The sequence below is a fragment of the Lysinibacillus sp. JNUCC-52 genome (assembly GCF_015999545.1).
Lineage (GTDB): Bacteria > Bacillota > Bacilli > Bacillales_A > Planococcaceae > Lysinibacillus.
On the sequence record NZ_CP065546.1, the window covers coordinates 4,374,803 to 4,490,145 of the forward strand.

At 36.0% G+C, this 115,343-nt stretch carries 119 protein-coding genes, 2 pseudogenes, 1 riboswitch and 1 other annotated feature (1 of these 123 cut by a window edge); of the genes and pseudogenes, 91 read left to right on the top strand and 30 right to left on the bottom strand.

Annotated features, from left to right (window positions below; genetic code table 11):
* The 3 genes in view from kdpA to kdpC are tightly spaced (at most 15 nt apart) and all read left to right on the top strand, a layout consistent with a single transcriptional unit that may run on beyond the window.
* Window positions 1-707: the 3' portion of a potassium-transporting ATPase subunit KdpA gene (kdpA, locus tag JNUCC52_RS21600; RefSeq protein WP_337980793.1), read on the top strand. It extends 988 nt beyond the left edge of the window; the window shows 707 of its 1,695 coding nt (coding positions 989-1,695); the start codon falls outside the window, past its left edge; its stop codon occupies window positions 705-707.
* A gap of 15 nt (window positions 708-722) precedes the next feature.
* A complete protein-coding gene (gene kdpB / locus JNUCC52_RS21605) occupies window positions 723-2,786 on the top strand; it encodes a potassium-transporting ATPase subunit KdpB (RefSeq protein WP_337980794.1) in 2,064 nt (687 codons plus the stop codon).
* Between the two features lie 12 nt (window positions 2,787-2,798).
* Complete coding sequence (gene kdpC / locus JNUCC52_RS21610) at window positions 2,799-3,440, top strand: K(+)-transporting ATPase subunit C (protein WP_337980795.1); 642 nt, start codon at window positions 2,799-2,801, stop codon at window positions 3,438-3,440.
* Between the two features lie 87 nt (window positions 3,441-3,527).
* On the opposite strand, the gene JNUCC52_RS21615 is transcribed toward kdpC, so the two are convergent.
* A complete protein-coding gene (locus JNUCC52_RS21615; RefSeq protein WP_337980796.1) occupies window positions 3,528-4,583 on the bottom strand; it encodes a 2,3-butanediol dehydrogenase in 1,056 nt (351 codons plus the stop codon).
* A gap of 299 nt (window positions 4,584-4,882) precedes the next feature.
* Between JNUCC52_RS21615 and JNUCC52_RS21620 the strand changes: the two genes are divergently transcribed.
* From JNUCC52_RS21620 to JNUCC52_RS21645, 6 genes are all read left to right on the top strand, one after another.
* A complete protein-coding gene (locus JNUCC52_RS21620; RefSeq protein ID WP_139860784.1) occupies window positions 4,883-6,184 on the top strand; it encodes a DEAD/DEAH box helicase in 1,302 nt (433 codons plus the stop codon).
* Between the two features lie 12 nt (window positions 6,185-6,196).
* On the top strand, window positions 6,197-7,090 hold the full coding sequence (locus JNUCC52_RS21625) for a deoxyribonuclease IV (protein WP_139860786.1): 894 nt from the start codon (window positions 6,197-6,199) through the stop codon (window positions 7,088-7,090).
* A 189-nt stretch (window positions 7,091-7,279) separates the two neighbouring features.
* Window positions 7,280-8,068, top strand: coding sequence for a lipid II flippase Amj family protein (locus JNUCC52_RS21630; protein ID WP_337982245.1), 789 nt, complete (start codon window positions 7,280-7,282; stop codon window positions 8,066-8,068).
* A 69-nt stretch (window positions 8,069-8,137) separates the two neighbouring features.
* Window positions 8,138-8,488: a VOC family protein gene (locus JNUCC52_RS21635; protein WP_337980797.1), complete on the top strand. Its 351-nt coding sequence runs from the start codon at window positions 8,138-8,140 to the stop codon at window positions 8,486-8,488.
* 216 nt (window positions 8,489-8,704) lie between these two features.
* Window positions 8,705-9,208 (top strand): DUF6773 family protein, encoded by a 504-nt coding sequence (locus JNUCC52_RS21640; protein ID WP_337980798.1) that lies wholly within the window; start codon window positions 8,705-8,707, stop codon window positions 9,206-9,208.
* A gap of 14 nt (window positions 9,209-9,222) precedes the next feature.
* Complete coding sequence (locus JNUCC52_RS21645; RefSeq protein ID WP_024362980.1) at window positions 9,223-9,417, top strand: helix-turn-helix transcriptional regulator; 195 nt, start codon at window positions 9,223-9,225, stop codon at window positions 9,415-9,417.
* A gap of 490 nt (window positions 9,418-9,907) precedes the next feature.
* On the opposite strand, the gene JNUCC52_RS21650 is transcribed toward JNUCC52_RS21645, so the two are convergent.
* The 7 genes from JNUCC52_RS21650 to JNUCC52_RS21680 all read right to left on the bottom strand — a co-directional run bounded on the left by JNUCC52_RS21650 (window position 9,908) and on the right by JNUCC52_RS21680 (window position 14,446).
* Window positions 9,908-10,546, bottom strand: a complete 639-nt coding sequence (locus tag JNUCC52_RS21650; RefSeq protein WP_172772046.1) for an ABC transporter ATP-binding protein — start codon at window positions 10,544-10,546, stop codon at window positions 9,908-9,910.
* A gap of 12 nt (window positions 10,547-10,558) precedes the next feature.
* The gene (locus JNUCC52_RS21655; RefSeq protein ID WP_337980799.1) at window positions 10,559-11,257 is read right to left on the bottom strand and encodes a hypothetical protein; all 699 of its coding nucleotides are present in this window, start codon (window positions 11,255-11,257) and stop codon (window positions 10,559-10,561) included.
* On the bottom strand, window positions 11,254-11,991 hold the full coding sequence (locus JNUCC52_RS21660; protein WP_337980800.1) for a hypothetical protein: 738 nt from the start codon (window positions 11,989-11,991) through the stop codon (window positions 11,254-11,256). Before JNUCC52_RS21660 ends, JNUCC52_RS21655 begins: the two co-directional genes overlap by 4 nt.
* On the bottom strand, window positions 11,975-12,868 hold the full coding sequence (locus JNUCC52_RS21665; RefSeq protein ID WP_172772043.1) for an ABC transporter permease: 894 nt from the start codon (window positions 12,866-12,868) through the stop codon (window positions 11,975-11,977). Before JNUCC52_RS21665 ends, JNUCC52_RS21660 begins: the two co-directional genes overlap by 17 nt.
* Window positions 12,869-12,981: 113 nt before the next feature.
* Window positions 12,982-13,374 carry a hypothetical protein gene (locus JNUCC52_RS21670; RefSeq protein WP_172772042.1) on the bottom strand — a complete coding sequence of 131 codons (393 nt, stop codon included), beginning with the start codon at window positions 13,372-13,374 and terminating at the stop codon, window positions 12,982-12,984.
* Between the two features lie 130 nt (window positions 13,375-13,504).
* Window positions 13,505-13,897, bottom strand: coding sequence for a hypothetical protein (locus tag JNUCC52_RS21675; RefSeq protein ID WP_172772041.1), 393 nt, complete (start codon window positions 13,895-13,897; stop codon window positions 13,505-13,507).
* Window positions 13,898-14,209: 312 nt separating this feature from the next.
* A complete protein-coding gene (locus JNUCC52_RS21680; protein WP_172772040.1) occupies window positions 14,210-14,446 on the bottom strand; it encodes an endonuclease IV in 237 nt (78 codons plus the stop codon).
* A 108-nt stretch (window positions 14,447-14,554) separates the two neighbouring features.
* On the opposite strand from JNUCC52_RS21680, the gene JNUCC52_RS21685 reads away from it, so the two are divergent.
* From JNUCC52_RS21685 to JNUCC52_RS21695, 3 genes are read left to right on the top strand one after another with little or no spacing between them, the layout of a single operon-like run.
* Window positions 14,555-15,301: a metal ABC transporter ATP-binding protein gene (locus tag JNUCC52_RS21685; protein ID WP_172772039.1), complete on the top strand. Its 747-nt coding sequence runs from the start codon at window positions 14,555-14,557 to the stop codon at window positions 15,299-15,301.
* 14 nt (window positions 15,302-15,315) lie between these two features.
* On the top strand, window positions 15,316-16,179 hold the full coding sequence (locus JNUCC52_RS21690; protein ID WP_172772038.1) for a metal ABC transporter permease: 864 nt from the start codon (window positions 15,316-15,318) through the stop codon (window positions 16,177-16,179).
* On the top strand, window positions 16,176-16,604 hold the full coding sequence (locus JNUCC52_RS21695) for a Fur family transcriptional regulator (protein WP_172772037.1): 429 nt from the start codon (window positions 16,176-16,178) through the stop codon (window positions 16,602-16,604). Before JNUCC52_RS21690 ends, JNUCC52_RS21695 begins: the two co-directional genes overlap by 4 nt.
* Window positions 16,605-16,671: 67 nt before the next feature.
* On the opposite strand, the gene JNUCC52_RS21700 is transcribed toward JNUCC52_RS21695, so the two are convergent.
* Window positions 16,672-17,007 (bottom strand): hypothetical protein, encoded by a 336-nt coding sequence (locus tag JNUCC52_RS21700; protein WP_172772036.1) that lies wholly within the window; start codon window positions 17,005-17,007, stop codon window positions 16,672-16,674.
* Window positions 17,008-17,341: 334 nt separating this feature from the next.
* The gene (serC, locus tag JNUCC52_RS21705; RefSeq protein ID WP_172772035.1) at window positions 17,342-18,430 is read right to left on the bottom strand and encodes a 3-phosphoserine/phosphohydroxythreonine transaminase; all 1,089 of its coding nucleotides are present in this window, start codon (window positions 18,428-18,430) and stop codon (window positions 17,342-17,344) included.
* Between the two features lie 223 nt (window positions 18,431-18,653).
* On the opposite strand from serC, the gene JNUCC52_RS21710 reads away from it, so the two are divergent.
* Window positions 18,654-19,190 carry a hydrolase gene (locus tag JNUCC52_RS21710; RefSeq protein WP_172772034.1) on the top strand — a complete coding sequence of 179 codons (537 nt, stop codon included), beginning with the start codon at window positions 18,654-18,656 and terminating at the stop codon, window positions 19,188-19,190.
* Between the two features lie 237 nt (window positions 19,191-19,427).
* Here the strand turns inward: JNUCC52_RS21710 and JNUCC52_RS21715 are convergent, their stop codons facing one another.
* The gene (locus tag JNUCC52_RS21715; RefSeq protein WP_172772033.1) at window positions 19,428-19,934 is read right to left on the bottom strand and encodes a PCYCGC motif-containing (lipo)protein; all 507 of its coding nucleotides are present in this window, start codon (window positions 19,932-19,934) and stop codon (window positions 19,428-19,430) included.
* Window positions 19,935-20,014: 80 nt separating this feature from the next.
* On the bottom strand, window positions 20,015-22,315 hold the full coding sequence (locus tag JNUCC52_RS21720; RefSeq protein WP_337982246.1) for a YhgE/Pip domain-containing protein: 2,301 nt from the start codon (window positions 22,313-22,315) through the stop codon (window positions 20,015-20,017).
* A 191-nt stretch (window positions 22,316-22,506) separates the two neighbouring features.
* Here JNUCC52_RS21720 and JNUCC52_RS21725 point away from each other — a divergent pair, with 191 nt between their 5' ends.
* The 6 genes from JNUCC52_RS21725 (at window position 22,507) to JNUCC52_RS21750 (ending at window position 29,290) form a co-directional block, all read left to right on the top strand.
* Window positions 22,507-22,986: a thioredoxin family protein gene (locus JNUCC52_RS21725; protein WP_172772032.1), complete on the top strand. Its 480-nt coding sequence runs from the start codon at window positions 22,507-22,509 to the stop codon at window positions 22,984-22,986.
* 152 nt (window positions 22,987-23,138) lie between these two features.
* The gene (locus JNUCC52_RS21730) at window positions 23,139-23,852 is read left to right on the top strand and encodes a tetratricopeptide repeat protein (RefSeq protein WP_337980801.1); all 714 of its coding nucleotides are present in this window, start codon (window positions 23,139-23,141) and stop codon (window positions 23,850-23,852) included.
* A 271-nt stretch (window positions 23,853-24,123) separates the two neighbouring features.
* Entirely contained in the window at window positions 24,124-26,295 is a 2,172-nt protein-coding gene (locus JNUCC52_RS21735) for a bifunctional diguanylate cyclase/phosphodiesterase (RefSeq protein ID WP_337980802.1), read from the top strand.
* A gap of 244 nt (window positions 26,296-26,539) precedes the next feature.
* On the top strand, window positions 26,540-27,721 hold the full coding sequence (locus tag JNUCC52_RS21740) for an NAD(P)-dependent malic enzyme (protein ID WP_337980803.1): 1,182 nt from the start codon (window positions 26,540-26,542) through the stop codon (window positions 27,719-27,721).
* Between the two features lie 99 nt (window positions 27,722-27,820).
* Window positions 27,821-28,378, top strand: a complete 558-nt coding sequence (locus JNUCC52_RS21745) for a hypothetical protein (RefSeq protein ID WP_172772028.1) — start codon at window positions 27,821-27,823, stop codon at window positions 28,376-28,378.
* Between the two features lie 258 nt (window positions 28,379-28,636).
* A complete protein-coding gene (locus JNUCC52_RS21750) occupies window positions 28,637-29,290 on the top strand; it encodes an alpha/beta hydrolase (RefSeq protein WP_172772027.1) in 654 nt (217 codons plus the stop codon).
* Between the two features lie 60 nt (window positions 29,291-29,350).
* Here JNUCC52_RS21750 and proC read toward each other — a convergent pair whose 3' ends face one another.
* Window positions 29,351-30,151, bottom strand: a complete 801-nt coding sequence (gene proC, locus JNUCC52_RS21755; RefSeq protein WP_172772026.1) for a pyrroline-5-carboxylate reductase — start codon at window positions 30,149-30,151, stop codon at window positions 29,351-29,353.
* Between the two features lie 306 nt (window positions 30,152-30,457).
* On the opposite strand from proC, the gene cyoE reads away from it, so the two are divergent.
* A complete protein-coding gene (gene cyoE / locus JNUCC52_RS21760) occupies window positions 30,458-31,408 on the top strand; it encodes a heme o synthase (RefSeq protein WP_172772025.1) in 951 nt (316 codons plus the stop codon).
* Between the two features lie 38 nt (window positions 31,409-31,446).
* On the opposite strand, the gene JNUCC52_RS21765 is transcribed toward cyoE, so the two are convergent.
* The 6 genes from JNUCC52_RS21765 to JNUCC52_RS21790 form a co-directional block, all read right to left on the bottom strand.
* Window positions 31,447-32,181, bottom strand: coding sequence for a metallophosphoesterase (locus JNUCC52_RS21765; protein WP_337980804.1), 735 nt, complete (start codon window positions 32,179-32,181; stop codon window positions 31,447-31,449).
* Window positions 32,182-32,499: 318 nt separating this feature from the next.
* Window positions 32,500-32,952 (bottom strand): helix-turn-helix transcriptional regulator, encoded by a 453-nt coding sequence (locus JNUCC52_RS21770; protein WP_337980805.1) that lies wholly within the window; start codon window positions 32,950-32,952, stop codon window positions 32,500-32,502.
* A gap of 176 nt (window positions 32,953-33,128) precedes the next feature.
* Complete coding sequence (locus JNUCC52_RS21775) at window positions 33,129-33,533, bottom strand: hypothetical protein (RefSeq protein WP_172772022.1); 405 nt, start codon at window positions 33,531-33,533, stop codon at window positions 33,129-33,131.
* Between the two features lie 161 nt (window positions 33,534-33,694).
* Complete coding sequence (locus JNUCC52_RS21780; RefSeq protein ID WP_173477648.1) at window positions 33,695-35,023, bottom strand: hemolysin family protein; 1,329 nt, start codon at window positions 35,021-35,023, stop codon at window positions 33,695-33,697.
* A 31-nt stretch (window positions 35,024-35,054) separates the two neighbouring features.
* Entirely contained in the window at window positions 35,055-35,459 is a 405-nt protein-coding gene (locus JNUCC52_RS21785) for a MerR family transcriptional regulator (RefSeq protein WP_337982247.1), read from the bottom strand.
* 198 nt (window positions 35,460-35,657) lie between these two features.
* Window positions 35,658-36,143 carry a hypothetical protein gene (locus JNUCC52_RS21790; RefSeq protein WP_217270134.1) on the bottom strand — a complete coding sequence of 162 codons (486 nt, stop codon included), beginning with the start codon at window positions 36,141-36,143 and terminating at the stop codon, window positions 35,658-35,660.
* 199 nt (window positions 36,144-36,342) lie between these two features.
* Between JNUCC52_RS21790 and JNUCC52_RS21795 the strand changes: the two genes are divergently transcribed.
* The gene (locus tag JNUCC52_RS21795) at window positions 36,343-36,471 is read left to right on the top strand and encodes a hypothetical protein (RefSeq protein ID WP_255313805.1); all 129 of its coding nucleotides are present in this window, start codon (window positions 36,343-36,345) and stop codon (window positions 36,469-36,471) included.
* A gap of 121 nt (window positions 36,472-36,592) precedes the next feature.
* Here JNUCC52_RS21795 and JNUCC52_RS21800 read toward each other — a convergent pair whose 3' ends face one another.
* From JNUCC52_RS21800 to JNUCC52_RS21815, 4 genes are all read right to left on the bottom strand, one after another.
* Window positions 36,593-37,165 carry a 5' nucleotidase, NT5C type gene (locus JNUCC52_RS21800; RefSeq protein ID WP_172772020.1) on the bottom strand — a complete coding sequence of 191 codons (573 nt, stop codon included), beginning with the start codon at window positions 37,163-37,165 and terminating at the stop codon, window positions 36,593-36,595.
* Window positions 37,166-37,177: 12 nt separating this feature from the next.
* The gene (gene ispG / locus JNUCC52_RS21805) at window positions 37,178-38,293 is read right to left on the bottom strand and encodes a flavodoxin-dependent (E)-4-hydroxy-3-methylbut-2-enyl-diphosphate synthase (RefSeq protein WP_172772019.1); all 1,116 of its coding nucleotides are present in this window, start codon (window positions 38,291-38,293) and stop codon (window positions 37,178-37,180) included.
* A 96-nt stretch (window positions 38,294-38,389) separates the two neighbouring features.
* Window positions 38,390-38,734 carry a hypothetical protein gene (locus tag JNUCC52_RS21810; RefSeq protein ID WP_337980806.1) on the bottom strand — a complete coding sequence of 115 codons (345 nt, stop codon included), beginning with the start codon at window positions 38,732-38,734 and terminating at the stop codon, window positions 38,390-38,392.
* A 53-nt stretch (window positions 38,735-38,787) separates the two neighbouring features.
* Window positions 38,788-39,297, bottom strand: coding sequence for a DUF1189 family protein (locus JNUCC52_RS21815; RefSeq protein WP_172772017.1), 510 nt, complete (start codon window positions 39,295-39,297; stop codon window positions 38,788-38,790).
* 194 nt (window positions 39,298-39,491) lie between these two features.
* On the opposite strand from JNUCC52_RS21815, the gene JNUCC52_RS21820 reads away from it, so the two are divergent.
* From JNUCC52_RS21820 to JNUCC52_RS21835, 4 genes are all read left to right on the top strand, one after another.
* Window positions 39,492-41,123 carry a Na/Pi cotransporter family protein gene (locus JNUCC52_RS21820; RefSeq protein WP_337980807.1) on the top strand — a complete coding sequence of 544 codons (1,632 nt, stop codon included), beginning with the start codon at window positions 39,492-39,494 and terminating at the stop codon, window positions 41,121-41,123.
* 64 nt (window positions 41,124-41,187) lie between these two features.
* Window positions 41,188-41,667 (top strand): DUF456 domain-containing protein, encoded by a 480-nt coding sequence (locus JNUCC52_RS21825; RefSeq protein ID WP_173477646.1) that lies wholly within the window; start codon window positions 41,188-41,190, stop codon window positions 41,665-41,667.
* A gap of 196 nt (window positions 41,668-41,863) precedes the next feature.
* Complete coding sequence (locus tag JNUCC52_RS21830; RefSeq protein WP_172772015.1) at window positions 41,864-42,469, top strand: superoxide dismutase; 606 nt, start codon at window positions 41,864-41,866, stop codon at window positions 42,467-42,469.
* A gap of 424 nt (window positions 42,470-42,893) precedes the next feature.
* The gene (locus JNUCC52_RS21835) at window positions 42,894-45,098 is read left to right on the top strand and encodes a peptidoglycan D,D-transpeptidase FtsI family protein (protein WP_337980808.1); all 2,205 of its coding nucleotides are present in this window, start codon (window positions 42,894-42,896) and stop codon (window positions 45,096-45,098) included.
* 165 nt (window positions 45,099-45,263) lie between these two features.
* On the opposite strand, the gene JNUCC52_RS21840 is transcribed toward JNUCC52_RS21835, so the two are convergent.
* Window positions 45,264-45,458: a hypothetical protein gene (locus JNUCC52_RS21840; protein ID WP_217270153.1), complete on the bottom strand. Its 195-nt coding sequence runs from the start codon at window positions 45,456-45,458 to the stop codon at window positions 45,264-45,266.
* 232 nt (window positions 45,459-45,690) lie between these two features.
* On the opposite strand from JNUCC52_RS21840, the gene JNUCC52_RS21845 reads away from it, so the two are divergent.
* From JNUCC52_RS21845 to JNUCC52_RS21885, 9 genes are all read left to right on the top strand, one after another.
* Window positions 45,691-46,668: a PstS family phosphate ABC transporter substrate-binding protein gene (locus tag JNUCC52_RS21845; RefSeq protein WP_172772013.1), complete on the top strand. Its 978-nt coding sequence runs from the start codon at window positions 45,691-45,693 to the stop codon at window positions 46,666-46,668.
* 64 nt (window positions 46,669-46,732) lie between these two features.
* Complete coding sequence (gene pstC / locus JNUCC52_RS21850) at window positions 46,733-47,680, top strand: phosphate ABC transporter permease subunit PstC (RefSeq protein WP_172772012.1); 948 nt, start codon at window positions 46,733-46,735, stop codon at window positions 47,678-47,680.
* A gap of 1 nt (window position 47,681) precedes the next feature.
* Complete coding sequence (gene pstA / locus JNUCC52_RS21855) at window positions 47,682-48,560, top strand: phosphate ABC transporter permease PstA (RefSeq protein ID WP_172772011.1); 879 nt, start codon at window positions 47,682-47,684, stop codon at window positions 48,558-48,560.
* Between the two features lie 12 nt (window positions 48,561-48,572).
* Window positions 48,573-49,406 carry a phosphate ABC transporter ATP-binding protein PstB gene (pstB, locus tag JNUCC52_RS21860; RefSeq protein WP_172772010.1) on the top strand — a complete coding sequence of 278 codons (834 nt, stop codon included), beginning with the start codon at window positions 48,573-48,575 and terminating at the stop codon, window positions 49,404-49,406.
* Window positions 49,407-49,424: 18 nt separating this feature from the next.
* The gene (gene phoU / locus JNUCC52_RS21865) at window positions 49,425-50,084 is read left to right on the top strand and encodes a phosphate signaling complex protein PhoU (protein WP_172772009.1); all 660 of its coding nucleotides are present in this window, start codon (window positions 49,425-49,427) and stop codon (window positions 50,082-50,084) included.
* Between the two features lie 413 nt (window positions 50,085-50,497).
* A complete protein-coding gene (locus JNUCC52_RS21870) occupies window positions 50,498-51,370 on the top strand; it encodes a vWA domain-containing protein (protein WP_172772008.1) in 873 nt (290 codons plus the stop codon).
* Between the two features lie 115 nt (window positions 51,371-51,485).
* Window positions 51,486-52,541, top strand: coding sequence for a mechanosensitive ion channel family protein (locus tag JNUCC52_RS21875; RefSeq protein WP_172772007.1), 1,056 nt, complete (start codon window positions 51,486-51,488; stop codon window positions 52,539-52,541).
* A gap of 57 nt (window positions 52,542-52,598) precedes the next feature.
* Window positions 52,599-52,810: a binding site (T-box leader), on the top strand.
* Between the two features lie 69 nt (window positions 52,811-52,879).
* Window positions 52,880-54,265, top strand: coding sequence for an anthranilate synthase component I (gene trpE / locus JNUCC52_RS21880; protein WP_337980809.1), 1,386 nt, complete (start codon window positions 52,880-52,882; stop codon window positions 54,263-54,265).
* Window positions 54,262-54,843: an anthranilate synthase component II gene (locus JNUCC52_RS21885; protein WP_337980810.1), complete on the top strand. Its 582-nt coding sequence runs from the start codon at window positions 54,262-54,264 to the stop codon at window positions 54,841-54,843. Before trpE ends, JNUCC52_RS21885 begins: the two co-directional genes overlap by 4 nt.
* 123 nt (window positions 54,844-54,966) lie before the next feature.
* On the opposite strand, the gene JNUCC52_RS21890 is transcribed toward JNUCC52_RS21885, so the two are convergent.
* Complete coding sequence (locus JNUCC52_RS21890; protein WP_337980811.1) at window positions 54,967-55,470, bottom strand: hypothetical protein; 504 nt, start codon at window positions 55,468-55,470, stop codon at window positions 54,967-54,969.
* 2 nt (window positions 55,471-55,472) lie between these two features.
* A complete protein-coding gene (locus JNUCC52_RS21895; RefSeq protein WP_228134114.1) occupies window positions 55,473-55,925 on the bottom strand; it encodes a hypothetical protein in 453 nt (150 codons plus the stop codon).
* A gap of 158 nt (window positions 55,926-56,083) precedes the next feature.
* Between JNUCC52_RS21895 and rpmG the strand changes: the two genes are divergently transcribed.
* The 4 genes from rpmG (at window position 56,084) to JNUCC52_RS21915 (ending at window position 59,279) form a co-directional block, all read left to right on the top strand.
* Window positions 56,084-56,233 (top strand): 50S ribosomal protein L33, encoded by a 150-nt coding sequence (gene rpmG / locus JNUCC52_RS21900; RefSeq protein WP_008408521.1) that lies wholly within the window; start codon window positions 56,084-56,086, stop codon window positions 56,231-56,233.
* A 65-nt stretch (window positions 56,234-56,298) separates the two neighbouring features.
* The gene (locus JNUCC52_RS21905) at window positions 56,299-56,883 is read left to right on the top strand and encodes a 5-formyltetrahydrofolate cyclo-ligase (RefSeq protein ID WP_337980812.1); all 585 of its coding nucleotides are present in this window, start codon (window positions 56,299-56,301) and stop codon (window positions 56,881-56,883) included.
* Window positions 56,884-57,093: a YqgQ family protein gene (locus JNUCC52_RS21910; protein WP_172772002.1), complete on the top strand. Its 210-nt coding sequence runs from the start codon at window positions 56,884-56,886 to the stop codon at window positions 57,091-57,093.
* 290 nt (window positions 57,094-57,383) lie between these two features.
* Window positions 57,384-59,279, top strand: a complete 1,896-nt coding sequence (locus JNUCC52_RS21915) for an LTA synthase family protein (protein ID WP_337980813.1) — start codon at window positions 57,384-57,386, stop codon at window positions 59,277-59,279.
* Between the two features lie 307 nt (window positions 59,280-59,586).
* Here JNUCC52_RS21915 and JNUCC52_RS21920 read toward each other — a convergent pair whose 3' ends face one another.
* Together JNUCC52_RS21920 and JNUCC52_RS21925 are read right to left on the bottom strand one after the other, a co-directional pair.
* The gene (locus tag JNUCC52_RS21920) at window positions 59,587-60,123 is read right to left on the bottom strand and encodes a TlpA family protein disulfide reductase (protein ID WP_337980814.1); all 537 of its coding nucleotides are present in this window, start codon (window positions 60,121-60,123) and stop codon (window positions 59,587-59,589) included.
* A gap of 193 nt (window positions 60,124-60,316) precedes the next feature.
* On the bottom strand, window positions 60,317-60,496 hold the full coding sequence (locus JNUCC52_RS21925; RefSeq protein WP_172771999.1) for a DUF2759 domain-containing protein: 180 nt from the start codon (window positions 60,494-60,496) through the stop codon (window positions 60,317-60,319).
* Window positions 60,497-60,664: 168 nt separating this feature from the next.
* On the opposite strand from JNUCC52_RS21925, the gene JNUCC52_RS21930 reads away from it, so the two are divergent.
* The gene (locus JNUCC52_RS21930; protein WP_337980815.1) at window positions 60,665-61,309 is read left to right on the top strand and encodes an MBL fold metallo-hydrolase; all 645 of its coding nucleotides are present in this window, start codon (window positions 60,665-60,667) and stop codon (window positions 61,307-61,309) included.
* 113 nt (window positions 61,310-61,422) lie between these two features.
* Here JNUCC52_RS21930 and JNUCC52_RS21935 read toward each other — a convergent pair whose 3' ends face one another.
* Complete coding sequence (locus JNUCC52_RS21935; RefSeq protein WP_024361272.1) at window positions 61,423-61,665, bottom strand: DUF2626 family protein; 243 nt, start codon at window positions 61,663-61,665, stop codon at window positions 61,423-61,425.
* A 118-nt stretch (window positions 61,666-61,783) separates the two neighbouring features.
* Entirely contained in the window at window positions 61,784-62,494 is a 711-nt protein-coding gene (locus JNUCC52_RS21940) for a helix-turn-helix transcriptional regulator (protein WP_337980816.1), read from the bottom strand.
* 325 nt (window positions 62,495-62,819) lie between these two features.
* On the opposite strand from JNUCC52_RS21940, the gene comGA reads away from it, so the two are divergent.
* The 52 genes and pseudogenes from comGA to JNUCC52_RS22190 all read left to right on the top strand — a co-directional run bounded on the left by comGA (window position 62,820) and on the right by JNUCC52_RS22190 (window position 115,336).
* Entirely contained in the window at window positions 62,820-63,842 is a 1,023-nt protein-coding gene (gene comGA, locus JNUCC52_RS21945) for a competence type IV pilus ATPase ComGA (protein WP_172771996.1), read from the top strand.
* The gene (gene comGB, locus JNUCC52_RS21950; protein ID WP_172771995.1) at window positions 63,817-64,896 is read left to right on the top strand and encodes a competence type IV pilus assembly protein ComGB; all 1,080 of its coding nucleotides are present in this window, start codon (window positions 63,817-63,819) and stop codon (window positions 64,894-64,896) included. The genes comGA and comGB overlap by 26 nt, the downstream gene beginning before the upstream one ends.
* A 14-nt stretch (window positions 64,897-64,910) precedes the next feature.
* Entirely contained in the window at window positions 64,911-65,252 is a 342-nt protein-coding gene (comGC, locus tag JNUCC52_RS21955; protein WP_172771994.1) for a competence type IV pilus major pilin ComGC, read from the top strand.
* Entirely contained in the window at window positions 65,249-65,689 is a 441-nt protein-coding gene (gene comGD, locus JNUCC52_RS21960; protein ID WP_337980817.1) for a competence type IV pilus minor pilin ComGD, read from the top strand. Before comGC ends, comGD begins: the two co-directional genes overlap by 4 nt.
* A complete protein-coding gene (locus JNUCC52_RS21965; protein ID WP_172771992.1) occupies window positions 65,686-66,000 on the top strand; it encodes a hypothetical protein in 315 nt (104 codons plus the stop codon). Before comGD ends, JNUCC52_RS21965 begins: the two co-directional genes overlap by 4 nt.
* Window positions 65,997-66,422 carry a competence type IV pilus minor pilin ComGF gene (gene comGF, locus JNUCC52_RS21970; RefSeq protein WP_172771991.1) on the top strand — a complete coding sequence of 142 codons (426 nt, stop codon included), beginning with the start codon at window positions 65,997-65,999 and terminating at the stop codon, window positions 66,420-66,422. The genes JNUCC52_RS21965 and comGF overlap by 4 nt, the downstream gene beginning before the upstream one ends.
* Window positions 66,400-66,600, top strand: a complete 201-nt coding sequence (locus JNUCC52_RS21975) for a hypothetical protein (protein ID WP_337980818.1) — start codon at window positions 66,400-66,402, stop codon at window positions 66,598-66,600. Before comGF ends, JNUCC52_RS21975 begins: the two co-directional genes overlap by 23 nt.
* A 16-nt stretch (window positions 66,601-66,616) precedes the next feature.
* A complete protein-coding gene (locus JNUCC52_RS21980) occupies window positions 66,617-67,135 on the top strand; it encodes a shikimate kinase (RefSeq protein ID WP_172771989.1) in 519 nt (172 codons plus the stop codon).
* A 142-nt stretch (window positions 67,136-67,277) separates the two neighbouring features.
* Window positions 67,278-67,370: riboswitch (glycine riboswitch) on the top strand.
* 280 nt (window positions 67,371-67,650) lie between these two features.
* The gene (gcvT, locus tag JNUCC52_RS21985; protein ID WP_172771988.1) at window positions 67,651-68,754 is read left to right on the top strand and encodes a glycine cleavage system aminomethyltransferase GcvT; all 1,104 of its coding nucleotides are present in this window, start codon (window positions 67,651-67,653) and stop codon (window positions 68,752-68,754) included.
* 25 nt (window positions 68,755-68,779) lie between these two features.
* Complete coding sequence (gcvPA, locus tag JNUCC52_RS21990) at window positions 68,780-70,126, top strand: aminomethyl-transferring glycine dehydrogenase subunit GcvPA (protein ID WP_172771987.1); 1,347 nt, start codon at window positions 68,780-68,782, stop codon at window positions 70,124-70,126.
* The gene (gene gcvPB / locus JNUCC52_RS21995) at window positions 70,119-71,582 is read left to right on the top strand and encodes an aminomethyl-transferring glycine dehydrogenase subunit GcvPB (protein ID WP_172771986.1); all 1,464 of its coding nucleotides are present in this window, start codon (window positions 70,119-70,121) and stop codon (window positions 71,580-71,582) included. Before gcvPA ends, gcvPB begins: the two co-directional genes overlap by 8 nt.
* A gap of 237 nt (window positions 71,583-71,819) precedes the next feature.
* Window positions 71,820-72,449: a hypothetical protein gene (locus tag JNUCC52_RS22000; RefSeq protein WP_337980819.1), complete on the top strand. Its 630-nt coding sequence runs from the start codon at window positions 71,820-71,822 to the stop codon at window positions 72,447-72,449.
* A gap of 199 nt (window positions 72,450-72,648) precedes the next feature.
* Entirely contained in the window at window positions 72,649-73,122 is a 474-nt protein-coding gene (locus JNUCC52_RS22005; protein ID WP_337980820.1) for a hypothetical protein, read from the top strand.
* A gap of 21 nt (window positions 73,123-73,143) precedes the next feature.
* The gene (locus JNUCC52_RS22010; RefSeq protein ID WP_139859872.1) at window positions 73,144-73,620 is read left to right on the top strand and encodes a hypothetical protein; all 477 of its coding nucleotides are present in this window, start codon (window positions 73,144-73,146) and stop codon (window positions 73,618-73,620) included.
* 290 nt (window positions 73,621-73,910) lie between these two features.
* Window positions 73,911-74,834 carry a serine/threonine-protein kinase gene (locus JNUCC52_RS22015; protein ID WP_139859873.1) on the top strand — a complete coding sequence of 308 codons (924 nt, stop codon included), beginning with the start codon at window positions 73,911-73,913 and terminating at the stop codon, window positions 74,832-74,834.
* Between the two features lie 459 nt (window positions 74,835-75,293).
* The gene (locus JNUCC52_RS22020; RefSeq protein WP_172771985.1) at window positions 75,294-77,462 is read left to right on the top strand and encodes a transcriptional regulator; all 2,169 of its coding nucleotides are present in this window, start codon (window positions 75,294-75,296) and stop codon (window positions 77,460-77,462) included.
* A gap of 241 nt (window positions 77,463-77,703) precedes the next feature.
* Entirely contained in the window at window positions 77,704-78,129 is a 426-nt protein-coding gene (locus JNUCC52_RS22025; RefSeq protein ID WP_025219974.1) for a hypothetical protein, read from the top strand.
* Window positions 78,130-78,221: 92 nt separating this feature from the next.
* Complete coding sequence (locus tag JNUCC52_RS22030) at window positions 78,222-78,653, top strand: J domain-containing protein (protein WP_337980821.1); 432 nt, start codon at window positions 78,222-78,224, stop codon at window positions 78,651-78,653.
* 27 nt (window positions 78,654-78,680) lie between these two features.
* Window positions 78,681-79,259, top strand: a complete 579-nt coding sequence (locus JNUCC52_RS22035) for an FHA domain-containing protein (protein WP_337980822.1) — start codon at window positions 78,681-78,683, stop codon at window positions 79,257-79,259.
* A 39-nt stretch (window positions 79,260-79,298) separates the two neighbouring features.
* Window positions 79,299-79,823 (top strand): FHA domain-containing protein, encoded by a 525-nt coding sequence (locus tag JNUCC52_RS22040; protein ID WP_337980823.1) that lies wholly within the window; start codon window positions 79,299-79,301, stop codon window positions 79,821-79,823.
* Window positions 79,824-79,829: 6 nt separating this feature from the next.
* Window positions 79,830-80,669: a PP2C family protein-serine/threonine phosphatase gene (locus JNUCC52_RS22045; RefSeq protein WP_172771982.1), complete on the top strand. Its 840-nt coding sequence runs from the start codon at window positions 79,830-79,832 to the stop codon at window positions 80,667-80,669.
* A gap of 23 nt (window positions 80,670-80,692) precedes the next feature.
* Window positions 80,693-82,336, top strand: a complete 1,644-nt coding sequence (locus JNUCC52_RS22050) for a PP2C family protein-serine/threonine phosphatase (RefSeq protein ID WP_337980824.1) — start codon at window positions 80,693-80,695, stop codon at window positions 82,334-82,336.
* A 1-nt stretch (window position 82,337) separates the two neighbouring features.
* Window positions 82,338-83,615, top strand: a complete 1,278-nt coding sequence (locus JNUCC52_RS22055; protein WP_337980825.1) for a normocyte-binding protein — start codon at window positions 82,338-82,340, stop codon at window positions 83,613-83,615.
* On the top strand, window positions 83,606-84,301 hold the full coding sequence (locus JNUCC52_RS22060) for an iron-dependent peroxidase (RefSeq protein WP_337980826.1): 696 nt from the start codon (window positions 83,606-83,608) through the stop codon (window positions 84,299-84,301). The genes JNUCC52_RS22055 and JNUCC52_RS22060 overlap by 10 nt, the downstream gene beginning before the upstream one ends.
* 24 nt (window positions 84,302-84,325) lie before the next feature.
* On the top strand, window positions 84,326-86,974 hold the full coding sequence (locus JNUCC52_RS22065; RefSeq protein WP_337980827.1) for an acetate and sugar kinases/Hsc70/actin family protein: 2,649 nt from the start codon (window positions 84,326-84,328) through the stop codon (window positions 86,972-86,974).
* A gap of 15 nt (window positions 86,975-86,989) precedes the next feature.
* Complete coding sequence (locus JNUCC52_RS22070) at window positions 86,990-87,793, top strand: DNA and RNA helicase (RefSeq protein ID WP_337980828.1); 804 nt, start codon at window positions 86,990-86,992, stop codon at window positions 87,791-87,793.
* A gap of 120 nt (window positions 87,794-87,913) precedes the next feature.
* Window positions 87,914-88,555 carry a hypothetical protein gene (locus JNUCC52_RS22075; protein WP_337980829.1) on the top strand — a complete coding sequence of 214 codons (642 nt, stop codon included), beginning with the start codon at window positions 87,914-87,916 and terminating at the stop codon, window positions 88,553-88,555.
* Window positions 88,555-90,051: a phage baseplate assembly protein V gene (locus tag JNUCC52_RS22080; RefSeq protein WP_337980830.1), complete on the top strand. Its 1,497-nt coding sequence runs from the start codon at window positions 88,555-88,557 to the stop codon at window positions 90,049-90,051. Before JNUCC52_RS22075 ends, JNUCC52_RS22080 begins: the two co-directional genes overlap by 1 nt.
* A 15-nt stretch (window positions 90,052-90,066) precedes the next feature.
* Window positions 90,067-91,164, top strand: coding sequence for a pentapeptide repeat-containing protein (locus JNUCC52_RS22085; RefSeq protein WP_337980831.1), 1,098 nt, complete (start codon window positions 90,067-90,069; stop codon window positions 91,162-91,164).
* Between the two features lie 46 nt (window positions 91,165-91,210).
* A complete protein-coding gene (locus JNUCC52_RS22090; RefSeq protein WP_337980832.1) occupies window positions 91,211-91,708 on the top strand; it encodes a hypothetical protein in 498 nt (165 codons plus the stop codon).
* A gap of 66 nt (window positions 91,709-91,774) precedes the next feature.
* Window positions 91,775-92,173: a DUF4280 domain-containing protein gene (locus tag JNUCC52_RS22095; protein WP_172771975.1), complete on the top strand. Its 399-nt coding sequence runs from the start codon at window positions 91,775-91,777 to the stop codon at window positions 92,171-92,173.
* 30 nt (window positions 92,174-92,203) lie between these two features.
* Window positions 92,204-97,744: a DUF6531 domain-containing protein gene (locus JNUCC52_RS22100; RefSeq protein ID WP_337980833.1), complete on the top strand. Its 5,541-nt coding sequence runs from the start codon at window positions 92,204-92,206 to the stop codon at window positions 97,742-97,744.
* A gap of 18 nt (window positions 97,745-97,762) precedes the next feature.
* Window positions 97,763-98,401, top strand: a complete 639-nt coding sequence (locus JNUCC52_RS22105; RefSeq protein ID WP_337980834.1) for a hypothetical protein — start codon at window positions 97,763-97,765, stop codon at window positions 98,399-98,401.
* 509 nt (window positions 98,402-98,910) lie between these two features.
* A complete protein-coding gene (locus tag JNUCC52_RS22110; protein ID WP_337980835.1) occupies window positions 98,911-99,117 on the top strand; it encodes a hypothetical protein in 207 nt (68 codons plus the stop codon).
* Window positions 99,118-99,144: 27 nt separating this feature from the next.
* Window positions 99,145-100,371, top strand: a complete 1,227-nt coding sequence (locus JNUCC52_RS22115; RefSeq protein ID WP_337980836.1) for a PoNi-like cognate immunity protein — start codon at window positions 99,145-99,147, stop codon at window positions 100,369-100,371.
* A gap of 387 nt (window positions 100,372-100,758) precedes the next feature.
* Window positions 100,759-101,337: an imm11 family protein gene (locus tag JNUCC52_RS22120; RefSeq protein WP_337980837.1), complete on the top strand. Its 579-nt coding sequence runs from the start codon at window positions 100,759-100,761 to the stop codon at window positions 101,335-101,337.
* Between the two features lie 648 nt (window positions 101,338-101,985).
* Complete coding sequence (locus JNUCC52_RS22125; RefSeq protein ID WP_337980838.1) at window positions 101,986-102,612, top strand: Imm43 family immunity protein; 627 nt, start codon at window positions 101,986-101,988, stop codon at window positions 102,610-102,612.
* A gap of 228 nt (window positions 102,613-102,840) precedes the next feature.
* Window positions 102,841-103,728, top strand: a complete 888-nt coding sequence (locus tag JNUCC52_RS22130; RefSeq protein ID WP_228134096.1) for an RHS repeat domain-containing protein — start codon at window positions 102,841-102,843, stop codon at window positions 103,726-103,728.
* A 14-nt stretch (window positions 103,729-103,742) separates the two neighbouring features.
* Window positions 103,743-104,570, top strand: coding sequence for a hypothetical protein (locus tag JNUCC52_RS22135; RefSeq protein ID WP_228134095.1), 828 nt, complete (start codon window positions 103,743-103,745; stop codon window positions 104,568-104,570).
* Between the two features lie 719 nt (window positions 104,571-105,289).
* Window positions 105,290-105,838 carry an Imm43 family immunity protein gene (locus JNUCC52_RS22140; protein WP_337980839.1) on the top strand — a complete coding sequence of 183 codons (549 nt, stop codon included), beginning with the start codon at window positions 105,290-105,292 and terminating at the stop codon, window positions 105,836-105,838.
* A gap of 412 nt (window positions 105,839-106,250) precedes the next feature.
* Window positions 106,251-106,727, top strand: coding sequence for an SMI1/KNR4 family protein (locus JNUCC52_RS22145; protein WP_337980840.1), 477 nt, complete (start codon window positions 106,251-106,253; stop codon window positions 106,725-106,727).
* Window positions 106,728-107,194: 467 nt separating this feature from the next.
* On the top strand, window positions 107,195-107,938 hold the full coding sequence (locus tag JNUCC52_RS22150) for an RHS repeat domain-containing protein (protein WP_337980841.1): 744 nt from the start codon (window positions 107,195-107,197) through the stop codon (window positions 107,936-107,938).
* A complete protein-coding gene (locus JNUCC52_RS22155) occupies window positions 107,939-108,472 on the top strand; it encodes an SMI1/KNR4 family protein (RefSeq protein WP_337980842.1) in 534 nt (177 codons plus the stop codon).
* 1,121 nt (window positions 108,473-109,593) lie between these two features.
* A pseudogene (locus JNUCC52_RS23220) lies at window positions 109,594-109,758 on the top strand (hypothetical protein); the annotation flags it as partial.
* A 21-nt stretch (window positions 109,759-109,779) separates the two neighbouring features.
* Window positions 109,780-110,229 (top strand): SMI1/KNR4 family protein, encoded by a 450-nt coding sequence (locus JNUCC52_RS22160; RefSeq protein ID WP_337980843.1) that lies wholly within the window; start codon window positions 109,780-109,782, stop codon window positions 110,227-110,229.
* Between the two features lie 175 nt (window positions 110,230-110,404).
* The gene (locus JNUCC52_RS22165; protein WP_337980844.1) at window positions 110,405-110,740 is read left to right on the top strand and encodes a DUF7716 domain-containing protein; all 336 of its coding nucleotides are present in this window, start codon (window positions 110,405-110,407) and stop codon (window positions 110,738-110,740) included.
* 511 nt (window positions 110,741-111,251) lie between these two features.
* Window positions 111,252-111,305 (top strand): annotated as a pseudogene (locus JNUCC52_RS23225) (hypothetical protein); the annotation flags it as partial.
* A 33-nt stretch (window positions 111,306-111,338) separates the two neighbouring features.
* Complete coding sequence (locus JNUCC52_RS22170) at window positions 111,339-111,905, top strand: RHS repeat-associated core domain-containing protein (protein WP_337980845.1); 567 nt, start codon at window positions 111,339-111,341, stop codon at window positions 111,903-111,905.
* Window positions 111,906-113,030, top strand: a complete 1,125-nt coding sequence (locus JNUCC52_RS22175; protein WP_337980846.1) for an ankyrin repeat domain-containing protein — start codon at window positions 111,906-111,908, stop codon at window positions 113,028-113,030.
* 396 nt (window positions 113,031-113,426) lie between these two features.
* Window positions 113,427-114,263 carry an RHS repeat domain-containing protein gene (locus JNUCC52_RS22180; protein WP_337980847.1) on the top strand — a complete coding sequence of 279 codons (837 nt, stop codon included), beginning with the start codon at window positions 113,427-113,429 and terminating at the stop codon, window positions 114,261-114,263.
* A gap of 30 nt (window positions 114,264-114,293) precedes the next feature.
* Window positions 114,294-114,827, top strand: a complete 534-nt coding sequence (locus JNUCC52_RS22185; protein ID WP_337980848.1) for a hypothetical protein — start codon at window positions 114,294-114,296, stop codon at window positions 114,825-114,827.
* Between the two features lie 95 nt (window positions 114,828-114,922).
* Complete coding sequence (locus tag JNUCC52_RS22190) at window positions 114,923-115,336, top strand: hypothetical protein (RefSeq protein ID WP_337980849.1); 414 nt, start codon at window positions 114,923-114,925, stop codon at window positions 115,334-115,336.
* Window positions 115,337-115,343: the final 7 nt, after the last annotated feature.

Genomic DNA, 115,343 nt, shown 5'->3' on the forward strand with positions numbered 1-115,343 from the left:
TGCGCTTTGGTATAGCACAATCCGCTCTTTTCACTGCTGTCACAACGGCTTTTACAACTGGCTCTGTCAATAATATGCATGATACTTTAACACCGCTTGGTGGACTTGTGCCGATGTTTAACATGATGCTAAACGTTGTATTTGGTGGTAAAGGCGTTGGGCTTATGAACATGATGATGTATGTGCTACTGACGATTTTTATTGCGTGCTTAATGATAGGCCGCACCCCACAATTTTTAGGGAAGAAAATTGAGGAAAAGGAAATGAAGCTTATAGCGCTGTGTATTTTAATTCATCCTGCCATCATTCTGTTATTTTCGGGTTTTGCTGTTGCTACGACAGCAGGTGTGGCAGGCATAACAAACCCAGGTGCACATGGTTTATCACAGGTGCTATATGAATTTGCTTCTGCATCTGCCAACAATGGCTCTGGCTTTGAAGGATTAGCCGATAACTCGACATTTTGGAATGTATCGACAGGGCTAGCGATGTTTTTCGGACGCTATTTAACCATCATAATTCAATTGGCAATTGCTTCGTTACTTGCTAAAAAAATGTTGCATAGCGATTCAATTGGAACATTGAAAACAGATACATCGATGTTTACATTTTTACTAGTTGGCATTGTACTGATGATTGGCGCATTGACATTTTTACCAGCATTGGCACTTGGTCCAATTACAGAGCATTTACAAATACATTCCTAATGAGGAGGGACATAAATGGAAACTGGAAGGAAAAGTTTTATTTCGAGCGAAATAATCAAGCATTCCATGATCGGTGCGTTGAAAAAATTTAATCCACTATATATGATCAAAAATCCTGTAATGTTCGTTGTAGAGAGTGGATTTATTTTAGTGTTATTGTTATCGTTTTTCCCCCATTTACTTGGGAGCGGGGAAGGGGAGCATGAGCGACTCTATAATGCTATTGTCGCTTTTATTCTCTTTGTCACGATTTTATTTGCTAACTTTGCAGAGTCTATAGCAGAAGGGAGAGGGAAGGCTCAGGTACAAACATTAAAAAATACAAAAACAGTAACACTGGCACGAGTTCTTTTAGCGGATGGTTCGGAAATAATGAAACAAGCACAGGAACTAAAAAAGGGAGATAAAGTTTTAGTTCAAGCGGGGGAGGTCATTCCGAACGATGGCGAGGTAATTGAAGGGATTGCGACTGTCGATGAATCGGCCATTACAGGGGAGTCGGCACCTGTTGTGAAAGAACGAAGTGGTGACTTTTCATCTGTTACAGGAGGAACGACTGTCACTAGTGATTGGCTTATTATAGAAATTACATCACTGCCAGGAGAGTCATTTTTAGATAAAATGATTACGCTAATAGAAGGGGCAAGTCGGAAAAAAACACCTAATGAAATCGCGTTAAATACTTTGTTAGTAAGTTTAACGATAATTTTCTTATTGGTTGTCGTGACAATATATCCAATGACTACTTATTTAAATGTGCATATTTCCATGGCAACATTAATTGCACTGACAGTTTGTTTAATTCCCACTACAATTGGTGGCTTGCTTTCCGCCATTGGTATTGCTGGAATGGACCGTGTGACACAGTTTAATGTCATTGCGATGTCGGGGAGAGCTGTGGAAGCGTGCGGTGACGTAGACACCCTAATATTAGATAAAACAGGAACAATCACTTATGGCAATCGCATGGCATCTGAGTTTTTACCTGTAAAGGGAGTAGCGCATCTAACATTGATGCAAACTGCATGGCTTAGTTCCTTAACTGATGACACACCTGAAGGAAAATCTATCTTATCGTTAGCATGTGATTTAGGTGTGAATACGACAGATGCACAACATATTATTAAATCAAGTGAGCATATACCGTTTTCTGCACAAACACGGATGAGCGGATTAAATTTGCAGGATGGCACTCAAATTCGAAAAGGGGCTTATGATACGATTAAACAAGAAAGCATTGTTGCAGGGCATTCAATCCCTCAAAATTTGGAGCAGTTAGTCCATCAAGTATCTTCTGTCGGAGGGACGCCACTTGTTGTGTCGATGAATCATAATATTTTAGGCGTAATCCATCTTAAAGATGTTGTCAAATCTGGTTTAAAAGAACGCTTTGAACAGTTGCGGGCAATGGGCATTAAAACAATTATGTGTACAGGAGATAATCCCTTAACAGCAGCAGCTATAGCCAAAGAATCAGGCGTGGATAGCTTTATTGCTGAAAGTAAGCCTGAGGATAAAATAAAGGTCATAAAAGACGAGCAGGCACTAGGGAAAGTTGTAGCGATGACAGGAGACGGAACGAATGATGCACCTGCATTGGCGCAGGCAAATGTTGGTCTTGCTATGAATTCAGGTACGAATGCAGCGAAAGAGGCTGCGAACATGGTAGATTTAGACTCAAATCCAACTAAAATAATAGAAGTTGTAGAGATTGGGAAGCAATTATTGATGACGCGTGGCGCACTTACTACATTTAGTATTGCAAATGATGTTGCGAAATACTTTGCGATTATCCCTGCCATGCTGATGGTGGCAGTACCAGAAATGAGCTCACTTAACATTATGCAACTCGATTCACCGACAAGTGCCATCATTTCTGCTTTAATTTTTAACGCGGTTATTATTCCGTTATTAATTCCTATAGCGATAAAGGGTGTAAAGTATAAGCCGATGAGCGCTGCAAAATTATTACAGAAAAACTTGTTCATTTATGGACTTGGTGGCATCTTTGCTCCCTTTATTGGAATAAAGGTGATTGATTTACTAATAGGGCCACTGTTGTCCATGCTTGGGCTATAGGAGGGACATGACATGAATCGATTTTGGAATAATGCAAAGCAAGCGTTATTTGTATCATTAATAATGTTTGTAATATGTGGTTTAATTTATCCTTTTACTGTGACAGGCATTGCACAAGGACTATTTAACGAGCAGGCAAATGGAAGCATTGTTGAAGTTGATGGTAAAGCTGTTGGTTCAGAATTATTAGGGCAAGCCTTTACATCACCAGCATTTTTTGGGGGACGTGTTTCTTCTATTAATTATAATGTGTATGCAAAAGAAGATATTGTACCAGACGAACATGGAGCAACTGTCTATGGAGGAGTTAGCTCAGGTACCTTTAACTATGCACCTTCCAATCCAGAATTAATAAAACGAATCGATGAAGACATTCAAGCATTTTTAGAGGCCAATCCAACAGTAAAACGACAAGAGATTCCTGCTGATTTAATGACAGCCTCAGGGTCAGGCTTAGATCCACATATTAGTGTGCAAGCAGCACAAATTCAAATAAACCGAATTGCACATGCAAGTGGCCTGTCAGTAAAGGAAATTGAAGAAATTGTAGAGGTTCATACAGAAGGACGCACGCTCGGCATATTTGGAGAAGAGAAAGTAAACTTTTTAATGGCGAATTTGGAAATTTTTAAAAGGATGAAGCAATATGAATAGGATATAAGTGCTAATATAAAAGGCAGATAGAGAAAAGGGGATAGCATCATTTTCTCTATCTACTTGTAAAAGAAATGATACGGAGTTTTATCCTTGTGCGTTAACAAGAATTTTAATATGATTTTTCTCCTTTAGTAACGCTTCAAAGCCTTCTGTAACAATATCATCAAGCCCAATGCGCTTTGTGACAAGCTTGTCTGCTAGGAAGTAACCTTTTGTCATTAACTCCATAACGGATGGGAAGACATCACGATAAGCCATAACTCCTTTTACGGTGCGCTCTGAACGCACAATAATGTTAGGCTGTATAGAAGCGACAGATTCCCAAATAGAAACGATTATTGTTTCGCCTTCAAAAGTAGTGGAGTCAATGGCTTGTTGTAAAACGTCTGGTGCGCCTGTTACTTCAAATGCTACATCGACACCGCCATCTGTTAATGCATGAATACGCGTAACTGCATCCTCTTCCTTTGGATTAATAACAGCGGTTGCGCCCAATTCCATCGCTTTTGCAGCACGTTCGGCTGAAAGTTCCACAGCGTAAATTTCGGAAGCTCCAGATGCCCGTAATGCATCAATCACGAGGAGACCAATTGGCCCTGTTCCAAAAACAGCTGCTTTATCACCAACTTTTAATTTACTTTGACGTACTGCGTGTAAAGCGACTGCTGCTGGTTCTACAAGTGCACCTTGTTCATAGGATAGCCCTTCAGGCATTTTGTGCACCATCCGTTCATCTACCATTGTATATTGTGAAAAGCCACCGCCGCCGCCGGAAAGTCCATGGAAACCAAGGTGCTTACAAATATTATACTTTCCCTTCCTACAAGCAGCGCATTCACCACAGGCTAGAGTTGGTTCGATTACGACTGCATCACCGATTTTTACCTTTGTGACCCCTGCGCCAACTTCTACTACCTCGCCTGAAAACTCATGACCCATAACAAGTGGATAAGTATCACTTCTATCATGATGGAGTTGTTTGACTGGAATAAAGATAGGTCCAACTGTATACCTATGTAAATCGCTGCCACAAATTCCTGCCCAATGTACTTTAATTTTTACTTTTCCTGATGCAATGGTAGGCTCTACAATATTTTCAACACGGATATCCCTTGCTTTATACCATCTTACTGCTTTCATGATCTAGCAACCTCCTTATAGTATGTGATATTTTATTTTATCATGTGGAAAATATTCAAATCATTAGTTGGATAAAAATCGACATAAAAAATATAAAAAGTCTATTGGTTTTTTTGCATTATTCACACTTTACATTTTTCATTGCATAATAGTCGCAATTAAAGTAAGTTTGTTAAAGGTTAGCGTTGCATCGATGAAAAAAATAATAGAATTTTGTAAATGCTTATGTTAATAGTAAGGAAACATACCTAAAAGGCCGAATCATGGTACAATGGGAAAGATGTAAGGAGGAACGAATTATGTCAAAATATACTGATTATAATTTTCAGCCATTTTTGCAGGACGCAATTGCAAAACTTGGCTTCACAGAACCAACACCAATACAAAAGGAAATTATTCCGCTAATACTTAAAGGTAAAAGTGCGATTGGTCAAGCACATACAGGTACAGGGAAAACACATAGTTTCCTTATTCCGATTGTGCAACGTATTCAAGTTGACAAGCAAGAAGTACAAGCTGTTATTACTTCGCCAACACGAGAGCTTGCTCAACAGATTTTTGATGCGTTAAATCAATTAATAGAAGGAACAGAGATTCAAGCGAAATTATTTATTGGGGGTACGGACAAACAACGCTCCATTGATAAGTTAAAAACGCAACCACAAATCGTTGTTGGTACACCAGGACGTATTCGTGATCTTGTTTCAGCTCAAGCGTTATTTGTGCATACGGCACCAATTTTAGTGGTAGACGAAGCGGACCTAGCGTTCGATATGGGCTTTATCGAAGAGATTGATGGCTTTGCTTCTCAAATGCCAGAAAAGCTTGAAATGTTCGTATTCTCTGCAACAATTCCAGAACGTCTACAGCCATTCCTAAAAAAATACATGGAAGCACCTGTACACATTCATATGAACGATAAACGTCCAGTAGCAGAAGGTATTGACTTTGTGCTAGTGCCTGTTCGTTCGAAATCACGCAACAAACGTTTACTAGATGTCATTGAAGGCATTAACCCGTTTTTAGCGGTTATTTTTACTAATACACGTAAAACGGCAGAGCATGTTGCTGGTTATTTAAACGAGCAAGGGATTCGCTGTGGTCAAATACATGGTGATTTAACACCGCGTGATCGTAAAAAAATGATGAAGCAAATTCGTGATTTAGAATATCAATATATCGTGGCAACAGATCTTGCTGCGCGTGGTATCGATATTCAAGGGATTTCACATGTCATTAACTATGAAATTCCAGAAGATCTTGAATTCTTTATTCACCGTGTTGGTCGAACAGCACGTGCGGGTAATAAAGGTACGGCGATTACATTATTTGAGCCTTCAGATGAGGACGCATTGGCTCGTGTTGAGAAAATGGGTATTCCATTTGAACAAAAGGATGTCAAAGATGGTGAATGGTCTGAACTAAAAGAACGTCATGCCCGTAAAAACCGAGTGAAGCACGAAAATGAAATTGATGTAAAAGCAAAATCTTTAGTGCGCAAACCGAAAAAAGTAAAACCAGGCTACAAACGTAATATGAAATGGGAAATGGAAAAAATTAAAAAACGCGAACGTCGCATAAAAGCACGCGGCAAAAAATAAGGAGGCATATATATGTTACTTGGCTCACATGTTTCAATGAGCGGTAAAGAAATGCTACTCGGCTCTAGTAAAGAAGCTCTTTCTTATGGTGCGAACACCTTTATGATTTACACGGGTGCTCCACAAAACACGCGTCGAAAACCAATTGCAGATCTTAATATTATGAATGGTCTATTACACATGAAAGAGCATGGCATGTCCAATATTGTCGTGCACGCTCCATACATTATAAATATTGCAAACACAGAAAAACCTGAAACCTTCCGTCTTGGTGTAGATTTCCTACAATCAGAAATTGAGCGCACGGCTGCATTGGAAGCAACGCAAATTGTTTTACATCCTGGTGCACATGTAGGCGCAGGAGCAGATGCAGGTATTGCCAAAATTATTGAAGGTTTAAATGAAGTGCTTTCACAAGATTATCCCGTGCAAATTGCATTAGAAACAATGGCAGGTAAGGGAACAGAGTGCGGGCGTTCTTTCGATGAGCTGGCAAAAATTATTGATGGTGTTACAAATAATGAGCGCCTTTCTGTATGCTTTGATACATGCCATACGCATGATGCTGGCTACAATATTGTAGAAGATTTTGATGGTGTGTTAAACGAGTTCGATAAGATTATTGGTGTGGATCGTATTAAGGTCCTTCATATAAATGATTCTAAAAATGTTCGTGGCGCAGGGAAAGACCGTCACGAAAATATTGGCTTTGGGCATATCGGATTTGATGCTTTAAAATACGTAGTCCACCATCCTCAATTGATGGACGTGCCAAAAATATTAGAAACACCATTTGTTGCATTAAATAGTGATGCTAAATCAAAAACAGCACCTTATAAATATGAAATTGAAATGTTACGTAGTGGCGAATATAAACCTGAGCTTATTGACGCCCTACGAGGTTAATTAAACCGTAGACAAACGCAGAGAGATTTGTGTTTGTCTACGGTTTTTTGATATCGTAGTTAAATGGCTATAATTCACAGGTATTTTAAGCTTTCTGGAACTAATTTAAAATTCAAACGTCTACATGTGAAATAATTGGAAAGTTAAGAGTAGGTAGAGAGAGTGGAAATTATAACAGGAAAATTAATGATGATTGCTTTATTTATTCTCATCATTCATTCAATCGAAACCCTTGCGTATGCAGTCCGTTTATCAGGAGCACGTGTAATGTTGCTAGCTTCAGCTTTATCGCTTTTTAATGTAATGGTCATGGTTTCGAGGCTAGCGAATATGATGCAGCAACCATTTACAGGAAGTTTGGTGGATACAGCTCCTGCTGACAATGCGTTAGCCTATGTAGAAAACCAATATCGCATTATTATTGGAGCGGCATCGGTAGGAACTCTTATAGGGATATTATTACTGCCAACGTTCGTAGCCATCTTTTCGCGAGGGATAATCCATTTGGCTGAGGAAAGAGGTTCAATCCCAGCGTTATTGAAAAAAGGATTTACGCTTGAATATGTAAGACGTGGAATTAAACATATTCGTAAGCCAAGTTTTTCGTATTTAAAGGGAATTGGCTTAAGAGATATTCCAGTAAAATTATTTGTCATTAACATTGTCATTACAGCGATTTATACGATTGGTGTTTTATCAGCTTTATATGCTGGGTTATTAGTACCAGAATTAAGTAACACTGCTGTTATGGCGTCTGGACTAATCAATGGTATGGCGACGATTTTGTTAATTATTTTTATTGATCCTAAAATTTCAATACTTGCGGATGATGTGATTAACAAGCGAGGTAGCTATTTAGATTTAAAAAGAGCGTCAGTTATGATGATGACATCCAGACTTTTAGGAACGATTTTGGCGCAAGCTTTATTTATACCTGGGGCACATTATGTTGCTTGGTTTGCGAAGCTTATTACTTAATCACTAGAAGGAAATCGCTTTTATAAAGAGAATTGAAATGAATAACGAAAAGATAGGAAGGTGAAATTTATGAATATAAAGGGCTTTGGTGGAATCTTTTGGAGAATAAAAAATTTAGAGGATATTAAACAATGGTACAGTAAAGTTTTAAACATGGAAATCGAAGGCTGGAATGGTGCCATTATTACACCACAAGCAGACAATGAAACAATTTTTTCTTTCTTTACCGAGGATGATGGCTATTTTCCATTAGAACAACAAGTGATGTTAAACTTCCAAGTTGAAAATCTAGATGACAGTATTAAGCATCTAGAGAAATTGGGTGTTCCTTTTGTAAAGGAAAAAGAGGTTAGTGAATTTGGAAATTTCATATGGATTGAAGATCCAGAGGGCAGACGAATTGAGCTATGGGAAAAGTAAACGAATAGAAATTCCTAACGTTAATAGGCAACATGGACATTTTTAAAAAATGAATTTTTAAGGCACATTTTCCACAAGAAAATGTGCCTTTTTCATGTCTTTAAGAGAACACATTTTGCATTTTGTAAATTATAAATAACTTTATGCAATTTATATATTGCAAAAAAGCAATGTTGTTTTATATAATAAAATTAATAAAACGAATGGAGGAAAATTATGGCTGCCAGACAGAAGAAGCAAGTTGATGAACGTGTAAAAAATTTACAAAATAAAATATACAAAGAAGTTTATGTATTGATCATGATTGTATGTTCAATATCGATCTTAATTAAATTCTTTAAAATGGGCGTGTCCTTGGATAATGTATTAACAGAGTGGTTGATTATATTTATATCATCTGTCTATTATTATGTTAGAACGGCATATCTTGGCATTTTAACAGATGAAATAGAGGTTCACGATAGTAATAGCAAAGTCAAATTAGGAACAAAAAATGTACTTTTTGGTGTTGTATTTGGTTTAGTTTTTGCAATTATTTTAGGGCTTAACAGTGCATTTAACTACGCAGACAGTACACAACAAGCAATAGAATATTTCTTCGTTGTATTTTTAGTATCTCTACTGATATATGTGCCATTTTTTGCAGGGTTTTTGGGATTATCGTATAAGGCTGCAAAAAAGAAAAGTGATCAAGTCGTACAAAAAAATTTAGAAGATTAACAGTGGTGATTAGCATGAAAAATATCCGTTTAAAAATGGCTCGAATAGAACATGATTTGTCACAAGAAGATTTAGCACAAAAAGTAGGGGTTACTCGACAAACGATCGGCTTAATTGAAGTAGGTAAATATAATCCGACTTTAAACTTATGTATTGCAATCTGTAAAACGTTAAATAAAACGTTGGATGAATTGTTTTGGGAAGAGTAAATTAAAGAAAACCTCCATTTTGAACTTTGTCAAAGTGGAGGTTTTACTATATTTGAGGGAAAGCAAAAGTTAAAATTACTGCATTTATGTTCAAAGAAAAGATAAATACCGCGGTTGATTTCCGCTACAGGCTGGCGCTTTCCGCGGGCACACTGAAAGCCGCAACCCTCGCTAACGCGCGGTTTGTTGCGTCTTACGTTGTGTGCGTTTCCGCAGGAGTCGCCCGCCCTCCGCTCCAATCAACTTATTAAAGTTAAAGCTTCAAAAGAATAATAAATAGAAGGAAGTGTCGAGTTACTTTTCAATGCCTTTAAATAATTGTCGCTATTTAATAGACAGAAATACTGCGGTTGATTTCCGCTACGGGCTGGCGCTTTCCGCGGGCACACTGAAAGCCGCAACCCTCGCTAACGTGCGGTTTGTTGCGTCTTACGTTGTGTGCGTTCTCGCAGGAGTCGCCCGCCCTCTGCTCCAATCAGGCAAAGAGAGGTCAGACGGGGCTTCCCGTTAACACACCTTCACGCAGTTTATATACTTGATCACATAGAGACTCAATATCGATTTTATTATGTGAAGTTAATAATATGGTAGCACCGCGCTGTTTTTCGGCGTTAATGAGGTTATATACATTTTGTACAGAATCTTCGTCCAAGCCATTCATTGGCTCATCTAATAAAATTAATTCAGGTGTTTCCATAATGCTTTGAGCAATTGCTAGTTTTTGTTTCATACCAAGAGAGTAGGCTTTAACAGGGCGTTTATCATCAGGGTCTAAACCAACTTTTGTTATTGCAGCTTTTATATCCTGGTCGGTAATTTGATTGCGTATCGCTGCTAAAAATTTTAAGTTGGAGAACCCTGAATAATGCTCTAAAAATCCAGGCTTTTCAAGGATAACACTTGCACTTTTAGGAAACGAAATATCCTGATGTAACACATCTCCGAATAATTTTACGGTTCCGACAGTCGGTTTTACTAAGCCACAAATAACGCGAAATAACATCGATTTCCCTGAACCGTTATGGCCAACGAAGCCATAGATTTTCCCTCGTTCTAGCTGAAAGTTTATATTTTGTAACACTGTCCTTCCTTTAATCACCTTAGAAACGTTTGATACTTCAATCGACATATCGTAACCTCCCTAATCGTAATCATTTTTTAACCCTATTCGAACTATGAATAAACTCAAAAGGCAAATAAATAGACCTTCCATAACTAAAATGACAGCGAACATATTTGCCTCGAAATTGCCCATTAGCCCATAATAAAAAGGAATATAAGGAGCGGATTGTTTAATACCTGCAAAAAATAGGACAATGAGCGAAATAGTCCCTATTTTTGCTGATAGCAATAATTCGATGATTTTCCATAGCAGTGCATGGCAGTACATATTGATGCACAGAAACAATGCCTGTAGAACAATTAAAAAATCAAATTGTAGCACCACATGAGCTTTTAAAAAAAGGAAAAAGCTCATGATATAAGTCATAGCGACATAGCATGCAGTGAATATAAGTAGGATTAGCAGCCGATTAAGCCAAAACCAGCTTTTTTTAGGATAGCGTAAAAGCATGTTGTATGAAAAAGAAGTGGAGCGAGGCTTCCAAATAATTTGAATTAAAAGCACATAACCAAACCATAGCAAAGTCCAGTACATCCAAGTAAGTTCCTCCACTTGTCCCAAAAGGGCAGTAAATGCTTGGCGCAATGTCATGCCATCAAAAAGTGATGTCATATAGAGTAACAATAAAGTAGTACATAATGGGTAGACGATACAAATACAACAAATTTTAAGGGCATCTTCTCGCAGTAGTTTCCACTCTAACGAAAATGTCCTCATGAATCATCATCTCGCACGTAAAAGTCTAGTTTATTGACTAAATAATGAATGGTATTGATTAACAATATCATAATGGCAACTATTATAAAGAATGTACTAATAGGTGACGTAAATTCAGTTTTATTAAAGGCAATATACACAAAGTGCTTTATATATCGATCCAACATGCCAAGAACCATAACTACAATCGCACTAATGAAGTTATTTTTGAAAAGTTGTTGGAACACGATATAAAGCAACCCGAAAATAGCCGTAACACAATAAAACATATACATAAAGTAAAGCAAGGAACCGTTTCCTTTTGGCTCAGGCACATATAATAATAGAGCACTGTAATTTGTGATATAAGGGGAAAATAGCCACTTCGCTAACGATGTGCTCAACATACTACTTCCGAAAGCAACCGCTGTAAAAAAGGCAGTCACGATAAAAACAAAGCAAATTTTATAAGTGGCAAATTGCCGTCGGTGACGATATCTTCTAAGCAATAGCCAATCATTGTCTTTAGATGAAAAGGGTGCTAATAATATTAAAAAAATAGGAATATAGAAATACTCATAAAGAGAGGCTAATATAAAGTCTTTTAGCGTATGCCATCTTGTTGCCACTGACATAAAAGGCAATACCTCAAGTAAATGTAGCGTTATCATAAAACATGCCACAATCCAAAAGAGCAATTTTTTCAAGCGAATATCCTGTCGACAATAGGTGCAGTACTTATAAAACATCTTCATGTTTCTTCATCCCAACTAAGTAAATGACAAATGTAATGGAAATTTGCAACAGAATTTCGATCATCATAATAGAGATGGAGTTGTCTCCATGTATACCTTCTGGGGCTAAAAAGTAAAAGGGAGCCCATTTTGGGTGATTGGCAGCTAAAAACCAAAGGCTAGTATAAATAATTTGCGGCATAAAAATTAATAAATAATAATTTTTAATAAACATAGATAGTGCTAGTCCCATACAAACATACGTACTAGCAAACAATCCTCCGATAATATAAAATACAGCAACATATGCATATGGAGACATGCTTAGTAAATCCGAAAAAAGAGGTTGGATATCTCCTTTAAAAGCACTTAAAACATTATCGGGTATTGCCAATGTTCCTTCAACAAACCCTTTATAGTTAGTAGCATAGGCTGTATAATCCCAGTGATTTGTAAATATATTAACAAGCACTACACCTAAACATAGTGGTAGTACGAACATAAAAAAAGCAGTTAGAAAAGTAGTAGCAAACTTTGCAATGTAATATTTTCGTCTATCCATACGCATAAAAATAAAATGTTGATAGCCGCTTTTTCTTTCGCGATAAATGGAATCCACGAGTGCAATTGAAATCAACAATGGAAAAATAAAATAATACAAATCAGATGGAAAATTATTAGTAAAACCGAGCCATTGTTTATGCGGAGATACGAAATTGAGCACTTCATCAACAATAGGTTTTTCATAGCGTTGATTAAAAAGTCTCTCTGTTAATAAATATTCTTCATTATGTTCTTTTACACCTATAAGCACAGCAATCACAACAACTAATAATAAGGCACAAATGCTAAGATAAAAGTTTTTATTTTTAAACAGCTTTTTATATTCAAGTAGCATTGATATCCTCCTATTCAAAGAATAGGGCCGTCCAGGATAGACAACCCTATCAATAAAATGCTGATAAAAGAATCACTATCAATGTTGTTATATTATAAATTGTGCATGCTAGATTATCGTGTGTCTGGATAAAAACTTCCTGAAATACTTACTTCAATAAGGGCAAATCTTGAATTTTCTGCTACTAGAGTTACATTGCCGCCAACAGCACTTTGATCTACTGTGAAGAGCCGTGTATCATTATCCGTTACTCTTGTAGTTGTTGGAGATACTTTTGCTCCTTTAGCATCCACAATCCACATATTTGCAGTGTAATTTTTATCAACTATAGCGTTTTCTACTTTTGATTGACTATTATTGTCTTTTGTTCCTGTTGCTAAACTAATATCACCTGAAAATTTCGGCAGTTCCTTCGCATAAGTGATAGCACTCGTCCCTGCACTTGCTATACCTGCACTAACCAATAAACCTAAAGCACAAACTGTTGTTGCTAGTCTTTTCTTCATAAAAAACCAACTCCTTCATTGTATTTTGCTGAAAATAAACTGAAAGCAACACAACAACATTGCAACAAAAAGATTATCTTTATGGAAATTCGATATGACAACCATCTATATATACTTAAATTCATTTATTTTATTTTGTATCTGGATAAAATCTCCCAGAAATTTCCACACTTACACGAGTTATTTTATCATTTTCTGCTACAAGAGTTACATTGCCGCCTACTGCACTATCATCTACTGTAAAGAAGCGTGTATCATTATCAGTTACATCTTTTGCAGTATTAGAAACCTTTTTCCCACTAGCATCCACAATCCACATAGTTGCCTCGTAATTTTGACCAACTATAGAATTTTCAACTTTTGAGTCACTGTTATTGTCTTTTGTTCCGTTCGCTAAATATATGTTCCTTTTAAACCCAGGCAGTTCCTTCGCATACGTGATAGCACTCGTCCCTGCACTTGCTGCACCAGCACTAACTAATAATCCTAAGGCACAAACTGTTGTTGCTAGTCTTTTCTTCATGTCAATCCAACTCCTTCTTTGTATTTTGATGAGAATAAACCATAAGCAACAAAACAACTAAGCAACAAAAAACATGACATAGAGAAAGAGTATTTTATTCTCTAATTATCAATTATTATAAAATTCCAAACTTTCTATTTTCAATATTTTTGTAAAGAAAAATCTATTTTAATTTACTAAAAAGTTCAAAAAAAATTTAAAATATAGGTAGATTTTGGAGGATATTTGTCAATGTAAGGATAAGAGGAAACAATTTTCACTATTACATAAAAAAAAGCCCGAAAGTCAAAACTGACCTTCGGGCTTACTATATTATTTAGTAAATAGTGCAATAAGCTGGCGGGAACGTTTTCTTCCTAGAACGGCTTCCACTTCACTCAGTACTTCTTTTGGAATACCTAAAAAGAGCCAAGAAAATGAGAATTGCTCAAGATAAGGTCGAAGCTTTTTTACTTCTGACGTGCTAATTTCAAAACCTTCGGCACGTGCAATGGCAACTACTTCTTTATCTGTACTTTGAGATAATTGCTGCAAAAAATGAATACTCACAACCAATCCCTCCTTTTAAGTCTTGTTTTCTTTACAAATATGGAACATTCATTTATACTTACAATTTGTAAATCGTAATGATTTTGAATTAGAAAGAAGCGATCATGCATGAAAAAAACATTAATTGACATCGATAATGTGTCATTTCAATATGACTATACACAAGTATTGAAAAATATCTCATTCCGTGTGGAAGAAGGAGATTTTTTAGCACTCCTCGGACCTAATGGTTCAGGAAAATCAACATTATTAAAAATTATTTTAGGTTTATTGAAACCAATGTCTGGTGAAATTAAGTTGTTTGGAGAGCCAAGTGCAACATTTAAACATCGTGAATGGATAGGCTACGTTTCCCAAAAATCCAATGCTTTCAACTCAGGTTTTCCAGCAACTGTACAAGAGGTAGTCATCAGCGGATTAACAAAAAAATTAGGGCTATTTAAAAGACCTACAAAAGATGTCAAAAACAAAGTATATGAGGCTTTAAAGGCAGTAGGAATGGACGCCTTTATGAATCAAAATATTGGTGAACTATCTGGTGGACAGCAACAGCGTGTCTTTATTGCACGAGCTTTAGTAAGCGAGCCAAGATTATTGATACTGGATGAACCGACTGTCGGCATCGATCATGAGAATGTGCAGTCCTTTTATGATATGCTGGCGAATTTAAATAGGGAACAAGGAATTACGATGATTCTTGTCACACATGATGTTGATACAGTTTCAAACCGAATTAGCCATGTTGCTTGCCTCAACCAAACGATTCATTTCCACGGTTACAAAGACGAATTTGATTCTATTTCTCAGGATGCGCTAGACGCTTGGTACGGCCATTCCGTGAGAAAGATTCATTAGAAGGAGAAGGCACAATGATTGAAGCAATTTTTAACTATGAGTTTTTACAAAATGCCTTTTTCTCTGGCTTATTGATTGGCATCATTGCACCTTTACTAGGTGTATTTATAGTAGTTCGCAGACTATCATTAATTGCAGATGCTTTATCCCATGTTACACTTGCGGGTATTGCTGGTAGCTTGTATGTAAGTCAATCTTTTGCTGCATTTGCAATGCTAAATCCTATTTACCTTGGCATTATAGCCTCAGTTAGTGGTTCAATATTAATTGAACGCTTACGTCGACTGTATAAGCACTATGAAGAGCTTGCCATACCGATTATTATGTCTGGCGGTATTGGAATTAGCGCGATTTTTATATCACTTGCCAGTGGCTTTAGCACCGATTTAATGAGTTATTTATTTGGCTCCGTTTCGGCTGTCTCAAGGCAGGATTTATGGGTTGTCATTGGGATTGCCATTGTAGTCATTGTTTTTTTATTTTTATTCTTTAAAGAACTTTTTGTGCTATCGTTTGATGAGGAATATGCGAAAGCTAGTGGACTACCCGCACGATGGGTTCATCTTTTATTTATGATTGTGACAGCGCTTGTGATTGCAGCAAGTATGCGTATCGTTGGTATTTTACTAGTATCTTCTTTAATGACTTTGCCAGTTGCTGCAGCAATGCGTCTTGCAAAAGGCTTTAAGCAAACGATTATCTATGCAATTGTATTTGGCGAGGTAGCGGTATTAATCGGTTTAGTAAGTGCATTTTACTTAGATTTAGCACCAGGTGGTACAATTGTTGTTACATCAATTCTTATCTTATTACTTGTAATCATAGGTAAGAAAACGATGTTAAAACTATCTGCAAAACAAGGGGAGGCAGCACAGTGAATATTTCACGAGCGTGGGAAATTTTAAAAGAAAACGGCTATAAAAAAACAGATAAACGTGAGTTAATTTTAAATATGTTTGCAGAGACGGATAAATATTTAACCGCTCGAGATTTATTAGATGTGCTGAAAAAAGATTTTCCTGGTATGAGTTTTGATACGATTTATCGAAATCTCTCAACGTTTGTACAGCTTGGCATATTAGAAGAAACCGAGTTATCCAGCGAACGAAATTTTCGCATGCATTGTGAGTCTGAACATCATCACCATCATTTCATATGTATGGATTGTGGCAATGTGAAAGAGCTCAATCTTTGTCCAATGGAGATGCTTGGTGAAAAGCTTCCTGATTATGAAATCGAAAATCATAAATTTGAAATATACGGTAAATGTCCAGATTGTAAACATGAAACCCTGTCAAATTAATATTTGACAGGGTTTTATTTATTGTGAAGGAGTAATGCTAGAAGGAAAGGGCATAAGAAGACTACTACTATCTTCTTACAATACGGATAGCATCTATTTTTTTACAGTCAATAATAAGTGGTGTTGTAGAACCTGCTTCTAGGAAATAAGCACAGCAATTTCTTGCATTAAAGCTCACGAAAGTCAAACCAAGGAAACTAAGGCCGCCTGTTAAGAAAACATCTACTACAGTGCCAACTTCTAAACATTTTAATTGCTCACAGATACAGCTTCTGCAGTGATTCATTGCTTTATGACCTTTTTCTTCTTTGCACTCATGTTGTTTCTTTTGGTGACAGTTGCAAGGTTTTTGGCATTTACAAGGAGCCCAATTCATGTGTGTAACATATCTTCTATCTTCCATTTGATACTACCTCCTTTCGTTAGAAATAATGTAAAGCTATTGCCTTACACTTATAATCTATGTTTTTTAAAAGGAAGGAGGTTGGTAATATGTCCGATAGACACTAAAAAAACTATTTTTTTCTTTAAAAAAATGCTTTGTAAGTTTATTTTATTTTGTAAATGTATGTTTGTACCAATGGAATTGTCATAGAGATAGAAGTCTATCATTGGGAAATGTGAAAGAATTTTTAGCGGAAGACGGAGGCTATAAATTAGAGAGGGAGCATAAAAATGCCATTGAATTAAAATAAACGACGAATGATATGATTAAGCTATCATTCGCCGTTGTATTATTATTGGTGTTTTTGTTGGAATGCGACCATAAAGTCACGTAGTGCTTTACAAGTTTCTAATGGAACAGCATTATATGTTGAAGCACGGCAACCACCAACTGAGCGGTGACCATTTAGACCAATAAATCCAGCTGCTTTTGCTTCAGCTAGGAATTGTTTTTCAAGCTCTTCATTAGCGACACGGAATGTGATGTTCATTAATGAACGACTTTCAGGCGTTGCGTGACCAGTGTAAAAGCCATTACTGTTATCAATCGCATCGTAAATTACTTGTGCTTTTTCTTCATTAAGTTTAGCAATTGCTTCAACGCCACCTTTAGCGTCAACCCATTTTAATACTTCACCTAACATATAAATACCGAATGTTGGCGGCGTGTTGTATAACGAGTTACCGTCTGTATGCGTTGTATACTTTAACATTGTTGGAATGTCTTTGTTCGCTTTTTCTAATAAGTCTTTGCGAATAATAACGACAGTTACACCAGAAGGGCCAAGGTTTTTTTGCGCACCAGCATAAATGATCCCAAATTTGCTGATGTCAACAGGTTTCGATAAAATGTCGCTCGACATATCTGCTACTAAAGGAACATTGCCTGTTTCGGGGAATTCCTTCCATTGAGTACCGTAGATTGTATTATTTGATGTGATGTGAAGGTATGCATCATCTTCATTAAATTGAATTTCTGACAAAGCTGGAATGTTACGATATTTATTTTCCTTCGTGCTTGCGGCTTCAACAGGAGTACCAAATAATTTTGCTTCTTTGAATGCTTTTTCAGCCCATGAACCAGATAAAACGTAGCTTGCTTTTTTATCTGCTTGAAGGAAGTTCATTGGTACCATTGTAAATTGCAGGCTTGCCCCACCTTGTAAAAATAGTACCTCATAGTTTTCTGGAATAGCATAAAGTTTTTTTAGTAGAGCAATTGCTTCATTATGTACTTCGTCGAAGATCGCACTACGGTGGCTCATTTCCATAATAGACATACCTGAATTACGGAAGTTAACTAATTGTTGTTGAGCGTTTTCTAGAACTTCTAGCGGTAGTGCAGATGGACCTGCGTTAAAATTGTATGCACGTTGTGTCAAAGTGGTACACTCCTTGTTTGTTTTGTTTAATAAAAGCACTTTACTGGATTATAACTTAATTTTCAAGAGAAAAAACAAAATTCTCAATATTTTATTTATGTAGGATGAAAATGAGCATTTTAGTGTCAGGCACGCACACAATTCGCACACAATTTATTTAAACACTACAAAGACAAAGAAATTTCGGTATACTATCGTTAAGTAATGAAAAGGGGTGTTTTTAATGTTTACAGTTGAACAAGCAAGTCTAATTGTCGTTGATGTGCAAGGGAAATTGGCAACAATTGTAGATGAAAGCGAAACGGTTATTCAAAATGTGTCAAAACTTGTACAAGGAATGCAAGCGCTGGATGTGCCAGTATTATGGCTGGAACAAAATCCAAGTCGCTTAGGGGGCACTGCGCTAGAAATTGCACAGCATCTGCCAGGCAATCCAATTGCCAAAATGGCTTTTAGTGCATGCCAAGAAGAGGACTTCATTAATGCAGTTAAAGCAAGTGGACGTACGCAATTTATTGTAACGGGAATTGAAACACATATTTGTGTCTATCAAACAGCAAGACAGTTGAAGGAACAGGGGTTTGAAGTTGAGGTAGTCGTTGATGCCGTATCTTCTCGCACTAAAGCCAATAAGGAAATAGGGTTAGATAAAATGAAGGCACTAGGCATTTTGCCAACGAGCACGGAGATGATTTTGTATGAACTTTTACAAAGAGCAGATCATACTCATTTTAAAACGGTGTTACAACTTGTAAAATAATATAAAACGCACTAAGAGGATATGTTTATAAGTATCGTCAAAAGTAACATAGAAAGCATGGACATTGGTTGTTGCATATTTGTTAGAGATAGCGACTTTTGCTTACGGGGAAGCGGCTGACGCTAAGCTGGTGAAAAGTAATCGCCAAAGTGGGACCATTCACAGCACAGCAAAAAAGTGTTAGGTTGATTGCAGTCAATCTAACACTTTTTCCTTTTCATCGATAGCTCTTATGATTTAAGCAGGCATTTCAGTTGGTGTTGGTTTGGCATAACCATTTTTGTAAGTCTCATCAATTGTTTGACGGATTTCTTTCAAGCTCATGCCATCTTTATGCATTTTTGCTGATTGCAGTGCAATTTCCAAGCATACGCCACAACGTGTACCATGATCGTCCCAGACGATTGTTCCATCTTCACGCTTTTCTTGAATGAAGCAGTTTAAATTGCTTTTATGTCCTGCGGATTCTCCACAGCCACAGTAGCAAGGCATCCACTCCAAAATATCTGTCGATTGCCCCGCGATTTGGTAAACTAAGCGAATATTCTCGGTTTGGCTATCTAAAAAAGATGGTAGAACATCAGCACCTGCTGTTTCTTCTTGAATATCTCCTGACACATGAGCATGTCCATCATGTGAAGCCTCATCTTGTGTGTCACTCGGATTTTCTTTCATTGCCTTATCTGTCCCGCAAGCACTTAATACGAGTAGTAATAACGTAAAAATGGATATTAGTTTTTTCAAAACAAACGCCTCCTACTTGTTTACAATATTTCCATTATAACATTGTCCCTGTCAATATTTATAGCAAGCAAGGACGATTTTCAATGAAATATATCTAAACCTCGTGTTTTGTTCATCAAAAGTTCCATTTTTTCGCCTAGTAATTTTTTTAAGAAAAAGCCAAACAGAAGAAAGACTAGCCAAAAGCCTAATAAGAATGCGAGGTCTACCCATACTTTTTGCCAGATGATTCCACCAACTGCTTCCCGCATCATTTCGATTGCATAGGTAAACGGTAAAAACGGATTGATTATTTGGAAAAACTTAGGTAGCAACTCGACTGGATAAGTACCACCAGAACCAGCAATTTGTAAGACCAACATAACAATTGCTAACGCCTTTCCAACATTTCCAAATACAGATACTAGCGTGTAGACTACGGTAATAAAAACAAAGCTAATAATTAGTCCAAACATAATGAAGAAGTAGGGTGCACTAATTGAAACATCTAATAGTAAAGCATCGCCAATGGTAATAATTAATGTTTGTATTAATGAGATCGTTGCAAAGGTCATTAATCGGCCGAAATAAATTTCCCGAATACTATATTGTTGATTGTCATGTATATTTACCGCAAGTAAGGAAATCAATAACAAACAACCTACCCAAATGGATAACACCGTATAAAAAGGCGTCATGGCTGTTCCATAATTCGCGATTGGGAACATTCTATGCTCTTCTAGTTGGACAGGCTCTTCAAAGAAGTTCCGTTCAGCATCAACATCGTTTTTTAATAACTGAACAATTTCAGAAATATCGGTTTCGTTTTCTAGCGTTCGTAGCTTATTAGCAAGATCAATAATTTTTTTACTTAATGTAGGGAAGTCTGACTGAATTGTCGCTATTGCCTTATTGGCTGTTACAAGTGTATTTTTAGCATTGTTTAACCGTTGCTGCGCCTGTGGAATGGAGCCTTGCACCTTTGTTAGCATTGTCGAAGCATTCGTTAACGTATCTTTTGCTGCATTCAACGTTGTATGAATTTGCGGCTCAAGATTTTCTGTATAATAGCTCAGAAACTGTTTTAAATTGTCAGCAGCATCTTGCGCAATTTTTTGGACTTCAGCAATATCGTTTTTTATCTTTTCTTCATCGATATTATTTATTTGCTGCACTTTACTTGATACATCTGTTAAAAGTGAATTTAGTTGACGCAAAGTAGAAAGTGCATCTATCGAAGAATCTGTTATTGTCGGATTTACTTGTAACGCATCTTGTATAGACTCCAATTGCTGAATGAGATTTTTATTAGCTTCAGCGGTAGAATCTTCTTGTTGAAGTGATTGAATCACATCAGTAAGTGAATTTTCAAGTTGTTTACGAGAAGTTGCGTCTGCCTGTGTTAGTTTTTGTAAAGCCTCCAATGTCTGTATACTACTGTTTACTTTGTCTAGTGAAGAGGTTAATTGTTTTTGCAGTTCGTCTTTTGACTGCGCTAATGTCGAAGTATCGGAAGTAGCACTTTGCAGCTTTTCTAAAAGATTTGTGAATTGCTGTGCGATTGTTTGCGCACTTTCTAAATCCTTTTGAACGATTGGTGAAAGCTGATTGAACAGTGTATCTGCTTCATTAATTAGCTTTAACCCGCTTTGAACAGTTGTGAGGCCGTTATTCGTAATTTTCTCTATTTCAGGAATTTCACTAATCGTCGTGTCTAATAATTTTTCAGCGTCTTTTCCACCTGTTGCCGTTTGCGCTAGAATGGACTCAATATCAGGTAAATGTTGCTCAATTGTAAAAATGTACTGTTCAAATTTTTTAAAGTCTGGAAGTTCATGTTCTATTTCAATACCAATTGTATTGAACATTGAAAAAAGGGTGCCATTGACAGTGGATATAAACTCACTCGAAACTTGTTGCGTAATAACGCCAGCCCCTTTACTAGTAATTTTAGGGGCAATCGGATTAATTTTTTCATTTACATAATAGTCTATATGCGCCTTTGTCGGTTCATCTGTCAAAATGGATGTGAGCTTCTGTGAAAAGTCACTAGGAACGATAAGAACTGCAAAATAGTCACCATTTTTTAATGAATCGAGCGCTTCTTGCTTAGGCGTAAAATACCAGGAAAAGCTATCGTTTTCTTTTAAATTGGTCATTAATTCCTTTCCTATATTTAGATCTTCTCCTTTAACGGTTGTCCCGACATCTTCGTTTACAACAGCAATTTTCATATTGGAAGTGTGAGCGTAAGGATCCATAGAGGCATAAATATTAAGCCATGCATAAAGTGAAGGTAAAAAAATAAGGCCACCAACGATAACGGCAACTACCCAGTTTGATACAATATTTTTAATATCACTTTTGTAAATTCGAAAGACATGTTGGAAAGTGTGTTTCATAGTCAAAGTTCACTCCAATTTCATTTTGAGCTTATAGTAGTATGTTCCCTTAAAAACACTAAATTATGTTTGAATAGTTGGAAAATTTAATATGAAAGACTAAATAGTTTACTAGGTTCTAAAAACACTTTATAATCAATCCCAAATACACTAAAAGTAGGGCATTTTTGTGTGAAAATGGAGGAGTTTAATTGAAAAAATTACTAATTATTGGGTCGGTTATTGTTGTATTGTTTGCAGCGATTATTGTGCTTACAAATGTCTCGAACAAAAACAAACTTGCTAGTGCGAATAATCCGTATGGAGACAAAAAGCTAACACAAGAAACAATCGATCAATTAGATGATGAAAATTACCAAAATATTATGTTGCCTGATGAGCTAGAAAAGAAAATTGAAGCAGGCGAAGATGTGAACGCATACTTCTTTAGTCCAGTTTGTGTGCACTGCCAAGCATTTACACCTGTATTAATGCCAATTGCAGATGAACTTGATGTAAACATCGCTCAATTAAACGTATATGAATATGCAGATTTATGGGATAAGTACGGTATTGAAGCAACACCAACTTTTATTCGTTTTGAAGGTGGTAAGGAAGTAGCACGCTTTGTAGGTGCTTTATCCGAACAAGATTTACGCTCTTTCTTAGATAAAGAAGTGTTAAAAAAATAAGCATATAGGAGACTAGTCCAATGGGAATATTGGACAGTCTCTTTTTTTTGGCATAAGATGAGCTCATTTTTATAAAACATAGTTTGTTTACGATATGGAATATGTATAATGGATACTATAAAGACTGTAGGTTTAAACTGGAGGAAATTTGTATGACAATGGATGATTACTTTTATAATGGAGAGTTAATGAAATGTTATGAAGCCGCTTTGCAAGTACAAGAAGGACCCGAAAAGGCGTTAGCTATTAAATATCTAACTTTGCTAGAAGAGTACGATTTTGCTACATTACCAAAGCCAACAGTTTTAGTAGAAACACAGCATGCTGAACGCGCGAATGAAAGTTACCCTGAATCCGATGCTGTTGCAGAAATACGTGCGCTAAAAGATGAAGCTACATTCTCTAAACGTGTTAAAGAACTAGAGCACGTAGCTAGAACAGGAACAGCAGATGAAAAAGCACTATCATTTTTTACTCAGGGGGAGCTATTTTTATTTGCACATCATTATAATGAAAGTGTCCATTGCTTCAAACAAGCAGTTAAAGAAAATCCGAACAAGGCTGTATTCTGGGGGATAACAGGACAAACAATGCATCGTTTTGGTTGGATGCCTTTTGATGCACTTGCTTATTTAGAACAAGCGATTAATTTAGATCCAACAAATGCACGCTGGAAGTGGAATAAAGCACTTGTACTCATTCAACTTGCAAAAGATTTACAGCTCGCTCCCTTTATGGCCAATGCAGCGATTGTATTAGAAGAAGCGATTGCTGCTTGCGGCGAGCAGCAGCGTTCATTAAAAGAGGCTATTCAAAATACAATTGATAATATGGATAGTTATGTATTCTCATTAACGCATACTTAGAAATATTTATTTTAAGACTGAAGACAACTCATAAAATTCGAGTTGTCTTCAGTCTTTCGGTTTTTATTGGAAAACTACTAATATTGAAGGGGATTTTAATAGGAATTTAGTAATTCTATAAATTTTTCATCCGTGCTCAATAAAGACTATAAATAAAATTTTCTTTTGATTGAAATTTAGGTATATCATGGTAATCTATTAGTAGAATATTAGCTTTACATTATATATAGATAATGAATTACTTATGGGTAAAGAGAAGGTAGGTGTCATCTTGTGGGAATTAAATAAACAATATTCTTTTGTGAGGCAAGGGATTCAATACATTATATACTCCATTGTTATTCTGCTAATTATCGGTTACTGGAGTGAAGAATTTTACGCGATTTTCGGAAAAAACAATTATGTTTCCATTCATTTGCTAATGGAAATTCTTATTATTGTAGTAACGATGACCATTGCCATACAGTCGTGGTTAACGACACCATATATTTTATCGAATAAGACTTTATACATAGGTGCTTTGTTTTTAACTTGTAGTTTTATTGAAGTAGCTCATGCACTTGCCTATAAAGGAATGCCATTTTTTATTACGGAGAGTTCTAGTTATGCCGCAACATGGTTTTATATAATTGGTAGATTAGTTTTGTCTTGTGGAATCCTAGGCATTTTTTGCCTAAAGGAAAAACCTATTCAAAAAAATACATATCGATGGTTTATTTATAGTACACCATTATTTGTCATTGTTGCTTTACTTATGCTGATCTACGCGCCGAATCCTGTACTACCACCACTTGTTATTGATGGTGTTGGACCAACAACTTTGAAAACTTCATTGCAGTATGTCGCAATTGTTTGTCACCTCGTCATCATGTACATATTGATAACTAAAATCAACAATGCACCTAAAATCATTTTTTTATTACTAGGAAGCTCTATTTATTTAATTATTAGTGATATTCTTTTTACTATATATCGGGATGTCTACGATATTAAAAATTTTTTAGGACATATTTTTCAATTAAGTTCATTTTATCTCCTTTTTAAAGCAGTGTATTTCTCCTCCATAGAAAAGCCGTTTCGGGAATTATTAGAAATGCAAAAACATCTGGAAAAATCCAGAGAAAAGATGCATCACATGGCTTATCATAATGAAGTGACAAACTTACCAAATGAACGCTTTTTAATGGAATCACTGCAAAAAAACTTATATAAAACTAAAGGCAATAAGGCTATTTTAGCTTTAGAAATCGAACGGTTTTCAGCGATTAAAGCTTCACTGGGCAGCTCATATGCAGATAAATTGCTTAGTATGGTGGCACAAAGGTTGAAGGATAGCTTACCTGAAAAATATTTACTAAGCATGCAACGAGAAGATTGTTTTATCGTTTTTCTTGATGAGGCGAAAAGTACACAACAAATTATGCAGCTTTGTAAACAGCTACAGGTGGCTATGCTGGAGTCTTTCCAAATCCAGCATTTTTCACTAAACGGGAATTTAAATATAGGAATATCTTTATTCCCCACAGATGCCTATAAGGAAGAGGAACTTGTAAGGTATGCTGTTTATGCAATGCATGAAGCTAGCAAAGTGCCATCACGCATATTATTTTATGAAACGTCAATGTCGAGCGAAATTACAGAGAAACTTATTTTAGAAAATGATTTACATCATGCAATTGACAATAATGAATTATTGTTAGAATATCAGCCACAGGTTGATTTACAAACAGGGCAAATTCTCTCTGTTGAGGCATTGGTCCGTTGGCAACACCCTCGTAAAGGGATAATTTCACCAGGCGTCTTTATTCCAATTGCGGAGGAGTCAGGAATAATTATTCCGATTGGGCAATGGGTGTTAGAAACAGCATGTCAGCAAGTGAAGGAATGGGAGAGAGCTGGATTACCGCCCATCAAAGTAGCAGTCAATCTGTCATTAGGTCAACTGTTTCAGCAAAATATAGTGGAGATGATTCAGCATGTCCTTGAGCAAATAGAATTGGATCCTCAATATTTACAACTGGAAATTACAGAGAGTATGACAATCAATATAGATCATATGACGATGATTTTACATCAATTAAAGGCACTTGGTGTAACAATTGCTGTAGACGACTTTGGGACAGGTTACTCATCGTTATCCTATTTAAAGGATTTTCCAATTGATTGTTTAAAAATTGATCGTTCCTTTGTTCAAAAAATTCAAAGCGATGAAACGGATAAGGCATTAGTTGATATGATATTATCGATGGCTAAGCATCTCCGTTTAAAAGTAGTTGCTGAAGGAATTGAGGAAGTAGAGCAGCTTAATTACTTATTGGCAGGTCATTGTGAAACAGTTCAAGGCTTTTTATTTAGTAAGCCATTACATCCATCTTCTTTACAAGAAAACTATCAGATGCTCCAGCATAATGCACAAAATATTTTAGAGCAATTACATGTCTAATTGTAATGAAACAAATGAAAAAGTGTTAGATTGATTGCAATTCAATCTAACACTTTTTTGTGCTGGTGATGTCCGCTAGACGCAAGTCTTCGCGAAAACGTCTACATTATAAAGTATTCAAGAGCTTACTAATACGTTTTGTATTAAATATGTAATTTTGGTTAGTACTATAACGTATGCTATTTTGTCATTTTATAGGGGCGTATTTTTGTAGGACAAGGAATGAAAGATAGGAGTTTTGCCGATGGATATTATGCAAAAAGCAATAGAGCTGCACAAAGAAGCACGAGGGAAAATGGAGATTGTTGCAAAGGTGCCAGTACAGGATACATATGATTTAAGTCTTGCTTATTCACCTGGCGTTGCACAACCTTGTATTGAAATCAAAAAAAATCCGCAAGCAGTTTACGATTACACCATTAAAGGAAATTTAGTTGGCGTTGTTACGGATGGGACGGCAGTTCTCGGTTTAGGTGATATCGGTCCAGAAGCGGCTTTACCTGTAATGGAAGGGAAAGCAATTTTGCTGAAGCGTTTTGCCAATGTTGATGCTTTTCCTATTTGTCTTGCAACACAGGATGTCGATGAAATTGTTAGAATCGTTAAGGCGATCGCTCCTACTTTTGGCGGTATTAATCTTGAAGATATATCAGCACCAAGATGCTTTGAAATCGAAAATCGTCTTCGTCAAGAATGTAATATTCCAGTATTCCATGACGATCAACATGGAACGGCGATAGTAGTAGGAGCTGGCTTAGTTAATGCAATGAAAATTGTTAACAAAAAACCAGAGGACATGAAGGTAGTCATTAATGGAGCAGGTGCTGCGGGAATAGCGATTTTACGTATTTTACTACAATTGGGATATAAAAATGTTGTGATGTGTGATACAAAAGGAATTATTTATAGTGGTCGAAAGGAAGGGATGAATAGCGTTAAAGATCAAATTGCAAAAATCTCTAACCCGCTAAATTTAAAAGGGACATTAGAGGATGCCATTGCACGAAGTGATGTGTTTATTGGTGTATCAGTTGCCAATTTATTAACAAAAGAGCATATTGAGTCAATGAATAAAAATCCGATTGTTTTTGCTCTAGCAAACCCTAATCCAGAAATCACTTATGACAATGCAAGAGCATGGGGCGTTCGTGTCATGGCAACAGGTCGTTCAGATTATCCTAATCAAGTAAATAACTTATTGGCGTTCCCAGGAATTTTTAGAGGTGCGTTGGATGTCCGCGCTACGGATATAAATGAGGCAATGAAGCTAGCAGCAATAGATGCCATTGCATCATTAGTATCTACCAAGGACTTATCTGAAGAATTCATTATCCCAAAATCGATGGATGAGCGTGTAGCAAGCATTGTTGCAAAGGCTGTTGGAGATGCAGCAATTAAGTCAGGTGTATCAGAATTATTTCACTAACCTTATAGCCAAAGCTAAACGCTGTCCATTTCTTTCTATTCAACAATCATGGTATGATAGGAAAGAAATGATTTGTTGAGATAAGGACGGGTTTTTATCATGGCACAAGAAGTAGCGAATAAATTTATAGAAAAAGTATGTAATCATTTAGTACGTAATATGAATATTGAAAAGGTTGAGCAGCACTTTAATCAGACGATTGCTATGCAACGCCAATCAGCATTATCTAAAACAGAATTTTGGGATATGTTGATGGTGAATATGCTGTATTTCACTGATAATGAGCAAGTTTGGGAAAAAGAACTTATTAATATGCTAGAGAAAAAACAATGGTTAACACCAGCAGTATTGGAAGAGGAATTACTTATGCATCAGATGCGCATTCGCCAGCAAGTAGCTGAACGAATGGAGATGGCGAAAGAGTTGTTTCATCAACAATACGAAACAGATGGCCTAGCAGAAGAAGATATTATTTATGATTATGCTTATAGCTCTGCTGGCCATTCAATGCGTATGGACTTACTGACAGTGCTTGTATCAACACCTGAGCAATCAAACGTATTATTTGAAGCTGACCCACAGGAAACGGTGCGCATCATCAACGGTTATATTGCCTACCATACAGACGGGTTAATTTCGAAAACAAACTTAAAATAGAGTGCCTGGCACCCAAACAATTCTGAATTTTATCCACTTTGAACTTGCGGGAACCCACGCAATGTAAGCCGCCCCAAGCCGTGCGTTCGCGACGGTTGCGGCTTACGTCGTGCCCACAACAAGCAAAGTGGATTTTCCTATCTAAGGGGAGTGCCAGTCACTCAAACAATTCAATGCTATATAAAAAACAACATCTGTGCAGGATAATCGCGCATTATGATAAAATAGGACTGAGTTTACTTGAAAGGAATTATGTCCATGAATACACCATTCACTTTTAAACATACACAGCCAACAAATATGGACCCAACTAAAAAATATCCAGCTATTTTTTTATTGCATGGAATGGGTAGTAATGAGGATGATCTACCGCAATTAGTACAAGAATTTCAAGGCCAATGTCATATAATTAGCTTAAGAGGTCCTATTACGCAAAAGCCTGGTTATGCGTTTTTCACTATTCAGGAAGTTGGAAAACCAGATCGAGCTATTTTTGACAAAGTGTTAATTGCTCTACAACGCTTTATGTTAGAAGCAATTGAAGAGTTCCAAATTGATCCTCACAAAGTTTATGTTCTTGGATTTAGTCAAGGTGCGGTTTTGGCACAGTCATTAGCTTTTGTGATGGGCAATTTAATTACAGGCATTGTCGCATTAAGCGGATACACGCCAAAATTTGTCACTGAGGAATATGCGATCCGTACAGTTAATCATTTACATGCCTTTATTTCTCATGGCGATTATGATTATGTCATTCCTTCGCAATGGGGTGTTGAAAGTAAGGAACTATTTGAGCAATTCGGTGCTTCTGTTACATTCAGACAATATCCAGATGGTCATGGTGTTACACCGGAAAACAGACAGGATTTAGTGATGTTTTTAACACAACAATTACAAGAGAACATTCAGTAAGGATAGAAAATAAAAGGCATTGGGAAGAATCTTCTCAATGCCTTTTACTATTTTCTTTTATTATTTAGAAAGACTGCGATCCTTATCCGTTACAGCGGCAACTGCATCGTGGATTGTCGTTTCGAAATGATTGCTTTGCAAGGAAGAGACACCTTGAATTGTTGTGCCGCCTGGAGAGCAAACTTGATCGACAAGTGCCCATGGGTGTTCTTTTGATTGTAAAATCATTTTCGCACTGCCCAGTACGGCATTCGCTGCAATGTCAAGTGCCATATTTTTAGGCATCCCTTCACGCACAGCTGCTCGCGCTAATGCATCTATATACATATAGGTGAAAGCGGGTGAAGCCCCTCCGATTGTCGTAAATATGGAGAATAAGTGTTCAGGTACTTCAATAATCGTGCCAATTGTTTCAAATAATGTTGTAATGAGACGGAGTTGTGAATCTGTCACTTGCTCATTTGCCGTGTAGCAACTTGTTGAAGCACCGATTAGTGCATTAATATTTGGCATAACGCGAATAATTGGTGTGGACTCTGAAAGGTAGCCTTGGAAGTAGTTAAGATTTTTACCAGCAGCAATCGATACAATCATGTGCTTTTCTTGTAAATAATTTTTAACTTCTGGCAAAACATCAGGAAGCATTTGTGGTTTTACACCTAAAATAATGACATCACATTTCACCATGAGTTCCTCGATGGAAGTTGTCGGTTGTATGCCATAAGAGGTTGCAAGTTTAGTTGTTTTAGATTTTGTACGATTATAGCCATATATATAAGAGGAATCAAAATCACCACTATTGCACATTCCTTTTATAATGGCTGTGGTCATATTACCTAGACCAATAAATCCGTATTTCACGTGTTAGACACTCCTTCAATTAAATAGAACATACTTCATAGTATAGAGTAGATTGTTTTTCTTGAATAGTATTATGCAGGAAAGAAGGCAATTAGGTTCAAATTCATGCTAGTCGGTGGTATCATAGAAGAAGTTGTGAACTGGCTTAAACCTATTTCATTCATGAAATCATGTACTTTATGTGAACTTTGAGACATAGTCACCCTAAAAGAGGTAAAATAATAATTTGATATGTAGAATGCAAAAAATGTCTCTTTCTATCGAAGGACACATATAGAAATTATAATAGAAAAGGAATTAAGAGGAATGGAACAAAATCTAAAAACGGATCAAAATCCACAGACTGTAGAAAAGACAATAGAGAAACATTCACTCTCTAATGTTTTAGCACAAACAGTTAAAACAGGTATTATTAAATCCAATTTAATTCCTATGTGGGCTGGCTTGACGCTAGGGATGTATAAAAATAAAATGACGCTTTTGGACAATATACCAGAAATCATTTTTGCAACAATAGGTTCAGCGCTTGTAATCGGTGCTGCTGGTGCGTTTAATAATGTGTATGACCGTGATATTGATGCCATTATGCCACGTACGAAAAGTCGTCCTACAGTAACAGGTGAAATGTCAGCAAAAGCAACGTTAATTTTAGCAATTGCTATGCTAATTGTTGGAATAGGTGTACTAGCACTAGCATCACCACTAGCTGCATTATTTGGCTTTATTGGTGTCTTTTTATATGTTGTACCATATACAATGTGGACAAAACGTCGAACAATTTATAATACCGAAGTAGGGAGTATTTCAGGCGCTGTACCACCTTTAATTGGTTGGGCGGCTGTATCTTCAGATATTACACACCCAGCTTTAATGGGTCTCTTTTTTGTTATGGTCATCTGGCAAATGCCACACTTTTATGCCATTGCCATTCGTAAGCATGCAGATTATGAAGCGGCCAATGTTCCGATGTTACCTGTCATTAAAGGGATGCGTCGTACTTATTACCAAACGAACTTTTATTTAATTTTGCTCATATTATCAAGCTTTTTATTCGGTTCGTTAAGTAAGGGGATTATGCTTGTTGCACTTATATTAAGTGTCGCATGGCTCGCAATGAGTATTTACGGTTATCATAGCAATAAAAATCAAGAGAAGTGGGCGACTAAAATGTTTGTTTTCTCACTATTGCATATGACGATTCTCTTCTCAACAGTAATTATTTATTCGCTAGCTGGGGTTATATTTAAACTATATTAACTGTAGCTATAGGTGAAATAAAGAGAAAAGCCAACAAGTTATTCTAAGCTTGTTGGCTTTTCACTTTTTACAGAAGTAATATGACGATGCGGCCATTCGAGCGCGTGAAGCTTCCCTCCAAAAACAGCACCACCATCTATACCAATAATATTATTATAACCAAAATAAACATCGTAATTTGTTGGATCCTGATGCAACTTGTAGGTAGGGGTATGCCCAAAAATTACGGTTTTCTCTCCATTATAGCCTGTATGAAATTCTTCTCGAATCCAGATAAGTTGTAAAGGATCTGTGTCAGACACTGCTACCCCAGGCACAACACCGCCATGAACAAAAATGGCATCTTCTAACTCTATATACGTTTCAAAAGTTTCTATAAGTTGTAAATGTTCTTCCAGTTTCGGTAATGTTTGAATGTAATTAGGCAATGTATTACTTTCAATAGCGTCTTGGAAATCATCCAAATGATAGCCATAGCTGGCAAGTGTTGCATCTCCACCACAGAGCGAAGTCCAATGATGCCAAGCCTTTGGTGTTCCTGAACGACAGGCTTTTAGCATAATAGCTTCATGATTCCCTAGTAGAGCCCTAGCCCCAGTCGCTTGTAGTTCAGCAACAATATTTAAAACGCCGCAAGAAGCTGGACCTCGATCAATATAATCACCAAGTAAAAATAGCTCATCTTCTGTTGCATCGAACTTTACTTTTATCAATAATTCTTCCAAAAGCTCTAGTTCCCCATGTATATCACTAATTGCTAGTATACGTGTCATAAAAAAGCATCCTTTCTAGTATAGCAGGCGTTACTTTTCATTATAGAGAAGAATCTTACAATATTCGACTTTTCTCATTTACTAATGACGGCAAAGATACCTGAACTTGTATTAGATAAGTAACTTATCGACTTCTTTTATCTTATGTCAGAGCGTTAATGAGCATTTAATCGTTTGTCTATAGATTTGCAAGAAGTGAGGGGAGTTATAAGAGTAAAAGCACTAGAGAAGCATAAAAGGGACGGTAGTTTTGTTGGGAAATATAGTATTTGAATATAAACCTCCTTGCAATTAGGGATTTATATTCAAATCAGAAATTTAAGTGTTTTTGATTTTGTTCCATTCTTGCTCAGCAATGCTTTCCTCAAAGGTTGAAAGCAGGCGATAGTTGTCGGTATCTAAAATTCGATAATGCTGACTAATCATATTTTGTTGTAAACGATAGCCTTTCCACTCATTTACGTTTTTCCACCATATGTATCCGCCCATCGTTTTTTCCTTAGGTTGTAAAGTGCCGTTGTTGGCAATTAGGTCAACAACCTCAAGGGGGTCACCGCCTAGCTCATGCTGTAAAATTGAACTTTCACGACATAATGCACATATTGCAACTGTAGTAGTCCAACCCGTTTGAATTCGACCTTTTTCAATTTGCACGAGTGTTTTTTTTGAAAGTCCTAATAGGTTGCTCATTTGATCTTGCGTTAATGATCTTTCTGTTCGAATTAATTTTAACTTCTCTGAAATGAGTAAAATTAGTTGTTCACGATTCATGCAAACATCCTTTCTATCTAGGTTGTTATGGTTCATTATACATGAAAGTCAAAATAGAAGGGCAAAGATTTGAAGAGCTAGCATACGATCGGTGAATGAATACGGAGCGACAGAAAAAGACTGCTCAAAGAAGATTCTTACTCATTGAACAGTCTGCTGCTTGTGACTATGGGTTATTAATATTCATATTTTTTTGTATCAGAAATAACCCTGAAATGAATCCCTTTAATTTGGGCACTTACTTTATGACGAAGTGTATCAAGATCCACAAGCTCGTCTCCATCATTTACACACTCAGCGATTTCTTGTAATAGTTTCGTAAAGGCTTCTTTGAATAATGAACGCATATTATCAAAGTCAAGACTTCTGAAGCTTCCATCAATATCGAATGCTTCAACAGAATTTAACTGCTTAGAAGCCCCAGCAAAGCGGTCATCGTATACTGTATAGTTTTCGTCCGTTACAACGATAATATATAAAATTTCCCCAGTAATTGTTTTTAATTCAATATTTGTCTTGTGTTTTTTGACATCGGTAATAATGTGGATACCGTCAGAATGATAAAGTTTAAAAAGTTTCATAGCATTGCCCCCTAAAAAAGAATCATTTATAAATTCATTATATATAAATATGGCTAATAATGGAATGAGTCGAAAAGTATATAGAAATACTAGTAGAGCCATATTTATCTTAAGTTTTGCTTGCCATTTGATACTTCAAATGAATAAGGAAAAGTGTCCAGTTAGCCTTCTGTTGTAACAGGGGCAGCTTTAAGAAGGGGACGAACTTCAATATAGTGAAGCTGATGACCATGTTGTTCAAAGATGCTAAATACATACTGTGCTAGCTCAATATTTTTACTAGCCTTAATACCATTATTGACAGTTAAGAACCAACCACCGAGTGTTTCAACATCATCTGTATCTAGTGAAATTTGTAGTAGGTTTTCTACATCTTCTACTAGCATTTTAGCATTCAAAATATAGTGATTATCGCCTAATTTTCGAATTTCAGCAACTTCATCATCGTCAAACTCATCACGAATCTCCCCAACGATTTCTTCTAAAATATCTTCAACCGTTACAAGTCCAGAAGTTCCACCGTATTCATCCATTAAAATAGCCATATGAATGCGTTCCTTTTGCATTCGTCCAAGTAATTGTTGAATAGGTGTCGTTTCTATAACTCGAATAACAGGGTTAATAAAATCTTCAAGCACAAATGATTCATCAGTTAATTGTTCTAGTAAACCATGGGTGAATAACTCTTTTGCATTAATAAAGCCCAAAATATTATCTCGGTCGCCATCATAAATAGGGTAGCGAGTATATTTTTCAGAGGCAATAAAATGAATAATATTGGTAAAAGTTTCGTTCTTTTCAATGCCTGCCATTTCTGTGCGGGGTACCATAATTTCACGAGCAATCCGCTCGTCAAATTCAAAAACATTATTAACGAATTTTAACTCAGTTTTATTGATTTCACCGCTTTTAAAACTTTCAGATAGCAATGAGCGCAATTCTTCTTCTGTATGCGATATCTCGTGCTCATTTGCTGGCTTCATGCCGAAGAAGCCTAGAAGAATACGTGCTGATCCGTTCAAAAACCAAATGAATGGGTACATCAATTTATAGAAAGCGATAATCGGTTTAGCAAAAAGTAATGCAATCTTTTCCGTCTTTTGGATAGCTGCAGTTTTTGGTGCCAATTCTCCAACGACAACATGTAAAAAAGTAGCGATAGCGAAAGCGGTACCAATTGTGAAAATCGGTATATACTTATCAGAAATTCCGATTATTTCAAAAAATGGGTGCAGCATAAATTCAAAGGTTTTTTCTCCTACCATCCCGATGCCAAGTGCTGTTATCGTTATGCCAAGCTGACAGGCAGATAGGTATTCATCTAAGTGATTGACAACATGCTTCGCGGGAATAGCTTTCTTATTGCCCTCAGCGATTAATTGGTCAAGTCTAGAGGAACGCATTTTAACAATTGAAAATTCCGTTGCGACGAAAAACGCGGTTAACGCTAATAAAATCGTGAAAATTGATAAATTCAGTATGGTCTCCAAATAGTCGTTCTGCAAAACAGAACGTCACCTCCTAGGTATTAATAAGTAGTAATAAAGATTGCATAAGTGCAATGCTTTCAGGTGAAACATTTTTTTTTATTGATTGGATATTTTTATTGTCTTGATTGTTCATTTGTTCAAGTAAAGATGATACATCATGTTCTAAATCTTGCATTTTTAAACGTAGCATTTGAACATCGATTTCTTCATAACTAGGAATATTAAGTGCTTCTTGTATTTCTCCAAGTGAAAGCCCTTCTTGTTTACGCTGTTCAATAAAATAAAGTCGATCAATCATCGCATGGTCGTAATAGCGATAGTTTGATTCGGAACGTTCTGCCTCCAACAGACCTAAATTTGTATAATAATCAATTGTTCTTTTTGTAATGCCTGTTTTTTGAGCAAGTTCACCAATTTTTAGTTTTTCTGTCCCAATGCAATGACCTCCAAACCGTCACGTGATACTTTGATTATAACGTGATGGTTTACGAGCATTCAAATAAAAAGCTTTAATATTTCTAAATTGTAAGATTACTTTGTGTCAAATGCCTTATTTGAGAGAATGTCGTGCAAATGGAGTTACTCTACATAAAAATAGCTTCTCTAACGATAACCGTTAGAAAAGCTATAAAAATTATTTTTTAAAATATGTATCATATAGATGACGAAGTGCTTCATCGCCACTTAATTGTAGTATCTTCTCTTGATTTAATATAAGCGTTATTTCCGTCTGCGAGCTATCTATTTGGTCATCCTCAATTACACATGTAATGCTTACTACACCTGATTCAGCAAGCTGTTTTTGCATACGTTCATCCCAAGCCTGCTCAGAGAATAATGGTGCCTGCCATGTGCCTTGTACATGAAGCTCGTTTTTTTTACCGTCATATTCCCAGCGTAAGTCACGTAAAATAGTTTTAAAAAGATCATTAATTGTAAAGGATTCATCGTTGTAGTTAATTGTCAGTGCTCTAATTGCATGCACATCGCGGCTAACTGCGCTAGCTGCTGCATCAGCTGCTGAGTTAATGCCCGAAAAGGCATCTTTAATTTCAGTTAGTCGATCGCCACAGCCAGCAAGCAAAACAGACAGGCTTGTTACGAAAGCTAGTTTTGTCATCCATTTCACAAGGAGTACCCCCAGTTCCACTAGTTGTTACTACTATATTATCGAAAAGAAAATTATGAAGAAAGGGTATGTTAGAGGCAGATTGTGACGTATTTTCAACGATACGACCTTTTCCAAAGTTTAGAGGATTGTAAAAGATGAATAGATTGAATGTTTAAATAATTGTTATTCGAAAGGGGAGCGTTTTAGGATGAAAATCAATGATGAAATACTCGACCGATTAGGAACATATTTTGTTTATCATGCAGTATATGATAATTATGGGATAACTTTTGAAAATTTTGTTGAGCGTTGGTTACGGGGGATTCTTGAAGTATAAAACGCATATCAATCGTGTTGCCACAAATGATTTTTAGACAAGTTCTTCATTGTAACTAATAACAAAAGAGTCGTGTTCCATTAAAGGAAACACGACTCTTTTGTTATTAATTTCACACGAATTATTTAAAGTAATTCGTAATAAATTGATTTGCTTCTTGCCAATTATAAACACGCACAACATTGTCAGGTACAGTAAGACGATTGTATGGTGTATCAAATAATACTACAGGAATTTTTAATTCTTCAGCGAGCATCACAGCATTATCATGTTTATCCTCAAAGAAAGCTGCTACACCATGCTTTTTCGCTGTAGCTAGTTTATCATGACTACCTATTAGCTCGATATGATCGAATGGGATAGCCTGTGATTTAAACCAGTTCATCGTAATATCTGATACATTTTGACCGCGTGCAGAAATGTAATAAAGCTCATAAGTATTTTGCCAAGCACTTAAAATTTCTTTGGCATCTTTTGCGGCCTCAGAAACTTCATACATATAGGGCTCATTTTCCTTAAACCACGAGTTGAAAGCTGAGCGATCAACTGGATGGGGAAATGCTGATAAAAAATCATATTCACATACATCATCCAATGTAATATTCACATTATACTGCTTATTAATATGAGGAATGAGTGTACTAGGACATGTGACTGTTCCGTCTATATCGATTCCAAAACGGGGCTTTGTCATGCAAGCACCTCCTTAGGCGTTCGCTTTTGCTGCTTCTTCAGCCGCGCGTTTTTCTGCCATTTCGGCAGCTAGCTTATCAATTTCTTTTTTCAACTCTTCTACCATTGTTTCTTCTGGCACTTTACGGACCGTTTTGCCTTTCATGAATAAAAGACCTTCACCTCGCGCACCAGCTATACCGATATCTGCTTCACGCGCTTCACCAGGACCATTTACGGCACAGCCTAGAACAGCAACTTTTAAAGGAACATTCAATTTAGAAATGTATTCTTCAACTTCGTTTGCAATCGAAATAAGATCGATTTCAATACGTCCACATGTAGGACATGAAATCAGTGTAGCCATATTTGACGCTAGGCCAAATGATTTTAATAGCTCACGTGCAACTTTTATTTCCTCCACAGGATCGGCTGAAAGAGAAATACGCAGCGTATTACCAATACCTTTTGACAAAATCGCGCCAAGCCCAGCAGCTGATTTTACAGTCCCTGCAAAAAGTGTACCTGATTCTGTAATCCCTAAATGTAGAGGATAATCAAATGCTTTTGCAGCTTTTTCGTATGCTTCAATCGCTAAATTGACGTCTGATGCTTTCATTGACACGATAATATCGTGGAAATCTAAGTCTTCCAAAATTTTAATATGGTGTAATGCAGATTCTACCATGCCATCTGCAGTTGGATAGCCGTATTTCTCAAGAATATGACGCTCTAATGAACCAGCATTTACGCCAATACGAATAGGAATTCCTTTTGCTTTTGCTGCGGTAACAACCGCTTCAACTTTTTCTTTACGCCCAATGTTACCTGGGTTAATACGAACTTTATCAATACCATTTTCAATTGCTTTTAAAGCTAATTTATAGTCAAAGTGAATATCAGCTACTAATGGAATATGGATACGTTTCTTTATTTCTGCGATTGCATCAGCCGCACGTTCATCTGGGACTGCAACGCGAACGATTTGACAGCCTGCTTCTTCAAGTCGAAGAATTTCTGCTACTGTTGCTTCGACATCATGTGTTTTTGTTGTACACATACTTTGAATGAATAATTCATTACTACCACCAATTGTTAAATTACCGACACGTACTGGACGTGTTTTTGAACGGTGACAAATTTCACTCATTAACTTTCTCTCCTTTTCGGGCCACTACTTTCAGCCGTCACTGACACTTATTTTATCAGTGTAAGAAAATAAGGACAAGGAAGAAACGTTAACTTTTCATTTTCCACATTTATTTTCGAATGCAAAAGAGAGGGGAAGCTTAATATTTTCGCCTGGTACAAGTGCTTGTAATTGTAAATGTGGATTTAATTGATAAAAAAGCTCCAGTCGTTCTGGAAAGGTCATTGGCACTTTTGCAGGGTGTAGAGCAAATAAGCTATGTATCGTATCACCTTGAATAGTTTGTACACTAATGTAAGTAGGCTCGCGCTGATCTTCACAAAGTGCATTTTGACTTTCTTTCGGATAGAAGGCAGCAAGAGATAGTGTTCCTTCTGTTAAATCTACTTTAACGATAAATGCGATAAGCACGATTGCGACAGTTAATATGAATGCACGCAAAAAATCCCCTCCTTTTTCTACACTATATTGAGAAGAGAGGGGAATCATGCCTATTATTTTGAAATTGGTTGTTTCGGATATTTTGTAAAGGCTACGATTAATAGAGTTAAAGTTAAAAGCAATGACAAAATAGAGATAATCGTAGCTATATTTGGAAGGTATTCTGCTAGCATGCTCAAAATAATGGCCCATGTAATTGCGAATGTTGTTGTGCGCCAAATATGGCGGTATTCACCACGGCGTTTCATGATTTTTAATATAAATAATCCTGCTAATGCATACAGCGCAATTTGTCCAAAAATTAACATAGTCGTCATTACAAACAGCATAATGAATGTAACAGGGTATAAAAGCCACTTTATTTGTTCTATGTATTCGGTTATACCGCTAATATCAATGGTATTGATAGACATATCAGCAGAAAAACGTCCAAAAGAAAATACAGTAACAATCGTAATTAATAGAAAGGTATATTGGATCACTTTTCCGATAGGTAGTAAACGATAGGCTGCTAGTTTTTTAGGGTGTATTAAACTATCGATGAATAATTGTGAGTGTTTCATTTATATCACCTCCAAACGTTATTCTAACATGTTCAGGAATGACTAGATATGGATCTGCGTAACTTTATCTGAGAATACGATGCTAAAATGTTAACATTGTGTAAAGAAGTTAAAGGTTTTCTTTACTTTTTGTACAATTTCATTTAATGATTAGGAATAGAGTAGTAGAGACGTAGGAATTGGAGCGAAAACCATTGACAATAGATTGGCAAAGCATATTATTTCAATTTTTAGGCGGATTAGGGGTCTTTTTATTTTCCATAAAATATATGGGGGAAGGTTTACAAAAATCGGCAGATGATAGACTTCGAGAATGGTTAAATCGATTTACGACAAATCCCCTAATGGGTGTGTTAGTTGGTATTATCGTAACGGTTTGTATCCAGTCGAGCTCAGCAACAACAGTGATTGCTGTTGGCCTAGTAAGTGCAGGCTTCTTAACACTACGTCAAGCGATTGGCGTTATTATGGGGGCTAATATTGGTACAACGATAACGGCATTTATTATTGGTATTAATATTGGTATTTATTTTTATCCACTACTTGCAATTGGTGCAGCGTGTTTGTTTTTCTTTAAAAAAGCAATCTACCATCATATTGGCCAAATATTATTTGGCTTTGGTGGTTTGTTTTTAGGGCTAGAGTTAATGAGTGCAAGTATGCAGTCGTTGCATCAATTAGCGGATTTCGAATCATTAACCATTCATCTAAGTAACCAGCCTGTAATTGGAATATTTCTAGGTACTATTTTTACGTTGCTCGTACAAAGCTCGACAGCGACAGTCGGGGTACTTCAAGGCTTATATGCCGAGAACTTAATTGGCTTAAATGGCGCACTACCGATTTTATTTGGCGAAAATATAGGAACGACAATAACGGCTGTTTTAGCTTCACTAGGTGCTTCAATCTATGCAAAGCGAGCTGCAGCAGCACATGTATTATTTAATGTATTTGGGACAGTTATTTTTATGTTGTTGTTTACGCCATTTATAAACTATGTACAATGGATTAGTGCTCTGTTTCACTTGGAGCCTCGCATGCAAATAGCTGTAGCACATGGCTCATTTAATGTTTTTAATATGATGATTCAACTACCATTTATTGCAGGGCTATCGTTACTAGTAACGAAAATATTACCTGGTCATGATGGCAATATTGATGTTACAACGAAGCATCTAGATCCAGCATTCATTGACTCTTCTCCTGCCATTGCGCTAGGGCAAGCAAAAGAGGAAGTGTTGCGGATGGGAGATCATGCACTTAGAGGCTTAGAAGAAACGTTCCTATACATGAAAACGGGAGAGTCAGCACATATACCGACCGTATTACAATTAGAAGTTGCTCTTAATCACTTAGATAAAGAAATAACAAATTATTTAGTTATGGTATCAAAGCAACCACTTTCTCATGCAGATTCGGTTCGTCATCATACGTTGCTAACCAATGTACGTGATATTGAGCGTATTGGGGATCACTTTGAAAATATATTAGAGCTATTACAATATAAAGATCACCATGAGGTAAGTTTAAGTAAATCAGCGAGACAAGATTTAATTGGTATGTTCAGTCTCGCGATTGAAGCAGTACGTAAAAGCATTGAAGCACTTGATACAGCGAGTCTTAGTTTGGCACAAGAGGTAACAGAGCTAGAGAGTTTAATTGATGATATGGAGGATAAACTAAGACAAAAACATATCGCACGTTTAAATACAAATGAATGTAGTGGCGCTGCAGGTATCGTTTATACGGATATTGTGAGTAACTTGGAGAGAATCGGAGATCATGCTGTTAATATTGCAGATTCTATATTAGGTATTCGTCATTAAGTATGAAACTTTTGAGATGATGTTTCGTATTAAAGGCAATGCACGACAAAAGGAGAGAATGTTTATGGAGGTCGTTGGCTGGATCGTAGTAATTGCCTGCTTTATCATTTCATTTGTAGGACTAGTGTATCCGATAATCCCTGGTGTTTTATTTTTACTCGGTGGGTTTTTACTGTACGGATTATTTTTCTCATTCGCCGATTTAAGCTGGTGGTTCTGGGCAATTGAAATTTTATTTGTTGTCCTACTATTTGGTGCGGATACTGTTGCAAACGCTTTTGGTATTAAAAAATTTGGCGGTTCCAATGCAGGAATGTGGGGAAGTACTATTGGGCTATTAATTGGTCCATTTGTTATTCCTGTTGCAGGAATATTAGTAGGTCCATTTTTAGGGGCGGTGATTGCAGAGCTTCTTGTGGAGCGAAGAACAGTTGGAGAAGCAGTAAAAAGTGGTGTTGGCTCCCTTATCGGCTTTTTAACATCAACGCTAGCGAAAGCAGTTATTCAAATTGTAATGATTGTCGTTTTCTTTATTGCCATATAATTTGTATGAGTATTTTTTGTGGGTGTAATTATAAAGTTTAACAAAATAAAGAAGTGGGTATGATAGACATTGGATTGTTTTTTCGGTCAAAAGGCTGAAATCTTTGATTTGAGGTATTTTTCATTGAATGGTTTGACCAATTTTGATAATCTAAGGATGTACTAATTATTTCTTTATTTTAGGGAGGAACTTAAAAATGGCTTACGAATTACCACAATTAACTTATGCATATGACGCATTAGAACCAAATATCGATGCAAAAACAATGGAAATTCACTATTCGAAACATCACAATACTTATGTAACAAATTTAAACGCAGCAGTAGAAGGTACTGAATTTGCTGAAAAAGACATTAACAACTTAATCGCAAACATCGATGCACTTCCTGCTGACAAACAAACTGCAGTTCGTAACAATGGCGGCGGACATGCTAACCACACACTATTCTGGGAATTAATCGCTCCAGGCGGTTCAAACACTCCAGTTGGTGAAGTAGCAAAAGCAATCGATGCTAAATTTGGTTCTTTCGATGCTTTCAAAGAAGAGTTTGCTAAAGCTGCAACAACTCGCTTCGGTTCAGGTTGGGCTTGGTTAATTGTTGATGGTGATTCTGTAGCAGTTACATCTACACCAAACCAAGACTCTCCAATTATGGAAGGTAAAACACCAATCCTAGGATTAGATGTTTGGGAGCACGCTTACTACTTAAATTACCAAAACCGTCGTCCAGATTACATCAGTGCTTTCTGGAACGTAGTAAACTGGGATGTAGTAGAAGCTAAATTCCAAGCTGCAAAATAATTATGTTTTGGCGAAGCTGACAACAGTGAAGCAAAACGAATAAAATTAAGTTCAAGTAAAGGGCTATGCGAAGGGTGAAAAATCACCTAGGCATAGCCCTTTTTAAATATATTAATCGCACTAAGAAAAATACCCCATTTAGTTATCAGATTTAAAAAATCAATAGGCATGGAAGGAAACTTTTCTTGCAAAGTACCGTCAAATAAAATGACGAGCTTGCTAATGGAGTGAAAGGCAACGGAAAGCGTTTACTTCTAAAGCGTAATCATACGAATAATCCTATTCTATATTTTTTCAATGGTTGTTTGAATGATGAAAAGCAAATTATGAAATTGATTCAAGTGTATGCTTTTCTGACTCAGCTTCGAATGGTATACTAGGTATCGTGTATTTAAACAGTTATTAGATGAGGAGGGTAATACATATGCGCAAAGCACCGGGAAAAAATCGCGCAGCGAGTGTTAAAGCAAAGCATCACTCTAATTTAACATTTCGTATGAATGTCCTTTTCTTTGCTATATTTATCGTGTTTTCGATGTTAATTTTTAGGCTTGGTTATATGCAAATAGTAAAAGGGGAAGATTATGTTCGTATTTTAGAACGGACAGAGGAAGTACCTGTTAATACTAGTGTGCCTAGGGGTAGAATGTATGATCGTTATGGGCGAATTTTAGTTGATAATCAGCCAGAAAATGCAATTACATATACGAAAATGCAGACGACAAAAACTGAGGATATGTTAGCAATAGCAGAAAAGCTTGCGCAGCTAATTGATCAGCCGATAGATCGTGTCACATTACGTGATAAATATGATTTTTGGATACTAAAAAATCATGATGCGGCATACGCAAAAATTTCTGATGCAGAGCAAACGAAAATTAAAACGCAAGAAAATATTACGACAAGTCAAGCAAATGCAGAGATTGATAAGGTTGTGCGTGAGCGCATTACCGACGAAGAATTAGCACAATTAACAGATGCTGATTTAGAAGTACTAGCCATTTATCGTGAGATGGTATCAGGATATAATTTATCGCCACAAATCATTAAAAGTGAAAATGTAACTGCTGATGAATTTGCACGTGTTTCGGAACGTTTAACAGAGTTACCAGGAGTCAACACGACGACAGACTGGAAGCGTGTCAAGCTATCTTCACTTTCTGTATTAGGACGGACAACAGTTCCAACAAAGGGTATACCGAAAGAGAAGCTAAATTATTATTTAGCACGAGATTACTCACGTAATGACCGCGTAGGAGAAAGTTATATTGAAGCGCAATATGAAGAGCTTTTACAAGGGCAAAAAACCGTTGTCAAAAATATTACGAATAAAAAAGGGCAAGTTGTCGATACTGTCACAACCTATGAGGGTGAGCCTGGAAAAGATTTAGTATTAACTTTTGATAGCGAGTTACAAGCAGCGAATGAAAAAATTGTTGAGGAAGAATTGCTTAATTTAAAAGCAATGTCAGGCTCTAGTTTATTAGACCGTGCTTTCTTAGTCATGATGGATCCGAATACTGGTGACATTTTATCAATGGTCGGTAAAAAAATCGAAAAAGATTCTGAAACAGGAAAAAATGTCATTGTGGATTATGCGTATGGATCATTCACAACAGCTTATGAGGCAGGGTCTGTAGTAAAAGCTGCCACTTTGCTGACAGGTTATAAACTAGGGGCAATTACTCCAAGTACAGTTTTAGGAGATGAACCTATCCATTTACTTGGCACACCAGTAAAAAAATCGATATTCAACCATGGTGGTTATATTTCAATGGACGGATTAAGCGCACTTGAACAATCTTCCAACGTTTATATGTTTAAAACGGCAATGCTTATTAATGGCACACCATATAGCTATATGATGCCATTACGATTAAATGATAAGACATTCCCGAATATGCGTAATTCTTATGCACAATTTGGTTTAGGCGTTAAAACAGGAATCGATTTACCGAATGAATTCAGTGGTGTTGAAGGTCCTTCTGGTCCGACAATGGGTGGTAAAACGCTCGACTTAGCGATAGGTCAGTATGATACGTATACACCGCTACAACTTGCTCAATACATTTCAACGATAGCAAATGGTGGTTATCGTATTCAGCCTCATGTTGTGAAAGAAGTGCGTGATCCATCAAAAGATGGTCAACAACTAGGACAATTAGTGACAGAAGTAGGACCAAGAATTTTAAATCATATCGATAATACAGATGATGAAATTAATTATGTTAAACAAGGTTTGCGTCGTGTTTATACAGGTACTCGTGGTACAGCGCGTTCAGCATTTGCAAATGCGCCGTATACAGCTGCGGGGAAAACAGGAACAGCCGAAGTAGTTTACTATGGTCCGTTACGTGAGCGTTATGGAACAAACACTATTAATTTAACGCATGTTGGTTACGCACCATATGAAAATCCTGAAATTGCTTATGCTGTAGTGATTCCGTGGGCAACTACTAACCTGAATCAACATTTGTCAAATAACAATACGATTGCAAGACGTGCTTTAGATAAGTACTATGAGCTAAAAGAAAAGTATGACACTACAAAAGTGACAGATAATAAAGTAGAGCAACCAATTTTACCTGCAATTACAGATGAAAAAATTGGTGAGGATGAACAAGAATAAAAAAACCGCTAGCGCATGTTAAATGCCTAGCGGTTTTATTTTGTTTATAGTCAAAGCGTTTGGATTTCTATCGGCGATTCTGTCTAGGTAAGCGGCGATTCTTGGGCATTTATCGGCGATTTCTACATATCTATCGGCGATTACTAGACCCCTATCGGCGATTTACTAGACAGAAAGTTGTTGAATTGCTAATTCAAACTGTTGCTTCGGTTTTTTTCCATACAGCTCTATATTATTAAAGAAATAAGATGACATCATAAAATCAATAGCCTCCTGTAAAGACAACTCTCGATGGTCCATGATAAGTGTTAAATATGTTTTAAAGTAATCGGCATTTTGTACTTTTGCATGATTAATCACAAAGTCAAACTCCTCTTATAGTATTTCTTGACACAAATGTTTATTATAGCATGTTCCCGAAAGGAAGCAAGTATTAAAGCGATTGTAAATGCTTCTTTACAATCGTTTACAAACCATTACATTCCTTTACGTGTCTTTTACGAACGATTTATACGAATTCAACAATAAGTCATTATAGTAAAGATTGTAAGGCAAACAACAAATAAAAAAGTTAGTGACGGAGGCAAATGAGATGAAAAAGTGGAAGTACTTAACGATGACAGCGGTAATGGGTTCAGCATTAATGCTAGGTGCATGTAGTGGAGACAACTCAGCGCAAAATGGTAACAATGCAGAAACGAATGCACCAGCGAACTCAGGACAAGAAGCTGCTGACGAAAAACTGCAAGGTTCAGTTGCTGGAGATGGTTCATCAACAGTGGCACCAATCATTGAAGCAGTTGTTGAAGAGTATGCAGGTGCACAACCGGATGTCAAAGTATCGGTAGGTGTTTCTGGTACTGGTGGCGGCTTTGAAAAATTCATCGCAGGTGAAACAGACTTTTCAAATGCATCTCGTTTTATAAAAACTGAAGAGAAAGAAAAACTAGAGCAAGCAGGAATTGCTTACACTGAGTTAGCTTTAGCATATGATGGTTTATCTATAGTGGTGAACCCTGAAAACGATTGGGCAAAGGATTTAACGATAGATCAATTAAAGAAAATTTGGACTGAAGATGGCACAGAGAAAAAATGGTCAGATATCGATCCATCTTGGCCAGCAGAGAAAATCGTATTCTATTCACCAGGTACTGACTCTGGTACGTATGACTACTTTGATGAAGTAGTTTTAGATGGTGCTGATCTAGTAAGTGCTGCAACATTATCAGAGGATGATAATATGCTAGTCCAAGGTGTTGCTGGAGACAAAAACGCAATTGGCTTCTTCGGTTTCGCTTACTACCTAGAAAATAAAGATAAATTAAACATTGTGAAAGTAAATGGTATTGAACCAACACATGACACAATTGAAGCAGGCGAATATACGCCACTTTCACGTCCATTATTCACATATGTGAAGAACAGTGCTATTAAAGATAATGCTGCAGCATATGATTTCATCAAATTCACACTTGAAAATGCAGGGGATATGGCAGAGGCTGTAGGTTATGTTAGTCTACCTGACGAAAAATATGCTGAAGGCTTAAAAACTTTAGAAGGTTTAAAATAAGCAGACATGCATAGAGGGAAAGAGATGTATACTCTTTCCCTTGCTTAATGGAAAGGAGTACCCAATGGTTTCTCATAAAGAAAATAAGACATCATCTGTGCAACAATTAATTGCAAATTCGCGCAATCAAAAAACTAAGAAAATAGTGGAAAAAGCCATGCCAGCTTTATTATTTTCTGCAGCGCTTATCTCGATTTTGACGACATTTGGCATTGTTTTCACCCTTATTTTTGAAACGTTTGAGTTCTTTAAACGTGTTTCGATTACGGATTTTCTATTTGGTACACAGTGGCTACCGTTTTCTGGGAAGGAGCCTTTATTTGGGATATTACCACTTATCGCAGGGACACTGAAAGTTACATTCATTGCAGTTGCCGTAGCTGTACCATTTGGGATTGCTTCAGCAATATATTTGAGTGAATATGCAAGCGAAAAAATAAGACGTACGGTTAAACCGATATTAGAAGTGCTAGCAGGTGTGCCAACAATTGTCTATGGTTTCTTTGCATTGACGTTTGTCACGCCTTTGCTACAAGAAATCATCCCGCAACTTAAGCTGTTTAATGCACTTAGTCCAGGGATTGTAGTGGGCATAATGATTTTGCCAATGATTACTTCACTATCTGAGGATGCGATGTCATCTGTACCTAACAGTATGCGTGAAGGGGCTTTAGCCCTAGGTGCAACGAAGTTTGAAGTTGCTATAAAAGTAGTGTTACCAGCAGCTTTATCGGGGATTATAGCATCAGTAGTACTCGCTATTTCCCGGGCAATAGGGGAGACGATGATTGTATCACTTGCTGGTGGATCAACTCCGAAATTTAATCTTGATGTTACAGATTCCATCCAAACAATGACAGCCTATATTGTACAAGTATCAACAGGTGATGCAGGCTATGGCACGACAATTTATTACTCGATTTATTCAGTTGGATTCACTTTATTTATCTTTACTTTAATGATGAATCTACTTGCTCATTATATTTCGAAACGCTTCAGGGAGGTTTACTAGCATGCGCTATATCGATGATACAGTCGTCAAGAAACGTATGACAAAGCGTATTACATTCAATAAAGTGTGGAAGTTCTTATTTTTCTTGGCAACTACATTTGCTCTTGTGATGCTAGCTATTTTGCTCTACCGTATAGTGACGCAAGGAATAGGCTATTTAAACTTTGATTTTTTAACAAACTTTGCTTCTCGTTTCGCGAATAAGGCGGGCATTAAAGCAGCATTAGTTGGCTCGCTCTGGTTGATGGCGGTTGTAGCTCCAGTATCAATCATTCTAGGTGTAGGAACAGCAATTTATTTAGAAGAATATGCAAAGAAAAATAAACTAAACGATTTTATTCGTATGAATATCTCAAACTTAGCAGGTGTACCTTCCATTGTTTTTGGTTTACTTGGCTTAACAATTTTTGTTCGTATGATGGGACTTGGAAAAAGTATTTTAGCTGCAGGTTTAACAATGAGTTTGTTAATTTTACCTGTAATTATCGTGGCAGCACAGGAAGCAATTCGTGCAGTACCGAATGAACAACGAGAAGCATCTTACGGTATGGGTGCGACAAAATGGCAAACAATTTTACGTGTCGTATTGCCAGCAGCTATACCAGGAATTTTAACAGGTAGTATTTTAGCGTTATCTCGTGCGATTGGTGAAACAGCTCCATTAGTAGTAATTGGGATTCCTGTAATTCTACAGTTTTTACCTAATGATCTATTAAGTCAGTTTACTGCATTACCAATGCAAATTTACGATTGGGCAAAACGTCCGCAAGAGGCATTTCAATATGTAGCAGCAGCGGGAATTTTAGTGCTGATGATTATGCTGTTATTAATGAATTCCATTGCCATCTTTATTCGAAATAAATTCCAAAAACGTTATTAATGAGGTGACCGTATGATACTAGATTATAAAGAGGAAAAAACAGTTGTTAAATCGATTAATATAAATGTAAAGCCTAGCGCTGAAGTTGCGAAAAAAGTAGTTTATGATACGCATAACTTAAATTTATGGTACGGAGATCATCATGGTTTAAAAGATATCAATTTAAGTATTTATGAAAATGAGGTAACAGCAATTATTGGCCCATCAGGTTGCGGGAAGTCAACTTATTTAAAAACGTTGAATAGAATGGTAGAGCTTGTACCATCTGTCCGTACTTCTGGCGAAATTTTGTATCGTGAGCGAAATATTTTAGATAAAAGCTATACGGTAGAGGAATTGCGTACTCGCGTAGGAATGGTTTTCCAAAAGCCTAACCCCTTCCCAAAATCGATCTATGATAATATTGCTTATGGCCCTCGTATCCATGGTATAAAAAACAAAAAGATACTTGATGAAATTGTTGAGAAGTCTTTGCGTGGTGCAGCGATTTGGGATGAAGTAAAAGATCGTTTAAATCAAAATGCCTACGGTTTATCAGGTGGACAGCAACAGCGTATTTGTATCGCGCGCTGTTTAGCGATAGAGCCAGATGTTATTTTAATGGATGAGCCGACATCTGCACTTGATCCGATTTCTACATTAAAGGTAGAAGAGCTTGTTCAAGAGCTTAAAAAAGATTATTCAATCATTATCGTTACCCATAACATGCAACAAGCGGCTCGGATTTCAGACCGTACAGCATTTTTCCTTAGCGGCGAAGTCATTGAATATGACAAAACAGATGTCATTTTCCAAACACCAGCTGATCAACGTACAGAAGATTATATTTCAGGACGCTTCGGCTAAGCATAGGGGGAACGGTAGATGGCAGTACGTGAACGCTTTGAGCAAGAGCTTAAAGAAATACAAGAACAATTTGTAGAAATTGCAACAAGTAGTATTAATGCGTTAAAAACTTCATTTGAAGCATTACAAGAGCAAAATTTAGAGAAATCGTTAAAAATTTTAGAAGATGATTTAATTATTAATCGTCTAGAAGAAGAAATTAATGATCGAGTTATTTTGATGATTGCTAAGCAACAGCCCGTTGCGACAGATTTACGTCGTCTTATGGTGCTTGTAAAAGCGGCATCAGATATGGAAAGAGTGGGCGATTATGCGGTAAATATCGCTAAAGAGACAATACGTATTGGCAAGGAGCCACTAGTCTTTCCAACAACCAATTTACAAACAATGTGTAATAAAACAGTAGAAATGCTAGAGAGTATTATTATAGCATTTAAGGACGAAGATACAGTTCGAGCAAAAGAAATTGCTGAGTTGGACGATTACGTAGATGATCTATACGGAGCGACCGTTACATTATTGCTTCGTGCAGGAGCAGAAAACCCAGCGCATATTTCGCAAATAACACATTTAACGTTTGTTTGTCGCTATCTTGAACGCTCAGCAGATCATGCAACCAATATTGCTGAACATTTATTTTACTTAATTAAAGGTAAACATTATGAATTGAATAATTAAAAGATGGCTGCAAATTGTGGTCCTATAGATTATAGCAAACTCGAAAGACTTCGAATTTGCTATAGTCTTTTTTGTTTGAGTGCCTGTCACTCTTATGTTGTTCGGTAGATGTAAGAGGAGCCTTTGCTAACACCTGAAAATTTTCGTCATGAATCAAATTGTTTGAGTGCCTGTCACTCTTATGTTGTTCGGTAGATGTAAGAGGAGCCGTTACTAACACCTGAATTTTCGTCATAAATCAAATTGTTTGAGTGCCTGTCACTCTTGGTGGTTTTTTGCATTAAATAATGGAATTGCAACATTGCACTATAGGGATGCGTCAAATACTGGAGTGTTATTGTATTGTCAAAAAAATAATTTGGTTATACTATAGACATTATCCAAAAAAATAGGTGCGTAGGAGGTGCTGCTGCATGAAAGACAGTGTAGAATCACTTATTAAGAAATTTGGTCTAGAAATTTCAATAGAACAACGTAAATACTTAAGTTTTCTATATGAAAATTTACATCTAGAAGAGTTAAGTGATAAGGAACAACATTTTTTTATTGACTATTTTTACAAGAGTGAGACACTACGAAATATGGCAGCATTTGCACTTGAGCTAGCAGATGTCACGCAGGAGATTCGTGAAAACGTTCCAACAATTGAACAGGCAGAGCAGCTAGCGAATGGGAAAGAACAACGGTTGTATTATGAACAAAAGTGGCAAGAAGCTAGACGACAAAAACTAAAGCAGCAAACAACAAAAAGTGGAAATGTTTTATATGTTCCATTTGTTGATTACAAAGAAGAACAAGGCCCAATGATTATTTGTCTTGAACAAACATCTGGGATGGCAAGATATTCAGAGTTATGCAAAAGTATGATTTTGTCTTTATTTATGACTGCACATCAGGAACAACGCGATTTATATATCGTGCCTTACGATTGTCAAATTCATGTCCATTATCGCTTTGAAAATGGACATTTAAATCTATCTGATTTTAAAGATTTTATTGAATATAAGGCAAAAGGGGAAGCGGCAATTTTGCCTGTTCTACAGTTTGTGAAAGGTTTGCTGCAAGAAAATCAACAATGTGCAGAAACAGATGTCCTTATTTTTACGGAAGGTAATCCTGTTGATGGGCAATATTTATTAGGGAAGCGTGCAAAGACGATTATCGAGGAAATGAAGCAACGTTATCATGCTGAATTTTCGGTTATTGCAATGAATGAACAACGTTTTAATGAGCATCATTTTTGGTTTGCGAACAAGGCTATTTTTGCAGACGATGCGATACAATAAAATGTACAGCTGACCAGAAAGATTTTGGTCGGCTTATTTTTACTGAACGACCACATAGTTTATTAACAGTAAAAAATTTATAAAAATGTACATAGGTAAGTAAAAGGAGAATTACATGGATTCAATGAAATGGTTATTACCGAACTTGACTGCGCCAACATGGATGGACATTACAATTGCAGTTGCGTTTTGTGTGTTTGGTTGGTTATTCCAGCATTTTGTACTGAAGAAGATAATTACGAGTAGTGTATCGTTTTTAAAAAAGAGACAACGTAATTTTCAAGCGACTGTGCTTTCACAATTTAATAACGCAATCCGCTATGCGTTTATGTCTGCAGTAGTTGTCCTTAGTTTATCAAATTTACTCAAAATATTTTTATTTACACATTTTGCAACAAAAAATTTCGTATTATCAATCATGGTGTTTTTTGCATTTAAAGGCGTATACGATGTCCTTCATTATTATACGAAGCAACCACTGCAGTTAAATAACGATGAAGAGCAAAATGTTCTTCTGCCTTTTTTCCTTCGTATCGGTAAAGTGCTCGTCATGATATTGGCCATGTTTACTATTGCTTCATTTTGGGACTTTAATATTAATGGCTTCTTAACAGGGATTGGCCTAACAGGAGTAGCAATTGCTTTTGGTATACGTGATACGTTGGCACATGTCTTTGGTGGGATGTCAGTGGCACTCGACAATCCTTTCCAAATTGGCGACTGGATTGCGACAGAGGATCAAAAAATAGAAGGCACAATTGAAGATATAAACCTTCGCAGTACGCTTATTCAAACAGGCGATAAAGGGCTTGTATATGTTCCAAACTCTTATTTAGTGAATCGTCCAATTTATAATTTATCGAAACGAGAAAAACGAAAATGTGAACTGTTTTTATATGTTGCGGCAGAAAATGAAGAGGAACAATTGCGCAGTGCATTAAGTACAATTCATCAGCAAATTTATTTGCATGCAAATACTGAAAAAGAAATGATTCATGTTTATATTGATGAGTTTCACCAAACATCATATCGTGTTCTTGTTCGCTTCTTTGTTGCAACAAATGATACGGCAGTTATGCTAAGTGTCCGACAGGATGTTTTATTTGCTATCCGTCAGGTTGTAAGTGAGTATGACATTGTTCTTGCTGAGGAAACCGACGATAATTGTTGATGATATGGTAAAATATAATTTGAATTGTTTGATACTTTACATTACAATGTAAACTAGCAATCAGCTTAGATGAAGAGTAGTAACTATTATGATTTGTTCTAGAGAGCTAGCGGTTGGTGGAAGCTAGTACAAAGAAATAGTGAATGGACTTCGGAGCTCTAATTCAGAAAAGAGTAGTATGGATTAGCGTTTGCCTACGTTACAAGGCATTGAGAGGGTCTTAGTAGTAAGGCCAATGAAGGTGGCACCACGGCTTTTCCGTCCTTTTGTGATGGAAAGGCCTTTTTATATGGATTTTTGGTGTAGCAGAGCAGAGTAGAGCGAAGGAGAGATTGAGTATGACAGTTGAGCTTAGCAGATTTGCCATGAAAGTATTACAAGGGGACATGATGACGCCCATATCAGTTTATCAAGCCCTTACAGGAAAGCATAAAATGTTATTTGAATCTTCAGCGAAGCATGAGGAAAGTGGCCGTTATTCCTTTATTGCTGTTAACCCAATAGCTGAATTAATTGGGGATCAAAATGGGTATCAATATTCAAAGGGTGGGGAGATTGATCAGTCTAGCGATAATGTGTTGAAAAAATTAAAAGAAGTTATGCCATTCCATCAAGCGGACTATCCATTTGCCTTTTTCGGGGGCGCAATTGGTTATTTTGGTTATGAGACTGCCTTTTATGCAGAGAAAATTGGAACGTATTTACATGATAATTTAGATATGCCAGACGTCCATGTTTTTTTCTATGATACATTTATTGTTTTCGATCATTTAAAACAAGAGATTACATTAGCAGCGATTGATTTATTTAATGAAGGACGTTCACTTGTCACGATGGAAGCTGAACTTGCTGAAATGGAAAATCAACTATGCGCAGGTACTACGTTCGGTTTCATGGAGGTAGATCCATTAGATTTCCAGCCGATGATACCGAAGGAAGTGTTTATTGCAATTGTGGAGCGCGCGAAACAGCATATTGTAAGGGGCGATATTTTTCAAATTGTCTTATCGCAACGTTTTTCTTCCCCGTTTGCAGGCAACCCATTTGCTTTGTATCGTCAGTTAAGAACATCCAATCCATCGCCATATATGTTTTATATGGATTTTGAGGCTTACACTATTTTAGGTACGTCACCAGAGAGTCTTGTAAAGGTTAAAAATCGGAAAGTCACTACTAATCCAATTGCAGGAACAAAGCCCCGTGGTACAACGCAACAGCAGGATGAGGCAATTGCCAAAAGCTTATTAACGGATGAGAAAGAAATTGCTGAGCATCGAATGTTAGTTGATTTAGGGCGGAATGATATTGGGCGAATTTCCAAGGTTGGCACAGTAAAGGTTTCTAAATATATGAACATTGAACGTTATAAGCATGTTATGCATATCGTTTCAGAGGTAGTAGGGGAGCTTCGTGATGAGGTACATGTATTAGACGTCCTCAGTGCATGTTTGCCAGCGGGGACAGTATCTGGAGCACCAAAAATTCGAGCGATGCAGCTAATTAATGAGATGGAACCAGTAAAGCGAGGTGTGTACGCTGGTGCAGTCGGCTATATTTCAGCTACGGGAGATATGGACTTAGCGCTAGCGATTCGTACAATGGTTATAAAGGATGGGCATGCGCATGTGCAGGCAGGTGCAGGGGTCGTTTATGATTCAGTCCCATTATCAGAATATGAAGAAACACTTAATAAAGCTCGTGCGCTACTGGAGGTAAAAAAATGATTTTATTAATCGATAATTACGATTCGTTCACATATAATTTATTTCAGCAAATTAGTATGTTAGGTAAGGAAGTAAGAGTAGTACGGAATGATGACATAACAATTGAAGAAATAAAAGATATGAATCCAGAAGCGATTATTTTATCCCCAGGCCCGGGGACACCGAATGAAGCAGGAATGACAGTGCAAATTGTTCAGGAACTATATAAAAAGTACCCTATTTTAGGGATTTGCTTAGGGCATCAGTCGATAGGGCAAGCATTTGGGGGCTCCGTCGAACTAGCGAAAAATATTATGCACGGTAAACTATCAGCATTAAGCTACGAACAAACAGGCGTATTCGCACAATTAGAAGGTGAAGTGGAAGTGATGCGATACCATTCACTAATTATAGAACCAACTACATTACACGAGGATTTCATTATTACTGCAACTTCTAAAGATGACGGGGAAATAATGGCGATTCAACATAAGCACCACCCACTAGTCGGATTGCAATTCCATCCCGAGTCTATAGGCACTAAAGCAGGTAACAATATCGTGCAAGCCTTTCTAAATCTTTATAGTGCCTGTCACTAAAACAATTCTGATAATTTAAAATGAAAAATCCACTTCGCCTCCTGCGGTTTACAATTTTCCGCAGGAGGCGAAGTGGATTACGAGTGCCAGTCACTCAAACAATTCTGCATTTTGCCAGTCTATTTATTGCTTTTTACGTGTAATTAATTTAGCGATGTCTTCTAATGTCATAGAAGAATTAACTTCATAGGAGCCAATTTGTAAGCTTCGAGCATATTTGGCATTGGCAAGAAGGAGTTCCATTTCAACACTATTTGGAATAATGCCGCCATCCTCTAGCTTTTGAGCTACTATATAAGGCGTTATTCCACTATATATTTGAAGCGTCATTTTTACTGTATCATCAGAAGCAGGTGTACTACTTTCAGCAGGCTCACTCTCGGCATGTCCGTCAGTTGTATTTGCTTCCTTAGTACTTTCAGTTACCGTTTCTTTAGTAGATTGTGCTTTTAATGAAGCTATTTCTTTTGTTGCCTGTTCAAGCTGTTGTTGTAGCTCCTCCACATCCTTATCATTTTTAGAGGCAACTGTAGGCAGACCAATATTAAAATCAAAGCGGTCGGCAACCGATAGTAATGCGCCGACTAAGAAAAGGGCGATCCCAAATGCACGGATAGAGGATTTCATAATCACCGACCTCCGTTTGCAATCACTTGCTGTACTTGCTCTTCTGTTAAATTGGAGCGAATACTAATATCAGCAATTGAAAGGCCTTGTTTGTTCAATTCAAGCACTTGACTGATAATAATATCGTGAATTGGTTTAGGATTGTTAGGTATTGACTCGGATTTTTTTACTTGAGCTGCTTGTTGAACAGCCTGCATTACTTGTTGAACCTTTGGATTATGTAGCGTTGGATTTTTAGTCGCTGGTGACTTAATCTGAAATTCTGGTTCTAGTAATAGCTCTTCTTCTACAATTTTTAGTCGACGCTTTAAATTATTAGTTTCTTGAAAAATTGAGATAGATAATTCTTCGACATCTTGTTCGACTTTTTTCGCACTATTTTTGAAAAAGAACGATAGAACGATTAAAACGATACCGATAATCATAAGTATGATGGATAAATCCAATAGTTTCACCCCATTAAATTATGTAATTATAAGGTATTTTACCACATGCAAACTTATTATGAAATGAAGGTAGATTTTTTTTCAGTTTATGTTATAATAGGTTAGTCGTATAAATCATGCTCAAATTTAAAAATTTTAATTCTTGATATAGAGTGGGAGGGTTAATGATGCGCGTAAACATTACTTTAGCTTGCACAGATTGCGGCGAACGTAACTACATTTCTAAAAAGAACAAGCGTAACAATCCAGAGCGTCTTGAACTTAAAAAATATTGCTCTCGCGAGAAGAAATACACTCTTCACCGTGAAACGAAGTAATCGCTCATTAGGCCAAAACCACATGTGGTTTTGGCTTTCTACATTTTTATAGGAGGTAACTTATCGTGGATAAAACAACGTTACGAAACGAAGTACGTGAAGCGCTTGCGAATATGAGTGCAACAACGTATCGTGATCAGTCATTTGCTGTAGCAAAAAAAGTGCTACAGGAACCATATATAATAGAAGCAAATACGATTGGTATCACTATTTCCAATAAGCCAGAACTAGACACAATTCATTTAATTGAAGCACTTTGGCAATTAGGTAAAAAGGTGGCTGTTCCTAAATGTAACGCAAAAACGAGAGAAATGTCATTTTATGCCATAGAATCGTTTGCACAGCTCGAAACTGTTTATATGCATTTGCGTGAACCAATTCCAACAGAGTGTGAGTTCGTTGACGCAAATGAAATGGATATCATACTCGTTCCAGGTGTTGTTTTTGATATAAAAGGTTACCGAATTGGTTACGGTGGTGGTTATTACGATCGCTATGTATTAAACTATAAAAAAGGTAAATTGATGTCTCTACTTTTTGATGAGCAACTTTATGAACAAGTGCCTATAGAGAATCATGATTGCCCAGTGGATTTTATTTTCACACCGACAAAACGTATTGATTGTGGAGCGCAACGAGGAGCGAAGTAAATGGATAAAATGTTAGATATTTATGAGTTATTAAAGACATATGGTACTTATATTTATACACGGGATCCAATTGGCGATTTGATGTTAATGGAGGATGAAATTCGTGAGCTGTATAAGGCGAATGTTCTGGACATTAAAGATTACCAAATGGCTTTATTGTTAATTCGACAAGAAGTGACAAGACTTCGGGTTGAACAAAATAAACAATAATGTTTTAATTGAGTATAATTTGGGTATCGTAAAAATATTGTAATATGTATGTAAAATTATCCAAAACAGTGGTTTTCCACTGTTTTTATGATTTTTGCGAAACTTTTTACAATCCAGAACGTATATATTAATGTTGAGTGTATAATTGGGTAGTCGTGATGACTTCCAAAAAAATATATCTGTTGATTATCTGTAAAAAAAGGATTAAGATATATTTTGTTTCAGTAATAAATTGTAACAGTTTGATAAATTTTATTATTTTTTTGTAAGGAATAGGGAGGATGTTAGGAATGAAATTAACAAAGTGGCCTAAACATTCATTTATGATACTAGCAATCGTAGCAACTTGGATAAAAACGGTCATTGTTTACCACACAAGCTTTGAGTTGAAGTTAGAAAATGCGATGCAACAATTCATATTGTTTATCAATCCATTAAGTTTTGTACTGTTTATTTATGGATTATCATTATTCTTTAAAACACCTAAAATACGGAATCGTTATATAATTACTATTAGTGTCTTATTATCAATTGTTTTATATGGAAATGTTGCGTTCTATCGATTCTACAATGACTTTATTACATTGCCAGTATTATTCCAAACAAGTAACTTTAGTGATTTAGGAACTTCAGCTGCAGCTATTATCAACCCTTGGGATCTTTTATATTTTGCGGATGTATTTATATTAATTATTGCAAATAAATATTTACCAAGAATGAAAGAAGCAGTAAAAGTAAACGTTGAATTCCGACGTGCATTTTTCGTTTTAGCAATTGCAATGACATTTTTAAACTTAGGTTTAGCAGAAACTGAGCGTCCTCAATTGTTAACACGAAGCTTTGACCGTGAACTTCTTGTAAAAAATATTGGTACGTACAACTATCATTTATATGATATTTATATTCAGTCTAAATCATCTGCACAACGCGCATTAGCGGATGGCAGTGAATTAGTAGAAGTGAACAACTACATTCGTTCTAACCAAGCGGCAAGCGACGAAAATAAGTTTGGCAAATACAAAGATCGTAACTTAATTGTTGTTTCACTTGAATCATTACAAAACTTTGTAATTAATAATGACATGGACGGACACGAAATCACGCCGTTCTTAAATTCTTTAACAAAAGATTCAGATACGTATTATTTCAATAATTTCTACCATCAAACAGGTTTAGGAAAAACATCTGACTCAGAGTTTATTTTAGAAAACTCATTATTCGGTCTTGGTCGTGGTGCAGTATTCTTTACACATGGTGGTAATACGTACAATTCCATGGCAGAGCGCCTTGGGGAAAATGGATACTTTACAAACGTTATGCACCCGAACAATAAATCGTTCTGGAATCGTGACATGATGTATCAATCTTTAAAAATTAATAAATTCTATGATGTAGATTCATATACAGTAGAAGAAGGGCAAGCTGTCAACTGGGGAATGAAGGACATTCCATTCATGGAGCAATCTGCGGCGTTGATGAAAAACATGCCACAACCATTCTACTCTCGTTTGATAACATTAACGAACCACTATCCATTCACTTTGGACCCAGAAGACGTAATGATTCCTGAATACACATCAAACTCAGGCACATTAAATCGTTACTTCCAAACAGTTCGTTATATGGATGAAGCTTTAAAAGACTTCTTCCAAGATTTAAAAGATCAAGGTGTTTACGATAATTCAATTATCGTTATGTACGGTGACCATTACGGTATTTCTGAAAATCATAATAAAGCAATGGCACAATATTTAGGTAAAGATGGCATAACACCATATGATAATGCATTGTTACAAGAAGTACCTTTATTCATCCACATCCCTGGAGATGGGGAAGGAAAAGAAATGGAAGAGGTTTCTGGTCAAATAGATTTACGACCAACAATTTTACATTTACTGGGTATTGAAACATCAAAAGATATGCAGCTTGGTGCAGATTTATTCTCACCAGAGCATGAAGATTTCGTTATTTTCCGTGATGGACGATTCATTACAGATAAATATGTTTATGCTGGTGAAGCATGCTATGACAAAGCAACAGGTGAACAAATTGATGTAGCGCCTTGCCAACCATATGCAGATCGTGCAACAACCGAATTGGAAAACTCCGATGCTATCATCAATGGGGACTTGCTCCGATTCTATGATGAAAAAACAGGTAATTTAAAACAAAATGCAGTGAAGTAAAACAATAAATGGTGTACTAGATTATTTCTAGTACACCATTTTTATGTGCCAGTCACCCAAACAATTCTGAAAATTTACCAATCGAGTAGACTCCTGCGGGAACATACAAAATGTAAGACACAACAAGCCGCGCGACAGCGAGGGTTGTGGCTTACATTTGTACCCGCGGAAAGCGAAGTGGAATTTTACGATTTAGAAAGGTAACACAATGGGAGGAAAACAGCCCAATAAAATAGTAAAATGCACCTAATACTGCTTTGCTAGATGATTTTCACTATGTGTAAGGGCGTACAGGATATTTACTAACTTAAAGATTCGATATTAATTGTTGTAAGTGTTCATGTGTCAGTTGCCCTTTAATTGTATGCTTTAAAACACCTTCCGTATCAATAATAAAGGTTGTAGGGTAGGCCAAAACTTCAAAAGATTTACCAAGTGATCGATCGTTATCTAAAAAAATAGGGAACTTCAAATCATATAATTGCTGAAATTTAATAGCATTTTCACGACTATCATTAGAAGTGGCATTAATCGCTAATAACTCAACATTAGCAGGCTTCTGCTCATAAAAAGTATTGAGGTCTGGCGCTTCTTCCTGACAAGGTCCACACCAAGATGCCCAAAAATTAATAACAAGAATTTTACCTTTATAATCATGGAGTGTCGTCGTTGATTCATCTAAACGAGTTAATGACGTATTAAAGTTAATCGACTTAGAACCGCTTTGTTGATCTACAATCAATTTTGGTGATTCCTCTTTAAATAACTGGTTCTTCACTGTAATGCCTATTAGAGATAAGACTACTAATAATGAAATAACGATAAAAATGTTTTTCCGTTTCATGACAATCTCCTTTATGTATTTGTTAGGAATCAATAATTCATAAATTATTGTTCCATTTCTTCAAAATACTTACTTATATCATAACGTAATTTTTTAAAAGTTACCTCCTAATTTTAAACATTTATTTGTAGGTAATTTACGACATAGAAAAAGAGCAGTCTCACATAGAGACTGCTCTTTTTCTGTCTAAATTTTAGTGTAACGTTGGTGGATATCCGCTATGAATGATTGTCATAATGACGAACCAGCCGAATACTCCAGCACTCGCTAAGTTGAAAACAATACTTAGTAAGTTCTTTTCTTTAATTGCTTGGAATGTACCAACGACAGCAAAAATCGCTACTAGACCAAAAATAACCATTAATAAGTTCATTAAAAAAGACACTCCTTTCGACATCAGAAAATGAATGTCGTAAACAATATTCCTCCTTAATTGTAAACGTTCTACCTGTTTTTGTCGAGGACTATTATAGAGCAAAGTATGAACTTTTATCGTCAAATTGTGGCAAAGAATGTATAATATGAAGTTGAGGTGATAAGTATGATGAACGTACGAAGCTATTCCCTTGGACCAGTCCAAACGAATTGTTATATCGTATCGAATAAAGAGAAAGAATGTTTAATTTTTGATCCAGGAGAAGAAGCTGCAAAAATTATTAAAGCAATTCGCAGTAATGGACTGAAGCCAATAGGCATTTTTCTAACGCATGCCCATTTTGATCATATTGGTGCGGTGGATGAAGTAAGGGAGACTTTTAATATTCCGCTATGGATTCACGAAAAAGAGGTAAGCTGGCTAGGTGACCCGACGAAAAATGGCTCTAGTAAATATGCGGCATTACCAGATTATACAGTAGCAGCTCCTGCTGAGGAACATATTATTAAACAAGAACAGCAATTTGAAATAAGTAATTTCGTTTTTAAGGCAGTATTTACACCTGGACATTCACCTGGTAGTATTTCATATATTTTCGAACAGGATGGATTTGCCATTGTTGGAGATACATTATTTGAGCAAGGAGTAGGACGTACAGATTTACTTGGTGGATCGACTAAACTATTACTTGCATCCATTCATGATAAATTATTATCATTACCCGAGGATACAATTGTTTACCCAGGTCATGGAAATTACACAACAGTTGGTGCAGAAATGGAAACAAATCCATTTTTAAACGGATTTTAATTGTTATCGACATAGATAGGATGCGTGTTTTACAATAGTGTTAAAGTGAAATAAGTATGCATACAAAATAAAAAAAGCGTGTCTCAAAATGTTGAGACACGCGATTTTTTGTATTAATGACCGCCGCCAGGTACGTGTATGAATGTTGTATAGTACGTGAAGCCAGCGAAGAATACAGTTAAATATGCTCCGAAAATGTACATGTACATACGCTCTGAAAGGTTTAAGAAGCCTAATAATAAGAATAAACCTGTATTACCTACGAATAATAGCGATACCTCGTTCATACCACCAAGGTAGAACATAACTGCAAAAATACCTGTCCAGAATGCCATAACTTTATACATATTATCCATGAAGATTTCCCCTCCTTTTGCCCACGACACAATAATCTCTTACTCATTATAAATGATATGAAAGGTGTCTGTAAACTGGAACTTCTGCTTCTTTGTGACAAACAAATGGATTTTTAATTTAGCTATCGATTTCTGTCACGTTAATTTCATATTTGCATAAATCGCAATTATGTACCATACTTTCGATTTGAACAAATTCATTATTAGAAAATAATGCGTTTAATTGCCCTTTCAAATAAGACTCATGTAAAGTACAAACAATCTCAGAATGGGTATTAAGCTGCTCTTGGAACGGGCAGTTAAAAATAGAAAAGATAACTTTTTTTCCATTTTCCGACTGCTGTATTTGTGGAATATAGCCAATTAATGCGGCATTATCTGTTAATAGCTGAAGCTTTTGTTCAAAGGATAGCATATTATTTAATTTTAATTCAGCGTTAACATAATTTTTCATTTGCTGATAACCATCTTGATAACTAATTTCCTGACATTTTGTTAGTGCGGTTGGACCTAATTCTTCCACTAGTTGAATTGTCCATTTTAATAAACGATCTTCGTCACGTCTTGGGAAAGTTAGTGAAACACCTTTTTCAGACGCCTTATAAACACGACCAGGTCTTCCGCCTTTACCAGTTTTTGCGAAATCTGCAGAAATAATATTGATTTCTGATAGCTTTGTTAAGTGAAGGCGAGCAACGTTAGGATGTATGCTAAATTTATCAGCAATATTTTGTACTGTTACAGTTTTTTTCTCCTTCAAAATATACTCGTAAATGGAATATCTTGTTTCATCGGCTAATGTACTAGTAATTTTTAATGGATGGATCATTTACATCACCTCTATTTAATTTTTTGGAAAATTGTAGTTGGTCAAAAGCTAGGAAAAAAATCATGTTGATTCTATTATATTGTATTATTGGAAAAGTTACAGTTTCTTTAGGCATAATTATTATCTTTTTCGCATGTTTTGTTCATATTTTGTGAAAAAATGTATGTTATCCACAACTTTTTTTGAAAAATCTAGATTTCATAGTGAAATGGCTTTCAAGATTTTTTTTTAGGAAAAGGGCTTTTCTCGTAACACAGACACCTTTATACTAGGAAATAACGAATAGAGCGGTCATATTCGAATGAACTAGAAAGAGGGTGTCGATATGCAAACTTTTGAATCTGTTGTAGAACAAAAAAGTGAGCATCTTTTAGTAAAAGCCTATCATTTTGGTGCTTCCGATTTATTACTCATACCGGAAGAAAGTCGATATATCATCTATTTTCGTAAATATGATAAGTTGATACAGGCAGGTGAGCTCCCCAGCGAACTTGCTGAGCGAATCGTGTCCTATTATAAATATTTAGCGGCATTAGATATTAGTGAGCGCCGTAAACCTCAAAGCGGCTCATTTCAAAAAATAGTTGAGCAAAACCATTTTGCTTTTCGAGTTTCTACACTTCCTTCCGCGTATTTAAAAGAAAGCCTTATTATTCGGCTTCTACTTCAAAATCATGCATTTCCACTTACTTCGTTAAGTTATTCCGAATGCGCAGCACAAAAATTAACAAAACTTGTTGAAAATCAACAGGGAATTTTATTATTTTGCGGTGCAACGGGTTCTGGAAAAACTACGTCCCTGTACTCTTTAATTCACCATTGTACATCTGTCCTTCATCGCCATGTAATCTCATTAGAGGATCCAGTTGAGAACAATCAAGTTAATCTTCTCCAAATCCAAGTAAATGAACGAGCAGGTATTACCTATTCCACAGGCTTAAAAGCGATTTTACGTCACTCCCCAGATGTAATTATGATTGGAGAAATTCGCGATCAAGAAACAGCAAAGATTGCAATCGAAGCGGCGTTAACAGGTCATTTGGTACTTTCTACAATCCATGCTAAAGATTCTGTAAGTTGTCTCTATCGGCTCATTGATTTGGGCGTTTCTCAAGAAGAACTTCGTCAAACCGTAATAGGAATTGTCGCTCAAATTCTTATACAAATACAACAACAGCAAGAGGGGCGAAAAGCATTGTTTGAAATATTAAGTGATGACTATCTTGCTAAGGCCATAGATGCCCTTAAGCAAAATTTCGTATATGAATTGCCCTATCTTCTAACACTTGCTGGTCAAAAAGAAGAAATTATGAGGCAAAGCTATGCAAAAGCTCAGCACATTTATTAACAGGCTTACATTGAATTATAAAAGAGCCACAATATGGAGACTAAAGGAACAAGCTCAGTTTATTAGTCGTTTAAGTGTATTAATACAGGAAGGCTATTTGTTTCCACAAGCAGTTTCCATGCTATTGCCACATCACGTAGAAAAGCATGAGGAGGTACAACTGTTTGTAGATGAAGCACTTAGGCAAGGAAAAGGAGTTATAGGTGTATTCGAAATATTACAACTACCGAAGCATTATTTAATAGCTATTGCTATTGCTGAAAATAATGGGCATATGATTGAAGCATTAAAAGTTCTCGCAAATCAAATGGCAATGAGCCAAGAGACAAAGAGAAAATTTATAAAGCTACTTTTGTACCCAATCACACTCACTGTATTTTTGCTTCTATTGTTTTTAGTATTTCGAACAATTTTCTTTCCTAACATAGAAAAAATGGTTTTAAGCCGTAACAATGGAATAGGAGAAGAAACAAGTATTGCTTTCTCAAAACTTTTATTACATGTCCCTGATGGACTTGTAATAGTTGGCATTGTTATGACATGTAGTAGTATTGTTTTTCAACGTTTGCTATTAAGACAGTCGATTGCGCGTAGGCTTTATGTCATATTGAAAATACCTTTTGTTAATCGTTATTTTCGATTAACGATAACAAGACAATTTTCTGCGTATTTAGGAAGCCTGCTTCATAGTGGTTTCTCTCTACAAGCTAGCCTGCAAATTTTAGAAGAGCAACAATTTCAACCATATGTTCAATATTTGGCAAGTCGTATAAAGGAAAGAGTTACATATGGTGATTCGTTAACACAGGCTGTCGTTTTTATAACAGTATGGCAAAATGATTTTTCGACTTTTGTAGAACATGGTGAACAAAGTGGTTATTTAGGAAAAGAGTTAACACTGTATAGTGAATTATTGCTAGAAAAGCAAGAACTTCTTTTACAGAGAATGCTTGCTTTTGTACAACCTTCGTTTTTTGTTTTTATTGCGTTATGTATAGTTGCTGCCTATGTAAGTTTATTATTGCCGATATACCACATGATAGAACTAGTATAGGAGGAGTACCTACAATGAAACTTATTAAACAAGAAGCTGGATTTACACTAATTGAAATGTTAATCGTCTTGTTGATTATTTCAATCCTAATACTAATTTCAATTCCGAATGTATCTAAACATTTTGCGACAATTGATGAAAAGGGCTGCACTGCCTATATAGCTATGGTGCAAGGGCAAGTAGAGGCATATCGAGTAGATTTTATGGAATATCCCACTTTAGAAGATTTGCTATCAAAGGGTTATTTAAAAGAACAGGGAAAGACTTGTCCAAATAAAGAAGAAATCATTATTACCAATAAAGGGGAGGTTCGATTAGCCAAACAACCCTCTTTAACAGAGGCTGATGGTCAATGAACTATCAAAAAAATGAGCGCGGCTATACACTAGTCGAGATATTACTTGTGTTGTTTGTTGTAATGACGTTAACAGCTATTGTGACGAAATTTTCGTTACAAGTAGTAGAAGCAAAAGAAATTGAACGATTTTTTAGCCAAATTCAATTAGATCTTCAATATATACAAACGTACAGTATGCACGAAAAAGAGTATATATTTATGAAATTTGAAGGTTCATCAAATCGTTATAGTATAAAAAAGGACTTTTATACGAATGTTTATATTCGCCCATTTCCGAAGGGGGTTGAATTATTGTCTGATAGGAGTACTGCCCAAACGATACGATTTAATTTTAAAGGGAATGTCATGACACCAGGAACGGTGTATTTTAAAACACCGATGGGGACTAAAAAGGTTGTCATAACTTTAGGTCGAGGGAGAGCAAGAGTTGAATGAATGAAAAAGGCTATTCGTTTGTCGAAACAATCTTATCTGTCTTTATTTTCATGTTACTCTGCACAACTATAATTCCTATTAGCTATACGATGAAAACGAATTTATACAATCAAAAGCTTGAAGTCGCTGCAGCTGAAACAGCCTATGAAGGCTTGAAGCAGTATCAGTTTTTACAGCAAGTCGAAGGGGTAAGGACAATTGACGAGGTGAGCTACCACTGGTTGTTTGATGGACAGGGAATATGTGTAACGTTTCAAAACACGCGAGAGCTGCGTCAAAAGTGTATTCAACAAACAGGTGAAATTCGATGAATGAAAAAGGCTATACATTACTGGAAGCGTTGTTTCAATTAATCGTATTTGTGCTAGTTTGTCATTTATTCCTATTGGTTATCCTTTGGGCTGCTAATATGAAAACAACGATGCTAACAGATGAACAATCAAAGTGGGAGTTGTTTGTTTTCGACATGAATATGCATTTAGCAAATGCTTCGTCAATAACAATTAGGAGAGATCAAAGAAGAATCACTTTGCAAGCGTCAAATACTCTTCATCATTTTGATTGCTATCGCAATATGATTCGAGAACAGGTGAATGGCGGCCATGTACCAATGCTTATTGGAATTAATAAATGTCAGTTCGATCTTAATGATAATGAACTCACAATAGCTGTCGAATTTCCAAGCGGGTTAAAAAAGGAGCGGACCTATTATGTACCAATTTTTGAAAAATGATAGAGGGGCTGTATTTTTAATCGCAATTGCATTATTATTTTTTGTAACTACTTTTGTTCTTGCGTATTGCATGTCTTATGAGATTCAGTTTCGAACATATAATGGACTAGAAAAGATGAATGTTCGAGCTACGATAAATTTATTAGGACAAATTTTGTCAGACAGTGTAGAATCGTAGTAAGAAGGTGATTCGAATGCGAAAAATATATTTAGTTGGCTTTATGGGCTGCGGGAAAAGTGCGTTAGGAAGAAGGTTAAGCTATTTATTAAAGTTACCGTACTATGATATGGATCATGAAATTGTCAGACAGCAGGGAATGACGATTCCACAGATTTTTGAGAAATATGGAGAGGCTCGTTTCCGTGAAATAGAAACGGAATTTTTGAAAAATTTCCGCGACGAGGCATGTATTATCTCTACAGGTGGCGGTGTAGCTGTAAATGGGGAAAATCGGAAAATTATGAAACGCAGTGGACTTGTATTCTTTTTAGATGCGACATTCGAAGATATTTATAAACGAATACAGCATGATCCAAATCGACCAATTGTACAAAGCTCAACAAAGGAACAGCTAGAAGAGCTGTATCATTACAGAAGAAAATTCTATCGTGAAGCAGGACATATTCAAGTTCTTACAGAAGGTAGAACAATTCGACACATTCTCGAGTATTTAGTATTTCAAGTGAAAAGATTGAAAAGCGAACGATGGTAAAAGTAAAAGGTGATAATATTCGTCTTTTAAGTTAATTTAAAAAATGTTTGCCTTTTCAATACAATCAATGTTAGGATATAGACTAATAAGGTAACTTTTTGTACATTGAATACTAAATAGTACCAAGAGTAATCTTGGGCGGATGATTGTACGGGGAGAGCGCGTGTAGACGCCACCGAAGGAGCAAGTAGCAAAGGGCTATGAATCTCTCAGGTAAAAGGACTCGTACAAGACGCAACTCTGGAGAGAGCTGTAATACAACAGCCACCAAAGGGGAAAGCCTACTACCTGGCATTTTCGTTATGCGAGTTAGTTTGGTGTAACTTTCAGGTGCAAGGACAGAGAATCCCGAAAAGGGGTTCGTCTGTCTTTTTTTATGTCTAGACATTTGTCAAACGTACAATCGGCAAGTATGAATGCTTGCTACGTATATAGACTTATGCCCTTTAAGATGTCGAAAAAGCAGACGAACTACTACCAGTAAAAATGATACTAACAATAAGGAGGCAATAGTAATGACGAACGAATTAAAACGTACACCTCTATTTGACGAATATGCAAAGTATGGTGGTAAGACAATTGACTTCGGTGGATGGGAATTACCAGTACAATTCTCTTCTATTAAAGAAGAACATGATGCAGTGCGTAATCGTGCAGGCTTATTTGATGTGTCACACATGGGTGAAATTTTAGTAACTGGTCCTGAGGCTTTAGATTTTTTACAAAATCTGTTGTCAAATGACATTTCGAAAATTGCTACAGGTCAAGCGCAATACAATGCGATGTGCTATGAAGATGGTGGCGTTGTCGATGATTTATTAACTTATAAACTAGCAGACAATCATTATTTACTATGTGTCAATGCGGCAAATATAGAAAAAGATTATGACTGGATGATGGAAAACCAACATCAATATGATGTGACAATTGATAATCAATCTAATTCATATGCTCAAATCGCTCTGCAAGGGCCATTAGCTGAAGAGCTCCTTCAATCATTAACAGCAACGGATTTAAGTGCAATTAAATACTTCCGCTTCCAAGATGATGTAGAAATTGCAGGACATAAAGCATTAGTTTCTCGCAGTGGTTATACAGGAGAAGATGGCTTTGAACTTTATGGTGCGCCAGCAGACATTAAAGCATTGTGGGATATCATTCTAGAGGCTGGAAAAGACAAAGGCGTTGTGCCAGCAGGCTTAGGCTGCCGTGATACTCTACGCTTTGAAGCAGGACTGCCACTTTATGGGCAAGAACTATCTGCTACCATTTCACCACTTGAAGCGGGCATTGGCTTTGCTGTGAAATTAAATAAAGAAGACTTTATTGGTCATGATGCGTTAGTTGAGCAAAAAGAAAATGGATTAGCGCGTAAAATTGTAGGTATTGAAATGATCGATAAAGGGATTCCACGTCATGGATACAAAGTGTTCAAAGATGGTAAAGAAATCGGTGAAGTGACAACAGGTACTCAGCTTCCTTCTTCTAAACGTAATGTTGGTAACGCATTAATTGACAGTCAATTCGCAACAATCGGAACTGAATTGGAAATTGAAATTCGTGGTAAGCACTTAAAAGTAGTGACAGTTGAAACACCGTTTTATAAGCGTTCAAAATAAAATTTGAAAAGAGGGACCTACATTTATGAAACATCGTTATTTACCAATGACGGAGCAAGACAAACAAGAAATGTTAGACGTAGTTGGTGTATCATCAGTCGATGAGTTATTCGAGGATATTCCAGAAAAAGTACGTTTCAAAGGCCTTTATGATATTAAAGAAGCAAAATCAGAATCTGCACTTTTAAAAGAATTAGCAGCCCTTGCTGCAAAAAATAATGATACGAATGCGAACGTATCATTCTTAGGCGCAGGTGTCTACAATCACTATAAACCGATTATTGTAGACCATGTCATTTCTCGTTCAGAGTTTTATACTGCGTACACACCTTACCAACCTGAAATCTCACAAGGGGAATTACAAGCGATTTTTGAATTCCAAACAATGATTGCTGAGCTTACAGGAATGGATCTTGCAAACTCATCTATGTATGATGGCGGAACGGCACTAGCGGAAGCAGGTATGTTAGCTGCAGGACATACACGTCGTAAGAAAATTTTAGTATCTGAAACGGTTCACCCTGAATATCGTGATGTCGTTGCTACATATGCATACGGTCAATCAATTGACATCGTAACAATCCCTCATAAAGATGGTGTGACAGATGTTGAAGCTTTAAAAGAGCTGATTGATGATAATACAGCGGCTGTTATTGCACAATATCCAAACTTCTTTGGTCAAGTAGAGGATTTACAAGTAATCGGTGATATTGCACATGATGCAAAAAGTTTATTTGTTGTATCATCTAACCCACTTGCACTTGGTATTTTAACACCTCCAGGTAAGCTTGGTGCTGATATTTGTGTTGGTGATGCACAAGTATTTGGTATTGCTGAAAGCTTCGGTGGTCCACACTGTGGTTACTTCGCGGTGACTACAAAATTAATGCGTAAAGTTCCTGGCCGACTTGTTGGTGAAACGGTAGATGGTGAAGGTCGCCGTGGTTATGTGTTAACGTTACAAGCACGTGAACAACATATCCGTCGTGATAAAGCTACATCTAACATTTGTTCAAACCAAGCACTTTTAGCACTTGCAGCTTCTGTTGCAATGACAGCTTTAGGAAAGCAAGGCGTTCGAGAAATGGCTACGCAAAATATTGCGAAAACACGCTACGCAAAAAATGCCTTTGAAGCGGCAGGCTTTACCGTTGCTTTCCAAGGTGCGCACTTTAACGAAATTGTTGTGAAAACAAATAAATGCGTGAAAGAAATCAATAAAGGCTTAATTAAAAAAGGTATTATCGGCGGTTATCCTTTAGGTCAAACTTACGATTCACTTAAACAACATGTACTAATCGCTGTAACAGAATTACGCACGAAGGAAGAAATTGATGCACTTGTTGCAGAAATGGGGGCTCTCAATGCATAACGAAAATCAATCACTCATTTTTGAAATTACAAAAGAAGGTCGCGTAGGGTATAGCCTAGAAGCTTTAGATGTACCAGAAGTTGATCTTGCAGATTTACTTCCTGCAAACTTAATTCGTGAAGAAGCAGCTGAGTTACCAGAAGTTGCGGAACTTGATATTATGCGTCATTACACTGCGTTATCTCGTCGTAATCACGGTGTAGACTCTGGTTTCTATCCACTTGGTTCATGTACGATGAAATATAACCCAAAAATTAATGAGTCAGTTGCACGTTTTTCTGGTTTTGCTAATGTTCATCCATTACAAGATGAATCAACAGTACAAGGGGCAATGGAGCTTCTTTATGAACTTCAAACATCTTTAGTAGAAATTACAGGAATGGATGAAGTGACATTACAACCAGCTGCAGGTGCTCATGGCGAATGGACGGCATTAATGATGATTCGTGCTTTCCATGAAGCAAATGGAGAAGGACATCGTAATAAAGTTATCGTTCCTGATTCAGCTCATGGTACGAATCCTGCATCAGCAACAGTTGCAGGCTTTGAAACGATTACAGTAAAATCTGATGAAAATGGCTTAGTAGACATCGAAGATTTACGTAAAGTAGTAGGTTCAGATACAGCGGCATTAATGCTAACAAACCCAAATACGCTTGGTCTATTTGAAGAAAATATTATCGAAATGGCAGAGCTTATCCATGAAGTTGGCGGTAAAGTATACTATGACGGCGCTAACTTAAATGCGGTTATGAGTAAAGCACGTCCTGGCGATATGGGCTTTGACTGTGTACACTTAAACTTACACAAAACATTTACAGGTCCACACGGTGGTGGTGGACCAGGTTCAGGTCCAGTAGGTGTAAAAGCTGATTTGATTCCGTTCTTACCAAAACCAGTACTTGTCAGAACAGAAGAAGGTTCATACCATTTCGATTATGAACGTCCACAATCAATCGGTCGCGTAAAACCTTACTATGGTAACTTCGGTATTAACGTACGTGCATATACGTATATTCGTACGATGGGTCCAGATGGCTTAAAAGCTGTCACAGAATATGCGGTACTAAACGCAAACTACATGATGCGTCGCCTAGAGCCATTCTATGATTTACCATATAACCGTCACTGTAAGCATGAATTTGTGCTATCTGGTCGTCGTCAAAAGAAACTTGGCGTTCGTACATTAGATATTGCAAAACGTCTGTTAGACTTTGGCTACCATCCACCAACAACGTACTTCCCACTAAACGTGGAAGAGGCATTAATGATCGAGCCTACAGAAACAGAATCAAAAGAAACATTAGATGCATTCTGCGACATTATGATTCAAATTGCGAAAGAAGCAGAAGAAAATCCTTCTATCGTACAAGAAGCACCACATACAACAGTCGTAACCCGTTTAGACGAAACACGCGCTGCTCGTACACCAGTGCTTCGCTATCAAAAAGCATAATAATACGCAATGCCCGACCAGTATTTTACTATACTGATCGGGCATTTTTTTGTATTTGAGGAAAATTGAAGTTACTTGAAAAGAGAAAAATATTAATCCTTTGAAACGTATTCTAGTAGAATATTTTGATAAAAATATCTCGGATGGAGTGAAATTCCGAAAAAATTTATTATTTTATAGAAAAAACCACCATTGTATAATATACGTAAAATTTAATACTTTCATTGGTAGGTCTATATGTCAATTAATACTAACTTTAATCAGCAACATTCTACTCATGTATCTGTGAAAAGATTTAGTAGCACTAATCCATTAATTGCTACATCAAACCAAAACAATGATAAAAACATTAAAAATTTTGCCATGCCACAGCGTGACACCGTTGCTATTTCCAGTGAAGCAAGAAATATGCTCCTGGCAGCACGTGCTTCTGCAAAACCTACCACATGGGTGGATACAGCTTTGAACTGGGCAAAATCTACTGTTAGTTGGCTTAAAAGAGCTGGTCAATTTGCAGTAGATGCAGCTAAAGAAGGTATAGACTTTTTAGTACTGGATGATGTAAGAACGATTTTCAACCCGAATGCTGGTATTACAGAAAAAGGAATAGCTTTAGTTTCTCTCTTTCCAGCGGGAAAAGTGGTTAAATCAGGTAAATTATTCGCACTATTGAAGAAATCAGGGAAATCCGCTGAAATTGATGCCTTTGCTGGTCTAGGTAAAATTCAAAAGTTTAATGCCAAAGGGATTTTATTAGATGGAAATAGCAGTACAGGTTGGGAGCACATTTACAAAAGACATGTTGCGGGCACTACTGCAAATAGAGGTACAACATTATTCCCTAGAGCACTCGGAGATCACAGATAAAAAATTTAATCATGGAATCATTAGAAAAAGGAACTTTAAAAAGTACTCGTAATGATGGTACTAAAGTTTACACGTATCATCCAAAAAAGTATGGCATTTCTGAGATGACAACAATTGTTACAAAGGATAATATTATTAAAACATCTTATCCAAGAAGTGGGACATCAGTAATAAGAAAATAAACTAAAGGAGACTTAAAATGAAAATAAGATTCGATATCGAAAATGATGTATCTGTGCTTAAAAATAAAAATGTTCATGCAGATTTTTACCTTGATAGCTATTTGGAAGTATTTGTTATCGAAAAAAATAAGGAAGTATTACTTTTCTTTACAACAATGCACAGTACTATTGTTATTGATTTCAATCAACTATTAATAGAGTTGCATCAAACTGGCAAGGAGCAAACTCTTGAGACTTTTGGTAATGCCAATATCTATACATTTAAAAAAGAAGGAGGTAATATTCTGATTACAAACTTTGATGAATTCTCTAATACAGAAGAATGGCTATATTCATTTGATTTTATGGAATTTACGAAGGCTTATACAAAAGAGCTGCGACGATATTTGCATGCGATGGTAATGGAAGAAGCTAACATTATGAAACGTCCAAACTTTATTTTACTTAGACAAGGATTAAATGATTTAGAAAAAAATGTAAAAAAGGAATAATTTTGGAGAGATACTATTAACATGAAAATTAGATTTGATCTAGAAGAAGATGATGTATCGGTTCTGAAAAATAAAACCGTCCATGCAGATTATTATCTCGACAGCTATTTAGAAGTATTTGTACTTGAAAATAATAAAGAAACTTTACTCTTCTCCACAACGTTGCACAGTACAATAGTGATTGAATTAAATCACCTATTAATTGATTTATATCAAACGGGCGAGGAGCGAGTTCTTGATACTTTTGGAAATGCGAATGTCTATACTTATAAAAAAGAGGGGAAAAATATAGTCATTACAAATTTTGATGAGTTTTCGGATGCACAAGAATGGCAATATATATTTGATTTTATGGAATTTACGAAGGCTTATACAAAAGAGCTGAAACGATATTTACAGGCGATGGTTGCACAAGAACCAAACAATATGAAACGTCCAAACTTTAAGTTATTGAGCCAAGGATTAGCCGCATTAGAAGCTATAGTTGAGGCAAAATAATTTGGATAGATAAGCAACCAATGAAAATTAGATTCGATTGCAAAAATAATGAACTGAACTAAAAGCGTCCGATTGTTACTTATCGGACGTTTTTTATTTTGATGGATAGAAAAGGCATGTTATGGAGTTGGAAGTTTCATATCCAATAATTATTTTATTAAAAGGTGTAATTTTATATAATTGCTTTAATTTGTATTTTAGTTAAAATAATTACATATTGAGATAGCGTTCTATTTTATGATTATTGTTTTAAGAGCAACAAAATTTGATGAAAGGGAGGAAAAATGAAAATGTCTGTGGCTCAATGTGAAGTAAGCTTACCTGTATATAGTATTCTTCATGATACATATAAAACAAAAGAAGTAATTGCTACTAGTAAATTATCTATTGTTTATTTGGCGGAAACACTCAATGAAGGCAGGCAGGTAACGATTAAAGAGTTTTTCCCACAGGAACTTGCGTTACGGGATTTAGATAATAGAGCAGTGATAAATCGTTTGCCATCTACCAAAACAAAATTTGAGGATTTAAAAGCAACTTTTCTAAACGAAGCCATCATCATGAAGCAAATAAGTCATCGAAATATTGTCAATTTTATAGACTTTTTTGAGGAGAATGGAACGCTATATATCATAATGGATTATTATGAAGGCAAGTTATTAGATCATTATTTAAAAGATATTTCACTTAATAATAGGGAGCAATTATACACTAGTATTTTTCTGCCGTTAATGGATGCTTTAAGTTATCTACATAAACAAGGTATTCTACATCGAGACATTAAACCGAGTAATATTATGATCGATTTAGAGGGTAATCCATTTTTACTAGACTTTGGATCTGCGATTTTTTATAAAAATGCCAAAGAATATCAAATTTTTATAAGCCCTGGGTACACTCCTCTTGAGCAATATTCAAATGTCTCTGTACAAGGGGTCTATACAGATATGTATAGTTTAGCAGCAACTTTTTATTATTTATTAACAAATATGGTTCCACCTGATATTTCACAGAGGCTAATTGAGGATAATATTGATCATATAAGAAAATATAATAAAAGGGTAACTATGCTTTTAGCCCATACGATCATGTGGGGAATGGCTTTACAGGCAAAAAAAAGATGCCCTTCTTTAAAAGTTATGAAATGCATTATTCTATTTGAAGAATTTGTCAATAGAATAAGGAACTATTTTAAGGTAAATAATACAAAATAACCAATTAAATAGGATGTATAATCCGATACTATCATTTTACAGTGTAACTAGGAACAAACTTAAACAGCTAAAGGCGTATTTAAAATACACTTTAGGCTGTTTTTTTAATAAAAAAAATGAATAATTACACTTTTTTTTGGAGAAATATCATAAAATTTATAATGTCGCATTTTTATCGAAAAACCATTAGTATCCTATAATTTACATAATATTCTATTGTAAATATTGACAATATAATTAGATATTGTATAGTTACTTTGTGATACATAATGTCATTTGTGATGTAGATAAAATAGTAATAAAATTTCAACTTCAGTTTTAATGAAACTGTATTTTATTTTACTTTAGTTGGAATTTTATTACTTAAAAGTAAAAATAAAGTTTGTGTTCACTAATGATTATGCTTACTCGAATTTATAATAAAAAGGAGGGATGGCTGTAGGTTATACAGCCGAATAAATGGAGATTATTAATCAAACAAACAGAACAATGCTCTTTGAGGAAATCAATCCTGAAAAGCTGGATTTGATTACATTAGTGGGGGACGTAAAAGGAATTGATAGTCTAAGCGATGAAAAAGTGAAAGAAATTAATCAATACCTTCTTGTCAAAAGCTTTGACGAATTTTTAGATAAATTCTCTCCAACCGTCTATTCGTTCTACAATGCTGCAAATCAGAAAGTAATGTATACGCTTAAAAAACCTGAAGGCATTCAAGAAGATTGTATTTCCGAAATCGCTATCGATCAAAACAATGATTTTTTAAAGATGCTATTTACCCTCATTGATACAAAGCGAAGCCAAGGAATAACGAATGTAGACTTTAAATTTGAAAATTTACTAGATATGATTTCCCCTAAAAAGGTAATGGACGATATTCGCCAAGTAAGAAAAGAAATTCATTATTTATATGGAGAATATGACAAGTTAGACGAAGGCGATCCAAAAAAGCTAGACACAGGGGATAAGTTAAATCTTATGTTCGAAGTAGCTAGCCGAAATTATAACAATGTTATGGCTATGTTGCCGTTAGCAATCGAAGATATTAAAACAAGACTGCTACTAGGTGCTAATCAAGAGGAAAACGAATCCGAAAAGCTGCAAATCGGAACCCTAACAATTGGTGATACGGGTGAACTTAAAATTATTGAGGCACCTCAAACGAATACTTCTGAGTTGATGGTTATTGAGGACAATAGTAACTATGGTTTGAGTACCGTATTTGAGGAAGACTATGAGGCGATAACAGAATCACCATCCTCCTACGTAAAGGATTTAGTCGTAAGAACATTCTCGCCATTACCATCTGTAAGAGCAGAATTTGACGTTGAAACAGAGGTGCAAAATTACAATACATATTTAGAATTCTATAAGGATGCTAAGGATGAATTTGTAAAGACAGTGAAGCCATTAGTTGAAAAACTAATAGGTGTCAAAATGTATTTTGATCAATATGCGACAAAAAATAAAGGTATGCAACCTTCGTTATTAGTGACAAATGCAAAATTGGATATGCTCGTTAAGAGTAATAATTTACCAAGGTTGCGGACGTATTTAAATACAGTCAATTCAAAAAATGATTTCACAGATACTGTATGGTATGGCATCGTTCCAGCAATTGAACTTGAAGCATCTGGAAAAATGAAAGTTAGTAGATCTCGATTTAAAGGAAATGAAAAGGTTGCAAAGCAAGAAGGTAACACGATGGAATCCTTATCTAGTCTTCTAGATACAGTAAAAGATTATAAAGTCCAAATATTCTTTAACTTTATGACAGAAGAAGAAACTACTTTCAACGGCATTGCAACAGCAGGCATTGATCGCCTTATCGATAAATGCTCGGTGCTCCTTCGAAAAGATTACAGTGAATTTGCGATTCCTTGCTTACCGAATTTTACAATTATTCCGAAAGACAAGTCTGGCGTAGTAATTGATACAAGGATGCAAACAACCGAAAATGGTGCGCGCCTATCGAAAGAAAAGGAAGATATACTCAAGCTTTGGATAGAAGGCGTATATGTAGGTGCTAGCTATGTGGCAGCAGGGATAGTGTCTGCTTATCAATGTCCTGAATATTTGAAAGAGTCATTCCGAAATGTGAAAAGAAGTTATCCAGGTGTACGCTTTGATATTGAAGCGGGCGATAACGCATTAAGAGCTGTCACAACAATGGCAAAAGAAATTTCTGGATTTACGAACAATATTAAAGATGCGATTAATAGCCGAAGCTTTGGTTTTGTATTTTCTTCAGAAAATGCACAGCTACAGGATAAAGATATTAAGCGTATTACAGTGTATAAAGCAAGAAGCTTAGCGATGGAAGAGGATGGATTTGATTCAATCTACAAAACACAAGTGAGTACGTATATTGAAAGAATTCTACGATTCCAATCAGGGGACTTTAAGCATGAAAACATTGTTCGATTCTTTAGTAATAATCCAAGCAGCCAAAAAAGTAAGTGGTTGAATGATAAAGGCTATGTAAACTCCGTTATCCATGATGGTGATGACATTGGCTACATTATTGATGAAAAAACAAGCTTATGCCAAATTGATCTCGTATTTAACGGCAATGTGAAAAATCTTGAAGTGATGATTACTAAAGGTACAAGTGCTGTGAAAGCTTAAAAATTACCATAACAGACTGCATACAACGATTTTAGAATTGTATGTTTAAGATTTGTTTTTAAATAAATCTTTTAACATAAATATGAATGATCTTGATGTACTGACTTGATGAAATATATACATATTTCTCGTTGGAATTCTTTCAAAATTTATGCGAGAAATGAAGTCAGCTAGAAACATGGACATTTTATCAAGTTCAGTATAACGAGTACATTCAAAAAATATTAGGAGGGAAATAAGAATGGGTTTTGTATTAAAAGTAGAAGGATCAGAAGCAATTGAATTAGGTTTAGAAAGCATTATGACAGTGGAGTATGAAACAGATACTCCAAATGACTCGAATGCTCGTTCAACAGATGTTGGAGCAACGTTAAAAGTTAAGGGGAAAATCCTTACTGCGACAGACGGCGATAATTCAGATGATACGATGAAATTAGGATTATGGTCATTAGTCCCTGCTGAAAAGGCAGACTGTTACCGTAAAGTAACACTAGAAGTTATTTCAGCTGATCAAGTAGTAAGAAAAATCCATTTCCCAAATGCCTTTGTTGTTGACTATTCAGAAAGATATGGCGACACAGAAGGGATCGGAGAATTCTACTTATTCATTAAGCAGAAGAAAGATAAAACAGATCTTGCGAAAATCGAAGGCGGCTACGCTGTTTAAGTAGAAGTTTGATAGGTCACAACACATTATCTAAGGGACTATATAGTTCCTTAGATAATTTTGAATAATCCTAATACAGGGGATGAAAAATCGTGAAAAATCATTATGAAATTTTAGGTGTTAGCAGACAAGCAACACAAGACCAAATTAAGCTCGCATATAGGAAATTATCGAAAAAACATCATCCTGACGTAAGCGGAGGCAATAAAGAGTCGGAGCAAATCTTTTTAGATGTACAAGAGGCCTATAAAGTATTAAAGGATACGTCTTCTAGAGAAGCATATGATGCACGTCTTGATGGTGCAGCGCAAAGCGGTGGGCAAACATTCGAACAGGCAACGAAAACGAAAGATCGAACAACTACCCATAAGCAAGAGTTTAATATGAATGATATCGAGCAAAACTTTGAGCATTTTTTCGGTTTTAATCCAAAAACGAAGGAAACGTCATCAACACTTCATAAAACAGCAAAGAAAAACCCTTTAGATACAACGGAATTATTCGAACGATTTTTTAACAAGTAAAACCTTAGCGTGGAGGAGCGTGCTTTCGTGAATGACATAAAAAATGCAATGGAAGTAAATACGCACAATGCCAATAACCAAATGATAATTAAAATTATCGATATTATCATTGTGATCATTGCCTTCTTTTTTATTTTATATGTATTTGTTATGAATCAAAATTTTCTTTTGAAAACAATCATTGGCACTATGATGGTCATCATTGTCCTTGTTTATGGATTAATAAAATATGAAGCAAAAGAGACAATCTATGAATTTACAGATACGAACATTCAGAAAATTGTATTACTGAACGAACGTGGAGCAGAAATTGAAGAGTGGCTGTTAGAAGGAAAAACCTCATTGCTCATTGGGAAGAGCTCAACTGAACGAGAGGTAGATATAGATTTAAATGGCACAGAATACGAATCGCTCATAAATTACGAGCATGCTGTTTTAAATTGTGTATCCGATATGTGGTACATAGAAGATATTGACTCTGTGAACGGTGTAGGCATTAAAAAAGCGCATAAGCGTGTGAAAAGTAGTTTAAAACAGGAAAGCCCTTATCGATTAAATAGTGGAGATATTATATACATAGCAAATACTAGAATTTTAGCAAAATAAAGAAAAGCTAGATTCGTAACGAAGATGGAGGATAACAATATGAGTTTGATTAGATGTACGAATGGTCACATGTTTAGTTCAAGAAGACATAGAAATGTTTGTCCTTATTGCAATGTCATGGTAGAGCAAGAACCAAGAATAACGACGGCTACGGCTGTTGCAGAAGTGGATGATAAAACGATGCCGTATCTTGGCGAAATGGATGGGATTGACCCTGTCACAGGATGGCTAGTTTGTATTGAAGGACCTCCAATGGGACGAGATTATCGGATTTTATCTGAAAAGAACTTTATCGGACGAGCAGAAGATATGCATATCCGCATTATTGGCGACAATAGCATTTCGAAACGTAATCATGCAGTTATTGTCTATGACCCTAAAAAAAGAAACTTCTATTTGCTGCCTGGGGATGCATCAGGTTTAGCTTATTTAAATAATGAAGCAGTTTATACACCAACAGAGTTAGCAGCATATGACGTTATACAACTTGGTACAAGTATGTTTCTATTTATTCCTCTATGTGGTGTGCATTTTGAATGGGAAAACAACCAAAGCGAGGAATGATGAAAAATGGATCAGACACTACTATCTTACATGATTGCACTTGCTTTCATCATTGTCATCATTGCTTTACTTATACTGCGCAAAATACTAATGCATAAAAAAGAAACGAGCAAGATTGCGATTGGAAATGGGCAAACCATTGGTAGGCGAGATGAACAGGATGACTATTTTTCGACTGTTGAAACACCCGTTGGCACGATGGCGGTTCTTGCTGATGGCATCAGTGGATTAGCAAATGGCAGAATGGCTAGTACAGTTGCAGTTACGACATTTATTCATAAGTTTATGAAGCTAACTAGTATAGCAAATATACGGTCTTATTTTAAGGAAACGGCCTTAACGAGCAATGGCATGATTCTAGAAAATTTAAATGGCTCTAATGGTGGAACTACATTAGTAGCGGCAGTTATTGATGAGCATGGTTACTTACATTGGGGGGCTGTCGGGGATAGTGTAATTTCAATCTTTCGAAATGGGGAATTCATCGCAATCAATCAAAAACATATTTTTGAATCAGTATTAAAGGAACGCTATATTTCAGGGGAAATTTCTCAATTAGAGGTGCAAGAAAACCCACTGAAAAAGAGACTGATCAATTATTTAGGTTACGAAGGATTTAAAAATCTAGATATAGGAGAGAAACCTATTCAGCTAAGAAATGGTGACAAGGTTTGTCTATTCAGTGATGGTGTCTACGATACTTTAACAGAAGTAGAATTGGAAAAAATGCTTTCACAGCATGCCCCACCATATGATATTGCGCAAGACATTATTAAAGCCGTGGAACAAAAACGCTTAAAAAATCAAGACAATGCTACAATCGTAATTTTAGAAAAAACATGGTAACCCGTTTAGGTTAAGGAGGTGGAATGATGAGAAAGGAAAACAGCGACTTTAAAACAAGCTTTCTATCGGAAGCAGGCTCTTTTATGCAAAATAAAGATTACTTTGCCTATGCTGAGCTAGATGATGTTGCTTGTTGGGTGGCGGTCAAAGGGTTGGATTCCGATCAAGAAATCAATAGTGCAGAACTAGCGGTCAAAGGTATTCTCGAAAAATTTATGGAAAAGCCGTCAATATCCAGAAGAGCGATTAAAAAATATTTAAAAAATGCGCAAGCTATCATGCAAGCACAAAGCTTAAGGGTTCGGTTGAAGGCTAGTATTGTAATGGTTGTATCCGATTACTCAAAAATGATTGTGGCAGTTGCAGGAAATTCGAGGCTTTATCATTTTCGTAATGGCACTTTAACGTATAAAAGCACTGATCAAAGTTTAGCACAGGAAATCGTTAATAGTAGGGATCGTTCGCTCGATATAAGCCAGCATGAGGAAAGAAGCAACTTACTCAATTATCTTGGGAAGCCGAATGATTTTACGCCATTTATTTCGAAGAAAATGAAGTTAATCGATGGCGATGTATTAGTGCTTAGCACAGCAGGCTTTTGGGAAGATGTCAGTGAAATTGAAATGGCAGATGCTTTGGAGGAAACGAAAGATCCTGAGCAATACACTGATTTATTAGAAGAAGTGCTTCTAAGTAGGCAAAGGAAAGTCGTCAATAATTACACAATCGCCGCTATATTTGTTAACAAGGTTTATCAGGAAACAAATAAGAAAAAAATGAAATACATTAAAATGATTGCGGCTGCATTAGTCGTAACTTTAGTCGTTGGTGGTAGTACGATTTTTTATCAGGCAAAGCAAGCGAAAAAAATGGCAGAATTAACGATTGAGATGAAGGATCATGAAAAGAGTGGCAACCTATATTTCCAAGACGGCAATTACGACAAGGCGCTTCTTGAATATAGTGAGGGCAGAAATGCGGCCAAAAAATTGAAGGATCCAATACATAGAAATTTACTCGCGAAAAAGTTAAGAATTACGGACCTAATCATCAATGGCGATAAATCAGCCGAGGCGGGGAAATTTACAGAAGCGCTTGAACAATACGAAAAGGCAAAAAAAGAAGGCAAGCTTATTAAAAACTTTGGAAAAGAAGTAACGGAACAACGCATCGCCAATATGGATACCATTGTACAAATTGCTGAAACAGTAAAGGATGGAGATCTTCAATTTGATGCAGAAGATTACAATGGAGCCCTAGGAAACTATCAAAAGGCAAGAAAAAAGGCCCTAGCAATCTCATTTACGGGCGAGCCTCAAATAAAAACTAAAATTGAAGAAACAGAAGCTAAAATTGCCGAATTGAAAAAGGCACAGAAAGAATTACAAGCTGAAGGATTAGAAAAAAATGGCGATCAAAGCTATGCGCGCTTAGATTATGAGAAAGCAATTGAATCGTACACATTGGCTCAAGAAATTTATCAGGAAACGGAACTAATCGCAAAAGTGTTAGGGCTTGAGCGAAAAATTATGAATGCCAATGATAAATTAAACCCTACTCCTCAAGCTGCTACAAGCGACCCGTCTTTTGAAGCGGCACTTCCTATGGAGACAGGGCCAGCAAGCGGTGAACCATCCGATGCAGAAGTGATGAAAGAGGGAAAATAAATTGATAAAAGAGCTCATGATTGAACGGTTACGCAAAATTGAAGATTTGGAGCAACGTCAACTACTAAAAGATATTGTAAGTGGCGTTTTTGTAAATTTAATCGACTATCAGGAGGAAATGAACAACAAGCTTGAAGAGCGTGTTTTTAATGAGATGGAAGATGTGGAGAATCGATTTGATATTTTTGTAACGCTTAGTCATCAGGAGGATATTGATCCAATTCATCAATGTTTATTTCCGATGAGACCAGCTGATTTAGAAAGTAAAACAATTCAACTAAATAAATTGCTGCAATCGCTTGAACGCAATGAACAAGCAGTACTGTTTCCATTATTTCTCGCATGTGATTCGGTCCAAATTCAGCAGTTACTAGCTGAGGAACGGTTGTTTAACGGAACCATTGTAACGACAGCAGGGCCAATATCGATTCAAGTTAGCCTTACAAGAAATACTGACTATTTGCAAGAAATCAACAAGCTATATCCGATCTTTCAAATAAATGGATTGCCATGGAAAACAATCAATCATCCATTCGCCTATAAGTTTTTTAATGTCAATTTAGTGAAGTGTTCCCCTTTGAACGAGGATGCGGAAATTACTCAAATTAATGTTGATTTAGAAGAATATGAGGTAAACAAACGACTGAATGTAGTACCGCTTTGGAATATTGAACGGCATGAAGTCAAAAATATTGGGTTTCCTGTTCCAGCAATCGATAAGGTGAATTATGAGCATGTCCTTTCAATTCGGAAAATGGGAAATGAACATGGCTATCTTATAGAAGCAGATGTGGAGAATGTTCGCTACATCAAACGAACAGACAATGAATTAACGGTTGTTTCGCCACAAGATAAGTCAGGGATTTGGAAGCTATTAAAAGTAGTGAAAATGGAAGAAGAGAAGCTAGGTAAGCTAAATTTCGAGCTTGTCTCCAATCGGCGAATAGAGCATTTTACGTCTAAATTTGCTAGTAAGCATTCTTCAAATGTCAAAACGAAGGGGGAAATTATTCGGATGGTAAACACCTTCGATGCGGCAAATAAATTTGAGCTTGTTGATATTGAAATAGTCAATTCATTTTTAGAAGCAAGCTTTACCTACTGTACGAACCCTTTCATAACAGAGATGCTAGGCGAACATAGCCATAAAAAAATAATGCTTTTAAAGTTTAAGGCAAAAGAGGAAAAAGACTTTTTAGCGAATGACATTTTAAGCTTCTTAGTATCAGAAGTACAACGACATTTCTTTGAATATAAATGTGTAGGTGTTTGGCTATGAATTATATTTGGGATTTGCTTATTAAAGCCGAAGATGAAGGGCTTTCTAAAAAGGATATTTATTTTTACCTTGCTGAAATTTATTCGCCCTATATGGAGCTTAGTCTTCCTATTTTAAATGCACAGTATGTGGAACAGCATGTTGAGGTGAATCCATATTACCGCTATTTTGGCATTTTTAACAACTTGTTTCATCCTGATAATTATTCAGATAGAGAATTTAGAGAATACCTTTTCGACATCGTTTTGCATTTCTTAGCCGAAATTGATCGGATGCAAGGAATGAACACAATGGAATTTTATATTCGCTTTATTTTAAAAGATATGGAAGCCAATGTATTTGGTAATGTAGTGCGTCGAAATATTCATGCCTTTTCCAAAAAGGAGCAAGAAATAGTTGTACTGAACATACTAAAGCTTTACCAGACAGGTGAAGAAATTTACTTATTAAAAGACACTTTAAAAAGGCTCTTTAAAGGTTGCTTGATCTATATAAAATCCGAGGAACAGGATGAACTGCTTATTTATATAAGTCAAAAGAAGACACAACAAAATGAGCAAAAAGTGCAGCTTATACAAGAAATCTTTTTGCCAATTGGCTTTCAATTAGAGGTTTATTGGCAATATCACTTCGGCATTATTGATGCAGAGCAAACGATGATGCTAGATCGCATAGCTCTATACTAAACGGGGCAAAAGGAGGGATTTGGAATGACGACTAAATATTCATATAAGCTGAATGTGAATAATCGCTTTGCAGAAAAAAAGTATATGACATTTACACGTGTAGAGCTAATGGAAATGACCACATTTCAGCTTCGAAATATTTGTTATAAGGAAAAACTTGTGACTGGGCTTATTAATACACTAACGAGAGACGAGTTAATCGACAAAATTTTAAGATATCGTGGGGCCGAAGAAAACCTTCTTATTAAAGAAAACAAAGACGGAGGGTTTGAAAGAGTCGAAGCGGCTATGCAAACCTATTTAAAAACACCTATGTCAGACAATGGTGAAATAAAAATTCCTGCCAAAATGAGCTTATATAGCGGTATGAAAATGGATAAGCCAGATCAGTATTATGTAGAAACAGGTGGGTTTCTTGTTGAATCGAATGTCTTGCTCGTAAATGATGAGTTACAACTTTGCGCCATCCTGAATGTCATAAAGGATGACCAGCGCCCTAACAAATACTATTTTGCTGCAGATGAAGCAATAGGAATTCAGAAGACAAAAAATAAAAACTACAGCTTTATTTTTTTACGAAAGCAAGATTCAGAGTATATTTATAAAACTTACTATCAAGAGACCCCACTTCCGCCGACAAATCTTCACTACTATAAAGTACCAATACAAGATTTAGAGATAAAGCAGCTAGAAACAACCAATGCGATTCTTGCTATCGACTTTGGCACGACGAATACAACTGCGGGTGTTTATTTAGAAAATGATTATGTGTCCTCTCCTTGTAGCCATGATTTATTAAATAACAGAATTCAGCTAAACAGCATCAATTTTGTGCAATTTCCAGACCCGCTCCACCAAAATGAATGGATTGAAGTTGTCCCAACAGTGATGACAGTGGCAGATTGTTCAAATCAAGACCAAGTGAGCTATTACTACGGCTATGAAGCATTAAAAATGATGAAAAAGAATAGCTATACGTCATTAGCAACGAAATTCCAAGGCATTAAACGGTGGGTAAGTAATTATACAAAATCAGAAGAGATTATGGATGCAAATGGCAATACAGCACTTGTGCCACGAAGCCAAATTTTAAGGGAATTTATGCTTTATATTATTCGAATGGCAGAACATCAATTTAAATGTCGCTTTGCGCATTTACATATTTCTAGTCCTGTAAAGCTAAAAACGCAATTTTTGGACATGTTTCAGGCGATCCTACCTGAATACAACATCGAAACAGAGCATGCACTCGATGAAGGGATGGCAGTTCTTTATAATACAATCGCCAATCAAATAGAGAATAATAGCTTTTTAGATGAAAAGGAATATAAAGCACTCGTCATTGATTGTGGTGGTGGAACAACAGACCTTTCATCGTGTAAGTTCCGCATAGAGGACGGGCATATTTCATACAAAATCGATATTCATACAACCTATGAAAATGGTGATACCAATTTTGGTGGCAACAATATTACATATCGCATTTTTCAATTTATGAAGATTGTTTTTGCAAACTATTATAGCCGAGGAAAAAATGCCTATGACATTGATGCATTAATTGATATTCCAGGCAAGGATATTTACCGATATGTAGACGATCATGGTGTAGATGCTGTTTACGAGCAATTTGAAAAAGCCTTTTCAGATGCCGAGTATATTATTCCGACACGCTTTAAGGAATACGAAAATCGCACACGTGATGAATACTTACGTGTACGTAATAATTATTATTTCTTATGGGAAATGGCGGAGGAAATGAAGAAGGAATTTTTCCGCAAAACAGGCATTTTGCGCAGCCGCTTTTATTCGGAAAACGATTTGCAGCAGGACAGTGACTTGAATGTAACGGCTGTTGACCGATGGTGCCTATCATTAGTAGAAAACAATCAATTCAAAGATGTGTATGATTATCCGAACGTCTTTTTTAATATTAAGGAAATTAACCATCTAATTAAAGCGGATATTTATGATATTGTGCGAGAGTTTTTAGAAGAGTTTTACGAAAATGGACTTCTCAGTGAATATTCCATTATTAAGCTAACAGGCCAATCGTGTAAAATTGATGCTTTTCGCGAGGCTTTAAAGGAGTTTGTACCAGGACGAAGCATTGAATTTAGACAGAAGGCTGAAAATATTGGGAAAGTGCCAGAGTTAAAGCTAGCTTGCCTAAGAGGAGCACTTCGTTATTTAAATGCGAAGAAGATAGGCATGATTGAAACAACCGTGACGAATCATGCACCTGTCGTACCTTATGCAGTAAGTGCCTTTACCCATAATCGTCAGGAAAAACTTCTGATTAGCAGTCTAGAGCGACTTAACCAAATTCATGGCACCATTTCTCGACCATGGGGTGTAACGGAAGTTGAATTCTTCCTAACAGGTACCGACAATCAATCATCCTATAAATACAATTACGTTAATCGCCAGGAAGAGTATGTGCCTGTTCTTTATGACAATATAGCGGCTAATTATCAACATAAAATACCACAGGACGAGACAGATTCCATTATGAATGGGGAAGTGAAATTTTTTGTCTTCGCAGGAGAAGATCACTGGGGTTTCCATGTTGTCCCTGTTGCTAGACGTGAAGAACAACTGTACATCGGCAAAAAGGAATTCTTTGCTTTTGAAACGGATTTATCAGAGTTGGATTTCTTTGACGGCTTAAAGTAAGGAAAGCGCACACAAGTGAAAACAAGAATAGAGGTGGATGACAGCTTGTTTGCCAATCAATATCCACATTTTCAAAAAGGTCGCATTTTAAAGCGAGAAATGCTGGAAAATTTACGAGATTTCCCAAGAGAATTTTTAGATATTTATTTTCAAGATTATTCAAACGGCATTATTGCTGGGGCCAAAATCACTGTAGCGGATACACTGCTAATCATTTCAAACGGCATTATGAAGCATAATGGCAGTCTTTATATGCTAACGGATAGCTTTGAGCTCCCTTATGAAGCAACAGGAAATGAAACAATCTTAAAAGTACGATTTGCTGAGGAAGTAAATGACTTAGATTTTAGCAAACATACATCACAGATTGTCTTAGATGATTCGTTAGAGCTTGCACATAATGAGCTAGAATTAGCGCGCTTTAAATTAAAGTTAGGTGCTAAGCTGCGCTCACAGCATATCGATTTTTTCGACTTTGCCACTGAATTCAACACAGTGAATTATCTTCACTGCCAGTATGCAGGCTTACAAAAAAGCACATACCACCCAGTGGTTTTGCAATATTTTGCACGCGAGCTGTTAAAAAATCGACCAACCAATCCGTATGATATAGCCTTTGCCATGGAGTGCATCAATCAGGAGCGGGTGCAACGAGATGCGATTGATTTCTATATTTGCAATCGACTAGAGCTAGACTATCAATCGCTTACGAATAGTCAAATTCATAAATACTTGAATCGTATTTTAATGGAAGCTAAAGGTGGTGGTCGGATGAAAGGACTCAGTCAAGGACGACCGAAGCGTGTGATCGTTGACTAGCTAGTAGTCTGCAAGCATTTTTACAAGATTGAAAGAGATGGTTTTTGTTACAACAGCAAAAGTGAAAAGCAAGCAACTATGTATACTCAAAAGACTGTAAAAACAAAGGGGGCGAATAGAATGCATTTTAAGGATGAAGAAATTATTGAAATGACGAAGCATGCAAGGCAAAAAAAACGAATGGAAAACATTGAAAACCAATTATTGCAAACGGACATTGTAAAAGCGATTCAAGCGGGTCAGCTTGCGATTGACGATGAAGTAATTGAATTTGCAGAGCTTCCTTTTTACGACGAACAAATAAGGATGTGTATTCCTACAGCCTTTGAAGAGATGGAACCCGATTTAAAGGATATTAAATACCCTTCAAGCCGTAGACCTGATTACATCTATACAAGCGAAAGTACGTCCATTAATGTCACGATGAAAATAATGGAGCAACAGCTACAAGAAGAGGAATTAGAAGATTTTACAGAAACGATGATGACTATCCTACAAAAATTACAGCCAGATGCAGAAATGTTGGATATCGGCATGAAAGAAGTGAACGGACACCAAATTGGCTATTTTGATTTTATTTCGAAGGCACTCGATAACAAGATTTATAATTTAATGTTTTTGTTTATAGTAGGCGACAATGTGGCAACTGGCTCAGTTAATTGCTTGAAAAAAGAAATGAATATTTGGCAACCGATTGCTTATGGCATGTTAGAAACAATCGCAATCGAAAGTAAATCATTAAATGGAGAAGGTGTTGTGTGATGGCAAAGGAAACAGCTTTGACGTATAAAGATATGATTGTGATGCCTTACAATATCCGCGTGAGTGAAATCGAAATGACACAACAAATGAATGAGCATGCAACATTGCGTTTAACAGGCGTCATTCCAGATGAAATGGAAGATTCTTACGTTTATATGACGGACGCAGAGACGGCCATTGAAGTACTGCAATTGGATAGTACGGGACAATCGACGCCAATTTTTAATGGACTAGCATTGGATGTACAAGTGAAATCGGTAATGGAGACGTATTATTTGGAGGTAAAGGCGGTTTCGCATACGTATGTGTTAGATGTGAAGAAGAAAAACCAAACGTACCAAAATGCCAAAATGCCCTATACCGAATTAATAAAGGAATGTATTACCGATCAACCAGGCGCCGATTTTATGGATTATGTCACAAAAGGCGCTAGTATTGGTAACTTTACGATGCAATATTTAGAGACGGACTGGGAGTTTCTAAAACGCATGGCATCGCGATTTCATACAGGCTTAGTGCCAGACGCAGTTCATGGCGCCGCAAAATTTTACTTTGGCGTACCGTTCCAAGCAGGTGCGGTGCAAAAAATGGATGCAATAAATTACCGAGTTAAAAAAGCAATCGGCAATTTCCTTATCTCAAGTAAAAATCATCTCGATAGTATTACCGCTAGTGACTACATGTACTATGAAGTAGAATCGCCGCAACTCTTCAAAATCGGCAATGAAGTTTCGTTTCAATCAAAAAAACTATATGTTTTCAAAATTGTCTCCAAGCTTAAAAATGGCTTATTAAAACATATTTATACGCTCACACCTCAGAACGGCTTCAGTGTCCACACGACCTATAATCAAGCGATAATTGGTGCATCTATCCAAGGAAAAGTCATTGATGTGGCAGGAGACAAAATTCGTATACATGTTGATTTCGATGAGGGGCAAGAAAAAAATAAGGCGTACTGGTTTCCATACTCAACGATCTATGCATCAGAGGATAACACAGGTTGGTATTTTATGCCTGAGTTATCTGACAATGTTAGAATCTACTTCCCAAGCAACCGTGAGGATGAAGGAATTGCCATTAGCTCTGTGTCCAAAGCACCGCCACAATCTGGGGCAATGTTATCAGCAACGAATCCTTCTAGTCAGGGGGGAGGAGGCGGTGCTTCACCACCAGAAGATAGCCGCCAAGATCCAGGGCGCATGGCTGATCCTGATGTAAAAACACTTAGAACAAAGCATGGTAAACAAATTCTACTTGCACCTGATCGCATTGTTATTTCTGGTGGAGGATTAATGATTACACTGATGGATGATAATGGTATTTCAATTATTAGTGATAAAAATATTAACTTAAAAGCAACAGATAAAGTCGTGATAAATGCTAAGCAAATTATGATAAATGCCAATGAGAAAATTGAGATGACATGTAAAGACAATTCAATCAAGATGGAAGACAAAATGGAGATTAAAGGAACTGAAGTACGTGCAAATTAGTGAGGGTGTAGATACATGAAACGAGAAGAAGCATTACAGCATTTTATGGATGAATGCGTGTCAGTTCATGCCCACCGTTTGCAGGAGCAAGTGGATCGACAGTTTCGCAACAATAAGGAAGTTTTACTTAAACCAATCATTTACGCACTTGAACAACTTTTTACGAATATTCATGAACAGCAAGAACAAGGAAAGTTAGCGCCAGTTGCTTTTATTCATCTATCATTGCTTCGAACATCATTACTAGAAAACAAGTTTACGTATGTACTAGAAGCATATGGAGAAACATGGTATTGCGATTGGACACAATGCACAGCACAGTATGAAGCGGATTGGCTTTGTGATGCGATGTTCGAATTACAAAAGGCACTTGAGAAAGAAAGAAAGCCATATATTAGCATTCAAGCAGCGGACATTCGCGTGATTATGCAGCAGACAGTTATACGGTTTCATCAATATATTAGCCAATTACTCCGCTATCTCTTTCGTTATCAACAACAATGCGTCCCTAAACTCCATTTTCAACGAGCGGCGTGCTTAAGATTTCGAGTCGGTGAATATAAAGGGTTTAGTGAAGATGTCGCGATTATGGACGAACGACAACGAGTAGAAAAAGATGTCTTGTTAACGCTAGCGTCAAAAGAGACGAATCAATCGTATACGTTTGGCAACTTTTCAAACCTACCTTTACAGCACAGAGATTTCAATCAGTTGGACTTTTCCTATGCGAATTTCCAAGACAGTGATTTAGCAGGAGCTACAATGCAACGAAGTGTGTGCATCGGTACGAGTTTTGTAAATGGTCAATTAACGAATGTGGATTTTTCCTATGCAATGATTCAAGATGCTGATTTTCGACATGCCAATTTAGCAGGTGCTAATTTTACGCATGCACAAGGAAAAACCTTGAAGTTCTCTCAAAATGAAGTTCCATGTTATCTTGGCACTGATTTCAGTTATGCAAATTTAGAACAGGCAAAATTTGAATTTGCTCAAATTGCTGGTGCCAATTTTACAGGTGCTAATTTAAAAGGAGCAACATTCTTTCAACGCGATCAAGGGAAGTATCAATTCAGCCAAGCCCAAATACAAGATATTCATTGGATTCAGTAATGTCGTCCGTACGGGAAGATAGGTATGAAGCTTACAGGAGGTCAAGATGGAATACTTTATTGTTCGGCAAGACTCCACTATTACAAATCCGATTCTTCCTTTGAAGACAGACCTTGAAGATGATTTTGTTTGTTCGTCGGTATTTGCAGAAGTAGTGGAAAAAGAGCATGCAGTATATTTGGATTATTTAGAAAAGCCTCGGACCATTGTGTCGGATCAATTAAAAAAGTTATTCGTAAAATTTGAGGATCACTTAGCATTTACAGCCATCGTATTTACAGATGTAAAAAAAGGAACACAGCGCTTATATTGGCTGATGGACATAATGCAGAAAAAGTGTATTTCCCAGGAAACGACTTATTATCCAGACGGACGTATCAAGGAGCTCGTAATAAACCCTAAAAAGGTTGAATTGGACTATATTTTTCAAGTTAATAGTCAAAGGGAATCTTTCACTATCGTTCATTTAGATGTTGCAGAAAGTATATTAAGACGACCATTTCTTGGACTTCAGTTGCAGCGCGTCAAACTAGAACGATATTAATAAGCGTTCAAATGGAAATTAAATCAAAAGTGCAATTTGAAACATATACGAAGGGAAGGGTACCGAATGGCTCAAGTTGTAGAAAATTTGGAGACAGAAGGTTCGGAACAAGAGCAATTTAGTTACGTGGTCCATGGAGCGATTATTTCCTGTGAGCATGGTAGCCACCTCAATTATTTAAATTTACCACAGGATCATGGTGTTTATATTAAAGATAAAGCCGTATTGAATGTAGGCGATCGAAACCCCGACAACATTCCCACCTTTGGCGTCTGCTTGAAGTTACAAAAACCGTGTACGCCCACATGTTCCATCGACTGGATGGAAGGGATGGAAAATGTCAATATCGAGGGCAAGCAAGCACTATTATCCCGTTGTCATACGCAATGCTCAGCAGGAGGAGGCAAAATTGATATTGTGCATGATGGGCAAGAGGAATTAGAAATACCGAAACAAGGCTTTTAAAAGAAAGGATGGAGTGAAAGGAGGTAAGTAATGAAAACACTAGGAGAAAAGGAAGTCAGCATGATAACGACGTATGAGGATCTTGTGCTCGAATGGCCTTATCCTCTTATTCATATAAATAAACTAACAATCAAACACAAAGGCGATGACCATGCGAGATTGTCCTTTACAGGAATGATTGCGGAAGAGCAAGCACAGAAATATATTCAGCAAATTAGTCATTCAGATGAAGTCGTTGTTAAATTTGGCAGGCAACAAGACATCTTGTTCTCAGGTAGAATTGAAAATGCAGAGTTGCAGGCTGCCCAAGGGGTGCATTATGTTTCAGTTGAGGCTGTATCGTTTACAGCCAATATGGACGTTGCAAAACGCTCACGTTCTTTTCAAGATGCGAATATGACCTATGTGGCGTTACTCGATACCATTGTAGGTGCTTATCCTCAAGGGGATTACATCGATCAGGTGTCGAACGGTCAAGCAATAGGTCATATCTCGATTCAATACATGGAGACAGATTGGGCATTTATAAAAAGAGTGGCTTCTAATCTACAGGCAGTAGTTTTTCCTGATTTACAAGGAAAGGGACCACGATTTTGGTTTGGCACACCCGAAAGTAAGAAAAGCATAACAATCGACCATCTACCTTCAGTATTACATATGGATGTAGATACATATCGATTAATTACTGAAAATGATGGTATAGATGTAAGTGAAACCGATTATACATTTTGTGCGTTTGAAAGCACAGAAGCGTACGAGTTGGGTACATCGGTACAATTAAAGGGAAAATCCTATGTTATTACGGTTCGAGAAATTCATCTCGAAGCGGGTGTACTAAAGTTTCAATATACTGCTCAACCAGAAAAAAGTATTCGTCAACGATTAGTACGCAATTTAGATTTGATTGGCGCAGCCTTTACAGGGAAAATCATTGATGTTACGCAAAACACGGTTAAAATTCATTTAGATATCGATAAAAAACAAGAGAAAGAAAAAGCACATTGGTTTGCTTATTCAGCAGATGCAAATGGTGTCATGTATTTAATGCCGCAAAAAGGTGCCCGTGCCCAATTGCATTTTCCAAGTGCTGTGGAACAAGATGCCATTGTCATTAGCTCGGTACGTGTTTCTCCTGCTACACCAGAAGGCGGACAAAAACAAACGAAAAAAATGGCGGACACGACCGTGAAATCATTGGCGACCAATGCGGGCAAAGATATGACACTAGGGGTTGGTGATATTACCTTTAGTGCAGTAGATGGCGTATTGGACCTTAAGATGGATGATGGAGAAGGTGTAACATTTCAAAGTAACAGTACCATCATGCTAGCGGCAGATGAAACACTAGAAATAAGTGGAATGAACGAGCTATCCGTAGAAGCGGAGGAATGGATTGCCATTTCAGCGAAGGAGCAAAGTCATATTATCCTTGCTGCTGACACACAGTTAATTAGTACGCTAATTGAACAAGAAGGCATAGAGAAAAAAAGTCAACCACCGAAGTTAAATGAAGAAGCAATCGAAGCTACATCAAAAGTGGATGTCATCTTCCCACAAAAAGCAGAGCAGAAAAAGGAGAAAAAAAGCTTCTTTAGTAAGTTGCTTGATAATGTTAGTTTAGCATTAGATGTTGCTGGATTTATTCCAGGTATCGGAACCATCGCGGATATTGCCAATGCAGGTATTAGCTTGGCAAGAGGAGACTTTATGGGCGCAGCGATGAACATAGTCGGTGCAGTGCCAATCGTTGGGGATGCCGCAAAAACAGCCTACAAGGTCAATAAAGCGGCAAAAGTAGCAGAGGCAGCAAGTAAAACCGCCAAGGCTGCGGATAAGGCGGTGGATGCTTCCAAGGCAGTAAAAGAGATGAAAGCCGCTTACTCCAAAGTGTCGCAAACACTCGATACGGTTTCGGCAGTAGCGAACAAAGGCACAAAAAGCATGAAAACAGCAGCCGATAAAGTAATCGCCTCGATGGATGAAGTGCTAGCTGTGTCAAAAGCTGTCGACGGTATGAAGGCGATGGCCAAAACGGAGCTAACTAAACTCAATCATCAAGTACTAAAGAAATTTAACTGTACAAAAGGATTAAGTGATAAATTCTGTAAAAAAGGCTTTGAACCAGTTGATTTAATTACAGGGCGTATGATCTATGAAGGTGTCGACTTTGAACTTCCAGGCCCTATCCCTCTTTCATGGGAACGTGCATGGTACAGTGATAGTAGTCGAGTTGGTTTAACTGGGCATGGTATGCACTTTACATACGATCTAGCCTTAGAAATATTTGAAGAAGAAGAGCTAATCGGCATTGTGGTGACGGATGGTCGCGCAGTAGGGTTTCCAATTTTACCAATTAATTTACCATATTTTAATAAAAAAGATAGAATGACCCTGATAAATACAGGTGTGGAATACCATTTGTTTGAGCATGATACACGCTTGCTTTATGTATTTGAACAAACAACCGAGACGACATACCGATTAAAAGAAGTAAGAAATGAGCAAGACCACTATATTCAATTTACGTATAACCTGAAAGGCTTCTTATCACAAGTAACGGATAGCGTAGGGCGCGTTCTAGATGTTACGACAAATGAAGCGGGCAGAATGACAGAAGTCGCTTTACGTAACCAGACGAGTCGTGAAGTGTTAGTGCGCTATATTTACAATGATGTTCAAGATTTAATCGAAATCCAAGATGCATTAGGACAAAGTACACATATCCAATATGTCAACCATTTAATGATGCAAAAAATAGACCGTAATAAAAATAGTTTCTACTGGCGCTATGATGGGCCAACAACAGGTGCACGCGTTATTAAAACATGGGGAGATGGCAATGTTCTAGCGGGTGAGCTTGCCTATTACGATGGCTATAACGAAATTACCAATAGCTTAGGGCATACAAGTACTTACTATTTTAATGAAGATAACCTATGTACAAAAATTATGTATCCAGATGGTAGTGAGGTCAGCTATGACTATAATGAGGACTTTGAATTACTGCAAGAAGTAGATGAAGATGGTCGTGTAACAACTTTCAGCTATGATGAATGGGCAAACCCAGTCACGATGACGCTGGCAGATGGCAGTACGTTATCCTCTCAGCATGATGCCAAAGATCGGTTGATTCAGGCAATTACTCCAGAGGGCGGTAGTCGCCAGTGGATTTATAATGAAGACGGGACATTACAGGCATCGGTTTTAGAAGATGGTACAAAGACTGAATTTTCCTATAATGAACATCGTTTAATTGACACAGTGACAAATGCGCAAGGCCATATGGTAACCTTAACGTATGACGCTGACCTAAATTTAAGCCGAGTAACATTACCAGATGGGACAAGTTCAACATGGACATACGACAGGCGCGGAAACTGCACAAGCACAACTAATCCGCTCGGTGCCACTGAAAAATTCCGTTATGATCATTTAAATCGCCTAGTACGCGCAAATCTATCCGATGGTAACGACGTTCAACTAAAGTACAATGCCTATGACGATATTGTTTTTGCAAAGGATAACCATACACAAGTCGCCTTTGATTACACGATTCTAGGCAGCTTAACATCCCGCAAACAAGGGGGCAAGAAAGTACAGTTCACCTACGATACAGAGGAGCAATTAACCGCTGTTATTAATGAAAAAGGCGAAGCATACAAATTTGAACGCGATACAAAAGGCAATATCATCAAGGAAATCGGCTTTGATGACATGGCAAAAACGTATGAGCGAAGCCTCGCAGGATTAGTGCAGCGGATTCAACGTCCAGGTAATCGTTGGACAGCGTATCAGCACGATGCATTAGGGAATATTATTCGCTCTGACTACTATGATGGTACGTGGGAAACATTTAGCTATGACAAAAACGGCGCATTACAAGAGACAGAAAATGAGTATGTAACCGTCAAGCTAGAACGAGACCCATCAGGACAAGTCATCAAAGAATGGCAAAACGATCATTGGATTGCTAGTAGCTATGACGAGTTAGGCAATCGTTCTCAGATAACAAGTAGCCTCGGTGCCAAAATCGATGTGGAGCGTAATGAACTAGGCAATGTCTTACAAATGACCGCCTCCCGCTCCGAGCATGCCCAGTGGACAGCCTCGATGCAATACAATGAACTCGGTCAAGAGATTGAAAGAATCCTACCAGGGGATGTTATTAGTAAATGGCAATATGATATTACAGGTCGACCAACACATCACAGAGTAAGTAGCCAAAGCCGAGATACACGAAGACGCGCCCACAATTGGGACGTTAATCATCAATTACGCAGTATGGTCAACGAGCTAACGGGTGTAAAAGTGACGTATGGTTACGACGAATTTAGTAACCTCGTGTGGGCCAATCAAGACAGTCGCCAATTTGATTTCTTATACCGTAGTGTCGATGATGTCGGCAATTTATATGAAACAAAAGATAAAAAAGATCGTATCTATGGCGCTGGCAGTAGATTACTAGAAACGAAAGATGCCAAATTTTCCTATGACGAAGAAGGAAATCTCGTAGAGAAAGTCGAACATAATGGAGATACATGGAAGTACGAGTACTATGGCAATGGCATGATGGCGAAGGTCTTGAAGCCAGATATGACAGAAGTAACTTTCAAGTATGACACACTAGGTAGGCGGATAGAGAAGTGTTCGGAAGGTAGAGCTACTCATTTTGTATGGGATGGCAATACGATTTTGCATGAGTATTTCTCGCAGGATGTTGAGAATTCAGTGGAGAATGCCTCCAAGACAGAAGCCGAAATCGCTGATAATCTCGTGACATGGGTATTTAATGATGGCTTTGTCCCTTCAGCTAAGATAACGAGTGAAGGCAACTACAGCATTATTAGTGATTATCTAGGAACACCTGTCGAAGCCTATGATGAACAAGGTCATAAGGTTTGGTCGGCTGAGCTTGATGTGTATGGGCGAGTGAACGAGTTCACAGGTGAGAAAGACTTTATTCCATTCCGTTATCAAGGACAGTATGAAGATATTGAAATTGGTTTGTATTATAACCGATTCCGATACTATGACCCAGAGCAAGGGAATTATACGCAGGTTGACCCGATTGGGCTAGCAGGTGGGAATCCTACGGTGTATGGGTATGTTAGTGATTCGAATAGTTGGGTAGATCCAATGGGATTATCCCAAACATATTGGTTAGAAAAAGCAATGCGAGCCGCTGGAAGACCAATAACTCCAGGTAAGACTGCTCACCATATAGTTCCGTTAAAAAGTAATGCTATGTTAAATGGTGTTAAGTATGGAAAACTTTCGAGGGATTTGTTAGAAAGACATGGTTTAAATCCTGATACCGCAGAAAATGGGGCAAGACTTTGGGGAACTGCACAATCCCAAAGAAGCTTATCAGTTCATCCAGGAAGAGATGCAGCAAGGTTACTTGGCAATTATCACGCGGGAAAACATATTCATAGTCCTCAAAATGATAAATATATTTATCGAATATTAAAAAATGCTGAAAAGAAAGGTTTGGATATAGGTGGTCTTCTTTCTGATATAGGTAAAAGAATGGAAGATGGTAGTTGGAAAAACACTGTGAAATGTCATTAATTTAAATGGAGGATCGTAATGAATTCAATAGAACATGAAATTCGAAAAGAATTATTAGATAAATGGAGTGAAGTGGAACAGAATATTGACAGTATGATAACTACAAAGTTATCAGAGGTATCTTATTGGAAATATGCTTCTGATGAATATTTTACGCACCTACCATACTTTCATGAGATAAATAAATTTAAAAAGGGAAGAATTTTAAAAAATATAACTAAAAGCGAAAGGTTTAGTAAGAGAATGATTCATTCTTTTGGGTTTAATGAATTAGATGAACTAATTATTATGCAGTATCCACAAGCTGACAATGATATAAAGCTAGGTACAGGAACTCAAATATACACTATAAATCCAGATAAAAGCGTGAATGCTTATGTAGCAAGATGGTATCCAGAAAATAATTTCCCTACCAAATTATTGTCTATTAGCATATTTAAACCATTAGATGACCGCAACTGGGTAGATGTCAGTGTTAATGGTATAAATTGGTCGTTTATGAACTATATTTATAATGACTCTGATAGGATAGAAAAGGTTGTTTCTTGCAATTCTGATGTAGAATCACCATTATGTTATAATTTTTTCTACGATAATGAAGAAAAGTTAGAAAAAATAATGATTGATGAGATTATATGGTGGAAAAGAAGAAAGTAATATCATAAAAATAAATATTTTATATACTATTGAAAATGTGCTAAATAGATTATCCTAACCCTAATTTTGGTTTTTTGTTTTCTCTAAAAAAAGTAGTTGAATTTGAAGGATATAATGATCCACGGGAAGATGAAAAATATAACTTTAATGTGGCAGATATGGAATAACTTTTATAGATAAGCCTCATCACAGAAGGAATATTTAAGGGTATCGATTTATACAAAAAAGATTATTACTATCTTAAATCATTTATTTTAAAGGGCAATAAATCCATTAAAAAGGATTTTACTGCCCTTTTAATTCACGAGTAGACCAACAAAGCGGAAAAATGAAGATGTATATATTTTAAAAACTTTAGTGAAACAGAAGGTCATTTACATAACCTGAAAATAGTAAAAGGGATAGATGGATTATATGAAAATGCAAATACAGAATCAAAAATTAAATATGTAATTGATGAAGCGAAGTTTGGTAGTTCCCAATTAGGCAAAACAAAAGATGGACCACAAATGTCAAACGAATGGTTGACAGGTGCGAAAACTGAAAAAAGTAGAATTTTGAAAGCTGTTGGTGGTGATCAAAAACTAGCAAATAAAATCACCAAAGCATTGGATGAAGATGAAGTTGAAAGAGTATTATCAAAAGTCGATAGTAATGGGAATGTAATAACATATAGGTTAAATGCTAAGGGTGAAATAATTGGAGAATGGCCTTGATTTAGAGGCAAGGAGGAAATAAAAAAAATGAGGGATCATCTATGTATAGAAGAAAAATGTAGAGAAGAAATTGAATATCATAAAGAATTTATAGCTGAAAATAGGGAGGATATCAGAAATTTAGAGGAGGATACCAAAAATGGTATTCAAAGAAAATCCAAAGACAATAAAAGTCGTATAGAAGCGAGTTATTTAAGGACTTTTAAATATGAGATGGAAGATATTAGGGCGAAATATTCTTTAGGAGAAGATATTAGTGCAATAGAAAAAGACTTTCATAATGCAATTTATGATTTAGAGCATACAGGGACTAGGGAAGTTGGATATTTAAGTATTCTTTGGACGATTTCTTTAGGAATCCTATTAGAAACGGATAAAAAGAATATAGAAAGATTAAGTAAGGTGGTTGAGAAAAAAGAAATAAGCGATTCAGTGATTGATTTTTTATTATATGCTAGTAATATCGGACATACTAAAATCACTAATGATTATTATAAAGTAAATCCCTATGCAAAAACAAAAGAAATTATAGAACTTGCGCAAACCGATAAGAAAGAAGCATCTAAAAGATTACAAACGTATATGGAGAAAGAATGGTTTAAAGGTCATTATGATTACGATTGGAAGAATGCACACAAGGAGCCTGGATATGTAGGGTTTTGGAGCTTTGAAACAGCAGCGCTAGCGAAGATACTAGAACTTGATGATACAAGCCTAATAAATAATAATCACTATCCATATGACTTGGCACATTACAAGAATGAAATGAAATTCAAGCAGATTTCCCTCAGTGACTACGACAATGAACAAGAGATTGAGGAACTTGAAATAATAGAAGGAATTGAAAATAATCCTTTATTGGAAAAGGTTATTCCACCAATATGGCACTCATTTGTCAATGAATTGATACATGATTATAAGGTTATGGATGATAGTAGTTTTTATGAAAAATACAAAAAATCTATAGGGTTAGACCAAATCTGGTTCTTATTACAAGAATATAAAGAAGAAAATAAGCGAAAAAATCTCTTGGGAAGTTTAATTGTTTTTGCAATGGTCGAAAAAGGATATATATTGCAATTAGATTATAAAGAAGATTTGGAAGATTACGATTCAAGTATGAAAAATGAGTGGAATACAAAAACAAAGTTAGTTCAATTTATATTAAATAATGATCAGAATTATTTTGCATGGGTACCAGCGGATGCCAATGTTGAAGCGTTGTATGAAGTATTTATTAAAGATGTCAAATAAACTGGATTTGCAATCACGTTCAAGTAGATAGGATTACGAAAGAAGCTAAGGTCTGAAAACGGAGAATATTTCTGATTTCAGGCCTTTTAATTAGGACTAAAGAGGGAAGATACTTGTTTTATTCAATGATGTAAATAATATACGTAATACGATATATCTACCTACTAGTAGATAATCACCCAACCAGGTCTATTCATTGAGGATATAATAGTTTCCTTGCTCAATATAATCGGGAGATTCGACAAGAATTAGATATCTTATTAGAAGTTGGAGATAAAAATAAATGGACCTCTCAACAATATCATGATGCTATACAAGAATTAATAAATGACCAAAGGAAAGATTTAAGAAAAGGTAGAACAAAACTACATTGTGAAGGGGGATATAATGAATTATTATAAGTTAGCTAACGTTTACGAACGAGATGTCTTTTTTTCTTATGCTGATAATAATACGTTTGTAAGGTTTGATTTGGAAAAAGGTATTGAGTATCCTTCGAATGGGAGACTTTACTATTCAATAGATAAAATTGATAGTTATTTAGACAAGTATGATGTTTTGCCTACGATAGGGGGAGAATTAGTAAGTTTAAAACTAAAAAAGTTGATAGAGAGACTAGGTACAGATTGTCAGTTCATTCCTGCAGTAATAACATCAACAAATACTGGTGAAATCAACGAATCCTTTTTTGTCTTGAATGTATTAAATTTGATTCCTTGTTTAGATATGAAGAAATCGGAATACAGACCATTGATAAAATCCTTACCTGATGGGCCAATTAAACTATTGTCTATAAAGTATGTACCTAATTCTCTGATTGGGCATCATATTGTACGAATGAAAGAATATGCAGGAAATATTATTGTTGATGATCTATTTATAAGAGCATGTAAAGAAGAAAAGATAAAAGGAATAATGTTTGTGAAAGAAGGAAGTACACAAAGACCGGATTTTGTCGAAATTTAGAAATTAACCTAATGTCAAAACCTAATAAAAAAACAAGATTTTAAATTAAGAGTTTGAATAAGGTAATACCGCAAAGAACTAAAATAAACAGATTTAAAGTTATTAAAGTTTCAAAACATATGTAAAGAAATTGTCTTAAGCTCTTTCTAGACATATGTTTTTTTGTAGAAAGGAATTGCTTTCTTAATGGGGGTATTTCATCTGACACAATTAGACTTATAGCTATGTAAGTAATTAACACATGGAGCAGGACTTTTGATTTGATAAATTGGAAAAAAGTTATTCCGTCTGCAATTAGAGTAAATTAACAAATTTATGAAACACATCAATCCTTCTTTGACTCTATTGGTATGGGAGAATTAAGAGATGAAGCATTTAATGGTATTATGATGCCTGGTAACCCCGACACATTAAAAGGAAGCTCTTTTAGTAGGATTCATAATACTCAACACTCTATGTATAGTGATTATTTCTTGAGAAGGGTGACGGATATTGCCGATCAATACTCTTTGGGATTAATAAATGACAAAGAAACTAGGACTGATACTCGAAAATTGTAAATAGAATTGAAAAACAAAATACAGAAGGGGCACTTTGGTACTGTGCAATCTAAGAAATATCCTAAGTGTCAAAGATTAGGGTGATAGTATGAGTTATTATATGATAGTTAAGGATAATGTAAAGTCGCCTATTTTTTTGAAGGGCGTTATTCACGAATCATTTGATGAAACAAAATACAATGAGGGAATGGGATATGAATGGAATAAAATCTTTTTTCAAAAACAAGAAATGCCAAAAGATTTATGGTTAATTACTAATAATAAAATTGAATTTGACTATTATGAGGGTTTTAATGGTCATATTATCAGTAGTGATTTTATTACATTGATGAATCAAGTAAATACTTTACTAAAGTATGTTACATCAAACCTACAAATTGTTAGTTCAAAGGGAAAATCTAAAGTAAAGAAACCCTATTATTTTATTAAGTACTATAATAGAGAAGATTTCGTTGATTACGAAAAGTCAGAGTTTACAAAAAGAAGTGTTTCAGGAAATAGGTTATTTGACATAAATTTTATGGTTGAAAAATATCAAAAAATTGTTCTACAAGAAAATGATAGAGACGTGTTTTGTTTGAATGATTTAAAATTAGCAAGATATCTATTTTGTTCAGAAAGGTTTAAGCAACTTTGTGAAGAAAAACAAATGAAAGGAATTCAATTTTTAGAATTAGAAGATGTTCCTCAATATTTTTCTTCATATGATCGATAATTTATATGTTCCTGATTTTTGTAAGTAAATAATTTTTCATTTAAAACGATTCAACACATGTTAAGAGGACAAATCCTTTCAACATGTGTTTTCTTTAGTAATGAAACTTCTTCTTCTTAAATATTTTTATTCTTTAGTGAGTCAAGAAGGACAAGATTACAAAAAATCTAAGGCACCGCTCTAGGTAGGCGGATAGAGAAGTGTTCGGAAGGTAGAGCTACTCATTTTGTGTGGGATGGCAATACGATTTTGCATGAGTATTTGTCACAGGATAATTCAGTGGAGAATGCCTCACAGACAGATGACTTAGATAGTCTCGTTACATGGGTATTCAATGATGGCTTTGTCCCTTCAGCTAAGATAACGAGTGAAGGCAACTACAGTATTATTAGTGATTATCTCGGAACACCTGTTGAAGCCTATGATGAACAAGGTCATAAGGTTTGGTCGGCTGAGCTTGATGTGTATGGGCGAGTGAACGAGTTTACGGGTGAGAAAGATTTTATTCCGTTTAGGTATCAAGGGCAGTATGAAGATTTAGAGATTGGATTGTATTATAACCGATTCCGATACTATGACCCAGAGCAAGGGAATTATACGCAGGTTGATCCGATTGGGCTTGCGGGTGGGAATCCTACGTTGTATGGGTATGTTGGTGATCCTAATAGCTGGTTAGATCAATATGGACTGAATACATCTTTAGGTAATATCGGTGAGAGTGAAATAGTTAATCGATTGAACAATTGCGGAAGATACTCAGAAGTTGTTCAGATTCAAAATAATTCTGGTCATGGTGTGGATATTCTGTCGAAGAATAAATACACTGGTGAATGGAGTGCGTATGAAATAAAAACGACAAAAACTAATAGAAATCCTAGACTGTCACGTGATCAAAAATTATTAGGAGCCAATAAGTATACCCAAGATCGCCTTAACCGTGCAGGTAGGGGTATTGGTCATTACCAAAGTATTCCATCATCCGAAAAAGCCGATGCCAGAAGAATATTAGCTGAAATTAGAGCGCAAGGTGGAATAAAGACAGGAACTCAAATAAATGTATTTGTTGACTCAAATCGTAATATTAAAAAGGTAAAAGGGAAAAAATGGTGCACTTAAGGAGGCAATTAGATTTGGAAAGCAATCTTTATAAAAAAATTCAGAGTAAAGTGAAGAAATGGAGCAAAGGTTTAGCAGAAAAAGAACAGCCTTATATGTATGACGAGAGCTATAAGATAATAGAAGAATTTTTGAAAAGTCCCAAAGAAAAAAATGATTTTATCACTTTAGGTATTGCATGTAATGCACTTTCTACATGGTATTGTGCCGACTTTTTAGAACGCTATCTGAATAAACAGGGAGGATATTCTTTTTCACTTAAACAAAGTATGCTATGGGGCACAATAGATCCTCTATTATATGCAACAGAAAAAATGGGTGATATTAAACCAATTTGGTTTGTTGATGTTTGTTTGTCTGCTTGTAATCTCTTGATTTTACAAGAAACAGAAAAAGCGCATAAATTGTTACAGTATAGTTCTCCTGAGAAAATAGATTTTAATGTAGAACCTCCCGAAACAGTTTGTCAATTTGTAAACAAAATGTTTTCAACATTTTATAACGATAAAGAAATTCCTTATGAATACCCTACACAACTTAATGATATCTATTCTAATTTGTTAAATGATTTAACAGATGAAACAAATGAAGACATAAATGATTCTGTGAATCAGGCTTGTGAATTTCATTTGAGTAGAACAAAGATGTACCAAGAATTTGATCGAGAAGATAAAATGCTCTTCCCATCAGAGATACTTGCGCCCCTTGTGTTAAGAAAAAGAATGGGTTTAGAAGTGAAAAATATAGAACATCCACTTATTAAAGGTTTGTATCCTGTAATGGAGGAGTTAATAGAGGTTGATACAGACCCTGTATTTTTAGAGGTAATCAAATATATATAATTTAATTTTTGAGAAATAGTGAGATGAAGCTAGTAATATCGATAATAAATATAGAAGGAATCTTGCATGTTTTCGTTCGTGGTTTAGATTAAAATTTTGTAACTCAATTAATAAAAAATACAAAAAGGTAGCATAAATTCATTAGATATTATGCTACCTTTTTTAAAATTATTGACTCTGTGAGAAAACTTTTCTCACACGTTTTCATGGAGAGCAGCTAAGAAGTTAGAAAGTTTTTTTAAAATAAAGGTTGGTTAGTTACGGTTACGATAAAGAATACGACAGTGTCATACGTAATCTAGCTATCCCTTATAATTCTAGTTTTGCAGATTTTCAGAGATATACTACAGAGTGTACATTTAGTACAACAAAAGGACCTGAATTGATTAATATTTGCTGGTTTTCAATATATAGTGGTGATTTTAAAGCCTTGACAAATTCCCTTTGGAAAAAGAGACCAGGAGGAAATCTACAATAAATAATATTCCATTTAGTAATAGAAGCGGAAACTTAATTTTATTATACGATAAAATTAATCAAGGCATTTATTATGTAAATGAATTAGAAATTACTGAAATGATTAAAGGTAAATTTAATCCACAGTGGAGCGATTTCGATGAATTTTTAGAGTGGTACGATATTAACTAAAGAAAAAGACACTTTGATACTGTGCAATCTAGGAAATATCCTAAGTGTCAAAGACTAGGGTGATAGATAGTATGAGTTATTATATGATTGTTAAGGATAATGTAAAGTCGCCTATTTTTTTGAAGGGCGTTATTCACGAATCATTTGATGAAACAAAATACAATGAGGGAATGGGATATGAATGGAATAAAATCGATTTATGGTTAATTACTAATAATAAAATTGAATTTGACTATTATGAGGGTTTTAATGGTCATATTATCAGTAGTGATTTTATTACATTGATGAATCAAGTAAATACTTTACTAAAGTATGTTACATCAAACCTACAAATTGTTAGTTCAAAGGGAAAATCTAAAGTAAAGAAACCCTATTATTTTATTAAGTACTATAATAGAGAAGATTTCGTTGATTACGAAAAGTCAGAGTTTACAAAAAGAAGTGTGCCAGAAAATAGGGTATTTGACATAAATGTTATGGTTGAAAAATATCAAAGAATTGTTCTACAAGAAAATGATAGAGACGTGTTTTGTTTGAATGACTTAAAATTAGCAAGATATCTATTTTGTTCAGAAAGGTTTAAGCTACTTTGTGAAGAAAAACAAATGAAAGGAATTTAATTTTTAGAATTAGAAGATGTTCCTCAATATTTTTCTTCATAGGATCGGTAATAAATTTTTGTAATTGAATGATTAATTTAAAATGATTCAACACATGTTGAGGGCTAATCCATGATGGCAACTACAGCATTATTAGTGATTATCTAGGAACGATTTTAAAATAAACACCACTTATATTCATATATGGTAATATTATTATAAGTATTTCAAACATATGTAAAAATGTGGTGTCCGCTTTTTATTATATATGTTTTTTTATTTACTATTATAAAAAAGATAATGAAAAAGAAGTTGATTAAAAGCGAATGAGGAAGTTCTAGGATGATATTACAAAGAATTATTCAGTAGATATCAAAATGTACTTGATAGTTAAGGAGGTAGAGATATCAAAATATTAGAGATTATTAAAAAAATGGAACTAGATAGTAATTGTAAAGTTGTGAAACGGGACACAGATTACATTAGTGAATTGGCTTTACCAAAAGATGTTAAATATTTTTTTAGTAATTATGACTCTTTACATATGTTTTTAGATAAGCCCTACGGAATTAAAATTGTTTCTTCAAATGAGTTTATTCCAACTAGTAAAAGACTTTACCCCGCTGATGATGTTATTTGGGAGGAACTTGAAGGTGATATAAGTAATGAATGGTATCTAATTGCTGAGTCTGAAGAAATAAATCAATATATTAGCATTGATCTAAGCAAGTCTCATTTCGGTTATTGCTATGATAGTTTTTTGGAAACCCATGCAACACCGGGAGATAGTCAGATTATTGCTAAAAGCTTTACGGAACTGTTAGAACATTTATATTCGAGTAAAGGTGAACATTGGTTTTGGTTGGCCGAAAATTTTAAATCTTATGGGGATGCTTATGATTGCAGATAAAAAAAGAAATAGGAATATACAGCTGCAGTCTTGAATGACTTTAGTGCTTGATAGAAACATATGTAAGGAAGATATAAAAATCTTTTTCATTACATATGTTTTTTGTTTAATTCCTTGTATGGACGTGTACAACTCTAGCTATTCATCCAATATGAAAAACATATTCTTAGAGTTTTCTTGAATCGCACTTGTTTTCTATCTACTTTTAGTATTGAAGAAACCACATGGAAATCAAAGATGCTTTGGGAGCAAAGTACGCATCAATCGTTCACAGATAATGAGTAGCTTTCAATTATGACGCGCTAGGTAGGCGGTTAGAGAAGTATTCTGAAGATAGGGCTACTTACTTTGTGTGGGATGGCAATACGATTCTGCACTAGTATTTCCCGCAGGATAATTCAGATATATTGGAAAAAAATTCAGTAGAGAATGCCTCGCAGACAGAAGCCGAAATCGCAGATAATCTAGTGACATGGGTATTCAATGATGGCTTTGTCCCTTCTGCTAAGATCACGAGTGAAGGCAACTACAGTATTATTAGTGATTATCTAGGAACACCTGTTGAAGTCTATGATGAACAAGGTCAAAAGGTTTGGTCGGCTGAGCTTGATGTGTATGGACGAGTAAAAGAGTTTACGGGTGAGAAAGATTTTATCCCATTCCGTTATCAAGGACAGTATGAAGATATTGAAATTGGTTTGTATTATAACCGATTCCGATACTATGACCCAGAGCAAGGGAATTATACGCAAGTTGACCCGATTGGGCTTGCGGGTGGGAATCCAACATTATATGGTTATGTGAGTGATCTAAATGCAATGATAGATCCCTTTGGATTAATAGTAAGGCAACCAATCATTTTCCTTTCTAATGGTGGAGGAGTAATACATCCTAAAACTATAAGTCCAAATAATCCACATGGTATATTTACTATAGATGCAACTGGATCATATTTTGATGATAGAGCCACACTTGCAAAAGAAGCTGGAATTAATGATCCAGGCAAAAATTATCGATCGCATCATATAGATTACGATCCTAAGACGAATACAATGAGAATGCAATTTGTGCACGAAGAATACCATAAATACCCACATGTAGGCGGGGCTGATGACTTTAAAAAGGATACAGGTTTTAAATATGGTTCGCCAGAAGCGGTTGCGGAAGCAACTAAAAGAAGAAATAAATTAAAAGGAGGGTGTGTAACCTAAATGAACAACAATTTTAAAAGTAATTCTAATGAATTTTTTAATAATGATATTTTATTTGAGAATTCTTGGAAGAGTATATCGCTTTCCCAAGTAAATGAAATTGTACCTGATGAGTTTCCAGGTAAAAAAGATTTTATAAAGTTTTACCTTACTACTAATGGTGGTGTGTTTTCTAAAGGGGCATATATTTATCCTGATAATTTTTATGAAGCTTTAAATAAGGATTATTATTCTATAGAAATCGGTAGTTTTTTTCATATCCCCTTAATCGAAGATGAGGAAGATTCTGATTATACAACATCTATTGAAAGAGCAAAAGATAGAAGGATAGATTATTCTGAGGAATTTGAAGACTTTGTTCTATTTCATATTCCTTTTGCTGATAATCATGCAGATAATGATTTTTGGATTGATATTCAAACAGGAGAAATTAAATACATGGATTATGAAGTAAGTTACGACCCTGAGAATGCTATTATTGTTGCACCTTCATTTCTTGATTTTTGCAAGCATATTCAGGCAAAACTTAAGTAAGTTAAGATAGTTTTCAGAAACATGTGTAAGAGGAAATAAGACTACGAGGGTATCTAGAGCGTTATATGATTAACGGGATATTTAGGTTGGACAAACGATATTGTTGTACGGATGATGTACACTTTATCCTAATGTTTTCTCTTACAGAATCCATGATTCTTTCTGAAGTTGTGAGCTTTACTACAATTGAACTAGTAGTAAATATTTATGATGAATATCTCCAAACATAGGTAAGAAGACGCTATTAGCACTTCTTTACCTATGTTTTTGTGTATTAGAGAAGATTTAATGTGTCTTGTATTTAGTGATTAATCTATATTTGGACGCTCAAGGTTATTAATATTTTCTTAACGGAACTCTCCCTAGTGGATTGGTTCCGTTATTTATCTCGCACTCATTGTCCAGGTTGAACTTGTCTCCAATGGAAATAACACTTGGAACTCTAAAAAGGATTATTGGTTCTTATTAAAAGAGTATGGACTAATTTCTAATTAAGACGTTATATAAGAATATCTCGCCTAATATAAAAATTACTAATAGGTTAGAGACCTCTGATGATTTAATTCGGAGCAAAAGAGAGAGGTGTGTTAAAATTTGGATGAGTTGGGTGTTGTTAATGAATGTATTTAGATTTGTAACTGATGATAATTATAAAGATTTAACCTTTTTAGAAAAGGACGATGTTCGTCTTTTTTCAACTTATACAGGACAATAGATTACTCTGGATTGGAACGAAGTTTGGTATTTCAGAAGATAAACTGATTAGAGGAAAATTAGTAGATTTTGATTCACGTTATTATGGAGACCATCAAAATTAATTGATGTTACAATATTTGTTACATTTATATATATGTACTCCTCGATCCGCTTATGGAGATCGATCCATTTGGTCTAATAAATTGGAAACAAATTAGTTGGACTGCAACTCGCCCAAAGGGTACTAAACAAACAAATGAAGTGTATCAAAGGGATGATATAGACGGGGATAAAGTAAGAACACTTGGTAGTGCTAAGGGGAGAGGAATGACAAACAGAGATGCGGCGAATAAATATGATTAACACCTCAACTCTCTGATGGTAGCTTTGTTACTTTACATCACTTAGGCCAAGATTCGAGGGGGGCTTTAGTAGAGGCAAGTACTCGTTATCATGGAGTTGGAAAATATGGGCAGGATATATTGCATAGCCAATTTGGAAGAAATAAGCCACACCCTATTCATCCAATAAATAGACCTCAATTTAGTGTCGATACTAGAGAGTATTTTAAAACACGATGTAAAAACTAGAATTTTGGAGGTAAATAAAATATGAAAGATATGAATGAATTACGGAATAAATACCAGGCTTTATATGATATTGATGGAGTTTCTAAAGAGTATTTAGATAAAATTGAACATGAACTTCAAATAAAGCTACCTAATGATTTTCGTGAAATATCTGGATTTTACTGTGGAGGTATTGTTGGTGGGATAGATATCCATTCTTTTTTATTTTCTGAGCCAACTAATTTTATAAGTGAAACTATAAGAATCAGAGAAGCAGTTGGCTTGCCGGACAGATTTATTGTAATGGCTGAAGAAGCTGAAAGTATTATTGTTATGGATACTGAAAATAAACCATCAATCATTTGGCTTGATTCTGTAGAGGTAACTAAATTAGAAAAGCAAAATTTTATTTCTAAACCAGATGTATGGGAGGATTTTTCTGACTTCTTTAGCTATTTACTAGATGAGGAAGAGGAAGAACGGAAATATTAAGAAGTAATAAATTGATTAAAAAAGATTTTGAGAAATATGTAAAGTCAATGAATAAGATTTTACTTTACATAGGTTTTTGTACACCTAGTTCCAGGGGGGCAACATAGGGTGCAAGGAAGTCTTCATCCAAAACAAGAGGGGGAGGATTTAAAAAACTTACAAGAGGGTGTAATACATGATGAAAGAAAAAATGAATTTAATTAGTGTGAGGGATGTTTTATCGCATCCAGAAATGAATCCAGAGACTTGGTTCTATCTTCCTCCAAATTTAAGAGAATGGAATTTAAATACAGAGGGAATATTTTCATTAGATAGCTTTGATTTTCCATCCGATTCAGATGACTTTTTACCGGAACAAGTGAAACAAAATGGGTGGATAGAAACTTTAGATGGTGCAAGTATTGAGGATGTAATTGACAATGTAAATAATCAGTTAGAAAATCCATCACTAGATCAGTTGCTCCAAGCGTTTATTTATTATTTTGAAAATGATGCATTTATTGTTTTTTAAGTAGTTAGATAATGATAAAGAGAAAAAATTTTTTCTCAAATGGCAAGTTTGCCGGTTAATTGGCAATTCTGTTCAAAATCGAAGTATTGCTAATAATCCATTATAATTTCAGTAGAGCATTGAAAAGCATGAAAGAACGAATTCCGTAATATGGTAATTCGTTCTTTTTATTATTATAATTAACCTTGGAATCTTTCACCGCATCGAAATCAAAGATGATTTGGGAGCAAAGTACTCATCAATAGTTCACAGATAATGAGTAACTTTCAAGTATGACACACTATTTAGGCGGATAGAGAAGTGTTCGGAAGGTAGAGCTACTCATTTTGTATGGGATGGCAATACGATTTTGCATGAGTATTTGTCGCAGGATAATTCTGATACATTGGAAAATTCAGTGGAGAATGCCTCCCAGCCAGAAGCCGAAATCGCTGATAATCTAGTGACATGGGTATTCAATGATGGCTTTGTCCCTTCAGCTAAGATCACGAGTGAAGGCAACTAAAGTATTATTAGTGATTATCTAGGAACGCCTGTTGAAGCCTATGATGAAAAAGGGAATAGGGTTTGGACGGCTGAGCTTGATGTGTATGGGCGAGTGAACGAGTTTACGGGTGAAAAGGATTTCATTCCATTTAGGTATCAAGGACAGTATGAAGATATTGAAATAGGCTTGTATTATAACCGATTCCGATATTACGACCCAGAGCAAGGGAATTATACGCAGGTTGACCCGATTGGGCTTGCGGGTGGGAATCCTACTTTATACAGTTACGTTGCTAATCCTAACTATCTTCTTGATCCACTTGGTTTAGAAAAATGTAGATTATCAGCAGCGGATAAGAAAACATTAGGCCCTGCTCCAACTGATATGGTAAAACCTCATTATCATCATATTGTGCGGGAAAAAGCCCCTAAAAATTGGGATTCTGTTCATAGAAAATACATTACTGATTCACAAGATATTATAAAAAAGCATGGTATAGGGCTAAATGATGATTTAAGAAACTTTACTTGGGCGCAAAATGGTGGTGGTGCTCATACTAAAAAAGCTGCGAAATTTGTACATGATACACTAGTAGAAGCCAATAAGGAAGGAAAGGAAGCTGTTGAAGAGGCGCTTAAATTATTAGGGAAAAATGCCAAGAGAGGAAAGTTTTTTTAAATGGAAAATATAAAAAAGATATTTAATGATAACGCCGATATTTTTTACAAGATTTACGATTCCATTCGCAATGACGATATAAAATCACTTGATAATATTTTTACCAAATATCCTGATTTCTTTAATATACCAGTATACGGAAATACAGAAAAAAATGAAAGTTTACTACATTTTGCTGCATCACGTGAGAAGAAAAATGCTTGTTTGTATTTGATTGAAAAAGGAATTAGTGTAAATGTTGTTGACTGTTGGTACTGCACACCGCTCGAATATGCAGCAGGACAAGGAGACATAGGATTGGTAGAAAAACTTATGTCAAATAATGCATGGGTAGATGGAGATTGCAGAGGAATTATTACTCCATTAATCTCTGCGGTAATTGAGGGACATATAGAAATTGTTAAGTATCTGCTGGACTGTGGAGCTGACATAAATAGGTTACATCGTAGATTTAATCAAACGCCATTAGATTTGGCCAAGGTATATGGACATCAAGACATATTTGAGTTATTAAAGTCAAGAGGTGGGTTATCGGCACAAGAACAAATCGACTTAATGAACGAAAGAGGAGACGGAATTTTAGCACATATTGATAATAACGTAGGTTCAATACTTTCTACAGTATTAAAAAAAGATACTATAGACATAAGAACAGCCTTAATAGAAAAAGACAAGAAATTTAAGTTACTATTTACTATTGGTTTGTTTGAACCTCTACCAAGAATTGAATTGATGATGAGTGTTCCGTATGATTGGCCAATAAATCTACAACTCATTGAAGAAAAATGCGTTGAATCATTTCCAATACAATTAATGTTTTTGTTGGGCCAATATAGGTTGGATGGCAATAAACTTCATGAAGGAATAGTTATTGAAAAGACGGATACGAATTGGAATCAACTAGAATGGCCAGAAAGCATTGATGCATTTATTCTAACAGATTATCAATTTAATCCGAATTCAGAGCAGACTGAGGAAGTAGAGGAAGATGATGATGAAGTTAGTTTATTGCTACTTATCCCCATTAAATATCCGAAAACTGGTTGTCCTAAGGGAATTAAAATGGAAAATTGGTTAAATAAACACCGTTCAGCAAAATGGGGAAAAGTTTCTTTAAAGGTATAGCATAGTATTAGTAAGGTATTTGGAATATACTGCAAAAAAAGTATATAACCTCCTGAAGGTTAGAGCAGATGCCTAAATTTCAGGGGGTGGTTTTTATTTTTTTAATCTCTAAACATTAAAGATTGAATCCTACAGAAAACTTAAAATAAGATAGTTACGGCTTCATGATTTCCTTTCTAATAGTAAAATAAAGTTATAAATTACTTATATAAGTTTCTAATTTTGTTCTTAATTTAGGAACAGTATAAAAGATAATAAGTTTGCACGCAATTTGACGCACTAGGTAGGCGGACAGAGAAGTGTTCGGAAGGTAGCGCTACTCATTTTGTGTGGGATGGCAATACGATTTTGCATGAGTATTTGTCACAGGATAATTCTAATACATTGGAAAATTCAGTGGAGAATGCTTCCCAGCCTGAAGACGAAATCGCAGATAATCTAGTGACATGGGTATTCAATGATGGCTTTGTCCCTTCTGCTAAGATCACGAGTGAAGGCAACTACAGCATTATTAGTGATTATCTAGGAACACCTGTCGAAGCCTATGATGAACAAGGTCATAAGGTTTGGTCGGCTGAGCTTGATGTGTATGGGCGAGTGAAAGAATTTACGGGTGAGAAAGATTTCATCCCATTTAGATATCAAGGGCAGTATGAAGATATAGAGATTGGTTTGTATTATAACCGATTCCGATACTATGATCCAGAGCAAGGGAATTATACGCAGATTGACCCGATTGGGCTAGCAGGTGGGAATCCTACGCTTTATGGGTATGTGTATAACCCAAATAGTTGGATAGATCCGTTTGGACTAGCAAACGAGTTTCAAATAGCTCCTTACGGAGATATAACAGGACCCAAGCATATTGGAGATAATCTTACAGGACGTGAGCTTCTTCAAAGTGCTTGGTTAAGACAGAATCATGGTATTACTAGAAGTAGTAATATTGGGAAACTTAACCCATCTATTGCATTGACTGAGCCAAATATGCATAAAAACATTACAGCTCTTCAAAATCATTACAACATGAAGGGTATGAAATTGAAGGGGCAAAGCGCTTTACAAAATATTAATAGGAACAGTGCTTTAACTAGACGAGGAATATATGAAGGATTGTTGGAAAGAGGTTGGGAACATCTAAATGCGAAGCGATATGCTAATGAATTAACCATGAAACTTAGGGGGGATGCAATTAATTTTGCAAAGAAACAAGGTTATATAAAATGTCCTTAAAAACTAATAAAATGGAAGGGTTGATTTTAATTGTTTGCTCAATGTATTCCTTTTGATGATAATGTGAGAGGTAGAATAGGTGGTAATCCTCCAAAATTGATTGAAGAACAAATACCTGATGATTACAGGTTTTATGCAACTCTAGTTCATCCAGAAAAGGAGGATGTTATGCTTTCTATTATTATCCATAAAGATTTTGATACTTTATTGGAAAATAATATCTATCCTTCAATAGAAGTAAGGGTTATAGAGCATAAATACTCCGAAATTGGAAGCAATCCTGATAAAAGTATTTTAGGTTTAGGGATGAACTCAATCAGCGATTATTCGGAAAACCAAGGGAATAATTTTTTGTTTATTAAAGTTTTTGGTGAACCACGTCTTATTCAACCTAAAAGTTATTATTTTGAAGAGTTAGGAAATAAAAATTATTCCTTTTTTCTGCAAATAGAAGAGGAAGGCTATATTGATAATATGGATTATGTGTTTATGTACGGTGCATTATATTTATATAAACATAATGAAACAGGACAGGTCATTGCTGGTTTCTGGCAATGCTCTTAAACAACCTATCCAAAATGAAAACGAAGAAAATTAACAACCTACTTTGACAAAAAAAACTTAAAATTTTAAAATTTTAATATAGGAGGTTGTTACAAATGAAGAAAAAAATAAATTTTATTATGGCTTTCTTTTTAATAGCAATGGTCTCACTATATTTTTTTAATGAATACAAAACAAAAAATCTTGTACAAGATTTTTTCGATACAGATTCTTTAGCAGAAGAAACACATGATATTAGTATCATAGATACTGAGCGCAACGTTAAAACTATCAAAAAAGATAGTACTGTATTCACAAATTTCATAAATTCACTTGAACAACTAGAAATAAAACGAACTAGCTCTAATTTTACTTATACAGGGTTCTCTCTGATTATTTATCACAACAACGATTTGCATGTTATTTATCTCAGTGAAAACGGACTATTAACTTTTCATCACAAAAATTATGAAATACAAAATAAACAGGCATTTGACAAATTCTTTGAAATAGTGAAAAGCACCCAATAAAGGGTGC

What these genes read in the sequence shown, in the direction of transcription:
- kdpB (WP_337980794.1), top strand. Translation starts at nt 723, where the DNA reads ATGGAAACTGGAAGGAAAAGTTTTATTTCGAGCGAAATAATCAAGCAT.
- kdpC (WP_337980795.1), top strand. Translation starts at nt 2,799, where the DNA reads ATGAATCGATTTTGGAATAATGCAAAGCAAGCGTTATTTGTATCATTA.
- JNUCC52_RS21615 (WP_337980796.1), bottom strand. Translation starts at nt 4,583, where the DNA reads ATGAAAGCAGTAAGATGGTATAAAGCAAGGGATATCCGTGTTGAAAAT.
- JNUCC52_RS21620 (WP_139860784.1), top strand. Translation starts at nt 4,883, where the DNA reads ATGTCAAAATATACTGATTATAATTTTCAGCCATTTTTGCAGGACGCA.
- JNUCC52_RS21625 (WP_139860786.1), top strand. Translation starts at nt 6,197, where the DNA reads ATGTTACTTGGCTCACATGTTTCAATGAGCGGTAAAGAAATGCTACTC.
- JNUCC52_RS21630 (WP_337982245.1), top strand. Translation starts at nt 7,280, where the DNA reads ATGATTGCTTTATTTATTCTCATCATTCATTCAATCGAAACCCTTGCG.
- JNUCC52_RS21635 (WP_337980797.1), top strand. Translation starts at nt 8,138, where the DNA reads ATGAATATAAAGGGCTTTGGTGGAATCTTTTGGAGAATAAAAAATTTA.
- JNUCC52_RS21640 (WP_337980798.1), top strand. Translation starts at nt 8,705, where the DNA reads ATGGCTGCCAGACAGAAGAAGCAAGTTGATGAACGTGTAAAAAATTTA.
- JNUCC52_RS21645 (WP_024362980.1), top strand. Translation starts at nt 9,223, where the DNA reads ATGAAAAATATCCGTTTAAAAATGGCTCGAATAGAACATGATTTGTCA.
- JNUCC52_RS21650 (WP_172772046.1), bottom strand. Translation starts at nt 10,546, where the DNA reads ATGTCGATTGAAGTATCAAACGTTTCTAAGGTGATTAAAGGAAGGACA.
- JNUCC52_RS21655 (WP_337980799.1), bottom strand. Translation starts at nt 11,257, where the DNA reads ATGAGGACATTTTCGTTAGAGTGGAAACTACTGCGAGAAGATGCCCTT.
- JNUCC52_RS21660 (WP_337980800.1), bottom strand. Translation starts at nt 11,991, where the DNA reads ATGAAGATGTTTTATAAGTACTGCACCTATTGTCGACAGGATATTCGC.
- JNUCC52_RS21665 (WP_172772043.1), bottom strand. Translation starts at nt 12,868, where the DNA reads ATGCTACTTGAATATAAAAAGCTGTTTAAAAATAAAAACTTTTATCTT.
- JNUCC52_RS21670 (WP_172772042.1), bottom strand. Translation starts at nt 13,374, where the DNA reads ATGAAGAAAAGACTAGCAACAACAGTTTGTGCTTTAGGTTTATTGGTT.
- JNUCC52_RS21675 (WP_172772041.1), bottom strand. Translation starts at nt 13,897, where the DNA reads ATGAAGAAAAGACTAGCAACAACAGTTTGTGCCTTAGGATTATTAGTT.
- JNUCC52_RS21685 (WP_172772039.1), top strand. Translation starts at nt 14,555, where the DNA reads ATGAAAAAAACATTAATTGACATCGATAATGTGTCATTTCAATATGAC.
- JNUCC52_RS21690 (WP_172772038.1), top strand. Translation starts at nt 15,316, where the DNA reads ATGATTGAAGCAATTTTTAACTATGAGTTTTTACAAAATGCCTTTTTC.
- JNUCC52_RS21700 (WP_172772036.1), bottom strand. Translation starts at nt 17,007, where the DNA reads ATGGAAGATAGAAGATATGTTACACACATGAATTGGGCTCCTTGTAAA.
- JNUCC52_RS21710 (WP_172772034.1), top strand. Translation starts at nt 18,654, where the DNA reads ATGTTTACAGTTGAACAAGCAAGTCTAATTGTCGTTGATGTGCAAGGG.
- JNUCC52_RS21720 (WP_337982246.1), bottom strand. Translation starts at nt 22,315, where the DNA reads ATGAAACACACTTTCCAACATGTCTTTCGAATTTACAAAAGTGATATT.
- JNUCC52_RS21730 (WP_337980801.1), top strand. Translation starts at nt 23,139, where the DNA reads ATGACAATGGATGATTACTTTTATAATGGAGAGTTAATGAAATGTTAT.
- JNUCC52_RS21740 (WP_337980803.1), top strand. Translation starts at nt 26,540, where the DNA reads ATGGATATTATGCAAAAAGCAATAGAGCTGCACAAAGAAGCACGAGGG.
- JNUCC52_RS21745 (WP_172772028.1), top strand. Translation starts at nt 27,821, where the DNA reads ATGGCACAAGAAGTAGCGAATAAATTTATAGAAAAAGTATGTAATCAT.
- JNUCC52_RS21750 (WP_172772027.1), top strand. Translation starts at nt 28,637, where the DNA reads ATGAATACACCATTCACTTTTAAACATACACAGCCAACAAATATGGAC.
- cyoE (WP_172772025.1), top strand. Translation starts at nt 30,458, where the DNA reads ATGGAACAAAATCTAAAAACGGATCAAAATCCACAGACTGTAGAAAAG.
- JNUCC52_RS21765 (WP_337980804.1), bottom strand. Translation starts at nt 32,181, where the DNA reads ATGACACGTATACTAGCAATTAGTGATATACATGGGGAACTAGAGCTT.
- JNUCC52_RS21770 (WP_337980805.1), bottom strand. Translation starts at nt 32,952, where the DNA reads ATGAATCGTGAACAACTAATTTTACTCATTTCAGAGAAGTTAAAATTA.
- JNUCC52_RS21775 (WP_172772022.1), bottom strand. Translation starts at nt 33,533, where the DNA reads ATGAAACTTTTTAAACTTTATCATTCTGACGGTATCCACATTATTACC.
- JNUCC52_RS21790 (WP_217270134.1), bottom strand. Translation starts at nt 36,143, where the DNA reads ATGACAAAACTAGCTTTCGTAACAAGCCTGTCTGTTTTGCTTGCTGGC.
- JNUCC52_RS21795 (WP_255313805.1), top strand. Translation starts at nt 36,343, where the DNA reads ATGAAAATCAATGATGAAATACTCGACCGATTAGGAACATATTTTGTT.
- JNUCC52_RS21800 (WP_172772020.1), bottom strand. Translation starts at nt 37,165, where the DNA reads ATGACAAAGCCCCGTTTTGGAATCGATATAGACGGAACAGTCACATGT.
- ispG (WP_172772019.1), bottom strand. Translation starts at nt 38,293, where the DNA reads ATGAGTGAAATTTGTCACCGTTCAAAAACACGTCCAGTACGTGTCGGT.
- JNUCC52_RS21815 (WP_172772017.1), bottom strand. Translation starts at nt 39,297, where the DNA reads ATGAAACACTCACAATTATTCATCGATAGTTTAATACACCCTAAAAAA.
- JNUCC52_RS21825 (WP_173477646.1), top strand. Translation starts at nt 41,188, where the DNA reads ATGGAGGTCGTTGGCTGGATCGTAGTAATTGCCTGCTTTATCATTTCA.
- JNUCC52_RS21830 (WP_172772015.1), top strand. Translation starts at nt 41,864, where the DNA reads ATGGCTTACGAATTACCACAATTAACTTATGCATATGACGCATTAGAA.
- JNUCC52_RS21835 (WP_337980808.1), top strand. Translation starts at nt 42,894, where the DNA reads ATGCGCAAAGCACCGGGAAAAAATCGCGCAGCGAGTGTTAAAGCAAAG.
- JNUCC52_RS21845 (WP_172772013.1), top strand. Translation starts at nt 45,691, where the DNA reads ATGAAAAAGTGGAAGTACTTAACGATGACAGCGGTAATGGGTTCAGCA.
- pstC (WP_172772012.1), top strand. Translation starts at nt 46,733, where the DNA reads ATGGTTTCTCATAAAGAAAATAAGACATCATCTGTGCAACAATTAATT.
- pstA (WP_172772011.1), top strand. Translation starts at nt 47,682, where the DNA reads ATGCGCTATATCGATGATACAGTCGTCAAGAAACGTATGACAAAGCGT.
- pstB (WP_172772010.1), top strand. Translation starts at nt 48,573, where the DNA reads ATGATACTAGATTATAAAGAGGAAAAAACAGTTGTTAAATCGATTAAT.
- phoU (WP_172772009.1), top strand. Translation starts at nt 49,425, where the DNA reads ATGGCAGTACGTGAACGCTTTGAGCAAGAGCTTAAAGAAATACAAGAA.
- JNUCC52_RS21870 (WP_172772008.1), top strand. Translation starts at nt 50,498, where the DNA reads ATGAAAGACAGTGTAGAATCACTTATTAAGAAATTTGGTCTAGAAATT.
- JNUCC52_RS21875 (WP_172772007.1), top strand. Translation starts at nt 51,486, where the DNA reads ATGGATTCAATGAAATGGTTATTACCGAACTTGACTGCGCCAACATGG.
- trpE (WP_337980809.1), top strand. Translation starts at nt 52,880, where the DNA reads ATGACAGTTGAGCTTAGCAGATTTGCCATGAAAGTATTACAAGGGGAC.
- JNUCC52_RS21885 (WP_337980810.1), top strand. Translation starts at nt 54,262, where the DNA reads ATGATTTTATTAATCGATAATTACGATTCGTTCACATATAATTTATTT.
- JNUCC52_RS21890 (WP_337980811.1), bottom strand. Translation starts at nt 55,470, where the DNA reads ATGAAATCCTCTATCCGTGCATTTGGGATCGCCCTTTTCTTAGTCGGC.
- rpmG (WP_008408521.1), top strand. Translation starts at nt 56,084, where the DNA reads ATGCGCGTAAACATTACTTTAGCTTGCACAGATTGCGGCGAACGTAAC.
- JNUCC52_RS21910 (WP_172772002.1), top strand. Translation starts at nt 56,884, where the DNA reads ATGGATAAAATGTTAGATATTTATGAGTTATTAAAGACATATGGTACT.
- JNUCC52_RS21915 (WP_337980813.1), top strand. Translation starts at nt 57,384, where the DNA reads ATGAAATTAACAAAGTGGCCTAAACATTCATTTATGATACTAGCAATC.
- JNUCC52_RS21920 (WP_337980814.1), bottom strand. Translation starts at nt 60,123, where the DNA reads ATGAAACGGAAAAACATTTTTATCGTTATTTCATTATTAGTAGTCTTA.
- JNUCC52_RS21925 (WP_172771999.1), bottom strand. Translation starts at nt 60,496, where the DNA reads ATGAACTTATTAATGGTTATTTTTGGTCTAGTAGCGATTTTTGCTGTC.
- JNUCC52_RS21930 (WP_337980815.1), top strand. Translation starts at nt 60,665, where the DNA reads ATGATGAACGTACGAAGCTATTCCCTTGGACCAGTCCAAACGAATTGT.
- JNUCC52_RS21935 (WP_024361272.1), bottom strand. Translation starts at nt 61,665, where the DNA reads ATGGATAATATGTATAAAGTTATGGCATTCTGGACAGGTATTTTTGCA.
- JNUCC52_RS21940 (WP_337980816.1), bottom strand. Translation starts at nt 62,494, where the DNA reads ATGATCCATCCATTAAAAATTACTAGTACATTAGCCGATGAAACAAGA.
- comGA (WP_172771996.1), top strand. Translation starts at nt 62,820, where the DNA reads ATGCAAACTTTTGAATCTGTTGTAGAACAAAAAAGTGAGCATCTTTTA.
- comGB (WP_172771995.1), top strand. Translation starts at nt 63,817, where the DNA reads ATGCAAAAGCTCAGCACATTTATTAACAGGCTTACATTGAATTATAAA.
- comGC (WP_172771994.1), top strand. Translation starts at nt 64,911, where the DNA reads ATGAAACTTATTAAACAAGAAGCTGGATTTACACTAATTGAAATGTTA.
- comGD (WP_337980817.1), top strand. Translation starts at nt 65,249, where the DNA reads ATGAACTATCAAAAAAATGAGCGCGGCTATACACTAGTCGAGATATTA.
- JNUCC52_RS21965 (WP_172771992.1), top strand. Translation starts at nt 65,686, where the DNA reads ATGAATGAAAAAGGCTATTCGTTTGTCGAAACAATCTTATCTGTCTTT.
- comGF (WP_172771991.1), top strand. Translation starts at nt 65,997, where the DNA reads ATGAATGAAAAAGGCTATACATTACTGGAAGCGTTGTTTCAATTAATC.
- JNUCC52_RS21975 (WP_337980818.1), top strand. Translation starts at nt 66,400, where the DNA reads ATGTACCAATTTTTGAAAAATGATAGAGGGGCTGTATTTTTAATCGCA.
- JNUCC52_RS21980 (WP_172771989.1), top strand. Translation starts at nt 66,617, where the DNA reads ATGCGAAAAATATATTTAGTTGGCTTTATGGGCTGCGGGAAAAGTGCG.
- gcvT (WP_172771988.1), top strand. Translation starts at nt 67,651, where the DNA reads ATGACGAACGAATTAAAACGTACACCTCTATTTGACGAATATGCAAAG.
- gcvPA (WP_172771987.1), top strand. Translation starts at nt 68,780, where the DNA reads ATGAAACATCGTTATTTACCAATGACGGAGCAAGACAAACAAGAAATG.
- gcvPB (WP_172771986.1), top strand. Translation starts at nt 70,119, where the DNA reads ATGCATAACGAAAATCAATCACTCATTTTTGAAATTACAAAAGAAGGT.
- JNUCC52_RS22000 (WP_337980819.1), top strand. Translation starts at nt 71,820, where the DNA reads ATGTCAATTAATACTAACTTTAATCAGCAACATTCTACTCATGTATCT.
- JNUCC52_RS22005 (WP_337980820.1), top strand. Translation starts at nt 72,649, where the DNA reads ATGAAAATAAGATTCGATATCGAAAATGATGTATCTGTGCTTAAAAAT.
- JNUCC52_RS22010 (WP_139859872.1), top strand. Translation starts at nt 73,144, where the DNA reads ATGAAAATTAGATTTGATCTAGAAGAAGATGATGTATCGGTTCTGAAA.
- JNUCC52_RS22015 (WP_139859873.1), top strand. Translation starts at nt 73,911, where the DNA reads ATGTCTGTGGCTCAATGTGAAGTAAGCTTACCTGTATATAGTATTCTT.
- JNUCC52_RS22020 (WP_172771985.1), top strand. Translation starts at nt 75,294, where the DNA reads ATGGAGATTATTAATCAAACAAACAGAACAATGCTCTTTGAGGAAATC.
- JNUCC52_RS22025 (WP_025219974.1), top strand. Translation starts at nt 77,704, where the DNA reads ATGGGTTTTGTATTAAAAGTAGAAGGATCAGAAGCAATTGAATTAGGT.
- JNUCC52_RS22040 (WP_337980823.1), top strand. Translation starts at nt 79,299, where the DNA reads ATGAGTTTGATTAGATGTACGAATGGTCACATGTTTAGTTCAAGAAGA.
- JNUCC52_RS22045 (WP_172771982.1), top strand. Translation starts at nt 79,830, where the DNA reads ATGGATCAGACACTACTATCTTACATGATTGCACTTGCTTTCATCATT.
- JNUCC52_RS22050 (WP_337980824.1), top strand. Translation starts at nt 80,693, where the DNA reads ATGATGAGAAAGGAAAACAGCGACTTTAAAACAAGCTTTCTATCGGAA.
- JNUCC52_RS22065 (WP_337980827.1), top strand. Translation starts at nt 84,326, where the DNA reads ATGACGACTAAATATTCATATAAGCTGAATGTGAATAATCGCTTTGCA.
- JNUCC52_RS22075 (WP_337980829.1), top strand. Translation starts at nt 87,914, where the DNA reads ATGCATTTTAAGGATGAAGAAATTATTGAAATGACGAAGCATGCAAGG.
- JNUCC52_RS22080 (WP_337980830.1), top strand. Translation starts at nt 88,555, where the DNA reads ATGGCAAAGGAAACAGCTTTGACGTATAAAGATATGATTGTGATGCCT.
- JNUCC52_RS22085 (WP_337980831.1), top strand. Translation starts at nt 90,067, where the DNA reads ATGAAACGAGAAGAAGCATTACAGCATTTTATGGATGAATGCGTGTCA.
- JNUCC52_RS22090 (WP_337980832.1), top strand. Translation starts at nt 91,211, where the DNA reads ATGGAATACTTTATTGTTCGGCAAGACTCCACTATTACAAATCCGATT.
- JNUCC52_RS22095 (WP_172771975.1), top strand. Translation starts at nt 91,775, where the DNA reads ATGGCTCAAGTTGTAGAAAATTTGGAGACAGAAGGTTCGGAACAAGAG.
- JNUCC52_RS22100 (WP_337980833.1), top strand. Translation starts at nt 92,204, where the DNA reads ATGAAAACACTAGGAGAAAAGGAAGTCAGCATGATAACGACGTATGAG.
- JNUCC52_RS22105 (WP_337980834.1), top strand. Translation starts at nt 97,763, where the DNA reads ATGAATTCAATAGAACATGAAATTCGAAAAGAATTATTAGATAAATGG.
- JNUCC52_RS22110 (WP_337980835.1), top strand. Translation starts at nt 98,911, where the DNA reads ATGTCAAACGAATGGTTGACAGGTGCGAAAACTGAAAAAAGTAGAATT.
- JNUCC52_RS22115 (WP_337980836.1), top strand. Translation starts at nt 99,145, where the DNA reads ATGAGGGATCATCTATGTATAGAAGAAAAATGTAGAGAAGAAATTGAA.
- JNUCC52_RS22120 (WP_337980837.1), top strand. Translation starts at nt 100,759, where the DNA reads ATGAATTATTATAAGTTAGCTAACGTTTACGAACGAGATGTCTTTTTT.
- JNUCC52_RS22125 (WP_337980838.1), top strand. Translation starts at nt 101,986, where the DNA reads ATGAGTTATTATATGATAGTTAAGGATAATGTAAAGTCGCCTATTTTT.
- JNUCC52_RS22140 (WP_337980839.1), top strand. Translation starts at nt 105,290, where the DNA reads ATGAGTTATTATATGATTGTTAAGGATAATGTAAAGTCGCCTATTTTT.
- JNUCC52_RS22145 (WP_337980840.1), top strand. Translation starts at nt 106,251, where the DNA reads ATGGAACTAGATAGTAATTGTAAAGTTGTGAAACGGGACACAGATTAC.
- JNUCC52_RS22155 (WP_337980842.1), top strand. Translation starts at nt 107,939, where the DNA reads ATGAACAACAATTTTAAAAGTAATTCTAATGAATTTTTTAATAATGAT.
- JNUCC52_RS22160 (WP_337980843.1), top strand. Translation starts at nt 109,780, where the DNA reads ATGAAAGATATGAATGAATTACGGAATAAATACCAGGCTTTATATGAT.
- JNUCC52_RS22165 (WP_337980844.1), top strand. Translation starts at nt 110,405, where the DNA reads ATGATGAAAGAAAAAATGAATTTAATTAGTGTGAGGGATGTTTTATCG.
- JNUCC52_RS22175 (WP_337980846.1), top strand. Translation starts at nt 111,906, where the DNA reads ATGGAAAATATAAAAAAGATATTTAATGATAACGCCGATATTTTTTAC.
- JNUCC52_RS22190 (WP_337980849.1), top strand. Translation starts at nt 114,923, where the DNA reads ATGAAGAAAAAAATAAATTTTATTATGGCTTTCTTTTTAATAGCAATG.